At 41.1% G+C, this 115,343-nt stretch carries 104 protein-coding genes, 19 tRNA genes, 1 rRNA gene, 3 pseudogenes, 1 riboswitch and 1 other annotated feature (2 of these 129 cut by a window edge); of the genes and pseudogenes, 115 read left to right on the forward strand and 12 right to left on the reverse strand.

The window, feature by feature from the left end:
• On the reverse strand, nt 1-635 hold the 5' portion of the coding sequence (locus ED605_RS02850) for a fructosamine kinase family protein (protein WP_121977407.1). The gene continues 208 nt to the left of window position 1, outside the view; only the first 635 of its 843 coding nucleotides appear in the window; the start codon lies at nt 633-635; its stop codon lies beyond the left edge, outside the window.
• Between the two features lie 15 nt (nt 636-650).
• A complete protein-coding gene (locus ED605_RS02855; RefSeq protein WP_121977408.1) occupies nt 651-1,493 on the reverse strand; it encodes an N-acetylmuramoyl-L-alanine amidase family protein in 843 nt (280 codons plus the stop codon).
• Nucleotides 1,494-1,898: 405 nt separating this feature from the next.
• Here ED605_RS02855 and hisS point away from each other — a divergent pair, with 405 nt between their 5' ends.
• The 7 genes from hisS to ED605_RS02890 all read left to right on the forward strand — a co-directional run bounded on the left by hisS (nt 1,899) and on the right by ED605_RS02890 (nt 10,401).
• Nucleotides 1,899-3,191 carry a histidine--tRNA ligase gene (hisS, locus tag ED605_RS02860; RefSeq protein WP_121977409.1) on the forward strand — a complete coding sequence of 431 codons (1,293 nt, stop codon included), beginning with the start codon at nt 1,899-1,901 and terminating at the stop codon, nt 3,189-3,191.
• Between the two features lie 16 nt (nt 3,192-3,207).
• On the forward strand, nt 3,208-4,989 hold the full coding sequence (gene aspS, locus ED605_RS02865) for an aspartate--tRNA ligase (RefSeq protein ID WP_121977410.1): 1,782 nt from the start codon (nt 3,208-3,210) through the stop codon (nt 4,987-4,989).
• Between the two features lie 249 nt (nt 4,990-5,238).
• Complete coding sequence (locus ED605_RS02870) at nt 5,239-6,114, forward strand: YitT family protein (protein ID WP_121977411.1); 876 nt, start codon at nt 5,239-5,241, stop codon at nt 6,112-6,114.
• A gap of 93 nt (nt 6,115-6,207) precedes the next feature.
• Nucleotides 6,208-7,362, forward strand: coding sequence for a CDP-glycerol glycerophosphotransferase family protein (locus tag ED605_RS02875; protein WP_121977412.1), 1,155 nt, complete (start codon nt 6,208-6,210; stop codon nt 7,360-7,362).
• Between the two features lie 74 nt (nt 7,363-7,436).
• A complete protein-coding gene (locus ED605_RS02880) occupies nt 7,437-8,246 on the forward strand; it encodes an ABC transporter permease (RefSeq protein ID WP_121977413.1) in 810 nt (269 codons plus the stop codon).
• Nucleotides 8,247-8,255: 9 nt separating this feature from the next.
• The gene (locus ED605_RS02885) at nt 8,256-9,488 is read left to right on the forward strand and encodes a CDP-glycerol glycerophosphotransferase family protein (RefSeq protein ID WP_370824334.1); all 1,233 of its coding nucleotides are present in this window, start codon (nt 8,256-8,258) and stop codon (nt 9,486-9,488) included.
• Nucleotides 9,481-10,401, forward strand: a complete 921-nt coding sequence (locus tag ED605_RS02890) for a deoxyribonuclease IV (RefSeq protein ID WP_121977415.1) — start codon at nt 9,481-9,483, stop codon at nt 10,399-10,401. The genes ED605_RS02885 and ED605_RS02890 overlap by 8 nt, the downstream gene beginning before the upstream one ends.
• A 208-nt stretch (nt 10,402-10,609) precedes the next feature.
• On the opposite strand, the gene ED605_RS02895 is transcribed toward ED605_RS02890, so the two are convergent.
• A complete protein-coding gene (locus tag ED605_RS02895; RefSeq protein ID WP_121977416.1) occupies nt 10,610-11,431 on the reverse strand; it encodes a pyruvate, water dikinase regulatory protein in 822 nt (273 codons plus the stop codon).
• A 185-nt stretch (nt 11,432-11,616) separates the two neighbouring features.
• Between ED605_RS02895 and rpsU the strand changes: the two genes are divergently transcribed.
• From rpsU to ED605_RS02975, 16 genes are all read left to right on the forward strand, one after another.
• On the forward strand, nt 11,617-11,808 hold the full coding sequence (gene rpsU / locus ED605_RS02900) for a 30S ribosomal protein S21 (protein WP_035177572.1): 192 nt from the start codon (nt 11,617-11,619) through the stop codon (nt 11,806-11,808).
• 106 nt (nt 11,809-11,914) lie between these two features.
• Nucleotides 11,915-12,364 carry a GatB/YqeY domain-containing protein gene (locus ED605_RS02905; protein WP_121977417.1) on the forward strand — a complete coding sequence of 150 codons (450 nt, stop codon included), beginning with the start codon at nt 11,915-11,917 and terminating at the stop codon, nt 12,362-12,364.
• A gap of 154 nt (nt 12,365-12,518) precedes the next feature.
• Nucleotides 12,519-13,484, forward strand: coding sequence for a PhoH family protein (locus ED605_RS02910; protein WP_121977418.1), 966 nt, complete (start codon nt 12,519-12,521; stop codon nt 13,482-13,484).
• 27 nt (nt 13,485-13,511) lie between these two features.
• The gene (gene ybeY / locus ED605_RS02915) at nt 13,512-13,997 is read left to right on the forward strand and encodes an rRNA maturation RNase YbeY (RefSeq protein WP_121977419.1); all 486 of its coding nucleotides are present in this window, start codon (nt 13,512-13,514) and stop codon (nt 13,995-13,997) included.
• A complete protein-coding gene (locus tag ED605_RS02920) occupies nt 13,981-14,376 on the forward strand; it encodes a diacylglycerol kinase family protein (RefSeq protein WP_121977420.1) in 396 nt (131 codons plus the stop codon). Before ybeY ends, ED605_RS02920 begins: the two co-directional genes overlap by 17 nt.
• 12 nt (nt 14,377-14,388) lie before the next feature.
• Entirely contained in the window at nt 14,389-15,291 is a 903-nt protein-coding gene (era, locus tag ED605_RS02925; protein WP_121977421.1) for a GTPase Era, read from the forward strand.
• Between the two features lie 56 nt (nt 15,292-15,347).
• Nucleotides 15,348-16,118: a DNA repair protein RecO gene (gene recO, locus ED605_RS02930; protein WP_121977422.1), complete on the forward strand. Its 771-nt coding sequence runs from the start codon at nt 15,348-15,350 to the stop codon at nt 16,116-16,118.
• Nucleotides 16,119-16,411: 293 nt separating this feature from the next.
• A complete protein-coding gene (glyQ, locus tag ED605_RS02935; RefSeq protein WP_121977423.1) occupies nt 16,412-17,338 on the forward strand; it encodes a glycine--tRNA ligase subunit alpha in 927 nt (308 codons plus the stop codon).
• Nucleotides 17,338-19,419, forward strand: a complete 2,082-nt coding sequence (gene glyS / locus ED605_RS02940) for a glycine--tRNA ligase subunit beta (RefSeq protein WP_121977424.1) — start codon at nt 17,338-17,340, stop codon at nt 19,417-19,419. The genes glyQ and glyS overlap by 1 nt, the downstream gene beginning before the upstream one ends.
• 181 nt (nt 19,420-19,600) lie before the next feature.
• Nucleotides 19,601-21,424 (forward strand): DNA primase, encoded by a 1,824-nt coding sequence (gene dnaG / locus ED605_RS02945; protein ID WP_121977425.1) that lies wholly within the window; start codon nt 19,601-19,603, stop codon nt 21,422-21,424.
• A 17-nt stretch (nt 21,425-21,441) separates the two neighbouring features.
• Nucleotides 21,442-22,614 (forward strand): RNA polymerase sigma factor RpoD, encoded by a 1,173-nt coding sequence (rpoD, locus tag ED605_RS02950; RefSeq protein WP_121977426.1) that lies wholly within the window; start codon nt 21,442-21,444, stop codon nt 22,612-22,614.
• A gap of 116 nt (nt 22,615-22,730) precedes the next feature.
• Nucleotides 22,731-23,435 carry a tRNA (adenine(22)-N(1))-methyltransferase gene (locus tag ED605_RS02955; RefSeq protein WP_121977427.1) on the forward strand — a complete coding sequence of 235 codons (705 nt, stop codon included), beginning with the start codon at nt 22,731-22,733 and terminating at the stop codon, nt 23,433-23,435.
• Complete coding sequence (locus tag ED605_RS02960) at nt 23,425-24,540, forward strand: Nif3-like dinuclear metal center hexameric protein (RefSeq protein WP_121977428.1); 1,116 nt, start codon at nt 23,425-23,427, stop codon at nt 24,538-24,540. The genes ED605_RS02955 and ED605_RS02960 overlap by 11 nt, the downstream gene beginning before the upstream one ends.
• A gap of 34 nt (nt 24,541-24,574) precedes the next feature.
• Complete coding sequence (gene pepT, locus ED605_RS02965; RefSeq protein WP_121977429.1) at nt 24,575-25,813, forward strand: peptidase T; 1,239 nt, start codon at nt 24,575-24,577, stop codon at nt 25,811-25,813.
• 143 nt (nt 25,814-25,956) lie between these two features.
• Nucleotides 25,957-28,566, forward strand: a complete 2,610-nt coding sequence (gene clpB / locus ED605_RS02970; protein ID WP_121977430.1) for an ATP-dependent chaperone ClpB — start codon at nt 25,957-25,959, stop codon at nt 28,564-28,566.
• 9 nt (nt 28,567-28,575) lie between these two features.
• The gene (locus tag ED605_RS02975) at nt 28,576-29,460 is read left to right on the forward strand and encodes an alpha/beta fold hydrolase (RefSeq protein ID WP_121977431.1); all 885 of its coding nucleotides are present in this window, start codon (nt 28,576-28,578) and stop codon (nt 29,458-29,460) included.
• Nucleotides 29,461-29,530: 70 nt separating this feature from the next.
• On the opposite strand, the gene ED605_RS02980 is transcribed toward ED605_RS02975, so the two are convergent.
• Nucleotides 29,531-29,722: a YjzD family protein gene (locus tag ED605_RS02980; RefSeq protein ID WP_191981332.1), complete on the reverse strand. Its 192-nt coding sequence runs from the start codon at nt 29,720-29,722 to the stop codon at nt 29,531-29,533.
• A 180-nt stretch (nt 29,723-29,902) separates the two neighbouring features.
• On the opposite strand from ED605_RS02980, the gene dnaE reads away from it, so the two are divergent.
• From dnaE to ED605_RS03170, 38 genes and pseudogenes are all read left to right on the forward strand, one after another.
• Complete coding sequence (gene dnaE / locus ED605_RS02985; protein ID WP_121977433.1) at nt 29,903-33,253, forward strand: DNA polymerase III subunit alpha; 3,351 nt, start codon at nt 29,903-29,905, stop codon at nt 33,251-33,253.
• 229 nt (nt 33,254-33,482) lie between these two features.
• On the forward strand, nt 33,483-35,240 hold the full coding sequence (pyk, locus tag ED605_RS02990; protein ID WP_121977434.1) for a pyruvate kinase: 1,758 nt from the start codon (nt 33,483-33,485) through the stop codon (nt 35,238-35,240).
• Nucleotides 35,241-35,393: 153 nt separating this feature from the next.
• Nucleotides 35,394-36,266: a CvfB family protein gene (locus tag ED605_RS02995; protein ID WP_121977435.1), complete on the forward strand. Its 873-nt coding sequence runs from the start codon at nt 35,394-35,396 to the stop codon at nt 36,264-36,266.
• A 2-nt stretch (nt 36,267-36,268) separates the two neighbouring features.
• Nucleotides 36,269-37,156, forward strand: coding sequence for a site-specific tyrosine recombinase XerD (xerD, locus tag ED605_RS03000; RefSeq protein WP_121977436.1), 888 nt, complete (start codon nt 36,269-36,271; stop codon nt 37,154-37,156).
• Between the two features lie 15 nt (nt 37,157-37,171).
• A complete protein-coding gene (locus tag ED605_RS03005; RefSeq protein ID WP_121977437.1) occupies nt 37,172-37,540 on the forward strand; it encodes a reductase in 369 nt (122 codons plus the stop codon).
• A complete protein-coding gene (locus ED605_RS03010; RefSeq protein WP_121977438.1) occupies nt 37,527-38,279 on the forward strand; it encodes a segregation and condensation protein A in 753 nt (250 codons plus the stop codon). The genes ED605_RS03005 and ED605_RS03010 overlap by 14 nt, the downstream gene beginning before the upstream one ends.
• On the forward strand, nt 38,266-38,865 hold the full coding sequence (gene scpB, locus ED605_RS03015) for an SMC-Scp complex subunit ScpB (protein ID WP_121977439.1): 600 nt from the start codon (nt 38,266-38,268) through the stop codon (nt 38,863-38,865). The genes ED605_RS03010 and scpB overlap by 14 nt, the downstream gene beginning before the upstream one ends.
• The gene (locus ED605_RS03020; protein ID WP_121977440.1) at nt 38,862-39,581 is read left to right on the forward strand and encodes a pseudouridine synthase; all 720 of its coding nucleotides are present in this window, start codon (nt 38,862-38,864) and stop codon (nt 39,579-39,581) included. Before scpB ends, ED605_RS03020 begins: the two co-directional genes overlap by 4 nt.
• 92 nt (nt 39,582-39,673) lie before the next feature.
• Nucleotides 39,674-39,795, forward strand: a riboswitch (FMN riboswitch).
• Between the two features lie 86 nt (nt 39,796-39,881).
• On the forward strand, nt 39,882-40,466 hold the full coding sequence (locus ED605_RS03025; protein WP_121977441.1) for an ECF transporter S component: 585 nt from the start codon (nt 39,882-39,884) through the stop codon (nt 40,464-40,466).
• Between the two features lie 137 nt (nt 40,467-40,603).
• Nucleotides 40,604-41,662, forward strand: coding sequence for a helix-turn-helix domain-containing protein (locus ED605_RS03030; protein WP_121977442.1), 1,059 nt, complete (start codon nt 40,604-40,606; stop codon nt 41,660-41,662).
• A gap of 9 nt (nt 41,663-41,671) precedes the next feature.
• Complete coding sequence (locus ED605_RS03035; RefSeq protein WP_121977443.1) at nt 41,672-43,126, forward strand: RecQ family ATP-dependent DNA helicase; 1,455 nt, start codon at nt 41,672-41,674, stop codon at nt 43,124-43,126.
• A gap of 65 nt (nt 43,127-43,191) precedes the next feature.
• Nucleotides 43,192-43,866, forward strand: a complete 675-nt coding sequence (locus ED605_RS03040; RefSeq protein ID WP_121977444.1) for a LysM peptidoglycan-binding domain-containing protein — start codon at nt 43,192-43,194, stop codon at nt 43,864-43,866.
• Between the two features lie 135 nt (nt 43,867-44,001).
• Nucleotides 44,002-44,685, forward strand: coding sequence for a (d)CMP kinase (gene cmk / locus ED605_RS03045; protein ID WP_191981333.1), 684 nt, complete (start codon nt 44,002-44,004; stop codon nt 44,683-44,685).
• Nucleotides 44,686-44,761: 76 nt separating this feature from the next.
• Nucleotides 44,762-46,000, forward strand: a complete 1,239-nt coding sequence (gene rpsA / locus ED605_RS03050) for a 30S ribosomal protein S1 (RefSeq protein WP_121977446.1) — start codon at nt 44,762-44,764, stop codon at nt 45,998-46,000.
• Nucleotides 46,001-46,109: 109 nt separating this feature from the next.
• Entirely contained in the window at nt 46,110-47,417 is a 1,308-nt protein-coding gene (der, locus tag ED605_RS03055) for a ribosome biogenesis GTPase Der (protein WP_121977447.1), read from the forward strand.
• A 381-nt stretch (nt 47,418-47,798) separates the two neighbouring features.
• Nucleotides 47,799-48,074, forward strand: a complete 276-nt coding sequence (hbs, locus tag ED605_RS03060; RefSeq protein ID WP_121977448.1) for a non-specific DNA-binding protein Hbs — start codon at nt 47,799-47,801, stop codon at nt 48,072-48,074.
• A 131-nt stretch (nt 48,075-48,205) separates the two neighbouring features.
• Nucleotides 48,206-48,409: pseudogene (locus ED605_RS03065) on the forward strand (IS607 family transposase); the annotation flags it as partial.
• A 68-nt stretch (nt 48,410-48,477) separates the two neighbouring features.
• Nucleotides 48,478-48,594 (forward strand): 5S ribosomal RNA (gene rrf, locus ED605_RS03070).
• A 6-nt stretch (nt 48,595-48,600) separates the two neighbouring features.
• A tRNA-Val gene (locus ED605_RS03075) sits at nt 48,601-48,673 on the forward strand.
• Between the two features lie 4 nt (nt 48,674-48,677).
• Nucleotides 48,678-48,750: transfer RNA gene (locus ED605_RS03080), tRNA-Lys, on the forward strand.
• Between the two features lie 38 nt (nt 48,751-48,788).
• Nucleotides 48,789-48,861, forward strand: a tRNA-Thr gene (locus ED605_RS03085).
• Nucleotides 48,862-48,865: 4 nt separating this feature from the next.
• A tRNA-Gly gene (locus ED605_RS03090) sits at nt 48,866-48,937 on the forward strand.
• A gap of 6 nt (nt 48,938-48,943) precedes the next feature.
• Nucleotides 48,944-49,029, forward strand: a tRNA-Leu gene (locus tag ED605_RS03095).
• Between the two features lie 6 nt (nt 49,030-49,035).
• Nucleotides 49,036-49,109: transfer RNA gene (locus ED605_RS03100), tRNA-Arg, on the forward strand.
• Between the two features lie 9 nt (nt 49,110-49,118).
• A tRNA-Pro gene (locus ED605_RS03105) sits at nt 49,119-49,192 on the forward strand.
• A 30-nt stretch (nt 49,193-49,222) separates the two neighbouring features.
• Nucleotides 49,223-49,296, forward strand: a tRNA-Met gene (locus tag ED605_RS03110).
• 21 nt (nt 49,297-49,317) lie between these two features.
• Nucleotides 49,318-49,391, forward strand: a tRNA-Ile gene (locus ED605_RS03115).
• Between the two features lie 36 nt (nt 49,392-49,427).
• Nucleotides 49,428-49,515 (forward strand) — tRNA-Ser (locus tag ED605_RS03120).
• Nucleotides 49,516-49,524: 9 nt separating this feature from the next.
• Nucleotides 49,525-49,598: transfer RNA gene (locus tag ED605_RS03125), tRNA-Met, on the forward strand.
• A gap of 4 nt (nt 49,599-49,602) precedes the next feature.
• Nucleotides 49,603-49,677 (forward strand) — tRNA-Asp (locus ED605_RS03130).
• 5 nt (nt 49,678-49,682) lie between these two features.
• A tRNA-Phe gene (locus tag ED605_RS03135) sits at nt 49,683-49,755 on the forward strand.
• A 20-nt stretch (nt 49,756-49,775) separates the two neighbouring features.
• Nucleotides 49,776-49,846: transfer RNA gene (locus tag ED605_RS03140), tRNA-Gly, on the forward strand.
• Nucleotides 49,847-49,863: 17 nt separating this feature from the next.
• Nucleotides 49,864-49,937, forward strand: a tRNA-Ile gene (locus ED605_RS03145).
• Nucleotides 49,938-49,941: 4 nt separating this feature from the next.
• Nucleotides 49,942-50,029, forward strand: a tRNA-Ser gene (locus tag ED605_RS03150).
• A 6-nt stretch (nt 50,030-50,035) separates the two neighbouring features.
• Nucleotides 50,036-50,107: transfer RNA gene (locus tag ED605_RS03155), tRNA-Glu, on the forward strand.
• Between the two features lie 22 nt (nt 50,108-50,129).
• Nucleotides 50,130-50,203, forward strand: a tRNA-Met gene (locus ED605_RS03160).
• 4 nt (nt 50,204-50,207) lie between these two features.
• Nucleotides 50,208-50,282 (forward strand) — tRNA-Asp (locus ED605_RS03165).
• Between the two features lie 299 nt (nt 50,283-50,581).
• On the forward strand, nt 50,582-52,615 hold the full coding sequence (locus ED605_RS03170; protein WP_370824486.1) for a copper-translocating P-type ATPase: 2,034 nt from the start codon (nt 50,582-50,584) through the stop codon (nt 52,613-52,615).
• Between the two features lie 161 nt (nt 52,616-52,776).
• Here ED605_RS03170 and ED605_RS03175 read toward each other — a convergent pair whose 3' ends face one another.
• A complete protein-coding gene (locus ED605_RS03175) occupies nt 52,777-53,307 on the reverse strand; it encodes a monooxygenase (RefSeq protein ID WP_121977845.1) in 531 nt (176 codons plus the stop codon).
• Nucleotides 53,308-53,393: 86 nt separating this feature from the next.
• Here ED605_RS03175 and ED605_RS03180 point away from each other — a divergent pair, with 86 nt between their 5' ends.
• The 3 genes from ED605_RS03180 to ED605_RS03190 all read left to right on the forward strand — a co-directional run bounded on the left by ED605_RS03180 (nt 53,394) and on the right by ED605_RS03190 (nt 55,437).
• Nucleotides 53,394-54,134 carry an MBL fold metallo-hydrolase gene (locus ED605_RS03180; protein ID WP_121977450.1) on the forward strand — a complete coding sequence of 247 codons (741 nt, stop codon included), beginning with the start codon at nt 53,394-53,396 and terminating at the stop codon, nt 54,132-54,134.
• Between the two features lie 119 nt (nt 54,135-54,253).
• Nucleotides 54,254-54,652 carry a transcriptional regulator Spx gene (gene spx / locus ED605_RS03185; protein WP_121977451.1) on the forward strand — a complete coding sequence of 133 codons (399 nt, stop codon included), beginning with the start codon at nt 54,254-54,256 and terminating at the stop codon, nt 54,650-54,652.
• A 116-nt stretch (nt 54,653-54,768) separates the two neighbouring features.
• Entirely contained in the window at nt 54,769-55,437 is a 669-nt protein-coding gene (locus tag ED605_RS03190) for an adaptor protein MecA (RefSeq protein ID WP_121977452.1), read from the forward strand.
• Between the two features lie 98 nt (nt 55,438-55,535).
• Here the strand turns inward: ED605_RS03190 and ED605_RS03195 are convergent, their stop codons facing one another.
• Genes ED605_RS03195 through ED605_RS03205 form a run of 3 tightly spaced genes read right to left on the reverse strand, consistent with a single transcriptional unit; the run spans nt 55,536 to nt 59,211 of the window.
• Nucleotides 55,536-56,552, reverse strand: coding sequence for a glycosyltransferase family 2 protein (locus ED605_RS03195; protein WP_121977453.1), 1,017 nt, complete (start codon nt 56,550-56,552; stop codon nt 55,536-55,538).
• 21 nt (nt 56,553-56,573) lie between these two features.
• A complete protein-coding gene (locus ED605_RS03200; RefSeq protein WP_121977454.1) occupies nt 56,574-58,883 on the reverse strand; it encodes a glycosyltransferase family 39 protein in 2,310 nt (769 codons plus the stop codon).
• A complete protein-coding gene (locus tag ED605_RS03205) occupies nt 58,870-59,211 on the reverse strand; it encodes a GtrA family protein (protein WP_370824335.1) in 342 nt (113 codons plus the stop codon). The genes ED605_RS03200 and ED605_RS03205 overlap by 14 nt, the downstream gene beginning before the upstream one ends.
• A gap of 233 nt (nt 59,212-59,444) precedes the next feature.
• On the opposite strand from ED605_RS03205, the gene ED605_RS03210 reads away from it, so the two are divergent.
• Together ED605_RS03210 and ED605_RS03215 are read left to right on the forward strand one after the other, a co-directional pair.
• Complete coding sequence (locus tag ED605_RS03210; protein WP_121977456.1) at nt 59,445-60,137, forward strand: response regulator transcription factor; 693 nt, start codon at nt 59,445-59,447, stop codon at nt 60,135-60,137.
• Entirely contained in the window at nt 60,134-61,447 is a 1,314-nt protein-coding gene (locus tag ED605_RS03215; RefSeq protein ID WP_121977457.1) for a sensor histidine kinase, read from the forward strand. Before ED605_RS03210 ends, ED605_RS03215 begins: the two co-directional genes overlap by 4 nt.
• Nucleotides 61,448-61,539: 92 nt before the next feature.
• Here the strand turns inward: ED605_RS03215 and ED605_RS03220 are convergent, their stop codons facing one another.
• Nucleotides 61,540-63,063, reverse strand: coding sequence for a gamma-glutamylcysteine synthetase (locus ED605_RS03220; RefSeq protein WP_121977458.1), 1,524 nt, complete (start codon nt 63,061-63,063; stop codon nt 61,540-61,542).
• A gap of 160 nt (nt 63,064-63,223) precedes the next feature.
• On the opposite strand from ED605_RS03220, the gene ED605_RS03225 reads away from it, so the two are divergent.
• On the forward strand, nt 63,224-64,366 hold the full coding sequence (locus ED605_RS03225) for a competence protein CoiA (RefSeq protein WP_121977459.1): 1,143 nt from the start codon (nt 63,224-63,226) through the stop codon (nt 64,364-64,366).
• A gap of 40 nt (nt 64,367-64,406) precedes the next feature.
• Nucleotides 64,407-66,212, forward strand: a complete 1,806-nt coding sequence (pepF, locus tag ED605_RS03230; RefSeq protein WP_162919735.1) for an oligoendopeptidase F — start codon at nt 64,407-64,409, stop codon at nt 66,210-66,212.
• Nucleotides 66,213-66,363: 151 nt separating this feature from the next.
• Here pepF and ED605_RS03235 read toward each other — a convergent pair whose 3' ends face one another.
• Nucleotides 66,364-66,990, reverse strand: coding sequence for a DsbA family protein (locus ED605_RS03235; RefSeq protein ID WP_121977461.1), 627 nt, complete (start codon nt 66,988-66,990; stop codon nt 66,364-66,366).
• A 410-nt stretch (nt 66,991-67,400) separates the two neighbouring features.
• On the opposite strand from ED605_RS03235, the gene yjbM reads away from it, so the two are divergent.
• From yjbM to ED605_RS03265, 6 genes are all read left to right on the forward strand, one after another.
• Nucleotides 67,401-68,051, forward strand: a complete 651-nt coding sequence (gene yjbM / locus ED605_RS03240; protein ID WP_121977462.1) for a GTP diphosphokinase — start codon at nt 67,401-67,403, stop codon at nt 68,049-68,051.
• A complete protein-coding gene (locus ED605_RS03245) occupies nt 68,032-68,844 on the forward strand; it encodes an NAD kinase (protein WP_121977463.1) in 813 nt (270 codons plus the stop codon). The genes yjbM and ED605_RS03245 overlap by 20 nt, the downstream gene beginning before the upstream one ends.
• Nucleotides 68,837-69,730, forward strand: coding sequence for an RluA family pseudouridine synthase (locus tag ED605_RS03250; RefSeq protein WP_121977464.1), 894 nt, complete (start codon nt 68,837-68,839; stop codon nt 69,728-69,730). The genes ED605_RS03245 and ED605_RS03250 overlap by 8 nt, the downstream gene beginning before the upstream one ends.
• A gap of 11 nt (nt 69,731-69,741) precedes the next feature.
• On the forward strand, nt 69,742-70,590 hold the full coding sequence (locus ED605_RS03255) for a methyltransferase domain-containing protein (protein WP_121977465.1): 849 nt from the start codon (nt 69,742-69,744) through the stop codon (nt 70,588-70,590).
• Between the two features lie 14 nt (nt 70,591-70,604).
• Nucleotides 70,605-71,117: a tRNA (cytidine(34)-2'-O)-methyltransferase gene (locus ED605_RS03260; protein WP_121977466.1), complete on the forward strand. Its 513-nt coding sequence runs from the start codon at nt 70,605-70,607 to the stop codon at nt 71,115-71,117.
• A gap of 98 nt (nt 71,118-71,215) precedes the next feature.
• On the forward strand, nt 71,216-73,546 hold the full coding sequence (locus ED605_RS03265) for a DNA translocase FtsK (protein ID WP_121977467.1): 2,331 nt from the start codon (nt 71,216-71,218) through the stop codon (nt 73,544-73,546).
• A 357-nt stretch (nt 73,547-73,903) separates the two neighbouring features.
• Here ED605_RS03265 and ED605_RS03270 read toward each other — a convergent pair whose 3' ends face one another.
• Complete coding sequence (locus tag ED605_RS03270; protein ID WP_225419031.1) at nt 73,904-74,026, reverse strand: DUF4044 domain-containing protein; 123 nt, start codon at nt 74,024-74,026, stop codon at nt 73,904-73,906.
• Nucleotides 74,027-74,120: 94 nt separating this feature from the next.
• On the opposite strand from ED605_RS03270, the gene ED605_RS03275 reads away from it, so the two are divergent.
• From ED605_RS03275 to mnmA, 34 genes and pseudogenes are all read left to right on the forward strand, one after another.
• Nucleotides 74,121-74,498, forward strand: coding sequence for a DUF3397 family protein (locus tag ED605_RS03275; RefSeq protein WP_121977469.1), 378 nt, complete (start codon nt 74,121-74,123; stop codon nt 74,496-74,498).
• 253 nt (nt 74,499-74,751) lie between these two features.
• On the forward strand, nt 74,752-75,177 hold the full coding sequence (gene mraZ / locus ED605_RS03280; RefSeq protein WP_121977470.1) for a division/cell wall cluster transcriptional repressor MraZ: 426 nt from the start codon (nt 74,752-74,754) through the stop codon (nt 75,175-75,177).
• Nucleotides 75,178-75,219: 42 nt separating this feature from the next.
• Nucleotides 75,220-76,185 carry a 16S rRNA (cytosine(1402)-N(4))-methyltransferase RsmH gene (gene rsmH, locus ED605_RS03285; RefSeq protein ID WP_121977471.1) on the forward strand — a complete coding sequence of 322 codons (966 nt, stop codon included), beginning with the start codon at nt 75,220-75,222 and terminating at the stop codon, nt 76,183-76,185.
• Nucleotides 76,186-76,187: 2 nt separating this feature from the next.
• The gene (ftsL, locus tag ED605_RS03290; protein WP_121977472.1) at nt 76,188-76,574 is read left to right on the forward strand and encodes a cell division protein FtsL; all 387 of its coding nucleotides are present in this window, start codon (nt 76,188-76,190) and stop codon (nt 76,572-76,574) included.
• Nucleotides 76,571-78,730, forward strand: coding sequence for a penicillin-binding transpeptidase domain-containing protein (locus ED605_RS03295; RefSeq protein WP_121977473.1), 2,160 nt, complete (start codon nt 76,571-76,573; stop codon nt 78,728-78,730). Before ftsL ends, ED605_RS03295 begins: the two co-directional genes overlap by 4 nt.
• A 58-nt stretch (nt 78,731-78,788) precedes the next feature.
• Entirely contained in the window at nt 78,789-79,748 is a 960-nt protein-coding gene (mraY, locus tag ED605_RS03300) for a phospho-N-acetylmuramoyl-pentapeptide-transferase (RefSeq protein WP_121977474.1), read from the forward strand.
• A gap of 123 nt (nt 79,749-79,871) precedes the next feature.
• The gene (gene murD, locus ED605_RS03305; protein WP_121977475.1) at nt 79,872-81,251 is read left to right on the forward strand and encodes a UDP-N-acetylmuramoyl-L-alanine--D-glutamate ligase; all 1,380 of its coding nucleotides are present in this window, start codon (nt 79,872-79,874) and stop codon (nt 81,249-81,251) included.
• Complete coding sequence (gene murG, locus ED605_RS03310) at nt 81,251-82,342, forward strand: undecaprenyldiphospho-muramoylpentapeptide beta-N-acetylglucosaminyltransferase (protein ID WP_121977476.1); 1,092 nt, start codon at nt 81,251-81,253, stop codon at nt 82,340-82,342. The genes murD and murG overlap by 1 nt, the downstream gene beginning before the upstream one ends.
• Nucleotides 82,343-82,445: 103 nt before the next feature.
• Nucleotides 82,446-83,273: a cell division protein FtsQ/DivIB gene (locus ED605_RS03315; RefSeq protein WP_121977477.1), complete on the forward strand. Its 828-nt coding sequence runs from the start codon at nt 82,446-82,448 to the stop codon at nt 83,271-83,273.
• Between the two features lie 107 nt (nt 83,274-83,380).
• Nucleotides 83,381-84,685, forward strand: a complete 1,305-nt coding sequence (ftsA, locus tag ED605_RS03320; RefSeq protein WP_225419032.1) for a cell division protein FtsA — start codon at nt 83,381-83,383, stop codon at nt 84,683-84,685.
• 24 nt (nt 84,686-84,709) lie between these two features.
• Nucleotides 84,710-86,032: a cell division protein FtsZ gene (ftsZ, locus tag ED605_RS03325; RefSeq protein ID WP_121977479.1), complete on the forward strand. Its 1,323-nt coding sequence runs from the start codon at nt 84,710-84,712 to the stop codon at nt 86,030-86,032.
• 130 nt (nt 86,033-86,162) lie between these two features.
• Nucleotides 86,163-86,438, forward strand: coding sequence for a cell division protein SepF (locus ED605_RS03330; RefSeq protein ID WP_225419033.1), 276 nt, complete (start codon nt 86,163-86,165; stop codon nt 86,436-86,438).
• A gap of 28 nt (nt 86,439-86,466) precedes the next feature.
• Entirely contained in the window at nt 86,467-86,754 is a 288-nt protein-coding gene (locus ED605_RS03335) for a YggT family protein (protein ID WP_263852925.1), read from the forward strand.
• A 21-nt stretch (nt 86,755-86,775) separates the two neighbouring features.
• Nucleotides 86,776-87,570 (forward strand): YlmH family RNA-binding protein, encoded by a 795-nt coding sequence (locus ED605_RS03340; protein WP_121977481.1) that lies wholly within the window; start codon nt 86,776-86,778, stop codon nt 87,568-87,570.
• A gap of 15 nt (nt 87,571-87,585) precedes the next feature.
• Nucleotides 87,586-88,260, forward strand: a complete 675-nt coding sequence (locus tag ED605_RS03345) for a DivIVA domain-containing protein (RefSeq protein ID WP_121977482.1) — start codon at nt 87,586-87,588, stop codon at nt 88,258-88,260.
• 287 nt (nt 88,261-88,547) lie between these two features.
• Entirely contained in the window at nt 88,548-91,355 is a 2,808-nt protein-coding gene (gene ileS, locus ED605_RS03350; protein ID WP_121977483.1) for an isoleucine--tRNA ligase, read from the forward strand.
• A 136-nt stretch (nt 91,356-91,491) separates the two neighbouring features.
• Nucleotides 91,492-91,716 carry a cold-shock protein gene (locus ED605_RS03355; RefSeq protein ID WP_121977484.1) on the forward strand — a complete coding sequence of 75 codons (225 nt, stop codon included), beginning with the start codon at nt 91,492-91,494 and terminating at the stop codon, nt 91,714-91,716.
• Between the two features lie 93 nt (nt 91,717-91,809).
• Entirely contained in the window at nt 91,810-92,352 is a 543-nt protein-coding gene (locus ED605_RS03360; RefSeq protein ID WP_121977485.1) for an NUDIX hydrolase, read from the forward strand.
• Between the two features lie 12 nt (nt 92,353-92,364).
• On the forward strand, nt 92,365-92,655 hold the full coding sequence (locus tag ED605_RS03365) for a hypothetical protein (RefSeq protein ID WP_121977486.1): 291 nt from the start codon (nt 92,365-92,367) through the stop codon (nt 92,653-92,655).
• Between the two features lie 84 nt (nt 92,656-92,739).
• The gene (locus ED605_RS03370) at nt 92,740-93,441 is read left to right on the forward strand and encodes a 5'-methylthioadenosine/adenosylhomocysteine nucleosidase (protein ID WP_121977487.1); all 702 of its coding nucleotides are present in this window, start codon (nt 92,740-92,742) and stop codon (nt 93,439-93,441) included.
• A 5-nt stretch (nt 93,442-93,446) separates the two neighbouring features.
• Nucleotides 93,447-94,610, forward strand: coding sequence for a cysteine desulfurase family protein (locus ED605_RS03375; RefSeq protein ID WP_121977488.1), 1,164 nt, complete (start codon nt 93,447-93,449; stop codon nt 94,608-94,610).
• A complete protein-coding gene (locus ED605_RS03380) occupies nt 94,610-94,954 on the forward strand; it encodes a DUF1831 domain-containing protein (protein WP_121977489.1) in 345 nt (114 codons plus the stop codon). Before ED605_RS03375 ends, ED605_RS03380 begins: the two co-directional genes overlap by 1 nt.
• 341 nt (nt 94,955-95,295) lie before the next feature.
• On the forward strand, nt 95,296-96,324 hold the full coding sequence (locus ED605_RS03385) for a branched-chain amino acid aminotransferase (protein ID WP_121977490.1): 1,029 nt from the start codon (nt 95,296-95,298) through the stop codon (nt 96,322-96,324).
• A gap of 189 nt (nt 96,325-96,513) precedes the next feature.
• Nucleotides 96,514-97,347 (forward strand): histidinol-phosphatase HisJ, encoded by an 834-nt coding sequence (gene hisJ / locus ED605_RS03390; RefSeq protein WP_121977491.1) that lies wholly within the window; start codon nt 96,514-96,516, stop codon nt 97,345-97,347.
• 224 nt (nt 97,348-97,571) lie between these two features.
• Nucleotides 97,572-97,834, forward strand: a binding site (T-box leader).
• Nucleotides 97,835-97,954: 120 nt separating this feature from the next.
• Complete coding sequence (locus ED605_RS03400; protein WP_121977493.1) at nt 97,955-99,094, forward strand: ATP phosphoribosyltransferase regulatory subunit; 1,140 nt, start codon at nt 97,955-97,957, stop codon at nt 99,092-99,094.
• Nucleotides 99,095-99,099: 5 nt separating this feature from the next.
• Nucleotides 99,100-99,759 (forward strand): ATP phosphoribosyltransferase, encoded by a 660-nt coding sequence (gene hisG, locus ED605_RS03405; RefSeq protein ID WP_121977494.1) that lies wholly within the window; start codon nt 99,100-99,102, stop codon nt 99,757-99,759.
• Nucleotides 99,756-100,340 carry an imidazoleglycerol-phosphate dehydratase HisB gene (gene hisB, locus ED605_RS03410; RefSeq protein WP_121977495.1) on the forward strand — a complete coding sequence of 195 codons (585 nt, stop codon included), beginning with the start codon at nt 99,756-99,758 and terminating at the stop codon, nt 100,338-100,340. The genes hisG and hisB overlap by 4 nt, the downstream gene beginning before the upstream one ends.
• Nucleotides 100,341-100,966: pseudogene (hisH, locus tag ED605_RS03415) on the forward strand (imidazole glycerol phosphate synthase subunit HisH).
• Nucleotides 100,944-101,672 (forward strand): 1-(5-phosphoribosyl)-5-[(5-phosphoribosylamino)methylideneamino]imidazole-4-carboxamide isomerase, encoded by a 729-nt coding sequence (gene hisA / locus ED605_RS03420; protein ID WP_121977496.1) that lies wholly within the window; start codon nt 100,944-100,946, stop codon nt 101,670-101,672. Before hisH ends, hisA begins: the two are co-directional and overlap by 23 nt.
• Nucleotides 101,662-102,420 (forward strand): imidazole glycerol phosphate synthase subunit HisF, encoded by a 759-nt coding sequence (gene hisF, locus ED605_RS03425; protein WP_121977497.1) that lies wholly within the window; start codon nt 101,662-101,664, stop codon nt 102,418-102,420. The genes hisA and hisF overlap by 11 nt, the downstream gene beginning before the upstream one ends.
• Nucleotides 102,417-102,743, forward strand: a pseudogene (hisI, locus tag ED605_RS03430) (phosphoribosyl-AMP cyclohydrolase); the annotation flags it as partial. The gene hisF and the pseudogene hisI, both read left to right, overlap by 4 nt.
• Nucleotides 102,743-103,069 (forward strand): phosphoribosyl-ATP diphosphatase, encoded by a 327-nt coding sequence (gene hisE / locus ED605_RS03435; RefSeq protein ID WP_121977499.1) that lies wholly within the window; start codon nt 102,743-102,745, stop codon nt 103,067-103,069. The pseudogene hisI and the gene hisE, both read left to right, overlap by 1 nt.
• Nucleotides 103,070-103,096: 27 nt before the next feature.
• Nucleotides 103,097-104,173, forward strand: a complete 1,077-nt coding sequence (gene hisC / locus ED605_RS03440; RefSeq protein ID WP_121977500.1) for a histidinol-phosphate transaminase — start codon at nt 103,097-103,099, stop codon at nt 104,171-104,173.
• 111 nt (nt 104,174-104,284) lie between these two features.
• A complete protein-coding gene (gene mnmA / locus ED605_RS03445) occupies nt 104,285-105,409 on the forward strand; it encodes a tRNA 2-thiouridine(34) synthase MnmA (protein ID WP_121977501.1) in 1,125 nt (374 codons plus the stop codon).
• Nucleotides 105,410-105,517: 108 nt separating this feature from the next.
• Here the strand turns inward: mnmA and ED605_RS03450 are convergent, their stop codons facing one another.
• Nucleotides 105,518-106,438: an AEC family transporter gene (locus ED605_RS03450; RefSeq protein ID WP_121977502.1), complete on the reverse strand. Its 921-nt coding sequence runs from the start codon at nt 106,436-106,438 to the stop codon at nt 105,518-105,520.
• A gap of 487 nt (nt 106,439-106,925) precedes the next feature.
• On the opposite strand from ED605_RS03450, the gene ED605_RS03455 reads away from it, so the two are divergent.
• The 7 genes from ED605_RS03455 to rbsK form a co-directional block, all read left to right on the forward strand.
• Complete coding sequence (locus ED605_RS03455; protein WP_121977503.1) at nt 106,926-107,582, forward strand: histidine phosphatase family protein; 657 nt, start codon at nt 106,926-106,928, stop codon at nt 107,580-107,582.
• Nucleotides 107,583-107,591: 9 nt separating this feature from the next.
• Entirely contained in the window at nt 107,592-108,356 is a 765-nt protein-coding gene (locus ED605_RS03460; RefSeq protein WP_121977504.1) for a tetratricopeptide repeat protein, read from the forward strand.
• Nucleotides 108,357-108,415: 59 nt separating this feature from the next.
• The gene (gene recD2, locus ED605_RS03465) at nt 108,416-110,920 is read left to right on the forward strand and encodes an SF1B family DNA helicase RecD2 (protein WP_191981335.1); all 2,505 of its coding nucleotides are present in this window, start codon (nt 108,416-108,418) and stop codon (nt 110,918-110,920) included.
• A 102-nt stretch (nt 110,921-111,022) separates the two neighbouring features.
• Nucleotides 111,023-111,982, forward strand: coding sequence for a ribose-phosphate diphosphokinase (locus tag ED605_RS03470; RefSeq protein ID WP_121977505.1), 960 nt, complete (start codon nt 111,023-111,025; stop codon nt 111,980-111,982).
• A 32-nt stretch (nt 111,983-112,014) separates the two neighbouring features.
• Nucleotides 112,015-113,004 carry an aldo/keto reductase gene (locus ED605_RS03475; RefSeq protein WP_121977848.1) on the forward strand — a complete coding sequence of 330 codons (990 nt, stop codon included), beginning with the start codon at nt 112,015-112,017 and terminating at the stop codon, nt 113,002-113,004.
• 412 nt (nt 113,005-113,416) lie between these two features.
• A complete protein-coding gene (gene rbsR / locus ED605_RS03480) occupies nt 113,417-114,424 on the forward strand; it encodes a ribose utilization transcriptional repressor RbsR (protein ID WP_121977506.1) in 1,008 nt (335 codons plus the stop codon).
• A gap of 226 nt (nt 114,425-114,650) precedes the next feature.
• A protein-coding gene (gene rbsK / locus ED605_RS03485) for a ribokinase (RefSeq protein ID WP_121977507.1) crosses the window boundary here: on the forward strand, nt 114,651-115,343 show its 5' portion. The gene runs 225 nt beyond the window's last position; the window shows 693 of its 918 coding nt (coding positions 1-693); its start codon is at nt 114,651-114,653; its stop codon lies off the right edge, out of view.

The following is a 115,343-nucleotide window of genomic DNA, read 5'->3' on the forward strand; positions in this document are numbered from 1 at the left end:
TAAAAAACGTCCGGATCAATTAGCATTGGCCGACCAGAAGTTTCAAACATAAAATTGCCTGCCCAAAGGTCACCGTGAAGTAAGCTGGGTTGAACTTGGTGAGTTGCATAGTAGTGTTTGAACTGGTCACAAAGTGCCAAGAAATGTTTTTCGCGCCAGTCGTTCCAACGATGATTTTCAGTAGCCAGTTTAACCAAGGGTTTTAATCGTTGATCCAGGTAAAAAGTGATCCAGTCAGACTGCCACGTATTGATCTTTGGGAGCTTTCCGGCAGTAAAGTTGTGATCTAAGCCGAATTTTTGAGCATGTGATTGGTGGACCCGCGCAACCATTTTTCCAAGGTCGAATTGACTGCCTTGACCAGTATCAACCCAATTTTGAATTAAATAACCATCACCATTGATTTCACCGCTGGCGATGACCTTTGGCGTATTAGCAACTTCGCCAAGCAGGTGAAGTCCTTCAACTTCATGATCAAAAAAGATTTTACCGCGTCCCGGCTGAACTTTCATGAAGTAATGATGATTAGCCGTTTGAAGGGAGTAAGAGTCGTTGATATCGCCACCCGAAACCGGATGAAATTCATCAACTTTTTCAATCGGTAATTTTGCTAACCAGTCTTGATCAATTGCCATATTAAATAATTCCTCCTAATGATGCATTTTAAAATAAGCTCGTAAGCCGGCTACAACGTCGGTTGCGTATTTTTCCCGATAAGAACTTTTTTGAATCATTTTAAAGTCCCTATCAGTATTAATATAACCCCCTTCAATTAAAATTGCAGGGACCGCATTATCTCGGATGACTAAAAAATTGCCAAAGGCCGTTCCACGGTTGGGCAGGGGAAGATCGTCCATCTTTTGGTCGACTGATCTGGCCAATTGCTTGGAATCACCAGAATGATAGTAATAACAAGTAAATCCAGAGGCCGTATTGGCAGTGTCCGAGGAATCAAAATGAAAGCTGATAAAAGCATTGGCTGAATGGGTGGTGGCCAACTCTGGCCGTTTTGATAGTGGCACCGATTGATCTTTTTCCCTAGTCATAATGACGTGAGTTCCCTGTTCGCGAAGCTTTTTGGCAACTAGTTTGGCAACCATTAGGGTGTAAGTTTTTTCCTCTTGGCCGGTCATTGAAAGCGCTCCGGAATCAGAGCCACCATGACCGGGATCCAACACAATCGTTGCTTCTGACAGCTTGGTAACGTTTTTAACCTGACTGTTAGTCACCAACCACGATGCTACCCAGCCAGTCGTTCGGTGTTTATAAATAACCTTAATCCAATCATTGCGTCGACTGATTACCTGCAGACGCTCTCCCTGCTTTGCTTTACCTCTAACAGAATAAGTCACAGCCGGACCACTGCGGATGTTTAATTGATTAACTTTAACCGTAACTGAATTAGAATATAGCGCGATAAATAAAAGGCCAAAGGTTACGACAATGGCTAGAAGCGCGATGATCCAACTAATATTTTCAGAGATTTTTCTCATTGGTTTAATCTTCCTAATTTAAGTGTCTTTATTATTATAAAGTAATTGACGTCATTAAGGCTAATGGAAACCAGCTATTTTAAAGTTAAATTTGATAATAGGTATCGAAGACACCAGATTGACACTTGACATTTTTGCATTCCTCCACTAGTGTTATAAGCAGTTAAATAATCAACCGATTAAAAAGATTAGTAGCTGGATCGGGTTAAACTCAGAGAACGTTTGGATGCTGGAAAAACGTATCCGGTTCAGTGAAGTGACACTTTTTTTGTAAAAACGGTAATAGCTGATGCTATTCGCGCAAGCGTTATCCTAGAGTTTATTAAAAAGGTGGTACCGTGCAATTGCGCCCTTGTCGAATGACAGGGGTCTTTTTTTTCGGAATTTAATTGGGAGGAAACATTAATGAGATATCAACGACCTAAAGGAACGGCTGATATTTTACCTGAAGAGGCCAAAAGATGGACTTATGTTGAAGAAACAGCCCGAATGCTCTTTAATAATTATCGTTATCAAGAAATTCGGACGCCAATGTTTGAAAATTTTGACGTATTTTCCAGAACCTCAGGTGATACATCCGACGTCGTCACAAAAGAAATGTATGACTTTAAAGATAAAGGTGATCGACACATCAGCTTACGGCCGGAAGGAACGGCAGGCGTAGTTAGAGCTTTTGTTGAAAATAAGCTTTACGGGCCGGAACATCCACGACCTGTAAAAGTTTTCTATATGGGTTCTATGTTTCGTTACGAACGGCCACAATCCGGTCGCCAGCGTGAGTTTCATCAAATCGGTGTTGAAGCATTTGGCAGTGATGAACCGGAGTTGGATGTCGAAGTAATTGCCTTGGGAATGGATTTGTTGCGTCACTTTGGCTTAAAGGACATTCGCTTGGAGATTAACAGTCTTGGTGATACAGCTTCCAGGGAAGCCTATCGTCAAGCCTTAATTAATTATTTGGATCCCCATTTTGACGAACTCAGTGAGGATTCACAGGTCCGCCTTCACAAAAATCCATTGCGGGTTTTGGATAGTAAAGATAAACGGGATCAAGAAATTGTTAAGGGTGCGCCATCAATTTTGGATTATTTAAACGAAGAGTCCAAACAACATTTTAATCGGGTTAAACAATTGCTTGATACGCTTAAAATTCCTTACGTGGTTGATCCGGACATGGTACGTGGCTTGGACTATTACACACACACAATTTTTGAAATCATGGTTGATTCAAAAGCACTTGGGGAAGGCTACACAACAATTTGTGCAGGTGGCCGTTACAATGGCCTGGTTGAGCAATTAGGCGGCCCGGAAATGCCTGGAATTGGGTTTGGTCTTGGAATGGAACGGCTCATGTTGTTATTGGAAGCCCAAGACGTTGAATTCCCGGTTTTGGATCAACTGGATGCATACGTTGTTGGCATTGGTGAAAAGACCAGTGTTGAGACGTTAAAGATTGTTCAAGCTTTGAGGGAAAACGACTTCACGGCAGATCGTGACTATTTGGATCGAAAGCCAAAGGCACAATTTAAAACAGCCAATAAACTGAATGCGCAATATACGATCACTATTGGTGAAAGTGAATTAGCCTCCCATACGGCCAATGTAAAATCAATGGCCAGTGGTAAAGAAATTAACGTACCCGTTGATGAAATTGTCAAAGACTTTGATGAAGTGATTACTTCTAATTTTAATGATTAAAGGGGACTTTTAGAAAATGAAACGAACAACGTATGCCGGATTGGTAAACGACGACTTAATTGGTAAAGAAGTTGTCTTAAAAGGCTGGGTCCAAAAACGTCGTGACCTTGGTGGCTTGATTTTTATTGAATTACGTGATCGTGAAGGAATTGTTCAATTGGTCTTTAGCGAAGAATTTAGCAAAGACGCGTTGGCAGTGGCTGATCGACTTCGTGGTGAATATGTCGTTGAAGCTCGAGGAAAAGTAGTGGCGCGTGCGCCAAAAGAAATCAATCCTAAAATGAAGACCGGTAAAATCGAGGTTGACATTAGCGAAGCCAAAATTTTAGCAACTTCCAAAACGCCACCGTTTTATATTGAAGACGGCATCAAGGTTTCAGAAGACTTAAAATTAAAGTATCGTTACTTAGATCTTCGTCGGCCTGAAATGCGCGACAATATTCTGTTGAGAAGTCGCATTATTCAATCAATTCACAGCTTCTTCAATGGTGAAGGGTTTGTAGATATTGAAACGCCTACTTTGACTAAGTCAACGCCTGAAGGAGCTCGTGATTATTTGGTACCGTCACGGGTTTACCCAGGATCCTTCTACGCGCTGCCTCAATCGCCACAGCAATTTAAGCAATTATTAATGGGTGCCGGTTTTGATAAATATTATCAAATTGCTCGTTGCTATCGTGATGAGGATTTACGTGGTGATCGACAACCTGAATTTACCCAAATTGATATGGAAATGTCGTTTGCGGATCAAGAAGAAATTATGGATGTCACTGAGGGCCTCATTGCCAAAGTGATGAAGGATGCAATGGGTAAAGATGTGACGTTACCATTTAAGCGAATGGATTGGGACGAGTCCATGGCACGCTTTGGAACAGATCAGCCAGATGTTCGCTTTGGCATGGAACTAAAAGATTTAACGGACATTATGAAAGATGTTGACTTCAAAGTCTTTTCAAATGCTGTCAAAGACGGCGGTCAGGTAAAAGCCATCGCTGTTCCAGGCGGCGCTGACAAATATTCCAGAAAAGATTTGGATCAATTTGCCAGTTACGTTGAGCGATTTGGTGCAAAGGGTCTTGCCTGGCTAAAGATAACGGATGATAGTTTTAGTGGGCCAATTGCCAAATTCTTTAAAGATGCTGATTTACGTCAAAAGATGTTGGCAAAGGCTGAAGCCAAGCCGGGAGATTTGTTGCTGTTTGCAGCTGATAATAGCCGGATAGTGGCTGACACGCTTGCTTATTTGCGAGTTGAAATTGCCAAGGAACAAAATATGATTGATGAATCTAAATTTGCTTTCTTATGGATTGTTAACTGGCCGCTATTCCATTGGGATGTTGATTTGAAGCGCTATGTGGCAGCTCATCATCCGTTTACAATGCCAAATGAAGAAGATGTTCATTACTTAATGAACGATGATGAAGATCCTCATAAAGCTTATGCTCAAAGCTATGACATTATCTTAAATGGGCTTGAGCTTGGCGGGGGTTCCATTCGAATTCATACCCGCCAGCTTCAAGAAAGAATGTTTAAAGCACTCGGTTTCACTAAGCAACGAGCAGAAGCCCAATTTGGTTACTTCTTAGCAGCTTTGGATTACGGCTTTCCACCTCATGGCGGTCTTGCAATTGGCTTGGATCGCTTTGTCCGCTTGTTAGCTGATCGTGAGAACATTCGGGATGTGATTGCCTTTCCAAAGAACTCCAAAGCAGTTGAACCACTAACCAGTGCACCGTCACCAGTTGCTAACAAACAGTTGGATGATTTAGGAATTTTTGTTGCAGATCAAGATAAATAGATTTCTTAATTGAAAAACAAAATCAGTTGATTTTAAATTTTAATTAAGCAGTCCTCAAAGCAGGAACATAGATGGCCGAATGAAATAAATGACCTGATCTGTGGTCCTGCTTTTAAGTTGGATTAAAGATGTCTTTTACCATTTTGTGGTTTTTAAGTATTTGTCATGTTGTTCAATTGCGCTTAGCGTTACAATATTCATTGAATTTGGTTTGCAATTAATATCTTTACGAGAGGAATTTATCTTATTATGGATGACGTTTCAAAATTAATGCGTCGACATACTTATGTAACTAAAACATCAACTTCATTTATTTATGGGATCTTGGTCTCAATTGCGGTCAACTTTTTTTGGACCCCTGGTCATATTTATTCATCTGGCATTACAGGACTGGCGCAATTACTAAACACGATTAGTTCACGTGCTTTCCCAGTCACCATTTCTACCGGTTTAGGATTATTTTTATTGAATATTCCGTTGTTTCTATTGGCTTGGCGGGGAATTGGCAGAGAATTCACGATTTTTACGATAATTACAGTTTTTTTGTCCAGTTTTATGATTCAATTATTAAAGCCGGTGCCACTGACGCACGATCCAATTATTTGTGCCATTTTTGGCGGGGCTGTCAACGGTTTCGGTACCGGAACAGCTTTAAAAAACGGTATTTCAACTGGTGGTTTAGATATTTTAGGCCTGGTCATTCGTGATCGAACGGGTCGGTCAATTGGCTCAATCAACATTGCTTTTAACGCCTTAATTGTAGTGGCAGCCGGGTTTGCTTATGGTTGGCCATATGCCTTGTATTCGGTAATTGGGCTTATTGTAAATGCTAAAGTAATGGATATGACTTACACAAAGCAGCAGCGAATGCAGGTGATGATTATTACCAATCGGCCCAACACGGTGATTGATAGTGTCCAAAATCACCTTCGAAGGGGCATTACCATTGTTCATAATGCCGAAGGCGCTTATCGTCATGATGCTAAAACAATCTTATTTACAGTCATTTCCAGATACGAAATGGGGGAACTTGAGGAAGCTCTCTTGGAGTCTGATCCAAATGCTTTCGCCAGTATTTCGGACTCAGTTAAAATTTTAGGGCGGTTTTATGAGCCAAAGCCGTAGCATCGCTTTAAATCTAAAGATTTTTTAAGAAAATAATTCTGGAAAAAGTTTGTGTTATAATACTCGAGTGTGTTTATTAAAAACTGAAATACGGTGAAGAAATTGAAAGTCATTTATTTATGGCTGATTCGGTTCTGGTCGCTTCTTAATAGTTGGCATCCCAAAAATAAAGTCATTTATTTAATGAGTTTTGATAATAATTTGGACTTTATTAAACGACTGGCAGAGAAAATGCCAACCGGATTCCGATTTATTGTGTTGTATCGGCCGGAAACCGAGGCAGCCGCAACAGAATTGGCCGCTTTTGGAATTGAGACGTATCAATTTAGGGACGGTTTTAAATTTATTTTTGACTTTGTTCCGTTGTTAATGGGTGCTCGGTTACTTTTTTGTGATAATTACTATGCTTTTTTAGGTGGACTGCGTCATCCAAAGAAAATGCAAATTATCCAAATTTGGCACGCTAATGGCGCCATTAAAAAATTTGGGTGGGAAGATCCCACAACGGCTAAGCGCAGTCAATCAGATAAGAAGCGGTTTCAAGAAGTCTATGATCACTTTGATGATTACATTGTGGCTTCAAAAGCGATGGGCAAAGTCTTCCAAAATAGTTATCACGAGCCGGCTGATAAAATTCGGCTATTGGGTTATCCCCGATCGGATCAGTACTTGGATAAAAGTTGGCAATCCAGTGCCAGGGAACGCATTTTTCGCGTCGCACCGGAATTAAAAGCTCATCGGGTAATTTTATATGCGCCGACCTACCGACCCGATAAACAATTTAAGTTGCCTGCCGGATTGGGAGATGCACTTTCAGCTGACCCCAATGCAATTGTAGTTGTCAAATTACATCCAGTTTTACGAAATAAAGAAATCGCAATGCGTCAAATTGGTAACCCGCGAATCAAGTTTTATCATGAATTAGCAACCAGCGAATTATTGACAGTTACCGATACGCTGGTGACGGATTACTCTTCGGTTGCCTTTGATTTTACTCTGTTACCAAATGCCAAGTCATTAATCTTTTTTATGTTTGATTTAAAACAATATCAGTTAGATCCGGGTGTCCAAAATGACTTTCGTGATTGGTTACCGACAACACCGATTATGACAGTTGAAAAATTGAAGCAGGCAATTTTGGCGCAGCAACCAACCGATTTTTCAAGATTTAATCAGTACTGGAATACGTACAATGACGGTCGGGCAACAAAACGTTGTCTAAAGCGTTACTTGGATTTATTAAACTAATATCATTTTTAGAAGTTAATTAAGCCTGAGCTGATTATATTTAACTTTAGCTCACTGTTAAGGAGTGTCTCGATTTGAAAGAGGTTTACACATTAATTAAAGAACAGTTCCAAAATATCGGGATTGTTTTTCGAATCTCACAATATGAAGATAAGGCTGAATACCAAAGTCACTACTTGGGATTGGTTTGGGAATACTTGTACCCGTTAATCCAAATCGGCATTTACTGGTTGGTATTTGGGATTGGTTTAAAGCATGGGAATTCTACTCACGGTATTGATTATCTACCTTGGATGGTGATTGGGATTACACCTTGGTTCTTTATGAATCGAGCTACCCTTGATGCTTCTAAAAGTATTTATCAGCGTGTCGGGATGGTTTCAAAAATGAAATTTCCGGTGAGTGTTTTACCAACAATTAAGATTGTCAGTAATCTGAGCTCTTTTTGGACCATGTTGGTCTTTTCAATTGTGGTCAGTTTTCTCTACGGAGTTCGACCATCAATTTATTGGGTTCAGTGGATTTATTATTTTATCTGTATGATCGCTTGGATGCTGGCATTTGGAATTTTCAACTCAACGATCTCCTTATTGGTTCGCGATTGGCGGATTATGCTCCAATCATTAATGCGAATGTTGTTTTACATGTCTGGTGTACTGTTTAATTTTGAAACTAATTCATTTCCGGCACCTTTTGTTCACTTACTTCAATTGAATCCGTTCTTTTACGTGGTTTCAGGTTTTCGGGATTCTATGCTTGGAACAATGTGGTTTTGGCAGGAGCCGACGTTAAATATTGTTTTCTGGGGAATTGTCCTCTTCTTCTTCTTAGTTGGGTCACACCTGCATTATAAGTTCCGTTCACGATTTGTTGATTTGATTTAGTTTTGGAGGATGGGCAATTTGAGAAACAAATTGGTGACTTTAATTAAACTAATTGCCCGCTATTTACTCATCGTGCTCAACGATGGGTTTATTTGTATGCGGGTGAAGAAAAGATTGATTTTGTTTGAGAGTTTTAACGGAAAAGATATCAGTGATAATCCGTTTGCTATATACAAACAATTGATTCAAAATGATCCCACCATTAAGCAAAGTTGTTATTTTAGTGTGAAGCCGGCTGTTTATCGGCGATTAGCCCAAACTTTTCCGGATGTTCAATTGATTAAGCGGTTTACACCGATTTGGGTTTGGTACAGTGCCCGAGCTTCCTTTTGGGTGATGAATTCTCGAATGCCCAAATGGTGGAAGAAAAATTCAGGTACCGTTTATATTCAAACTTGGCATGGAACACCGTTAAAAAAATTGGGCGTTGACATTGATAACGTTGAGATTCCTGGCAACCAAACGCAACAGTATCATCAGCAATTTATTGATGAAGCTAATCGATGGGATTACCTAATAGCGCCTAATCAATACTCGAAAGATATTTTTAAATCGGCTTTTAAATTTCATCATCAATTTTTGGATATTGGTTACCCGAGAAACGATATGTTGTATCAACAAAACAACGCCACTACCATTACGATACTAAAAAAGCAGCTGTTAGGTCGAGTCCCTTCAAAAGTGGTCATGTACGCCCCAACCTGGCGGGATGACGACTATCAAAAGCAGGGAAGCTATAAATTTGAATTACCGTTTAACTTGAAAGACTTTTTTGCAGCTGTGGATGATGAGACAATGCTGATCATTCGGCCCCATTATCTGGTAAAGGATCACATAAACATCACCGGTTTTCAAGATCGTGTGAAAATTTGTGCTGATGAAGACATTAATGAATTATACTTAATAACGGATTTGCTCATTACCGATTATTCTTCGGTGATGTTTGACTTTGCCAACTTGAAACGACCAATGCTCTTCTTTCCCTATGATCTCTCACATTATCGAGATGAATTGCGGGGCTTCTACTTTAATTACCAATCACAAAACTTACCAGGGCCGGTCGTAACCACTGCTGATCAATTTTATCAAGCATTGGCGATTTTTAAACAGCAGGGCGAGTTTCCCGATTTTCGGAAAAATTTAGCTGAATTTAACACAAAATTTTGTTCGTGGGAAACGGGTACTGCTTCTCAAAAAGTAAGTGATTTAATTTTGAATAAGGGAGGAAAAGAATTTGAGTGAACAAACTTTTTTAATTGGGTCACATGTCAGCATGAAGGGAAAAGAAATGTTTTTGGGGTCTGCTAAAGAGGCAGCCGGCTTTAACGAGACGGTCTTTATGGTTTACACCGGGGCACCCCAAAACACAGTTCGAAAGCCGATTGAGGACTTAAATGGTGAGGCTGGGCAGGCCTATATGAAAGACCATGGGTTAAAAGAAGTGGTCGTTCATGCCCCCTACATTATTAATCTTGGCAATACACTGAAACCGCAGAATTTTGCATTTGGTATTCAGTTCCTCCAAGCAGAAATTAAGCGGGCACAGGCAATTGGTGCTAAGCAAATTGTGCTACATCCGGGAGCCCACGTGGGTGCCGGACCTCAAAAAGCGATTGACCAAATTGCTAAGGGGCTAAATGAAGTCATTCAGCCTGACCAGCAAGTGCAAATTGCATTGGAAACCATGGCAGGAAAGGGAACAGAAGTTGGGGTTACTTTTGAGCAATTAGCTGAAATTATTGATAAAGTAACGGATAATGACAAACTTTCCGTTACTTTTGACACCTGTCATACGAATGATGCGGGTTATGATGTCAAAAATGATTTTGACGGTGTCTTAAACCAATTTGATCATATCATTGGACTGGACCGACTAAAGGTCATTCACTTAAATGACTCAAAAAATGATCGTGGCAGTCATAAAGACCGTCATCAAATTATTGGGCTTGGGACAATTGGGTTTAAAACCTTGAATTATATTGCTCACCATGCTCAATTAACATCTGTCCCTAAAATCATGGAAACGCCGGTTTTAAAGGATCCGGAAAATAAGCGGGTCACCTACAATCCGCATGGCTATGAAGTTAAAATGCTGAAAGCCCAGCAATTTAATCCACACATTATTGAAGATATGAAAGCCGGCAAGCCTTATTAACATAGGACCGAAATTAAGTCGAAAAATGGGCCGATCACATTATTAAAAACGATCCCAAGATCACTTCCGAGCTTGAAATGATTTTGAGATCGTTTTTAATTAATCAGTAATTAGTCTTTGCCTAATATAAGCACCCCCACAGATCGATGCATTACTATGTGAATTAGTTACAAAATAATGCATCAGTTCATCGAAAGTAAGGTGGAAGTTAATCTTCAAAAGTCGTGGTATCCAGATTCAAACTTTCTAAAATAATAGTGGCCGTCTCTTCAATCGATTTATTTGCAACGTTAATGGTAAGGCAGCCAATTTTTTTATAAAGTTTTTTAGCGTAATCTAGTTCGTGCCTGATGTTTTTAGTATCTGAATAGGGGGTATCTGCATTTAAGCCATATGACAGCATTCGCTGTTTACGGATACGGCTTAATTTTTCCGGAGTATTCAACAAACCAAAAATACGGTCTTTTTTGACTTCACTCAACTCATCCGGAATGTGTAGGTCAGGGCCAATTGGTAAATTGGCAACTCGTTGATTTTGATTGGCCAGATAAAGTGAAAGTGGCGTTTTGGATGTTCTTGAGACTCCCAGTAATACAATGTCGGCTCCTAATAAGCCTTTAGGGTTTTTACCGTCATCATTTTCGACCGCAAATTCAATTGCTGAAATGCGTTCAAAATAGTTTTCGTTTAAATCATGAATCAAGCCAGGGACGTGGGCAGGCGTTTCACCAGTCACTTTTGAAAAAAGTTCCATTGGTTTTTGAACACAGTCAAAATCGTAAATACCATGTTCTTTACAAAAGTTTGTAACCATTTGACTTAGTTCAACACTGACCAGTGTATGGAAAATCATCGCGTGTTTGGTTAAAGCCAAATTTAAAATCCCTTTGAGAATTGATTCCGTTTGAATAAAAGGAAAACGTCTGATCTCAGCTTTGATATTTGGAAATTGTGAAGCAGTGGTTTGAGCCAATGTCTGCGCCGTTGCACCACTTGAATCAGAAATGATAAAAATATTTTGTGTCTTCATAAAGCATGGCTCCCATCGATATAGTTCTGTCTTGATCGTGTTACTATATTTAAATTTTAACATGTTGGTTTAAATCATTGACGATATTTCGATTAATATGTATAATTTAATGCGAACCGTTTTAGTACAAGACAAATGTGTGCTTCTAAACAGTTACATTTAAGCTCGGAGGGAGGGAATTTCATATGGCAAAGACAGTCGTTCGTAAAAACGAGTCTCTTGATGATGCTCTTCGACGCTTTAAACGTACAGTTTCTAAAAGCGGTACACTGCAAGAATATCGTAAACGGGAATTTTATGAAAAACCAAGTGTAAAACGCAAATTAAAGTCCGAAGCAGCACGTAAGCGGAATAATAAAAAGAAACGTCGTTATTAATAATCATTAAGAAGACATCCTTTTGAAGATCGGAGCTAATGTTTCATTAGTCTCTGGTCTTTTTTAATGTTAAAATTTAGACATACATTGAAAAGAGGGTTAACAGATGAGTGTTTATGATCAGTTGAATTCAGATTTAAAAGATGCTATGAAGGCTCGAGACAAGGTTAGACTAGGCGTGATTCGTGGATTGAAGTCCCAAATCATGAATGCTGAAGTGGATAATGGCAATCAAAAGCTGACTGAGGAACAAGTTAGTGCGGTTGTCATGAAAGAAATCAAGCAGCAAAAAGAGTCACTTGAAGAATTTCAAAAGGCCAACCGGGACGACTTGGCAAAGGACCAGGCAGCCAAATTGAAGATTGCTGAAGAATACGCACCTAAGCAGCTGTCTGAAGACGAGGTTGAAAAGTTGGTTAACGAAACGATTGCTCAATTACACGCTGAGTCAATGGCGGACTTTGGCAAAGTAATGGGTGCAATTATGCCTAAAGTAAAGGGTAAAGCTGATGGCAGTGTCATTAATAAATTAGTTAAGAAACAACTCCAAAGTTAAGCTGTTTTGACGCTGTTAATCAGGTTTTAAGCAAGATAGTCGACAAACTAATTGGAAATGTTTCAAATATGTTTAACAATTGGTTAATCACTTTAGTAAGCCGTTATTTTGTGATAGTATCTGGTTAATATCATATTAAAAAGGAGCTAATTATTTGGCTGAAACTCAACAGATTACAAAAGAATTTATCGTATCTGATCCTAATCAGCTGTTACAAATTGTTGGTACTCAAAATGAGTTTATGACAATTCTTGAAGAGGGAATGGGCGTCTCAATTAATGTTTTTGGCAATTCACTGCGGGTTAGCGGTGATGAAGCACTTGTCGGAACAACGTTGAATATTTTGGACAATATTTTGACGCTCGTTCAAAAGGGAATTAACATTAACAGCAGTGATTTTATCAGTGCGATTAACATGTCTCAAAATGGCACCTTAGACTATTTTCAAGACCTGTACAATCAGGTTTTAATTAAGGATGCCAAAGGAAAGGCTGTCCGGGTTAAGACATTTGGTCAGCGGCAATATGTTCAGGCAATCCGTCATCATGACGTTGTTTTTGGCATTGGCCCAGCTGGGACGGGAAAAACTTATTTAGCCGTTGTCATGGCGATTGCGGCGTTAAAGAAGGGAACTGTTGACAAGATTGTTCTAACCAGACCAGCCGTGGAAGCTGGAGAAAGTCTGGGCTTTCTACCAGGCGATCTAAAAGAAAAGGTGGATCCTTATCTGCGGCCAATTTATGATGCGTTACATGCGATTCTGGGTGCCGAACATACTGAGCGGCTAATGGACCGTGGCGTTATTGAAATTGCACCGTTAGCGTATATGAGAGGCCGGACGCTTGATAATGCGTTTGTAATTCTGGATGAAGCTCAAAATACAACTAATATGCAGATGAAGATGTTCTTGACCCGTTTAGGATTTGGCTCCAAGATGATTGTGAATGGTGATATTTCACAAATCGATTTACCCAAACATGCCGCTAGTGGGCTAGTAACTGCCCAGTCAATTTTGAAAAAAATTGATCAAATTGAGTTTGTCACCTTTAGTGCTAAGGATGTTGTGCGACATCCCGTAGTTGCTAAAATTATCACCGCATATGAAGAAAATGGTCAATAATTATTAATTGAATGAGGATTGTGATTCATGGATTTAGAAATTTACGATAAAACTGCACAGGGTGTCGCTGAAAAGGATAAAAAATTAATTCGTGACATTTTAAATTTTGCCGGTTCATACATTCATTTGGCTGACAACACGGAAATGTCGGTTACCTTGGTGAATAACGATGAAATTCATCGAATTAATCGTCAATATCGGGGTGTTGATCGGGCAACTGACGTCATTAGTTTTGCAATCGAAGATCAAAGTGATGACGATGAGTTCCCGATTGTTATGGATGAACAACTACAAGAATCGATTCCGGAAAATATTGGTGACATTTTTGTGTCAGTCGATAAGGTTGCTGAACAAGCGGATTATTTAGGCCATTCATTTCAACGTGAACTAGGATTTTTGGTGGTTCATGGTTTTCTTCATTTAAACGGTTATGATCACATGAAAAAAGCGGATGCAGACATCATGTTTCCGTTGCAAAAGGAAATTTTAAATGCCTATGGCCTTAAAAGATAAGCGACAGATAGATAAAAACAAACACTTTTTTCAATCCGTTGGGCATGCGCTTGAGGGAATTAAAAAGCTTGTCGTGGAAGAACGCAATTTTCGTTTTGATTTAATTATCACGGCAGTTGTTCTTTGCTTTGGCCTTTTCCTAAGAATTGCCATTTACGATTGGCTTTGGTTGTTTGCCGCCTTTTTTTCTGTGATTGGTTCGGAAGTATTGAATTCAATCGTCGAAAATGTTGTTGATCTAATTGTCGGACATCATTTTGATTTAATGGCTAAGCGTGCAAAAGATATTGCTGCTGGTGGTGTTTTATTGTCAGCTCTTTTTGCTGTCATCATTGGTGCTCTGATTTTTATTCCAAGAATCTTTGCATTACTAAAATAAGTGAGGTATAAAATGGATAATCCAAATTATCGATCAGGATTTGTTGCGATTGTTGGTCGGCCTAACGTTGGCAAATCAACATTTTTGAACCGGGTGGTCGGTCAAAAAATTGCCATTATGAGCGATAAAGCTCAGACAACCAGAAATAAGATTCAGGGTGTCTATACGACTGATGACGCTCAGATTGTGTTCATTGATACGCCTGGAATTCATAAGCCGCAGACTAAATTAGGCGATTTCATGATGGATGCGGCACTTTCAGCATTAAAAGAAGTCGATGCGGTTTTATTTATGGTTAACGCAACCGAACGGCGTGGCGCTGGAGATAATTTTATTATTGACCGGCTAAAAGAAATTAGTAAGCCAATCTATTTGTTGATTAATAAGATTGATCAAATTTCGCCGGATGATGTGATGGCAATTATTGATCAGTATCGAAATGCGTTACCATTTAAGGAAGTTTTTCCGATCTCGGCTTTACAGGGCAACAACGTTAGCGAATTGTTAACATCATTAGTGAGTGCATTGCCAAACGGCCCCCAGTATTATCCAAAAGATCAGGTGACGGATCACCCAGAGCGATTTGTCATTTCAGAATTGATTCGAGAAAAGGTTTTGCAACTGACCCGTCAGGAAATCCCACACTCAACCGCCGTTTACATTGAGAGTATCAAGAACCAGTCAGATCTTCTTCATATCCAGGCCACTATCATCGTTGAGCGGGATGGCCAAAAAGGGATTGTGATTGGTAAGGGCGGTGCTATGTTAAAGAAAATCGGGACATTAGCTCGCAAAGATATTGAGAACATGATGGGCAATAAAGTTTATTTGGAATTATGGGTGAAGGTTCAGCCTCACTGGCGTGACAAGGCGGCCCTGCTTAATTCTTACGGTTATCGAAAGGGCAATGATTAGTTAACTGATGATTAATTGCGTGAGTGATCGATTTCTGATTAAGCGATTAAAAAGGAGTGAGTGCTTTGGCCAAAGCAAAGCCGGCTGAATTTCACGGGATTCTTTTATATACAAAAGCCTACCGTGAACGTGATTTGCTGATAAAGTTTCTCACTAGGGAATTTGGCAAAAAAATGTTTTTGGTACATGGTGCTAAACGACCAAAATTTCGAATGCGGGCGGCTATTTTGCCGTTTACGTATGGCACATATTTTGGTGATCTAAAGGCTGACGGATTAAGTTATCTTAATAATTATAAGGGAATTGATCATTTCCAGGGAATCACAGCTGATATTACGAAAAACGCTTATGCAACTTACGTAATGGCATTACTCGATTTGGCTTTTGAAGACGGCATCCGTATTCCCAAATGGTATGATCAGTTACTGACAGGCCTTAAGTTAATTGATGAAGGGTTTGACGAAGCGATTATCACCAATATTTTTGAAATCCAATTATTGGCGGCCTTTGGAGTTGAACCCAACTGGGTGGACTGTTCAATTTGCCATCGTCGTGACTTACCATTTGACTATTCAGAAGCTTATGGCGGTTTGATATGTCAAAATCACTTTGATCGAGACCCATACCGATTGCATCTTGACCAAAAAACGATTTACTTTTTAAGATTATTTTCAGTTGTGGATTTAACCAAGCTGACACACATCAAGGTAAGTCAGGCGACCAAAAAATCGCTTCGGCGAGTTATTGATCAACTTTATACGCGTTCGGTAGGTGTGATTCCAAAGAGCAAACGATTTATTGACCAGTTAGATAAATTCAAGCTTTAGCCAGATCGGTCGTTGACATTCAAGACTATCTCAACTAAGATTATTTTGAGTTGAATATTTTCGGTAATGAGAAAAGAAATGCATCATGGGTTGTTTTCAACGAAATCGGGATAGTGAAAGCCGATTAAGAACCAATGATGATAATGGCACTTTTTGAACCGAGTAAATGAAGTGCTGGCATCAGGCCAGAAATAGGGTGGAACCGCGAAAACCATCGTCCCTATGTTTAAGTGGCGAATTGGACGTCACTAAACGTAGGGACTTTTTGTGTGAAAAAATGAGGAGGAATTCAAATGGCTGAAAAATTATCAGTTCAAGAGATCATATTAAGATTGCAGCAATACTGGTCTGCTCAGGGATGCATGCTGATGCAGGCTTACGACACTGAGAAGGGTGCCGGTACAATGAGTCCGTACACTTTTTTACGAGCAATCGGACCGGAACCATGGAATGCCGCTTACGTTGAGCCCTCAAGACGGCCAGCAGATGGTCGGTACGGTGAGAACCCCAACCGACTTTATCAACACCATCAGTTTCAAGTTATCATGAAACCATCACCGGAAAATATCCAAGATTTGTACTTAAACAGTTTAAAGGAATTAGGCATCAATCCTTTGGAACATGATATTCGTTTCGTCGAAGACAACTGGGAAAATCCATCTATGGGTTGTGCCGGTGTCGGTTGGGAAGTCTGGTTGGACGGAATGGAAATTACCCAATTTACTTATTTTCAGATTGTTGGCGGTCTTGAAATGGACCCAGTAGCTTCTGAAATTACCTATGGTTTGGAACGGTTGTCCTCTTACATTCAAAACGTCAACTCAGTTTTTGATTTGGAATGGTCAGATGGCGTTCTCTATGGTGATATTTTCAAAGAACCTGAATATGAACATTCAAAATACAGCTTTGAGGAAAGCGATCAGGAAATGTTGCTGAACCTCTTCAATGATTATGAGCATGAGGCAAAACGTCTATTGAAGCAAAATCTAGTCCATCCTGCTTACGATTACATTTTGAAGTGTAGTCACACATTTAACTTACTGGATGCCCGTGGTGCTGTTTCAGTAACTGAACGAGCCGGCTATTTATCAAGAATCCGAAATCTGGCTCGTGGGGTTGCAAAGGAATTTGTGGCAGCTAGACGAAAACTGGGCTTTCCACTGATTAAGGACGAAAAGAAACGTCAAGCTTTATTGAAAGACGCAGAGGAGGAAAAATAATGTCGAATCATTTCTTATTGGAGATTGGGCTCGAAGAAATTCCTGCTCACGTTGTGACACCAAGTATTAACCAGTTGAAGAAGCGGGCTGGCGACTATTTAAAGAGCCAACGAATTACATTTGATCAAATTAAAACTTTTAGTACGCCAAGACGGCTAGCTTTACTAATTACCGGATTAGCCGATAAACAACCTGATATTGACAAGTCCGTTAAAGGTCCCGCCAAAAAGATCGCGATGGATGCTGATGGTAATTGGACGAAAGCTGCAATTGGTTTTTCTCGTGGCCAGGGTGCCACAACTGATGACATTACGTTTAAAGCGGTCAAAGGGACTGACTATGTTTTTGTTGAGAAGCATATTGCCGGTCAACCACTGGCTGAAATCTTAACAGGCATGAAGGATGTTGTCACATCAATGACTTTCCCGACAATGATGAAATGGGCCGACTATTCCTTTGAGTATGTTCGACCGATTAAATGGTTAGTGGCGCTTTTGAATGATGAGGTGATTCCTTTCAGCATCTTGGACGTGACCACTGATCGGGTGACCTCCGGCCATCGATTCTTGGGTCAGGACATTGAGTTGGCAAATGCTGATGAGTATGAAGAAAAATTAACCCAGCAGTTTGTCATTGCCGACGCCGAAAAACGAAAACAGTTAATTTTAAAACAGATCCAACAACTGGCCGATGAGCATGACTGGGTTGTTAAGCCAGATCCCGATTTATTGGAAGAAGTCAATAATCTGGTTGAATGGCCGACTGCTTTTGCCGGTAACTTTGATGAAAAATATTTAAAAATTCCTGATGAAGTTTTAATTACGTCAATGAAAGATCACCAGCGTTTCTTCTACGTAACGGATAATCAGGGAACCCTATTACCGCATTTCGTTTCAGTCCGTAATGGAAATGATCATGATTTGGCAAATGTGATTGCTGGAAATGAAAAAGTGTTAACAGCGCGTCTCGAAGATGCCATGTTTTTCTACGAAGAAGATCAAAAGAAAACAATTGCTGATGATGTCAATCGGCTTAAAAAGGTCAGCTTTCATGATAAGATTTCGACGATGTATGATAAAATGCAACGGGTTCAGGTTATTTCAAATTACCTCGGTAAACAACTTGATTTCTCTTCAAAAGAACTAGCCGAAGAACAGCGGGCGGCTGAGATTTATAAGTTTGATCTGGTAACGGGGATGGTTGGTGAATTTGCCGAATTACAAGGTGTGATGGGTGAAAAATATGCCTTATTAAACGGTGAAGATCCAGTCGTTGCTCGAGCGATTTCTGAACACTATATGCCAATTTCGGCTAATGGTGATTTACCGGCTTCAAGGGTCGGGGCGTTATTAGCCATCTCGGATAAGTTGGATAGCATTCTTACCTTTTTCGCAGCTGGGATGGTACCTAGCGGTTCAAATGATCCATACGCATTACGCCGACAAGCCACTGGAATCGTTAGAATTGTCGCAGATCAAAATTGGAATTTTGATTTGGTGAAGACACTACAATCGATTATCAACTTACAAACTGAAAAACAGGTGGCACCAGACTTGGATCAAGCTAGTCAAATTGGCGCGGTTAGCGACTTCATCAAGGATCGAATTAAACAGTACCTTGACGATTTGGGCATTCGCTACGACATTTCTGATGCGGTTACATCAGGGTCGCAAACCGATATTCTATTTAATATTTCAAGTGGTCAGGTTTTACAGGCGCACAAAGATGATGCTGATTTTAAAGAGATCATTGAATCCCTTACTCGAGTTTTACGGATTTCCCAGAAGGGGCAATTTGCTGATACTGACCTAAAAGTTGACAAGACGCTTTTTGAAAATGATACCGAAAAGACACTCAATCAGCGGGTTGATGCCATTCGTGACGGGTATAATAAAGTATCTGCCGCTGAAGATTTTAAGCGTCTCTCGGGATTAAAAGATGCCATCAATGCTTATTTTGACGCAACGATGGTGATGGCAAAAGATGAAAAATTAAGAGATAATCATTTACGTCAATTAACATTGATTTCCAAATTAATTCTACATTTAGGTGATTTGGATCGATTAGTGGTTAAGGGCTGAAACTCCCTTAATTGGCCAAAAATCGGCCTTAAGTATTTTCAATAAGCAGGGTCATTTGTTTGTACAATTGTGTTAACTATGATAGTATAAACTATGTATCGCCAGCAGATGAAGTCGCACTTTTTTGGTGCGACTTTTTGCGGGTATTAACGCCGGCTTAGAGATGGGAGGCGGATAATTATTGAAGATCCCAGAAAATGTGATTGAACAGGTGAGATCACAAGTTGATATTGTTGATGTGGTTTCTCAGTATGTTCAGCTTAAACAATCAGGGAAAAACCTTTTTGGACTTTGCCCGTTCCACGAAGAACGGACCCCGTCTTTCTCAGTCAATGAAGAAAAACAAATTTTTTATTGTTTTAGTTGTGGCCGTGGTGGTAACGTTTTTAAATTTTTGATGGAAATTGAAAATCTGTCTTTTCCTGAAGCCGTTAAAAAAGCTGCCGAAATGGCTCATTTAGATGTCGATGATAAGTATTTTGCCGATGCCGGCCCGGTTAACCGGGAAACTTCTGAGCAAAAGCAGTTAGTCGATTTACATGAACAGGCGGTTAAGCTTTACCACCACATTTTGGTTAATACCAAAATGGGACGACCGGCATTAGATTATTTGCGCAAACGTGGTGTGAATGACGATACCATTGAGACTTATCAGCTGGGCTATGCGCCACAGACCAGATTATTGAAACCGTTTTTTGATCAGCGTCAGATTGATTATCAATTGTTGCGAAAATCCGGCTTATTTTCTGAAGATCAGGAAGGACACCTTCGTGATCGGTTTATTGATCGGGTGATGTATCCGATTCGAAATGCCAGTGGCCAGCCGGTTGCCTTTTCAGGCCGCCTGGTTACTAAAAACGTTGATTTGCCGAAATATTTAAATAGTCCGGAAACTGAATTATTTAACAAACGAAAGATTTTATTCAACTTGGACTTGGCTCGGCCAAATATTCGAAGCAAACAGCCAGCTCTGTTATTTGAAGGATTTATGGATGTTATTTCGGCTTATCAAAGTGGCATTAAAAATGGGATTGCGTCAATGGGCACAAGTTTAACTGAACAGCAAATTTATGATATTCAGCGAATTACGCGGGAAGTGATTATTTGCTACGACGGTGATGCTCCAGGACAAAAGGCAATCCGACGAGCAATCGATGCGTTCAATCAAACAAATCACCAATTGAACTTAAAGGTGGTTTCAATTCCAGATGGGATGGATCCTGATGAGTTCATTCGTCATCGTGGCGCTGACCAATTTAAAGCGTTACTTGAGCATGCCCAATCACCAATTGAATTTGAATTGACATTTTTAAAAAACCAAGCTAATCTCAAATCGGAAGCAGGGCAAGCGGCTTATATTTCGGATGCTTTAAAATTAATCAGCTCGGTTCCTTCCGAAATTTCAAGAAATCTTTACTTGAATCATTTAGCTGAAGAATTTGAAATTGATAAACAGGTGCTTAAGAAGCAATTGGTCCCATTAGTTCGAAAAGTGGTTACTAAGCGGCCTGCAAAAGCACGCCAGCCTCAGCTACCTTCACCAACTAGTCCATCTTTGCAAAAGCGAGACAAGGTAACAGTTGCTCAAATGCAATTGCTTAATCGGATGTTGCACAATCGTGATGTTTGGCTTAAAGTAAAGGGGATCTCAGGATTCTCATTTGTTGATGAGCAATATCAAATGTTATATTTATTAGCTGAAGCGTATTTTAATGATTACGATGATTATAACGTAGCAACTTTTAGTAATATGATTACGGAAGATTCACTTCAGAGTTTATTAATCGAAGTCGATGAAATGGATTTGCCAAAGGAGCCTTCGCCAGTGGAGATTGATAATGATCTGGACATAATTATGAAGAAGGCGCCGGTTGAAACAAAAATTAAGAAAAAGAAGTCAGAATTAAAGCAGGCAGCCAAAATTGGTGATGTGGACAAGCAGCGTCAATTAATGGTTGAATTGTTAAAGCTTGAACAGCAAAAGAGAACAAAGGAACAAGTCTAACTTCGGGAGGCATTTTGATGGCTAACAAAAAAACGAATAATGCAAAGGTTGTTAAAAAAGCAACGGTTACTGGCACACAAGCCACTGCAGCCAAGAAAACACAAAAGCCTTACAAGAAGGTATTTGATCAAATCGTTAAGGATAATAAACCAATTGGCCATATCACTTACGATGAACTCCAGGAGAAAATTGAAAAACCATATTCTTTAGATAAGAAAGAAATGGAAGAGTTACTTGAAAATGTTGAAGATTCTGGCATTAGCGTGGTGGATGACCATGGGGAACCCGATCCGCGGGCAATTGATGCTGCTAAGAAAGTAACTAAGAAGGAGCTTTCCGACGTTTCTGCGCCGACGGGCGTTAAAATTAACGACCCGGTTCGGATGTATTTAAAGGAAATCGGTCGGGTCTCTCTTTTAAGTGCTGATGAAGAAATTAAGCTTGCTAAGCGAATTGAGGCAGGCGACGAAGAGGCCAAGCAAGAATTAGCAGAAGCCAATTTGCGATTGGTTGTGTCAATTGCCAAGCGTTATGTTGGTCGTGGCATGCAATTCTTGGATTTAATTCAAGAAGGCAACATGGGCTTGATGAAGGCCGTTGAAAAATTTGACTATCGAAAAGGTTTCAAATTTTCAACTTATGCAACTTGGTGGATTCGTCAAGCCATTACCCGAGCAATCGCCGACCAAGCGCGAACCATTCGAATTCCGGTTCATATGGTTGAAACAATTAACAAATTGATTCGAATTCAGCGTCAATTACTTCAGGATTTGGGGCGTGAACCACTTCCTGAGGAAATTGGAGCCGAAATGGATATGCCAACGGAAAAGGTTCGTGAAATCTTAAAGATTGCTCAAGAACCCGTTTCACTTGAAACCCCAATTGGTGAGGAGGATGATTCTCATCTAGGCGATTTCATTGAAGACCAGGACGCAACATCACCTGCTGATCATGCCGCTTATGAGCTTCTCAAAGAACAACTTGAGAGCGTTCTGGATACGTTAACTGATCGTGAAGAAAACGTACTACGATTACGTTTTGGGTTAGATGATGGTCGAACCCGCACTTTGGAAGAAGTCGGTAAGGTTTTCGGTGTCACACGTGAACGAATTCGTCAAATTGAAGCCAAAGCGTTGAGAAAACTGCGACATCCTTCCAGAAGCAAGCAGTTAAAGGATTTCTTAGAGTAATTAAATGGATGAATGCTGAAAAACAACCAGTATAAGATCGTTTTGATTTTATACTGGCTGTTTTTTTGCGATTAGATAAATTATAATAAAGACATTAAGGAATTAAGGAGAAAACCATGAATGGGACGCATCTTTCTAAACGTTTACAGACCGTCAGTGATCACGTTGAACCCGGCAGTCGCTTGGCAGATATTGGCTCCGATCATGCATATTTGCCGATTTACTTAGCTAAGCATAAAGTAATTGACTATGGTGTTGCGGGTGAGGTTGCTAAGGGCCCGCTCTCAAATGCGACTAAGGAAATTACAAAGGAAGGGCTTTTAACGATTCTACATCCCAGGTTGGCAGATGGACTTTCAGCCATTCAGCCTCAAGATCAAATTGATACCATTACAATTGCTGGAATGGGTGGTATTTTGATAAGTGATATTTTGGAAAATGGTCAGGCTAGGCTTTCTGGTCGTGAAAAGCTGATTTTACAACCTAATGTTGGTGAAGTCGTTGTTCGACGTTGGTTAATGACCCATCATTATCAGATAAAGGCTGAACAAATTTTAGAAGAAGACGGGCATATCTATGAAGTGATTACAGCTGTCAAATCAGCTCGATTGATCCATTATTCAGCAAAACAACTTAGATTCGGCCCATATCTGTTGGCTGAAAAGTCGCCTATTTTCATTACTAAGTGGCTGGAAGAATGTCGTCAATTACAACGGGTTGTAACTAATATGAGACGGGCGGCTCACGAAGATACGTTAAAAATTCAGGAAATCGAACAACAAATTCAAGAGATCGATGAGGTGGTTAATCGTGAAGGGTAAAGACTTGGTGCAGCGATTTGAAAAATTTGCACCAAAAAAGTTGGCCATGGAAGGGGACCCAATTGGGCTGCAAATTGGATCCTTAGATCAAGAAGTTCACCGGGTGATGACAACCTTGGATGTTCGGCCGGAAGTGGTTGACGAAGCAATTGAGAAGAAAGCTGATTTTATCTTTGCACATCATCCAGTCATGTTTCATCCGGCCAAAAATTTAGATTACGCTGATCCTCAAAATGCAATGTATGCTAAAATTATTCAACATGGCATTACAGTCTATGCGGCACATACAAACTTGGACACCGCTGACGGTGGGATGAACGATTGGTTGGCAGACGAGCTCAGCCTGACCAATGTCCGGGGCCTGGTCCCAGAATATGCAGCACCGGTCTTCAGACTAACCGTAACCGTTCCTAAGGTCTATGCCACTGCTGTTCGAATGTCTTTGGTTGACGCTGGCGCCGAGATTAACGAGGGTCAATACACTGGCTATACTTACGAAATGGACGGGACCGTTTATTACGTGCCCCAACCAGGTGCGGATCCAACAATCGGGGTAGCCGGCGAGCCAACCGAACTTGAGGACTCAAGGCTTGAATTTGAAGTGCCGGAGATCAATTTGCCACAAGTTTTGAAAACTTTAAAAGATGTTCACCCGCTTTCACAGCCGTTGTATAATATTATTCGTTTGGAAGATAAAAAGCATCACTATACAATGGGGCGGGTTGGTGAGTTAAGTGAGCCTATGCGACTGGAGTCATTTGCTAAAAGGTGCAAATCCGTTTTTCATATTTCAGGGTTAAGGGTGATTGCCAACGATTTATATCGTCAAATTAAAACCGTTGCTATTTTGGGCGGTGATGGTGGTCAATTTTATAAGTTGGCCCAACAGGCAGGAGCTGATGTATATGTAACCGGTGACGTCTACTACCATACGGGTCATGATATGTTGGCTGCTGATATGCCGGTAGTTGATCCTGGCCACCATATTGAAAGTATTTGCATTTCCAAACTGGCTAAATTGTTTAAACAGTGGGCTCAAGAAAATCATTGGGACCTTTCGGTTGTTGAATCAACTCATAATACGGATCCGTTTACATTTTTATAATGATCAATCAATAAACTAAAGGGGTGGCTTTAAATTGGCAAAATATCCAGAATTAATTTCAAATTTTTTGAAGTTTGTCAAAATTAACACGCGCTCAGATCCTAACTCAAATACAGTTCCATCGGCTGATCGTGAGACGGCGTTCTTAAATATGTTAAAAGACTTATTAACAAAAATGGGGTTAAGCAATGTTCATACGAATAAACAGAGTGCTTACGTGTTTGCGACACTTCCGGCCAACACTGAGCAAAAAGCCGCAACCGTTGGCTTCATTTCGCATATTGACACGGCAGACTTTAATGCTGACCATGTTAATCCTCAAATAGTTGAAAATTATGATGGGCAATCGGTGATTCCACTGGATAGAAATGGTGAATATACGTTGGATTTCAAGACGTTTCCGAGTTTGAAAAAATATCGTGGCCAAACCCTGATTACAACGGACGGCAACACCCTCTTAGGAGCAGATGACAAGGCGGGAGTTGCCGAGATTATTTCGGCAATTGCTTACTTGCAAGCCCATCCCGATATTAAGCACGGTACCATCAAAGTTGGCTTTGGTCCGGATGAAGAAATCGGAACGAGCGCTGATCACTTTGATGTCGCGGATTTTGGAGCCGATTTTGCTTATACAGTTGATGGCGGCCCATTAGGCGATTTAAATTATGAGACCTTTAATGCGGCGGAGGCAAAAGTTTCAATCAAAGGAACCGATGTCCATCCAGCTGAAGCCAAAGGGGTGATGGTGAATGCAATCCAGTTAGGCATGGATTTTCACGCGGCATTGCCAGAATATGACCGGCCGGAACGGACAGCTGGCAGACAAGGATTTTATCACATTTACGATTTTCAAGGCAGCGTTGACCACGCCAATCTGACTTACATTATTCGGGATCATGACCGAGATCGTTTCGAAGCGCGTAAACGCCTTTTTGAGGGAATTGCCGATCAAATGAACAAAGACCTCGGTGAAAAACGGCTGACCGTTAAAATGAAAGATCAATATTACAATATGGGTGAAATTATTACGAAGGATCCAACGGTGGTCAAATTGGCTGAGCAGGCAATGAAAAATGTTGATGTCACGCCTCACATTTTTGCCGTTCGTGGCGGCACTGACGGCTCCAAGATTTCGTATATGGGCTTACCAACCCCCAATCTTTTTGCTGGCGGTGAAAACATGCACGGCCGGTTTGAATATGTTTCTGAACAAACGATGGTGAAGGCCACGGATGTCCTGATTGAAATTGTTAAATTAATCTTACAAAAATAATTGGTCAAAAAAGGTCAAATTATTGTTAACCAGTTCGAAAATTTGATACCATAATTGTAGGCGGTTTTGAAAAGAAAAATGTTTTCTTTCCAACCGCCTTCAATCGATTTTAATGATAAAAGAATGACAAGGTGATTATTTAAATGAATCCAGATAATTTAACGGAAGCAGTAACACAGGCGATCTCGCAGGCTCAGCAGATTGCCGTCACAAGAAAACAACAAAATATAACCGTGGCTCATCTATTTAAATTTTTAGTTCAGCCGGGTGAATTAGCTCGTCAAATCTATTCAGAATTAGGATTGAATTTAACTGATTTGAATGCTGAATTAGATAATGAAATAGATCAGATTGCAACGGTGACGGGTAGTAACATTACCTACGGGCAATCGCTATCCACTAATTTATATGAATTATTACAAAACGCCGAACAGATAAAAAACGAGTTTGGTGATGCTTACATTGCGGTGGATACTTTAACCATTGCAGTGATGCAACTTCATGGCGATAGCTTCACAGATTACTTATCAAAACAAGGAATTACCGAACAAAAAGTTCGCAATGTTGTTGAAAAGATTCGTGGGGGCCAAAAAGTGACGTCCAAAAATCAGGAAGACAGTTATCAGTCGCTGGAAAAATATGGGACTGATTTAGTTAAGGCTGCGCGTGATAACCAACTTGGTCCAATTATTGGCCGGGATGAGGAAATTTTGGATGTCATTAGAATTCTGTCGCGCAAAACCAAGAACAATCCAGTTTTAATTGGGGCGCCAGGCGTTGGTAAAACTGCCGTCGTTGAAGGCTTAGCATTGCGAATTGCTTCAAACGATGTGCCGGAAAATTTGAAAAATAAAACCATTTTTCAGCTAGACATGGGGTCACTAATTGCCGGCGCCAAGTATCGTGGCGAATTTGAAGAACGGCTCCAGGCTGTTTTAAAAGAAGTTAAAAAAGCTGAGGGTCAAATTATCATGTTCATCGATGAAATCCACAACATTGTCGGTGCTGGTAAGGCAGAAGGTGCGATGGATGCCGGTAATATTTTAAAGCCGATGCTGGCAAGGGGTGAACTCCACTTAATTGGTGCGACTACAATTGATGAGTATCGGAAGTATATGGAAAAGGATAAGGCCCTTGAACGACGTTTTCAGCGGGTAATGGTTCATGAACCTTCTGTTGAGGATACCATTACCATTTTGCGAGGGTTATCTGAAGGCCTGGAAATTCATCATGGGGTAAGGATTCATGACAATGCCCTGGTGGCAGCTGCCAAACTATCAGACCGCTACATTACCGATCGGAATTTGCCAGATAAGGCAATTGATCTGGTTGATGAAGCTTCCGCTGAAATTCGAGTGGAAATGAATTCCAGTCCAACTGCTTTGGATCAATCCAATCGTCAATTAATGCGCTTGGAAGTCGAAGAGGCAGCTTTAAAGCAGGAGACTGATGAAGCTTCCAAAAAACGGCTGACCGAGGTTCAAAAGCAATTGGCCAACATCAAAGAGAAAGTTAACGGCCTCAATGCTCGTTGGAAACAGGAAAAAGATGCGATTCAAAAGATTAGTGATAAGAAAAAGCAGCTTGATCAGGCACGAAACGAGTTAAAACAGGCTGAAAATAATTACGATCTTAATCAAGCAGCCGTTTTGCAGCATGGAACCATTCCGCAGTTGGAAAGTGATCTTAAAAAACTGGAAGAAAATGATCAGCACGCTGATTGGTTGGTTAGTGAATCAGTCACAGCTGATGAAATTGCTAAAGTGGTCAGTCGAGAAACCGGTATTCCAGTAACCCGATTGGTAGAAGGTGAGCGTCAAAAGTTGCTTCACTTGGCTGATAACCTCCATAAGCGGGTGATTGGTCAAAACGAAGCCGTAACGGCGGTTTCTGATGCCGTTATTCGCTCTCGAGCCGGTTTGCAGGACCCAAGTCGACCATTGGGGTCATTCCTGTTTCTGGGGCCAACAGGAGTCGGTAAGACCGAATTAGCCAAAGCGCTGGCGGAGGATCTATTTGATTCTGAAAACCACATGGTGCGAATTGATATGTCTGAATATATGGAAAAAGAATCAGTCTCCAGATTGGTTGGGGCTGCACCAGGTTATGTCGGGTATGAAGAAGGTGGTCAGTTAACCGAAGCGGTTCGGCGAAATCCTTACACGATTGTGTTATTTGATGAAATTGAAAAGGCCCATCCGGACGTCTTTAATATTTTACTTCAGGTATTAGACGATGGCCGGTTAACGGACAGTCAGGGCCGGACAGTTGATTTTAAAAATACCATTTTAATTATGACTTCCAATCTAGGATCGGATATTTTGCTGGAAGGAACGAATGAAAATGGTGTGATCTCCGACGATGCCAAAAAACAGGTTAATCAATTATTAAAAGCTTCCTTTAAGCCGGAATTTCTTAATCGAATTGATGACGTGATTATGTTCAAGCCACTTTCACGTTCCGATATTGAAAAGATTGTTCAAAAGTTAATTGATCAACTTTCTGTTCGAACTAAAGCGCAAGATATCAAATTGTCAATTTCTGACCAGGCTAAACAGTGGATTGCCCAAAATGGTTATGAGCCACAATATGGCGCGCGGCCATTACAGCGTTACGTCACTAACGTTGTGGAAACGCCCTTGGCTAAGATGATGATTGGTGAACAAATTAAACCACATAGCATTGTCCACATCAATTTGGAGAATGATCGGTTATCATTTGTCCCCGAGCAAGTAACAGCCGCCCAAGTTTAGGTGAGTCCTTTGACAAATGAATTTCTGATTTCGACAAATAATCGAACTAAGCTGACTGCGACGGTTTTTCCTGCTAAACAACCTGTCGGCATTGTTCAAGTTATTCACGGCGCTTTAGAACATCAATCTCGATATTTTGAATTTGCCGACTATCTAAGTCAACATGGTTTTGTGGTGATTACGTCGGATAATCGAGGTCACGGCAAATCCGTTTCAAGTGACGATCCCCTGGGTGTCATGCGTGATTGGCATCAGTTAATTGACGATCAAATTCGACTGAGCCGATTTATTCGAGGACAGTTTCCAGGATTGCCGTTGTTTTTGGTTGGTCATTCTTTTGGTTCAATTTTAGGCAGACTCTACCTCCAGCAGCATGACGACTTACTAAATGGTTTGATTTTAACCGGGACTGCTGATTATGTGCCCTTTGTTCCGGTGGGGTTATTTTTAGGCCAATTATATCAATTCATGCATCGTGAAATGGCACATTCCAAACTATTATCAATGCTGTCAGGGTTACCATCCGGGAATCATTCCTGGTTGAGCTATAACCAAGAAAATATTCGCAGCGTGTCAAAAGATCCGCTAATGTTGGATGAGTATCCGGTTATTAGTTTAATAACCCTATGGAAAGGTGATTATGAATTAAAACAATTTGATCATTTTCACTGCCAATCACCCAATCTGCCAATTCTTTCAATCACTGGCGATCATGACAAGTTTAGTGGTGGCCGTCGTGGGTTGGCTGATACTGTTCATTCGTTAAACCGAATTGGCTATCAAAACATCACGGTTCGGGTGATGCCACACATGAAACATGAAGTTCTTCAAGAAACCAACCGCAATCGAGTTTACGCACTCATTGAGCATTTTCTGCGTGATCATCTAAAATAACCGGTTAAAAAAACAGACCCGAGGCACTTAAAACCTGCTCGGATCTGTTTTTAATTGAGATTGTCGAGAATTATTTGGTGTATGAATCTTTGCTGACTAAGTAAATTCCATTAGTGGCAATGACCCCGACAATGGCAGCTGTAATGCCGATTTGCCACGGATTGTACGGCAAAACTTCAAGTTGATTGGCAATGTAGCCAATAATTTCACCAAAGATCAATGCCCAAAAAATAACGACAAGGTTTGAAGCAAATAATTTCATAGTTTGAGGCCTCCTGACAATCAATGGTATTTTAGCATAATTTACGAAAAAAATCACTGGGAAATATTACCAGAAAGCTGACAGGCCTAAACCAAGCGTATAAAATAAGTTAGTTGGTACTGAGATTTTGGTTCTCAGGAGTCATTGTTTGATATAATTTGATAGAAGGAGGCGTTCACCTTGACATATGTCCCATTACAAGTCATCAGTTCCTATAGCTTGCTTCAAAGTCCGATTCGGATTTCAGAATTGGTGTCCGAAGCAAAAAAACGTGGTTATCGGGCATTAGCATTGACTGATATCAACGTTATGTATGGAACGGTTGAATTTTATGATGCCTGTTTATCCGCCGATATTCAACCGATTATCGGCCTCACGCTGACTTTGCCGGGCCTGATTTTAAGCGACAATCAATACCAAATTGTTTTGCTGGCTAAAAATCAAAGTGGCTATCAAAATTTGATGAAGTTAACAACTTTAAAAAATTCGGGTGAGACTGACCTGACTTTTGATCAACTAGCAAACCAATTTAATGATTTATACGTAATTTTACCGCCATTGGCTGAAATAAATGACTTACTCCTTCAAGGAAAAGCAGCTGAGATTTCCAAACTGGTTTCTAAACTTGTTGGGTTGGGAATTTCACGCGATGACTTGAAATTTGGGGTTGATTACCATGCTTCAGGCATGTTGATTGAGATGTTAAACAAAGTCGCTGCTGATAATCAAGTTCAGTTGGTTGCTGATGCACCGGTTCAGTACTTGAATGCAGCAGACTATTTCCCTATGCAGGTATTGAAGTCAATTGATGCCGGGACGAAAATGACCAGTATTCCGGAAATGAGCCATCAAACAGGGCCCTATTTTCTGCGTCCTCGTGAGCAGGTGGAGACTCAATATCAACAACTGAACTTAAAAACAGCACTTCAAACCGTTAATGAAATAATTGAAAATTGTCACGTTGAAATTAAAAAACAGCAGCCCAAACTGCCACATTTTAAAACGCCGAATGAGCTCTCTGCCGGCCAATATTTACGCCAGTTATGTGAGGAAGGGTTAACCAAACGATTAGCTGCTAATCAAATTAAAGACACCACCCCTTATCAAAAACGTCTTGACCGGGAGCTGTCAGTCATTCATTCCATGGGATTTGACGATTATTTTTTGATCGTTTGGGATGTCATTAATTTTGCCCACCAAACGTCAATTGTGACCGGTCCCGGTCGAGGGTCGGCTGCCGGCTCGTTGGTTGCCTACACCTTATTTATTACCGATGTTGATCCAATTAAATATCATTTGCTTTTTGAACGATTTTTAAATCCTGAACGGGTCCAGATGCCGGATATTGATTTGGATATTCCGGATGATAAACGGGATGAAGTCATTCAGTATGTTCATCAGAAATATGGTCATCAGCGGGTTGCACAAATTATTACCTTTGGCACATTGGCGGCCAAACAGGCAACCAGAGATGTCGGTCGGGTTTTTGGGTTAACGCCCAGTCAACAGGATGTTTGGAGTAAAGCAATTCCAAGTGCTTTTCATATTACTTTGGCTGATGCCTATCAAAATTCTCAGCAATTAAAAAATTTGGTAGCGGACAGCGATTTGAATAAAGCGTTGTTCCAAACGGCTCAGGTACTGGAAGGACTGCCGAGGCATTATTCAACTCACGCTGCGGGTTTGGTGTTAAGTGATCATTTATTAGTCGACCTTGTGCCGCTACAGGACGGCAATGATGGCTTGTTAATGACGCAGTACTCCAAAGACTATGTTGAATCGGTTGGCTTGCTGAAAATTGATTTTTTGGGGTTACGAAATCTAACAATTTTAGCGGATGCACTTCAAGAAATCAAAGGGGCAACTGGCAAACAAATTGATGTGTCTCAAATTCCATTGGATGATGCCAAAACCCTGTCACTATTTGCTAAAGCTGAAACAGCCGGCGTTTTTCAGTTTGAATCTGCCGGTATTCGAAATGTTCTCAGACGCTTGCACCCTGAACATTTTGAAGATATTGCGCTGGTAAATGCCTTGTATCGCCCAGGTCCCATGGAAAACATTGATGAAGTGATTAAACGCAAAAACCATCAGGAAGCGATCACATTTCCAGATGATAGTCTGACCGATATCTTGAAATCAACTTACGGCGTGATTGTCTATCAGGAGCAGGTCATGCTGGTGGCCGCTAAAATGGCCGGCTTCTCACTTGGTCAAGCTGATATCCTCAGGCGGGCAATGAGCAAAAAGAAACTTAAAGTCATGGATCGAATGAAAAGCTTGTTTCTAACCGGTGCTAAAAAAAACGGGCACGCCAAACCGGTTGCTGAAAAAGTCTTTAACTATATTGAAAAATTTGCCAATTATGGTTTCAATAAATCTCACGCGGTTGCTTATAGCAAAATGGCTTATGAATTAGCTTATCTTAAAACTTACTTTCCTGGTGAGTTTCACGTGGCGTTATTAAATTCAGTTCAAAACAGTGCTGTTAAAGTTAAAGAGTATTTGATGGATGCCAAGTCAATGGGGGTTAAGGTGGCAGCTCCGGATATTAATAGGAGCCGGGCCAACTTTTCTTATCAAGAACAGCAAATTGTTTTTGGCTTATCGTCAATTAAAGGTATTCGACGGGATATGGTTGCCGATATTTTAAGTGAACGGCAGCAAAACGGCAATTTTAAATCGTTCCCCAATTTACTGAGTCGCTTACCGTCTAAATATCGTAAGCCTGAATTAATTGATGCCTTGATTTACGCCGGCGCGCTTGATCAATTTCCATATAATCGAGCCGAATTGCTTGCAGCTACCCCAGAATTCATCAGTTCAATTGAACTAAGCGGCAATTCGGTAAGCCTTTTCAAAGCGTTGGAGCCAAGTGTCCCAAGAAAACCGGAAATGCCGTTAATGCAACGCCTTGAAAAGGAAAATGATTATTTGGGCGCCTACCTGTCCGGTCATCCTGTGGAACGGTTTGCCGCTTTGAGAAAACGATTAAATGCCAAGCCGGTGACGCAACTGGTTGTGGGAATGAACCAGGTCTTTTTGATTCTATATCTTACGAAGGTGAAAATTATTCGGACTAAAACAGGCAAACAAATGGCCTTTTTGGATGGTAATGATGAAACTGGTGAGCTGTCAGTTACGGTCTTCCCCAATCTGTTTACCAATGTTTCATCGTGGCTTCACAAGGATATGGTGATTGTCGTTAGGGGCAGGGTCGAAAAACAGCAAACCATCCAAATGGTGGCGGAGACACTTCAACCTGCCGAGAATCTTGCGAGAAAAATGACGGCTGTCAGCCATCAGCCCCATTGGTATTTACGCATTGATGCCAATCATGATAAAAATCAAATTTTTCACAAACTAACGGCATTAAGTGCTCAATATCAAGGATCAATCTCACTGGTCATTCATGAAAGTACTTCCGCCAAAACCTGGATTCTGGGAAATCAATTTAATTTAAAGCAGGGAGATCAGGTTAAAGATAAATTAATCACAATTTTTGGTCAAAATAATGTTGTTTATAAGTAATTTTCAAGATAGATAAACAATTTTAGTAAAGGCTTACATTATCGTTATGCCTGTCTTTTCGTCGTCTAAACTGAGTTAAGTGCATCAGGATTGTTTAAAATATTCGGCGACATAACCCGAAAAAAGTGATAAAATACGGTTTGGAATCTAAAAGGAAACCCAATCTTTAATTGGTTGATATCCTAATTAATAGTTGAGGTGTCCAAAAACCGAAGGAGAGATTTTACTTATGAAGAAAACTAAGATCGTAAGTACATTGGGACCAGCTAGTACCGATGTTGAGACCATCGTTAAATTAATTGAAGCTGGGGCTAATGTTTTCCGATTTAACTTTTCACATGGCGACCACCCAGAACATTTGGATCGTTTAAATAAGGTTCACGAGGCTGAAAAGAAGACGGGTAAGACCGTTGGCATTATGCTTGATACTAAAGGTGCTGAAATTCGAACCACTGTCCAAAAGGATGGTAAAATCGAATATCATACCGGTGATGTTTTCAGAATTTCAATGGATGACAGTCTTGAAGGTGTCAAAGACAAAATTGCCGTCACATACAAAGGCCTTTATGACGATGTTCATGAAGGTGGCCACGTTCTTTTTGATGATGGTTTGTTGGACACAGTTGTAACTAAAAAGGATGACGCCACTAAAGAGTTGGTTGTGACAGTTCAAAATGATGGTGTGCTTGGTTCACGTAAGGGTGTTAATGCTCCTGGCGTTTCTATCAACTTACCCGGAATTACTGAAAAGGATTCCGATGATATTCGTTTTGGCTTGGATCATGATATCGACTTTATTTCGGCTTCATTTGTGCGTAAGCCACAAGATGTGTTGGATATTCGAGCATTGCTTGAAGAAAAGCACATGGAACACGTTCAAATCTTTCCAAAGATTGAATCACAAGAAGGCATTAACAACTTTGACGATATTATCAAAGTTTCAGATGGTTTAATGGTTGCTCGTGGTGATATGGGTGTTGAAATCCCAGCTGAAAATGTGCCGTTGGTTCAAAAAACTTTGATCAAGAAGTGCAATCAATTGGGTAAGCCGGTTATTACGGCAACTCAAATGCTTGATTCAATGCAGGAAAATCCTCGCCCAACGCGTGCCGAAGCATCCGATGTTGCCAATGCGGTCTTTGATGGGACTGATGCAACGATGCTTTCAGGTGAAAGTGCTAACGGTGAGTATCCGGTTCAATCAGTTCAAACCATGGCACGAATTGATGTTAAGGCTGAAAATGCGTTTGATCAATTTGGTACCCCACGGCCAACCTTTGATGCCAGTGATGTGACGGAATCTATCGGTGATTCAGTTGCTCGGGTTGCAAAAGAATTAGGTATTCACACTATCGTTGCTGCAACTCGTTCAGGTTATACGGCTCGCATGATTTCCAAGTATCACCCAGATGCTGATATTTTGGCATTAACTTTCGATGAGCGAACTCGTCGGGGCTTAATGGTTAACTGGGGTGTTCACCCAATCTTAGTGGACGAAGTTAAGAGCAGTGATGAAATCTTTGAGCTGGCTGCTAAAAAGGCCCTTGAAACTGGTTTAGCCAAGGAAGGCGATTTGATTATCGTGACGGCTGGTGTTCCAGTTGGTGAAAGTGGTACAACCAACTTAATGCGAATTCAATTAATCGGTTCTAAACTGGTTCAAGGCCAAGGAGTCGGTGATAAGACTGTGATTGGTAAAGCAGTTATCGCAAAAGATGCCGCTGATGCCAAAAACAAGGTGACTGAAGGTAGCATTTTAATTGCCAAATCAACTGACAAAGATTATCTACCAGCTATTGAGAAGGCTAGTGCCGTGGTTGTTGAAAACGGTGGTTTAACTTCTCATGCAGCTGTTGTTGGTATTTCGATGGGTATTCCGGTTATTGTGGGTGCTTCCGATGCCACAACGAAGATTTCTGATGGCGAATTAATTACGGTTGATTCTCATCGTGGTGTTATTTATCACGGTGCTTCAAGTTCATTATAAAAATAATGAGTTAAAAATGTGGAAGAGGTCAGGCAATTGCTTGATCTCTTTTTGTTTTGGGAGGATTAACGTCGTTGGCAATGGGTCGTCAGTCGAATTTTATTTTGAAAACGTGTAGAATTGGAAAAGAAGATTCCAGAAACGGAGATTAATATGGATAAAAATTTAATGGCTCAAGTGTTAACCGGCACGCTCACTGATGAAAATGATCAGGATTACTTCGTCCAAGTGGAGGGAGAAACTTTTCAACTGGATAAATCCGAGATTAAAAAACCTTTCAAAATGGGAGCTCACTTTACTGGTTTTACGTATGAAAATGAACAGCATAAAATGCAAATTACTCGGCAAATCCCTAAAATCAGGCGGGATCACTATGCGTTTGGAACGGTTGTAAAAGGCAAATTTGGCTTAGGCGTCTTCGTTAATATTGGGTTGCCCAATAAAGACGTTGTGGTTTCGATGGACGATTTGCCGACGGTCACTCAGCTTTGGCCACGTGAAGGCGATCAATTATTGATCTCGCTAACTGTCGACAATAAAGCCAGAATTTGGGGACATTTGGCTGATGAAGAAATCTTTGAGGCCATTTCACGACCGGTTAAAGGGCACATCCAAAATCAAAATCTGAAAGCCAGAGCTTATCGATTGAAATTATCAGGCACTCGGTTACTAACGGAAGACTATCATTTGGCCTTTTTACATCCAAGTGAACGGTTGGCTGAACCACGTTTGGGGGAAGAAGTTTCTGCTCGGGTAATTGGCACTTTAAGGGATGGTTCAATTAACTTGTCCACTCGACCACGAGCTTACCAAGAGATTGGCGAAGATGCTGAGATGATTTTAGCAGCCTTGGAACATACTGAAACCAAACAACTTCCTTTTAGTGATAAAAGCGCACCGGAGGACATTAAAACTTACTTTGGAATCAGTAAGGGTGCCTTTAAACGGGCTTTGGGACACTTGCTGAAAGAAAAGCTCATTACCCAGCAAGATGGTAAGATTACACTGACAAAACAGGAAGATTAATTATGAAAGAACAACTTGCAGATTATTTACATTTTCTTCGGGTTGAGCGAGGACTGTCTGAAAATACTATCCTGAGTTATCGTCAAGATCTGACTGACGCTAGTCGCTTTTTTCAGAGAAATACTCAAAAATGGACTGAAGTTGATCAATTTTTAATTTTAAATTATTTGGAACACTTGCAACAGGAAAAAAAGTCTCAAGGAACAATCATTCGAACAGTTTCCAGTCTGCGAAGTTTTTTTCGGTACTTAGCTCAGTTTGGCGTGGTTTCAGATGACCCAATGCTAAAAGTCGATTCACCGAAAAAGGCTCAGACTTTACCAGATGTTTTAACGCAAGCCGAAGTAGGACGATTATTGTCAATGCCCAACGTTTCTCGACCACTTGGTATAAGGGATCGGGCAATCCTTGAAACTCTGTACGCCACTGGATTACGGGTAAGTGAACTGGTTAATTTAAGACTGACAGATTTACATTTGCCCATGAAATTAATTCAAGTAGTTGGGAAAGGTGATCGGGAACGCATTATTCCAATTGGGGAAGTGGCAATTGATTGGCTGACACGTTACTTGAAAACGACACGAATTGATCTTTTAAAGAAGCGGCGAAACACAGATTACGTTTTTTTGAATGCTCATGGTCGTCAATTGACTCGACAAGCAATTTGGCAAATGATTAAAAAATACGTTAGTTTGGCTGGTATCAAACGGCACGTCACGCCCCATACGCTTCGACATTCTTTTGCGACTCATTTGTTGGAAAACGGGGCCGATCTCAGAGTCGTTCAGGAACTACTCGGGCATGCCAATATCTCAACCACTCAGATTTATACTCACGTGTCGCACCAACACTTAAGCGAAGTTTATCGAAAGTTCCATCCACGTGCGTAATAGTGAGGTGATAGAATGCTGTATCAGTATCGAAAAGATTATCAAAAAATAACGATGGGTTTATTTTCATTGGTTCCGGATCTTCAGAATGTGGATTTGGTTTCTCAAGAAATGACGTGGTATGCTGATAAACCCAACCGAATGATTTATTTATGGAAGGATACTCATCATAATTGGTCTGGATTGGTTGGCGTTGAGATTGAATCAAATCAGCTTTTAATTCATCGATTGGTTTTAGCGCCACCAAGTCGAACGCAAGAGAACTACAATCGACTTTTGGATGATTTGCAATCGCTGTATCCAAAAACGAAAATCATTGGCGGCTTTGAAACGAAGCAAATTTGTACAAGGTGGGAGCAATCAAAAGATTATGGCAGGTATTGATCGACAACCCGAACTACATTTAACTGATTTTGACGGCCCGCTGGAAGTCTTACTTCATCTAATTCAAGCGTCCAAAATGGATATTTACGATATTCCAATTGCCCAAATCACCAAGCAATATATGGATTATATTGAAGATGCCCGTCAGCTGAATTTAGAAATTATCGGTGATTACTTTGTGATGGCTGCCAAATTAATGGTCATTAAATCCAAAATGCTTTTGCCAACTCCCGATATTGACCCTTCAGATGAAGCTGATGAAGATCCGCGGGAAGATTTAGTGGCTCAATTAATTAATTATAAAAGGTATAAGCAAATTGCCGAAAAATTAAAAGCATTCGAAGCAACCCGCCGACTTAGTTATACGCGATCGGAATTAAGGGTTCCGGCTTCCAAAGAAACATTAGTTGACCCATCGCCCTTTAATAAAGGCGATGTGATGGCCAGCTATGTCGATGCATTGAAACATTTTAACTTCCATCAGCCACTATCAACAACGGTTCATGAATGGCAATTCACCATTGAAAGTCAAACTAAACTGATCAGACAGTTGTTGGATCGACATCCAAGCCAAATTTCATTTGATAAGGTGATTCAGGGCTCAACGAAGCCTGAAGAAATTGTGACTGATTTTTTAGCAATCTTAGAAATGGCTAAATACGACGAAGTTTACCTGGAACAAAAAAATCATCATGCATCAATTGAAATTCGAAAGGGGCCAGCGTATGACCATCAATAATTTAGCAAAGATTGAAGCACTTTTATACGCCTCAGGCGATGAAGGGATTAGTTTAGAACAAATTGCAGAACGAACAGGGCTTGAATTATCCGCTTGTCGACAGCTGGTTGAAAGAATGATGCAACGTCTAAATCAAAATCCTGATGCCGGACTAAAGGTTTTTGTCAGTGACCATGTTTACCGGTTAGGGACCAAAGAAGCATTATCAGACTTGGTACAAGACTATGTCAATGATGCCAAGCCACGGGTTCTTTCCCAAGCTGCACTTGAGACGATTGCCATTGTCATGTACAATCAGCCAATTACCCGAATTGAAGTTGATGAAATTCGAGGCGTGAATAGTTCGGCCATCCTTCACCGACTTTTGAATCAGGGGTTGGTCAAAGTGACAGGCATTAAGCAGGAAGTGGGAAATCCAAAGCAGTATGGTGTGACAAATTTTTGCCTGGATTATTTTGGATTAGCCTCGTTGGCGGATTTACCACCCTTGCCTAAAAATGAACATTTAACTGATAATACAAGCGATTCATTATTAACAAGGTTTAATGAACAACTCAATCAAAAAACACAGGAGAGTGAAAAATGAGCGAACGGTTACAAAAAGTGATGGCTCACGCTGGAGTTGCCTCCAGACGAAAAGCCGAAAAATTGATCAGTGAGGGCCATGTTAAAGTCAACGGTCACGTAATCACTGAATTAGGGACCAAGGTTACTGACAACGATGAAGTGAAGGTTGATGAGGTCCCAATTTCACGTGAAGTACCGGTCTATTATCTGCTTTATAAACCACGCGGAGTGATTACAGCTGTAACGGATAATAAGAATCGGCAAACAGTCGTTGATCTTCTTAGTGATGTAACAGAACGAATTTATCCAGTTGGCCGTTTGGATTATGATACTTCCGGCTTACTGTTGTTAACTAACGATGGGGAATTGGATAACCATCTAACTCATCCCAAATATGAAGTGGATAAGACCTATGTGGCAAAGGTAAAGGGAATTGTGACGAATGATGATATGAAACAGCTTCGAACCGGTGTCCGAATTGATGGTCGAAAAACAGCAGGTGCCAAAGCCAGCGTCATTAGAACTAATCAAAACAGTTCGATCGTCTCGTTAACGATTCATGAAGGACGGAATCATCAAGTCAAAAAAATGTTTTTGGCATTGGGTCACCCAGTTGAAAAATTGAGTCGCCAGAGTTATGGCTTCTTAAATCTAAAGGGCCTTCAACCTGGAGAATATCGCAAATTAAAACCCCATGAGGTTGAAGAATTGAAAAAATTATCCCAAACAAAGTAGGGTAGGTATCTTTTGATGACTTACTTTTAAAAAGGAATCGTTGACTTTTGTTAAAAATCTGATATATTTGTAGGTAATAAAAAAATAATTTGGTTTATCTTCAGGGCAGGGTGCAATTCCCGACCGGCGGTGATAGTCCGCGACACGTGAGTTTTCACGCTGAACCGGTGGAATTCCGGTACCGACAGTAAAGTCTGGTATGTAGAAGATTAAATTTTTTACTACACTTAAACTTAAAGTCCTGGCAATTGTTGTCAGGACTTTTTTGAAGATTAACCATTGGAAAAGGGGTTCTTTTCAATGGAACATAGTGGTAATAAGCAATTGTCAACAACGAGGTTGGTCGAAATGTCGGTCCTGGCCGGCTGCTCATACGTCCTCATGTTTTTGTCATTTCCAATCATTCCGATTGTCCCGTATATGAAAATCGATTTTTCAGATATGCCAATTTTAATTGGAACCGTTCTGTTTGGGGCAACTGGTGGGATCACGATTGCCGGGCTGAAATCGTTACTTTACTGGCTGACGGTTTCTGGTGCCTCAATTCCCGGCTTGATTGGAGTTGGCTCGTCGTTTCTATCTTCTGTAACGTTAATTTTGGCTTTTTATTGGGGCAGTCGCTGGTTGGCCTCCCTTAAACCAATGGTGAAAAGCTTCTTAGTTATTGGATTCATGGCTGTCAGTTTAACGATCGTAATGTCGTTTTCAAATTGGTCAGCTGTTATTCCCCTCTACATGAATGTCATTGGAATGAAGATTGGGATGCCGTTATCTTCTCTCATTCTGTATGGCGTGGTGCCATTTAATCTGATTAAAGGAATTGTTGTTGGCGGGCTTTTCTACCTCATTAAAAATAGTGTCTTACCGAGATTAAGATTTAAATAGTTTAAAATTACCTTGGTTATCGTATATAATTAATGCAGCCTATATTGTAAGATAGTGGTGGTTGTATTCTCAAAGATTAAAAGATTGGGAAGTTAATCCTAGTCTTTTTTCTTTTATTTGACTTAAGGGTGGATAAAATGGATTTAGCAACGGTTTTGGTATTATTTAGCTCGTCAACGCAGTGGCGGCGGTCAAAAGCTGTTAAAAATATTTTAATTGGCCGTCGAACAGTTTCTAATTTATATTGGGCTTTACAATATCAGTTATTGCCTGATTTTGGCGCATTGCATGGGGCACTATCAAATGATGTTGAGCAGGCAGTATCTAAGTTAAAACGCCAACATCTGGTAACGTCAGATGATGAGTTACGACTCCTTTTAACTAAGCAGGGCGTGGCCTACCAGAATAAGTTGCGTAAACAGTTACCGAATTTAGCAGCATTAACAACAGCTGCACAATTCGATATTTTTCGGTTTGCAGATCGATTGGCTTTAGCAACTCAAGTAGTGTCGGAATACAGTTATGCAAATAATCGCTATTACCCACAGGAGATTGGTCTATTTGACACGCAACTGGTTAAACGCTGGTTTTTACAAAACAAAGATCAGGCACTACCCCAATATTTATATACACTCTTTAACAGATTCTTAACGATGCTGAAAAGAGACGACTTTGCGGTCACTTTCGTTCAAGGACTGAGTGGTCATCAACTAACGGGAGAAACGAACTTACAAATTGCCAAAGAGCAGGGAACAACTCCGACCGTTGTGTCGTTAACCAGGTTGATATTGATGGCGCAATTATTTAGTCAACTACACGAATCAAGAAAGTCGAAAATGGCCTTATTAATTCAGGGATTGGCTAAACCGGTGATTTCGGTTAGTGCTCAGAAAACGCTAACGATGTTCTGCCGTTTCCCTGATTTATCATTGTTAGAAATTGCTCGACGGCGGCGTATTAAATTAACAACGGTTCAAGAGCACCTTCTTGAAGCAGCCATCGTTTTACCGGGAAAACAAGTGCCTGTTCAACGGTTATTGGCCTCTTCAATTGAAGAAAAGTTGGCAAGTGCTCAGCCACAGGATTTAGCTAACTGGTCATTTCAAGAAGCCAGTCAAAAAATAGTCGGACTGGATTTTTTTAGTTTTCGATTGTTTCAAATTCAAAGGTTGAAACGGGCTCAAAGGAAAGTGTAGGACAATCAGATGCTTAGTTTACGTGATCAGTTAACAAAATATTTTGGCTTTGAAAACTTTCGTCCCGGTCAGGAAAAAATTATGAAGGCATTATTAGCTAATCAGAATGTTTTGGCAATTTTACCTACGGGTGGTGGGAAAACACTCCTTTATCAGCTCTACGCGGCAATTACCCATCAACGAATTGTCATTGTTTCGCCACTAATTTCACTCATGCAAGATCAGGTGAGCCGGTTACAGTTTCTGGGGGCTAAGCATGTAGTGGCTTTAACATCTGCAATGGATTTTCGCGAGCGTCAATTTATTTTGGCCCACCTTGATCAATTTCAGTTTATTTATGCCTCGCCTGAAATGCTGGCTAATGAAAAAGTCATTACTCGGCTACAGCAATTGACTGTCGGCTTGTTAGTGATTGATGAAGCTCACTGTATTTCAGAATGGGGCCCTGATTTTCGGCCGGATTATCTTAAATTAAATCGTGTTCGAAGCATGTTAAAAAATCCGCTGACATTAATGATGACTGCAACGGCCACCGTCTCGACCCGGCAGGATATTATTAGAAGGATGGGCATGGCGGCTAATCAAGTCAAACAAGTTATCCTTTCTGTTAACCGTCGAAATATCTTTTTGAGCGCCAAGCAGTTGGCTGATCAACATGAGAAAAATAACTTACTGATTCAATTAATTGAACAGCTGCATGGGGCGGGAATTATTTACTTTTCAAGTCGTTCAACGGCGGAAACGGTAGCGGAAATGCTGAATCAAGAAACCACAAAACAGGTAAGTGCTTATCATGGTGGGATGCCAAATCAGACCCGCTTTCAAATTCAACAACAATTTATGCAAAATGACATTGATATTATTTGTGCTACCAGTGCTTTTGGAATGGGGGTCAATAAAGACGATGTCCGCTACGTGATTCATTATCATTTACCTGGGAACATTCAAAATTACATGCAGGAAATTGGTCGAGCCGGTAGAGATGGTCAACCGGCATTAGCAATTTTATTGTATGAGCCTAACGATCAATATCTCCAGGCAAACCTGATTGAAAATACCTATCCGGACAACCACTTAGTTGATTATTTATATCGTCATCCAAAAGAAATGGCTCGTCAGGATGAGTTTCGAGTACTTAATTATTATTACACTAATCATTTTTCAATAGATCAGGCTAAGTCACTCCTTCAGCGTGCTAGGCAGCAACGAATTGAGGGGTTGCGACAGATGTCTCAGTATATTTTGACAACAGGGTGTCGCCGAAAAATGCTTTTAGCATACTTCGATGAGTCGTTGTCTGAAAAAAGTCGTCATGATGAGTTTTGCTGTGACTTTCATTCGAATTTTTGGTTAAACTGGCAAGCTTTCAATGATCGTTATTTAACCCCACCGCCGGTCAAAAAACATTTAGCAACTCCGAATTGGCAAGAACGGTTGCAACGCTTATTTTTATTAAAAAATTAAGGAACCCGATTGACAATTTAATGCTAAAATAGGATTGTCTATTCTGTAATTAAGGAGGGGCCGTTATGAATACAAATGGGGATCATAAGCATTCAGAAGAAGATCAACCCTGGAATCAGACTTTTTCAGAAGATCGTGATGAACAGGGACATTTATCACGTGTTAAACTTCGTCAACAGAGTCATAATCATAATATGATCACTGTTATTCTGGTATCATTAATTATTATTGTTGCCTTAGTGTCATTGATATATGGAATTGCTAAACAGAGTGCAGCCGGGAACAGATCGACAAATCATCATCCAATTGTTGCGATGCCTCAGCAAGCTCATTCAAAAAAAAAATCATCAAAATCCACTTCAATTGATCATAAAGCCGCTCAAACGGCGTTAAAATCATCAGCTAAAGCCAAAGCGGCTGGTAACTCAACTAAAGTTGCCAGTGCCTCTTCAACCACCAATCGATCTTCAACCAATCAAGCGACGTCATCGACTGGTCGGACATCAAATGCGGCATCGGTAACTCGAAAAAGTAACTCGACCAGTTCAGCCTTAAAGCCCAATACTAACAACCCAACCACGACGGCCTCAAACGGGTATCGATACGCAACGGTTCAAGCAGGCCAAGGGATTTACCGAGTTGCTGTTAATAATGGATTGACGATGAGTCAGCTGATGCAAATGAATGGGTTGTCAACTGCTTCACAAATTCACCCAGGTGAACGGCTTCGAGTGAAATGAGGTTTTTAAATTATTTGACGTAGTTTGGCAGATTTGCACTGGACTTATCAGCCAGAACCAGTAAAATTAAATGCGGGCATCGGCCATTGACCGACCCCGGATTTATTAAATTCAAGACAGGTTAGGAATGTAATGATGCATAAAAATGGATTACAAGTAGCAATTGATGGGCCGGCATCGGCTGGCAAAAGTACGGTCGCTAAACTTGTGGCCAAACAGTTCAATTATATTTATTGTGACACTGGCGCAATGTATCGGGCTGTTACGCTGAAAGCAATTCAACAGGGAATTTCGCTAGATAATGAGCCTGAAATTGCTAAAATTGTTAAGGAATCAAAAATAACGTTCACACCAGATGAAACTGGCCAAAAGGTTTTCATTGATCACCACGATGTGTCAGAGGCCATTCGTTCGGAAGAAGTGACCAACTCGGTTTCCGCAGTTGCCGCGATTGCAGCTGTGAGAAAGCAGCTGAGTGCCCAACAGCAAGCTATTGCCAAAGACGGTGGCATTGTCATGGATGGTCGCGATATTGGGACAGCTGTGCTACCAAATGCTGAGGTAAAAATTTTCTTGGTGGCTAGCGTTGAAGAGCGGGCCAAGAGACGCTATAAAGAAAATATTCAAAAAGGCATTAATACACCATTGGATGAACTACAATTGGAAATTGAGGCTCGTGATTATAAAGATTCTCATCGAAAAATTTCACCCCTTACCAAGGCCACAGACGCAACTGAGATTGATACAACGGCACTTTCGATTGATCAGGTTGTTTCAGAGATTGCAAAAGTGATTAATTCGAAATTGAATTTTAACTAATTGGTCAATTAACTGGTAATATGAGTGAATTTAAGATAAAATTATGATTAGAGTTGTTTCAAGGAGGAATTGTTTGATGAGTGAAAATGCAAATAACGATAAAAACGATCTTTTGAACGCTTTAAATAGCGTAAGTGAAGTTAAAGTGGGTGACGTTGTCACTGGCGAAGTCTTGGCTAAGGATGACGAGCAACAATTGATCGTGGGGATTGAAGATACAGGTGTTGAAGGAGTTGTTCCTCAGCGCGAACTATCTTCTTCTCAAAATTTTGATGATATCAAGCAAGGCGATAAGCTTCAATTGGTTGTAACATCAAGAATCGGTAGTGATAAAGAAGGCGGTGGTTTTCTGCTTTCATCACGTCGTCTGGAAGCCCGCAAAGTTTGGGATGAATTGGCTGAAAAGTCTAAAAATGATGAAACAATTACTGCCAAAGTTTCTCAAGCCGTTAAAGGCGGGTTAGTTGTTGATGCAGGTGTTCGTGGTTTTATTCCTGCTTCAATGATTTCTGATCATTACGTAGAAGATTTAAATCAATTCAAGGGACAAGAACTTGAATTGAAGATTATTGAGATTGATCCGGTTGCCAACCGGTTAATTCTTTCGCATAAGGCAATTATTCAGGCTCAAAAGGCTAAACAACGTGAAAAGTTAATGGAAACTCTTCACGAAGGTGACATTGTTGAAGGAACGGTTGCTCGTTTAACCAATTTTGGTGCCTTTGTTGACTTAGGCGGCATGGATGGTTTGGTTCACGTGTCACAAATTGCTTATGAACGAGTTGACAAACCTTCTGATGTTCTTAAAGTCGGCCAAAAAGTTAAAGTTAAAGTTTTGTCAGTTGACTTTGACCGTAATCGAATTTCACTTTCCATCAAACAAACTCTTCCAGAACCTTGGGACGGAATCGAAGAAAAAGCACCTGCAGGCAGTGTTCTTGAAGGAACCGTTAAGCGCTTAGTAGACTTTGGTGCCTTTGTAGAAGTATTTCCAGGTGTTGAGGGCCTGGTTCATATTTCACAGATCTCTCATGAACACATTGCAACTCCGGGAGACGTTTTGAAGGTTGGTGAAAAGATCAAGGTCAAGGTGCTTGATGTCGATCCCGACCGTAAGCGGTTGGCACTTTCTATTAAGGCTTTGACTGACAAGCCAAAGGAATCTTCTTCTAAGCCTTCGAACCGACGTCCATCAACCAACGTGAATGATCGTTCAAGAAATAATGCACCCGATGAAGAAACCGGCTTTACTTTAGGTGACCTCGTCGGTGATGAATTAAAGAAACAGTCTAACGACGATAACAACAATAATTAAAAGCTAGATTATTTTGTGAGGGAGGTCGAGACAAAACGTCATCGTTTGTCTCAGACCTCTTTCTTTATGCACTGATTATATGAGTCAAAAATGAAATGGAGGCTTTTTTATGGCAATGCCAACAGTTGCATTTATAGGACGCCCCAACGTTGGTAAATCAACCGTTTTTAATCGAATTGCCGGTGATCGAATTTCGATTGTTGAGGACACCCCGGGAGTGACTCGAGATCGAATTTATACACATGCAGAATGGTTAGCAACCGAGTTTGCAATGATTGATACTGGTGGTATTCAAATTAATGATGCGCCATTTAGTACGCAAATTAAAAATCAAGCTGAGATTGCCATTCAAGAGGCAGACGTCATTGTCTTTGTCGTCAGTGCCAAAGAAGGTTTGACCAGTGATGATGAACAAGTGGCTAAGATTTTGTACCGAAGTGATAAGCCCGTTGTCTTAGCAGTTAATAAGGCGGATAATCCAGAGTCTCGTGAAAACATATATGATTTTTACGCTTTAGGTTTTGGGGATCCGATGCCGATTTCGGGCGTTCATGGGCTTGGAATTGGAGATTTGCTAGATAAAGTTATTGAAAAATTTCCCAAAGAAACCGCTGAATCTGACAATGATGATATCCGCTTTAGCATTATCGGCCGCCCAAACGTAGGCAAGTCGTCACTTGTCAATGCGATTCTCGGTGAAAATCGAGTCATTGTTTCCAACGTAGCCGGCACAACTCGGGATGCGGTTGATACTCGATTTGAAGCGGATCACATTAAATTTACGATGGTTGACACGGCTGGAATTCGAAAGCGCGGTAAAGTTTACGAAAATACAGAACGTTACAGCGTCATGCGGGCCATGAAAGCCATTGATCAAAGCGATGTGATTTTATTTGTGATGAACGCTGAAGAAGGAATTCGTGAACAGGATAAAAAAGTGGCTGGATATGCTCATGAAGCTGGTAAAGCCATCATTACGGTGGTTAACAAATGGGATACGCTTAAAAAGACCAACCATACCCAGCAGGATTTTGAAACGTTAATTCGAAATGAATTTCAATATATGACTTATTCACCAATTATTTTTGTTTCGGCGAAAACAAAGCAACGAATTGAGAAGCTGCCGGCGCTAATAAAGCGGGTTTACGATAATCATGAAAAACGGGTTCAATCGTCAGCTTTAAACGACGTTATTATGGATGCCGTAGCGATTCATCCAACGCCGACCGTTAATGGGAAACGTCTTCGAATCTATTACGCCACTCAAGTCGTTTCCGGGCCGCCAACGTTCGTTGTCTTCGTTAATAATCCGGATTTAATGCACTTTTCTTATGTTCGGTTTTTGGAAAATCAAATTCGAGATCATTTTGATTTTAGCGGAACACCGATTCGAATCATTAAACGGAGCCGAAAATAGGCTTTTTAATCAAATCTTTACTTTGTGAAGTTAAAAAAGCCTTAATTTACTGGCTATCCGAACGATTTTTGAATTTTGAATCACAAATAGATTCTTAAAAGTGAATTCCCGAATTAAAGGCTTCTAAAGAAGGTCAAAGTTCGCAAATCACTTAGGTTTATGTAAAATATGACGATTTGATTCCTGCTTAAAATAACCTAAATTTATTAAAAGTCGGTGAATTCGGCAGGAAATTGGATAAAAACATTGCAATGACGGCATTCTTCTGCTATATTTGAAAAAGAAATGATGCTCAAACCGCGTCGTTTTAGCAATTCTGATTCCAACGAATCAAGTTTGTGATGTTTTACATACCTATCTTTGAGGGAGGTGAATACACTCATGGCAAACAAAGCAGAATTAGTAACCAACGTCGCTGCAGAAACTGGCTTGACTAAGAAAGATGCTACGGCAGCTGTGGATGCAGTATTTGATTCAATCCAAGCTAGCTTGGCAAAAGGCGAAAAAGTTCAATTGATTGGCTTCGGTAACTTCGAAGTTCGTCAACGGGCAGCTCGCAAGGGTCGTAACCCACAAACAGGTCAAGAAATTCAAATTCCAGCAAGCAAGGTACCAGCATTTAAACCTGGTAAGGCGCTTAAGGATGCTGTTAAATAGTATTTCATCAGTTAAGCCAGAACGACAAATGTCGGACTGGCTTTTTCGTTGCTTATGGAGCGTGAAAACCACTAATTAAAATATACATTAATATGTATTAACATGGTATAATGTATATGAGGTGAATATACATGAAACCAAAAGAAATGGCTGAACGGTTAGGCGTCTCGGTTAAAACCCTTCAAAAATGGGATCGCCAAGGCAAATTACCGGCCAAAAGAACGGTGACGAACCGGCGTTATTACACTGAGGCTGATTATTTAAAAGCCATTGGTCAGCCCAAAGCTAATCGGAAAAATGTTATTTATGCCCGAGTATCAACCGCAGCGCAGAAAGATGTGTTTTCAAGCAGGAAATTAATATTAGCTAGTTTTGAGAGAACGAAGTTCTTTCAGGAAAATAGTGTGGTGGCGATAGCCAGAAGGAGACACCTGTTCCCATGCCGAACACAGCAGTTAAGCTTCTGAACGCCGAGAGTAGTTGGGGGATCGCCCCCTGCCAGGGTAGGACGTTGCCACGCGATTATGGAGGATTAGCTCAGCTGGGAGAGCATCTGCCTTACAAGCAGGAGGTCACAGGTTCGATCCCTGTATCCTCCATATTGAGCCGTTAGCTCAGTTGGTAGAGCATCTGACTTTTAATCAGAGGGTCGGCAGTTCGAGACTGCCACGGCTCATTACAATTGAATATTATTAAGCGCATAATATATTGTATGCCGACTTAGCTCAGCTGGCAGAGCACCTGTCTTGTAAACAGGGGGTCGGAAGTTCGAATCTTCTAGTCGGCATTTTGCGGAAGTAGTTCAGTGGTAGAACATCACCTTGCCATGGTGGGGGTCGCGGGTTCGAATCCCGTCTTCCGCTTATTATGCCGGGGTGGCGGAATTGGCAGACGCACAGGACTTAAAATCCTGCGGTCAGTGATGACCGTACCGGTTCGATCCCGGTCCTCGGCATATTTTGCACCCATAGCGCAACTGGATAGAGTGTCTGACTACGAATCAGAAGGTTGTAGGTTCGACTCCTACTGGGTGCATTGTTTTAACGGGAAGTAGCTCAGCTTGGTAGAGCACCTGGTTTGGGACCAGGGGGTCGCAGGTTCGAATCCTGTCTTCCCGATTGATAGATTATTATCAACATCATTATCATCGCGGTGTAGCTCAGCTGGCTAGAGCGTCCGGTTCATACCCGGGAGGTCGAGGGTTCGATCCCCCCTGCCGCGATTTAGGGTCTTGGACCTTCTTGGACCTTTAGCTCAGTTGGTTAGAGCAGACGGCTCATAACCGTCCGGTCGTAGGTTCGAGTCCTACAAGGTCCATTGGACTCAGTATTATTATTTTTTATTGTTATCTATGGAGGATTACCCAAGTGGCTGAAGGGGGCGGTCTTGAAAACCGCTAGGTGGGTCAAACCACGCGAGAGTTCGAATCTCTCATCCTCCTTTTAATTATCGCGGGATGGAGCAGTCTGGTAGCTCGTCGGGCTCATAACCCGAAGGTCGTTGGTTCAAATCCAGCTCCCGCAATTTTGGTTCGTTGGTCTAGTTGGTTTAGGACGCCTGCCTGTCACGCAGGAGGTCACGAGTTCGAGTCTCGTACGAACCGCTTTTGGCTCGGTAGCTCAGTCGGTAGAGCAATGGATTGAAGCTCCATGTGTCGGCAGTTCGATTCTGTCCCGCGCCACTAACTAATTAATTGAATATGCGGGTGTAGTTTAGTGGTAAAACCACAGCCTTCCAAGCTGTTGTCGCGAGTTCGATTCTCGTCACCCGCTTTTTCATGTGTTATAATGGGCCTATAGCTCAGCTGGTTAGAGCGCACGCCTGATAAGCGTGAGGTCGATGGTTCGAGTCCATTTAGGCCCATATTGGAGAAGTACTCAAGTGGCTGAAGAGGCGCCCCTGCTAAGGGTGTAGGTCGCGTAAGCGGCGCGAGAGTTCGAATCTCTCCTTCTCCGTTAAATGACCCGTTGGTCAAGTGGTTAAGACACCGCCCTTTCACGGCGGTAACATGGGTTCAAATCCCGTACGGGTCATTCAAACAGTTTATTTTATTATCGCGGGATGGAGCAGTCTGGTAGCTCGTCGGGCTCATAACCCGAAGGTCGTTGGTTCAAATCCAGCTCCCGCAATTTTGGTTCGTTGGTCTAGTTGGTTTAGGACGCCTGCCTGTCACGCAGGAGGTCACGAGTTCGAGTCTCGTACGAACCGTCAATTTAATCGAATGTCATTAAAGAGTCAAGAGTCAGTAGCCGTTAAATGCTACTGACTCTTTTTTAGGCTTTCAAAACCGTTAAGTCGTAAGTAGACCGCCGCATCCTTATAATTGACTTTCTATATCCTTCGTCTACAATTGTAGATGAAGGATATGCTAAATATAAAGGAGGTCTGGCCTTATGAATCATGATGACAATCAAATGAAAATGAAGTCGACAGATCAGGTAACATCTAGCCAATCACAAAAGATGTCAATGTCGGCTCACCATTCGGATAGTATGGCTCATATGTCAATGAGCGGCCAAGAAGGCCATCACATGACCCATGACATGGCGGGAATGACCATGGATCACGATATGGGTAACCATCAGATGAATATGGATATGGGCAATCTTAATCGTCGTTTTTGGATATCGTTAATTTTGACCATTCCAGTTGTCTTGCTCTCACCTATGGCAGGAATGGGGGGCTTCTCAATTCATTTTTCATGGTCACCATTATTATTGGCCATTATTGGATCAATTCTATACTTCTACGGTGGCCAACCGTTCTTTTCCGGCGCTAAAATGGAATTACAAATGAAAAAACCTGGAATGATGTCGTTAATCACATTAGGAATTACAGTGGCTTATTTTTATAGTGTGTATTCCATCGTTGCCAATAATTTCTTTCACGTGACACCAAGAGTTGATGAGTTCTTTTGGGAATTAGCGACGTTAATTGATATTATGTTACTAGGTCATATTATCGAAATGAAATCGATCGATAGCGCCGGGTCGGCAGTTGATGCATTAGCCAAACTTTTGCCATCAACCGCAAAGGTGATTAAAAATGGGCAAATTGTTAATGTCAATGTGGCTGATTTACAAGTTGGTGATCTGGTTCAAGTTCAAGCTGGTGAAAAAATTCCAGCAGATGGTTCGATTGTTAAGGGAACGACAACCGTTAACGAATCGTTAGTAACGGGTGAATCCAAATTAATTTCAAAGTCTCAGGGTGATGACGTGATTGGCGGTGCAATTAATAACGATGGCACCTTTGAGTTTCGAGTTGACAAAGCACAAAGTGACAGTTTTTTGAATAAAGTAATGCAACTAGTACAAAATGCTTCAAATAATAAATCACACGCCCAAACAATTGCTGATAAAGTTGCCGGCTATTTATTCTATGCGGCGCTTTCAGTAGCTTTGGTTGCTTTTATTGCTTGGATGGTGATTAGTGGTGCGACGATTGCATTGCCAATTGCCGTAACAGTTTTAATTATTGCCTGCCCACACGCACTTGGACTCGCAATTCCGTTAGTCATTTCCCGGTCAACTGCGTTAGCTGCTCAAAACGGCTTATTGATTCGTGAGACATCTGCTTTGGAGCAGACCAACAAAATTAAGTATGTGTTAATGGATAAGACTGGAACGCTAACAGAGGGCAACTTTAAGCTTAACTTTTATCGAACATTTAATGATAATTTTTCTGAAGATGATATTTTAAAAATCGCCGGGGCTCTTGAAAAAACATCCAGTCATCCTTTGGCAAAGGGCGTGTTAGACGCAGTTGCTGAAAGAAAATTTAATGTTCAAGCTGCTGATGATGTTCAACAAATTCCTGGATTTGGTCTCACTGGTACAATTAATCACCAAAACTATCAGTTGGTTTCCAGTAATTACTTTGAAAAACACCATGTCAATTATGACCAAGCAACGGTTAATCAATTGCTTTTGGATAAAAACAATTCAATCAGTTTCTTAATTAAAGATCAACAAGTGATTGGTGCAATTGGTGAAGGCGATGAACTTAAAGCTGGTTCCAAGCCAATGATCGATTATCTTAAGCAACATCAAATTCAACCGATTATGTTGACTGGAGACAATGCCGCTATCGCTAAAAGTGTTGCCCAAAATTTGGGAATCGAGGATTACCGGGCGAAACTATTACCTGAAGACAAGCAAAAATTAGTTTCCGACTATCAAAAGAAAGGCGCAACAATGTTTATTGGCGATGGTGTTAACGATGCCCCTAGTCTAAGTGCTGCGGATGTTGGGGTAGCAATTGGAGCCGGGACAGATGTGGCGATTGATTCGGCTGATATTGTTTTGGTTCGAAGTGACCCCCAGGATGTCGTTGATCTTTTCAAATTAGCAAGAAAAACTGCCGAAAAGATGAAACAAAACCTCTGGTGGGGAGCTGGTTACAATATCGTGGCAATCCCATTGGCTGCCGGCATCTTAGCATTTGCTGGTCTTTTACTCAGCCCAATGGTGGGAGCCATCTTAATGTCTTTAAGCACGGTGGTTGTGTCCATTAATGCGCTCACACTCCATGTTGGCTAAATAAAGAAGCTATCCTTAAACCCGTCGTTTAATTCTTTCGGACTAATTTAAAATAAAAATCCCATGTAATCAGCATTTAAAAATGTTCATTACACGGGATTTTTAAATTTGTGGCCACTTTTTTGACGTTGGTCACTTTTTTATTTGATTGGGTTAAAGATTTAATGAATTTCATCTTTTTCGACTGGTGTGTAATAAGATTCATGTGAATAAAAGCTTGGCGAGCTTCGATACTCCTTAGGAATAAATTCGTGAGTGCCGTTTTTCCATAATTCAAAATCTCGATATGACTCCCACGTGCCTAAAATAACCCGCTGGCTAATATCCTTATGATAATTCAATGAATAAATGGAGTGCATGCCCGCTGGTAATCCGTTACTAATTAACCGATTAATCCGAGCGTCAAAAACCTTTTGCTGATCAAAGTTTAAATCTAACGTTGAAAAATTAATAAAACTGTGCCAGTTATCTTGACCGCCATGGCCTAAGATATCGTAAAGGACTGGCGCTTGAAAAACAGACTTTTCACCCGAATAATCCAGCATCATTAACTTACCGGTTTGATTTAAAGCTTTATAAATCACAAGATCTCGATCCGGATGTTGGTCCTTGAGCTGATTCATAATTCTGTTATCACCAAAGGTAATTGCGATTTGCTTTTTCACAATCCCCACCTCCTGTTTCAAGTTTATTATACTTTTTTTGAGATGCTTAGCCAAACATTTACTTTTGATCAAGCCTAACCTATACTGAAATCAATGACGTAGGAGGGATACTTTTGAAATTAACAGTCCTGGGATTTTTAGGCGGTTATCCTTCAAACGGGAACGCCACAAGTAGTTATTTATTGGAATCAGATGGCTTCCATCTTTTAATTGATTGTGGAAGTGGTGCACTTTTAAGTCTTGAAGAAGTGTTTGATCCGTTGAAACTCGATGCGGTTATCTTAACGCACTATCATCATGACCATACAGCTGATGTTGGGGTCTTGCAGTATTACTGGCAACTTCATGATGAGCGATATGATCAGCGGGTTCTTCCGATTTATGGGCACTCACAGGATTCCGTCAATTTTAATGGGTTGGATTGGCCACAATCGACTCAAAAAATTGCTTATCATCCTGATAAAGTTTTGTCCATTGGTCCCTTTAAAATCAGCTTTTTAAAAATGCAGCATCCAGTGCCAACATTTGGACTGCGAATCACTGAGAGTAAGACAGGGAAAGTGGTTGTTTTCACTGCTGATACAGCTTACTTTTCAAAACTTACCGGTTTTGCGCAAAATGCTGATTTATTAATGACTGATACCAATTTTTTTGCTGACAAAAAAGGCAAGAAATGGCATATGACTTCTACTGAGTCTGGTCAACTAGCTAAAGATGCTAATGTTAAATCATTGTTGCTGACCCATTTACCGGCAGTTGGTGATCTTAACCAGTTAAAACAGGAAGCTAAACAAGCTGCCGGTGATGAACTGCCGGTTCAACTGGCTAGCAGACATTTAAAGATTGAGATATAACTGGTGGATTTGTGATGAAAGTTTAGTCTTTGTTAGATTATTTTGTGAAACTTATGATTTTTATAACTTTATCCTTTATAATCTAGACATAGAAAAGATTATTAAGGAGATGAGTTATCATGACAGTAAATTTTTTGACAACCCCAAGTTGTACTTCCTGTAGAAAAGCAAAAAAGTGGTTAATTGATAATCAAGTGGATTTTAAGGAAAGAAATATTTTTGCCAATCCACTGACGAAAAATGAGCTCAAGCAAATCTTAATGTTATCTGAAACCGGCACGGATGGGTTGATTTCAATCCGGTCATACGTTTATGATCAGTTTAAGGATAAAATTAATTCATTGACGATCAGTGAGCTGCTTGATTTGCTGGTAGCTCATCCAGAAATGATTCGACGCCCGATCTTGATTGACGAAAAGCGACTTCAAATTGGGTTTAATGATGACGAAATTCGGCGTTTTCTGCCACGTGCAACTCGTAAAAGCGATCTTGAACGAATGATCCAAAATGCCCAATAGTGAAAAAGAATGATTTACTTGTCAGTTACCATTTTTAGCCGTATCATTTACTTGGACAATAATTGTGTTACAATGATATAATAATTACCCTCAGAGATTGAAAGGGGTGGCTAACTATGGAAATGGAACGGATCAACGAGAATACAATTCGAGTTTTGATCGGAAATGATGACCTTGATAAGCGCGGAATTACCGTTTTAGACCTACTCGGGAATCATAAACAAATTGAAAGTTTCTTTTATAGCATTCTTGAGGAAGTCGACAAAGATCATCAATTTCAAAATAATGATGCCGTCACTTTCCAAGTTCTTCCAAATCAGAATGGTCTTGAGCTCTTTATTAGTAAGGATGTTGACATGTCTGACGAAGATGAACCGCTGCTTGGTTCCGGCAATGGGCACGAGAAGCGCGACCGAGTTTCAAAATATATCAACGAACACGGCGTGAACAACAAACCTCAGAATGATCAACGGACCAATGATGAATTCGGCCATCAAAAGAGAACCGTGATTCTTGAATTTGATGATTTAAACGATTTTATTGAACTTTCCAAGGCATTACGATTGGAAAATGGGACTTCAGATCTGTACCTTTATGAAGGTAAATATTTTCTGAAGCTTCAGTTGTTCAGTAATGATCCTGTTGACATGATTGTCAGCGATGAAGTCGCAATTGCCAATGAATATGGCAAAAAGACTACCGTTACTGAGGATGTTTTAAATGAATATGGTCAACAAATTATGGAAAATAGTGCGCTTGAATTAAGTCGTTATTATTTTAAATAGAGGTTGGCAACGTATTTTGCAACTAAAAAGCCAATGTTTGTAAGTGGGTTACCCATTTTACAAACATTGGCTTTTATTTTAGGAAAATTGATTATTTCTTATTGTTCGAGAACTTGTCTTTTACTCGGATGATGTGAATACATTTTTGGGCGGGCATCAACTTTAAAAGTTGAGGAGTGTTTGGAAGCCGATTGAAAGCCCTTGGTTCTGGCGACGATATAGAGCGGGCGTTTCCTTGAAGCCTCAAATACGCGGAATAAATAGGCGCCTACCAATCCAAGAGATAATAATCCAAGCCCCATTAAAAGGAAAAGCGAAAAGACAGCAAATTGAAGGGTATTGAATCCGGTCATTAAAGTTATGAACAAATAACCAAAACTGAAAATGATTGAGAAACTTCCCAGCCAGTTAGCTAGTTGCAAGGGAAATGACGAGAAAGAGGTGACGCCGTCCATTGCTAAACGCAGCATTTTTGAAAAGGGATACTTTGAAACGCCGGCAATTCTTTCCTGACGTTCATATTCAACTGACGTTTGGTTAAACCCAACCCAACTGACCATTCCCCTGACGTAAGGATCAGTTTCATTCATTTTAGCCAGTTCATTGACAACCTGACGATCCATTAACCGAAAGTCACCGGTATCAAGTGGAATATCGACGTTGGTAATTCTTTTTAGCGTTCGGTAAAAGACAGCTGCTGTGACTTTCTTAAAAAGGCTTTCACCGTCTCTGGAAACCCGTTTACCATAGACAACGTCAGCACCAGCCTGCCATTTTTTGATCATTTCAACAATTACGGCAGGCGGATCTTGTAAATCAGCATCCATGACCACGACCGCGTCACCACTGGTATAACGAATACCGGCAGTAATGGCAAGTTGATGACCAAAGTTCCTGGAAAATTGAACAATCTTAATGTTGTTGTGAAATTGCCGGGCTTCTGAGATCAATTGAACGCTCTTATCACGTGAGCCGTCATCAACAAAGATCAACTCAAATTGCTGCGGTTGATTGTCAATGAAAGCTTCTAAGGTATCAATTGTTCGCTGAATACCCTGTTCTTCATTAAAAACAGGCAAAACAATTGAAACTAAATCATCTGTGCTTTTTTCCATATTAGGGACCTCCTCGTTGGTTTATTTATAAATCGATGACAAATCATACAGGACACCTGATGATCCCATGCCACCACCCATCCCCATGCCGCCTGGCATCGTTGATTGGGATTTCTTAGGTTTAGTCGTGGTTGACGTTGACGGCGTTTTCTTGGTCTTTGACACTTTTAAATTGCCATTCGGACGGTTCATCTTCCTAGATGTTCCTTTAGGTTTAGAGAGTCTCTTCGTCATGCCTTGAGGCTTTCTTTGGCCAGCCGCAGGTTTCTGAGCAGTAGATTTCGCTTTTTTGGTTGTTTGACCAGGGTTAGCTTTGCCGAAACTGTTAACTTGCTGTGAACCAGAAGCCTGATACAAACTACTTTTAACCTTTGTGGCATGTTTCTTGATCCAGTTAATGATCTTAGTGTTACCAGAACGACCTGAGTAGTAGAAATACTTCAAGTCACCGTTTTTAACCAATTCTTTGAATTTTGAAAGGGTAATTGCGGGATCGGTTCCGTTAAAGCCACCCATCGCCATGACCGCTTTGCCAGTTTTGATAATGTATGGGGCAGCCGAGGTTGAATCACTGGTAGCAAACAAATATTTAGCTTTTCCTTGATGTTTTTCCAGGTAAGTCAATAATTTGGTGTTAACCTTTGAATTACCCATTCCCATACCGCCACCGCCGGGACCTGATGTGTTGGTTGTTAGCAGAGAGGGGCCAGCAGTTGGGATCATGGCCGATTCAGCCGATAAAGTCGGTGTCAGTGACCACCAGGCAGGCGCTGCCAAAATTCCCAGCGTTGCAACCGTTAAGGTAATACTGCTTGCCGGTTGTTTTGGAAAAAGGATCAGCAGCAGTGACATGATGACTGCAACAATTGCGATTATCCAAGTCAGCCATGGATAGTATGAATGAACGTACCAGGCTTGCAAGGCAGCCGTTGATAGAATGGCGAGTGGAAACAGATAAAATTTCCAATTAGTTCGGAAATTGGTTTTAAAGAGTTGTCCCAGTGCAACCATGCCGATCCCAAACAGGGCAGCAATTGGTGGTGCCAACATAATCGTATAGTATGGGTGAAAAAAGCTGGCAACCGAAAAGAAACCATAGACTGGTACTAACCAAGCAGTCCAGAGAGCTAATTGTTTTTGCTCATGAGATAAGTGAAACCAGCGTTTTTTTCGATCTCGATAGTAGATAAGACCGCCAATCAAATCGAAAATGGCGAATGGTAATAGCCAACTAATTTGAGGCCCAAGTGAGGATTGGAAAAGTCTAAATGGGCCAATTGTGCCAATATCAAAGGCACCACCGCCACCGCCTGCACCGCCGGGCCCTTGACGGCCTTTTTTGCCTTGGTTGTTACCAGGCATTTGCTTGGCGCCTTTGCCGGTTGGCGCTGCTTTACCCGCCTTTTTAAACTTGGTTGGCATTTTGCCGCCACCAGGCATTCCCTTATTTTTTCCTTGGCTTTTGGCGTTCATACCACCGCCAAAGGTACCACCGGTGCCAGTTGTTTGCCCAAGTAACCGTTCAGTCCCGTTATAACCGAAAGCCAATTCCAATTCTGAATTAGTTTCGGAGCCGCCGACGTATGGACGTTGACTTGCGGGGGTTAAGTCAACGGAAAGGGGATAGGCAAGTGTGAAGACAATTAGACCGATGGTGGCGAAAATCAGTTTTTTAACTTTTTTCTGCCATTTTTCGTTGGCCGCGAGCCAATAAAACAGGTACATGGCCGGTAAAATCATAAATGCTTGAAGCATTTTGACATTAAAGGCAATGCCAATCAATGAAAAGCTTACAATGAGTGGCCAAAGTTTGCGTTGCTGAATTGCTTTTTCAAGAAACCAAAGTGCCAGCAGTAAGAAAAAGATCAGTGTTGCATCCATGTTATTGGTTCGAGAATCAGCTACTACGATTGGTGTAATTGTCATAGCTAAAGCGGCTAACCTGCCGGCATTTTTCCCAAAGTAAGGCGCAACCAGTTGATGCATTAAGTAAACCGACCCAACGCCAAACAGAACGGAAGGTAGAACGATACTCCAGCCATGGAGACCAAAGACTTTGGCACTGATTGCCATAAACCAAAGGGCAACCGGTGGTTTATCCACAGTAATATAACCTGCTGGATCAAAGCTGCCATACCAAAAGTTACTGAAACTTTGCATCATGCTTTTGATAGCGGCTGTATAAAAAGCGTTTGCCGAACCAGCTTTCCAGGTTTGCCAGCCATATAGGAAAAGTGCCAGTAGCAACACCAATCCCAATAGCCAGTCGAATTTTAATCTTTTATTAGCCCGATTTTGGATATTTCCAGCTGAAACATTATTGATTTCCAAAGTGCGAGGCCTCCTTTGAGGTTGAATTTTTGAATACCCAAAATTTGGATAATAAGAAATTAGTGGGAACGGTCACTAATAAGCTGAAGATAGGGATCAGCTGTTGGTTAACCTCTGTAAATCGACTGAGGACGTCGGCAATTGCTGTGCTAAGCAGCCAAGTTGACAAATAAGTCGTATAGTACTTGAAAACAACGGCTTTAAATTGGGCGTGGGTTTTAAAAACCCAATGGTTGTTTAGTGTCAGACTTAGCAATGACGTGATGCCATAACCGATCGCCATTGCAATGGTCGCGTTGGTTGGTGAAAGTAGTAGTAGATAAATCACGTAGGTCAGCAGTGTATTTAAAAAACCAATGATGCCGAATTTTAATAATTGCTTGAATCCGTTAATGATGGGTGCCTCCTTCTCTTTGAATAAAAATTATTTTAGCGGGACAACCATAAAACAAGCTTAAATTTTTCAATTGTGTTTAATTTCAGGTCGAACAGTTGACGAATCACCGGAAAACAGATAGTTTATTGGGAAGGTTATCTTTGACAGAAAAGGAGAAAAGACGGATGAAAGAATTGCATATCTTAATCATTGAAGACGACGAATCACTTGCTCAAAGTCTACAACTTTTTTTGAAAGAAATTGCGCAAACAACGGTTTCACACGATGGCTTTGAGGGCCAGATGCTGGGAGAGGAAGGAATTTATGATTTAGTAGTGTTGGACTTGATGCTGCCGCAAATAAACGGGTATGACATCTTAAAGCATTGGCGGACGGAATCACATCTCTCCATGCCGGTCCTGATTTTAACAGCAAAGGACACGTTGGATGACAAAGTCCACGGCTTCGAATTGGGCGCTGATGACTACTTAACGAAGCCGTTTCACCGTGAAGAATTATTAATGCGGGTTAAGGCACTTTTAAAACGAAGTGGTCATTTGGGAAACGATAATCAGATGATCGTGGGCCCATTTACGGTTGATTTAAGTAAACGAACGGTCGTTGTGAAGGATAATCAACTGGCGCTAAATGGGAAAGAATTTGATTTACTTGTGTACTTCTTGCAAAACCCGGATACAATTATTACTAAAGAACAAATTTTTGATCGACTTTGGGGATTTGAATCTGAAACCGCCATTTCAGTAGTTGAAGTTTATATGAGTAATTTACGAAAGAAAATTAAGACGGCGACTGATTTGAAGCCGATTAAAACATTGAGGAATGTTGGTTATATGTTTGAAACGGAGGAGCTTGATTGATCAAAGGGGATCCGCAAAGAAAGCAACAATTATCCCTGTTTGCCAGGGAATTAATAGGCTTTGCACTTTTATTTGCTATTTTAGGGTTAGTCGTTAATTTTTTCTTTCAACAGTCAATTTATCAAAATATTGATCGAGGGTTAAATTGGCAAAAAATAGGCATTTTAACCAATCGTCGTCAACCAACCTTTCATCCCGGCCAGATGAATCCGGCCAATGGGCACACCCCACCGGCCAGCAATACGCCCTTTAGAACTAATGTTGTGGTTTTCAATCGGCATGGGAAAATCGTTAATAATCAGATGCTGGGTAACCGGTTGTATAGTGTCTTTGTCAATACCCGTTTGGATGTCTCACAAGTTAATAAGATTCGGGAAATGACATTTATGTCATCTGATAAGTCCTGGCACTATTTTCGAACGCTTTTGATCAAAGTGCCAAAATCCAATTCTAATCCGATGTACGCTGGTCGATACGCATTAATCTTGGAAAATATTGATTCAGATTTGCTGGCAATTCGGGGATTTCGGCGGTCACTACTGACGACATTGATTGTTTTCTGGTTTTTAGCTATCGCGGTGGCCTATTTTCTGTCGCGGTCCAGTATGAAACCAATTTTGGAATCTTGGAATCGTCAAAAACAATTTAGTGCGAATGCGGCACATGAATTAAGAACCCCGTTAACGGTCATCCAAAATCAGATGGAGTATTTGCTCACTAAACCCAAATCAAAAATCATTGATCAAGCAGAACCAATTTCAACCACGTTGGATGAAGTCAGGCATTTGCAAAACTTAACTAACAAGTTATTAATGCTGGCCCGATCAGATGCTGACATTATTCAAATTAATCGTCAAAACATCGCCTTACAAAAATGGTTTGAACAGGTAATTAAACCCTATGTTGAAATTGCCCGTAGTCAAACCAAAACGTTGCTTCCGGTCATTCATCTTTCTGGAGAGGGCCAATTGGACGCTGATTTGATTCGACAATTAATTATTATTTTATTAGATAATGCAATTAAATACACGCCGGCGGGTGGGGCTGTTACTTTCACGGTTGAAAAGCTTCGTGAAAATCGGTTAAAAATGACTGTTCAAGACACCGGAGCTGGGATTTCGGCCGAAGATAAGAAACACGTTTTTGAAAGATTTTATCGCTCAGATAAATCGCGAAATGCTAAAACAGGTGGTAATGGTTTGGGATTAGCGATTGCTAAATGGATCGTTGATGAACATCGCGGAACCATTACGGTAAGGGACAATCACCCTAAGGGCACCATTTTTACCGTCATCATTCCGTTAAAGTAATTTTGACAAGGCAATTTCAGTATGACTTAATGGTTCTTCAAAAAAGGACCGGGATAATCATTTTATCCTGGTCCTTTAACAATCTCTCATATTTACCAGTTCTTTTTGGCAGCTGCTTCAATTCCTGGAAACAAGTCGTACAGGTATTGAAGTGGATGATTGCTAATTTTGCTTGAATATACCACTTGAGTGACATTGTCGTAAGTCAACATTAACAACTCTTCACCATTTTCATCACGAACTTCATAGTAACGAATGCCAAGTGCAATCGCCTCAAAAACTAACCGCTGGGCATTTTCACTTAAATTAGCCATTGCCGGAAGCAGATCCTTTGAATTGAGGCGTTGGGCTTTCCAAGCTTTTGCCGTTTGAATGCCAAATTCTTGGAGACTTTGATGCTTGATTTTGGGCAGTAGCATAGCTGAAGCTGTCAATTCGGGATGACTCATCACTTCATTAAAGTCATCCAGTGCCTGAAGCTGTTCCGAATGAGCATGTAATTGTTTAGCCATCTCGATAAGTTCATCAAATATCTGTAGACCATCAGCTGTTTTAAAAGTCGGTTGATCAGGTCGTTCCAAGGCCACTTGGTTATTTTCGTTAAATGATTGTTTGAGCTGATCGTGAATATTGGTTTCATCAACGGGATGAATCAGTAAATACATCAGGAAAAATTTTAGGAAATACAATGCGTGCCGACTGATGCCGTTGGGCGTAAACGGTGTGTTGTCCATGACTCGAAATTCTAAATATGAAATGCCCTTGGTACGATAATCAGCTAATGACTTTTGCCCCCGGAGTCGAACCGGTCCATAAAATTCAGCTGTCGAGAACAATCGATGTTGATTAAGAGCTTCTGAAAGTCGATCGATATAGTTACCCAGGCTGGAATAAAGTGTCACGTTAACCCGATCCTCGGGCTTGTTAAGGTAACCATAGATGCTATTGCGAATGCTTCTCACTGGGTGGGATAACGGAGAATTTTCAGCTGGAAAGAAGCCGGCTTCAGCAATTGGACTGGCACCAAATAAGTATGTCAGCAACCATCGATGCAGAACAAAATTCTGGGTAATTTGAAAATAAAGGGCATTCTTAAAGTCGACTAGTGACTGAAATTGGTTTTCGTAATGGGTATAGAGCCGATTAATAACTGGCTCTGGAATACTGAAATTGACATGCAAACCTGTCACGATTTTTAAAGGGACTTGGTATTTTTTAGTTAAATAATCTCGATAAGCTTGGAAGGGCGGTCGAGCAAAGTGGGTCTCAACAAATTTAATATCATCCGCCGAAAGTGCCGGGGGCATGCTGAAGGGCCAAATATATTCATCGGGTTTCATGGATCGATATAAAACAGTTTGAATGGTATCCAACTGGTCCAAGACCCCGCCAATTGTCGGATTTGGGTCTGTAACCAGTTCGTTCATCGACTCTGAAAAGTCGGATTGAAGATAGGGATGATATTTTCTTGAACCTAAGTTTTGCGGATAGGGGTGACGACTCAAATGCCCATCTCCCTCAATTCGATGTTCTTCAATTTCAATTCCGATCAAGCTGTGATAAAGCTGTTCTGCAACGTCTTCTTGTTTGATGTACGTTAATAGATTTTCAAGCATGGGCACTCTCCTGAATGGATAGATTTACATTATTATAACTAATTTTGTTGAAGTTGTTATAGGATAACGCCTGTTTTACCAAATCTTTGATAATCCAGGCAAAATCCAATTGAAAAATATCGTAATTGATATATAGAAACTTGAAAGGAGTGATTAATTAGTGCTTGTTGCCCAATTAAACGGTCGATTGATTGAAGCCGATCAAATTGATAGCCAGTCCAAAACCAAAAAATTGGCTTATGTTTGCCCACAATGTCATCAGCCGGTCATTTTTAAACATGGTCATTGCCGGATTGCCCACTTTAGTCATTTATCCAGAACTGCGTGTCCATTTAGTGAAAATGAGAGTCAAATTCATCTGGCTGGGAAGCTTCGGTTAAAGACTGACATGCTGGCATTAGGCTATTCAGCCGTTTTAGAACGAATTTTTCCACAAATTGATCAGCGGGCCGACGTTTTTGTCCCTGACTTGGAGACAGTTCTGGAATATCAATGCAGTCCAATTTCATTTGACAGCATTAAACGCCGAACTCAAGGATATCTGAAGGTTGCCAAACGGGTAATATGGATTCTTGGACCACGGTATGAATCAATGCATTATCAGTGCGAGATGATTGCAAAATTTGCTAAATATCATCGCCAGTTGGGATTCTATTTTATTTGTTACCTTGAAAAAGAGGGCTATTTTAGATTACATTTTCAGTTGAGAGAAATGGCAGGAAAATTGATTGGTGAAACTCAAAACTTTTTAAATTTGGCGGCATTGTTAGCCTATTTAAAACGGCCACCCAGATCGGTTCAACCCCGGTTTTTAGGCCAAAAGACGGTTCGCCGGCAATTACTTAAACAGTTGCAGCAAATTCAGCGATGTAATTTGACGGGTCGTCATACGTACTTACCGGCTGTGACGGATTGTTACGCATTTCAAAAATTATTCATAGGGTGCCCGTTAATTTGTCATGGCAATCGAACGGGGAATTTACCAATTTTTCGGCGATCAATTCTTTGCTGGCGAGTTTGGCTGATGTTACGACTTTTTGATGGTTCACGGCTGACCATGTCGGATCGCTTACTGACCGGGCTTTTTGAAATTAGTTATGACCAATTTAAGATTGACTTTGCCCAAATTTCTGACAGCAAGCCGTTTTTTAAAGCTGAATTCCGCCAATTCTTAATCCAGTTACATGACCAGGGATATCTTAGACAAACGGTCACCGGCATTCAAATTTTGAAATGGCCGGTTTGGTTTACAGATTATGACCAAAAACGATTGTTTATTATGACAGCACCGCGACTCTTGTGATAATCTAGTATTAATTAAGATTGAAAAGGGATGTTGGAACATGGCGGAGACTCAAAAATTACCATTACGTAAAGAGGTCCCAGTTGATTTAACTTGGGATCTATCGACAGTTTATCAAAACGATGATCAGTTTGAGGAAGATTTTTCGGCGGTTCAAGCGGCCCTGCCAGAATTAAAAAAGATGGCAGGAACACTTTCCAAGAATGCGGATGCACTCTTGGAGGCGACTCAAAGGCTGCTGACGGTCTCTCGGAGGCTTGAAAAGGTTTACGTATATGCTCAATTAAAAAACGATCAGGATACCAGTGAGAGCCGTTATCAGGCAATGTATGCCAGAAGTCAGTCCCTGGCGGCTCAGTTTGGCGCAGCAGTAGCTTGGTTTGATCCGGAGCTGTTAACAATAAGCGATCAGCAAATGACGACCTTTTATCAGCAACAGCCCAAGTTAAAGGCTTATAAACGCTTGTATGATCAAACATTTGCTAAACGTGCTCATATCTTGGGACATGAGGTGGAAGAAGTCTTAGCGGGTGCCGATGATATTTTTTCATCTGGTGAAAAAACTTTTGGGATATTGGATAATACGGATTTGTCATTTCCAACGGTCACCGATGAGAATGGGCAGTCAGTTCAATTGTCACAGGGCGTTTACAGTATTCTGCTTGAATCAACTAATCGGAAAGTTCGAAAGCAGGCCTTTGAAAAATTATATGAAGTGTATGATCAATTTCAGCATACTTTGGCCGCTACCTTGACGACAAATGTTAAGAATCACAATTTTAAAGCCCACCTGCGTCACTATGGGTCAGCTCTTGAAGCAGCACTTTCCGCTAATGAAATTCCAGTAAAGGTTTACGATAATCTAGTTAGTGAAGTGAACCGGCATTTGGATCTTTTACACCGTTATGTCGCACTTCGAAAACAAATTCTTGGTGTCGATGACTTGCACATGTACGATTTGTATACTTCTTTAGTTGGTAAAGAATCACCAAAGTATACGTTTGATGAAGCTAAAAAGGTCGCCTTGGATGCTCTTCAGGTAATGGGACCTGAATACGTTAGTCATGTAAAAGAGGAGTTTAGCCAGCGATGGATTGACGTTGTTGAAAACCGCTATAAAAGAAGTGGTGGGTATTCTTCCGGTACTTATGACACCAACCCGTTTATTTTACTAAACTGGAAAGATAATTTAGATAATCTGTATACACTTATTCACGAAACGGGTCATAGCATGCACAGTTACTATGCTTCACATCATCAACCTTATCAGTACGGAGACTATTCAATTTTCGTTGCCGAAATTGCCTCAACTACAAACGAAAATATTCTAACTGATTATCTGCTTGATAAGTTTAAAGATGATCCGGAAATGAAGCGGTATGTTTTAAATTACTATCTTGACGGATTTAAGGGAACGGTTTTCCGTCAAACCCAGTTTGCGGAGTTTGAACAGTATATTCATGAACAGGATGCAAAGGGGCAGCCGTTGACAGCAACCTTTTTAGATGATTATTATCGTCAACTAAATCAAAAGTATTATGGTCAAAGTGTGATTTCTGATCCGCAAATCAGTTTAGAATGGTCCCGAATTCCGCATTTCTATTATAACTTTTACGTTTATCAATATGCGACTGGGTTCGCAGCTGCCTCAACGCTTGCTGATAACATTGTGCACGGTGACCAAAATAACGTTGACAAATATTTAAACTATTTGAAGTCTGGCAGTTCCGATACGCCGATTAATGTAATGAGAAAAGCTGGCGTTGACATGACCAAATCAGATTATCTTGAGAAAGCGTTTGAAATTTTTGAAAAACGATTGAATGAATTTGAAGCGTTATTCTAACCGATACTATCATTCGTTAGTTATCGTTAGTAACCAAAACTGATATACTTCTTAGCTGAGCAACTTGCTTAGATTAGTATTACAAAAAGCAGTCAAAATAACCATTTTCGGTTATTTTGACTGCTTTTTGTCTAAGATCATTAGACTACTTTTAGAAGAAATTCGATTGGGGATATAAGATAGTTGCTCCCCGATTTGTTTGATGTTGTTTAACCAACTCTTCGAAATGCGCCACAGAACTAACACTGCGCTCGCAGAATTTAAACATTGATTGATAATCAAAATCCTTAATCAGTACGCCGTTATTATCAACTGCTGAATTAAATAAAACAGCAGTTGCCGGTTCATCTACCGACATTTCATGAACCATTCGTTGATCACATTTAAACATGTTTTCCGCCAATTCGGATCGTCTGTCTTCCTCAAACATTTCACAATCCAAACCATTATTTTCCGCTAACTGATAAACCAATTCATCGTTGTATTCACGGTTGTTAAGTAACAATTCACGCTGCAGATCCATTAAGAAGCGGCGCCCCAACCTTTTCCCCTGAAAGGAGGCCGCTTTAGAATCAAGTACAATATGATACGGAAGCTTATGGTCAAATTGATGACCTGCTTTCGTTGCCATTTGATTTAAAATTTTGATGTTTAACATCGTAATGAATCGAACTGAAACCTTGGTATTTAGTTTGCGGGAAATATTATCAATTGTTTTCTCGGCGTCGTAACAATGTCGATTTAACGGATCAATGAATAAATAAATTTCGAGAACCATAGTGCCCCTCCAATTTTTAATCGACAAAATAAAAGTAATATACCAATTATTTACTTATCTAAGAATACCAAATTTTGAGCTAAAAACAATATATTTGCTCACAACAATATGTAAAAAGTGTGACTGCTGACAATTTTTCGGATTTCTAAATGCTGATTGGTAGAAAAAACAGGGTCAGGTGACGAGAAAAACAATTCAGAGTACTCGTGACAATTATTTTGAATAATCGCCTCCCAAGAGATTTTTCCATCCACTTTTTGGGGAATCCTTATTTATTATGTTAGAATATAGGCTGATTGTAAAATTTAAAAACTGGAAAACGAGTGGGTAAGCTGGCAGTTTTGGCCGGTGACAACCGTTGATTATAAATCAATGGCTACTTGTCCATTTACAAGATTGGAAGTGATAGCTTGGTTGAAGATTGGGATAATTTTTTAATTCCATACAAACAGGCTGTTGATGAATTAAAAGTAAAATTACGTGGGATTCGAGCCCAATTTTTGAAGCTGGATGGTCGAAGCCCAATTGAATTTGTAACCGGACGGGTTAAACCCGTTGACAGTATTAAAGAGAAAATGGTTCGTCGGCATATTTCAGAAGACCGACTTGAAGAAGATATGGAAGATATCGCCGGTTTGCGGATTATGTGTCAGTTCGTTGAAGATATTTACCAGGTAGTGGATTTGTTACGGAAACGAACAGATATCAATATTCTTGAAGAGCGCGGCTACGTTCACAATAAAAAACCCAGCGGTTATCGTTCTTATCATATTATTTTTGAATACCCTGTTCAAATGTTGGATGGCGAAAAGGTGATCTTGGCTGAAATTCAGGTTCGAACATTGGCCATGAACTTTTGGGCAACAGTTGAGCATTCACTTAACTATAAGTATAAAGGTGAATTTCCAGATGACTTAAAAGTTCGATTAGAACGGTCTGCTGAAGCTGCCTTTAAGCTAGATGAAGAAATGTCTGAGATCCGTGGTGAACTCCAGGAGACTAAGCAGGAAACAACGGACAAGGATGCGAGGAAGTCATCAGATGAGAATAGCGATATATAGTAATTTAGGGGAAGCTTCAAATATCGTGGCGACTTCCCTAAGAAATCAAATTGAAAAATCAACCGGTTTGATAATCGATGGGCTAAATCCAGAAATTGTGATTTCAGTTGGTGGGGATGGAACGCTACTTTCGGCTTTCCATCACTATCAAGATATTAACGATAAGGTTCGATTTATCGGCATTCACACAGGCCATCTTGGGTTCTACACGGATTGGCGGGATTATGAAGTGAATGATTTAGTTGCCAGTTTGGAAAATGATAATGGCCAGAGTGTCACCTATCCTTTATTAGACATTAAGGTCAATTATTCTGGTGGCGGTGCGGCTGATGTCGGGTTAGCTTTAAACGAGTCCACTTTGAAACAAATTAGTGGGTCAATGGTGGCAGATGTCTACATCAAAAATCAATTGTTTGAGAGTTTCCGTGGTGATGGTCTATGTGTCTCGACACCCAGTGGCTCAACGGCGTATAATAAATCAGTTGGCGGCGCGATTATTAATCCACGGTTGAACGCCATTCAGATTGCTGAAATTTCGTCCATTAATAACCGAGTCTTTCGAACACTGGGTTCCCCGTTGATCATTGCGCCGGATGAATGGATTAAAATCGTTCCGAAGTCAACGCATCGAACAATCTTAACGTGTGATCATCAAGTGATTACGACGCGAACGGTTGCTTCGGTTGAATATCGGATTTCTCAAAAACGGATTGCTTTTGCTCAATATCGACACACGCAATTTTGGCGTCGGGTCAGCAATTCATTTATCGGCGAGGTTAATTTGGATGACTAAGTTTACTTGGAAATACCGTGGGAATGCGCCAATCAAGCTTCGAACGTTCATCATGGGTTATGGTGTGACGCGCACTCTCTTGAAAAAAATCAAGTATCATGGTGGTCATACGTTGGTTAATGGCGTTCCATCACTAGTTAATCGAAAATTAGCTCAAAATGACGTGGTAACTGTGATTTTACCTCCGGAACCGGAAAATGATCAGGTGCCGGCTTCAACTTTACCCATTCATATTATTTTTGAAGATGAGCATTTTTTGGTGGTGAACAAACCTGCGGGGGTGGCCTCAGTTCCCGCCCATAATCGGGCAAATGATTCCCTGGTTAATCGAGTTAAGGGCTATTATCAGCGTCAACACTATGCCAATCAAAAAATTCATATTGTCACAAGACTGGATAAGGACACTAGTGGGTTGGTTATTTTTGCCAAGCACCATTTAGCGCATTCGGTTTTAGATAAGCAGTTGAAGGATCATCAAATTAAGAAAAATTACCTGGCAATCGTTGAAGGCGTCTTTTCAACCGACCATTTTGAAATTGATCTACCAATTCAGCGAGTGGCCGGTTCTTTAGTGATGCGTCAAGTTGGCGACCCAGGAAAAATGTCAATTACCGAAGCGTGGACTAAACGTCGGTTGGTAGCCCATACGTTGCTTGACTTACGGATTCATACGGGACGGACTCATCAGATTCGAGTTCACATGAAGGCGATTGGTCATCCGTTGGTTGGCGATTGGCTTTATAATCCAGAAGATCGTTCATTTCCGCGGCAAGCTTTACACTGTGCTCGATTGCGGTTTTTTAACCCGTTTTGTGGACGATTTGTTAATTATACAGCGCCACTTCCTGACGACATGAAAACTTATCTGGCAAATAATGAAAGGTAGGGGCAACCTGATTGAAGAAAATTGAACTTGGTGCCGCATTTATTAAGCAGAACCAGCACCTGTTTCGTTGCCCAGTATGTGACCAGCCTTTTAGTGAGGTGGTTCATTACCAACTAATCTGTCCTAATCGTCATTCGTTTGATTTATCAAAAAAGGGGACACTTTATTTTTTGAATCGATCAGCTAATAACGAGTATGATAAACAGATGTTGGTTTCAAGACAACGCTTGTTGAGTGCTGGATTATTTGATGGCATTATAAAAAAGGTTGGGGCCCAGTTAAAACCCGAACCGGAAACTATTTTGGATGTTGGCTGTGGTGAAGGCACCCCGCTGGCTCGCCTGTTACAAGCAAGGCCTGGTAACGATACGGCGATTGGATTTGATATCTCGAAAGATGGGATTAATTTAGCAACTCAGTATAATCATCAGGCGTTTTTTTGTGTTGCTGATTTGGCCCATTTACCCTTTAATGATCATGTTTTTTCAACGGTGATTGATTTATTCTCGCCTTCTTCGTATAGTGAGTTTAACCGAGTCATTAAGCGTGGCGGCCAATTAATTAAAACCATCCCGAATAGCGGTTACCTGCAGGAATTACGTCAGTTATTATATGGTGAGCACCAAGCAAACAGTTTCTATTCTAATCAAAAGGTCCTGGCACTGTTTCGAAATCATTATCCAAATAGTAAGGTTGAATCGTTACGCTATCAATTTCAAATTCCAACAGGGTATCAGCACGACTTATTGATGATGACGCCACTTCATTGGGGACGTGGTCGTCGGCAAAACGTTTCGACACAGCTTGATGAATTAACCGAAATTACAGTTGATGTTTCAATTCTAATAACACATTTTTAAACTTGGAGGAAGAAATGGCTAACCACATTGTTTTATTTGAACCCTTAATGCCGGCAAATACCGGTAATATTGCAAGAACTTGTGCCGGCACTGATACTGTTTTAGATTTAATTGAACCCCTGGGGTTTAAAATGGATGATAAGCATTTGAAACGAGCTGGGTTGGATTATTGGGACAAGGTCAAAATTAATTATCATCAAAATTTGCCGGCTTTTTTAAAAACGGTCGACAATCCTAAAAATTTATTTCTAGTTTCAAAGTTTGCCAATCAGGACTATACGGATCCAGACTATTCAGATCCAAACGAAGACTATTATTTATTATTCGGCAAGGAAACAACTGGGTTACCGGAACCGTTCATGAGGCAAAATCCCGAAAAAGCAATTCGAATTCCTCAGGATGATGCCCATATTCGCGCATTAAATTTATCCAATAGTTGTGCAATTGTCATCTATGAAGTTTTAAGACAGCAGCACTTCAATCAATTGGAACGAACGCATCGCTACCCGCACGATAAGCTTAAATAGGACAGTGAGTTCTTTAAAGAGCCTAAGTGGTCCCAAAATTTTTGCTCGCCGAATAAGTGATGAAAGATGACTATGTAGTTGATTTGAGGAGGTAGACCATGGCGACAAAAAAAACTCGCAAACGAACAACTAAAAAACGCGGTCGACCAACTAAAAGCAAAAAATCAGATAACTTTTTCTCAAAGTATTCGATTAATCTTTTGGGACTTGTTGTCGCTATTTTAGCGTTGTTGGGGCTTCTTCACGCTGGTATCGTTGGTATATTTGTGATTAATTTGATGCGAATCTTTGTTGGGAGTCTTTATCCGATTGGTTTGATTGTCGTCATGATTGGGAGCCTTTGGTTAACAGGATTTGCTCGATTCCCTAAAATAAATTGGCGTTATTTTTTGGGAACTACCATGATCTTACTGGGAATTTTAATTACCCTTAGCTTGATAGAATATAGTCAAACTGCCCAGCCGGTTAATTTTATTTCTGCCAACTGGGGAAAGCTGACTGACGATATGGTTTCCTCAAACACGACCTCCAACATTGGTGGTGGCATTCTGGCAGCGGTTTGTTTTTCAAGCTTACATATGCTGGTTGGAAAAATCGGGGCCGGGATTGTCAGCGGGATGCTGGTGATCGCTGGGGGCTTTGTTTTATTCAATATTTCGTTTAGCAAAGCTTTTGTTGCCTGCCATCAGGGAATTAGTTTTTTAGGGGGCTTTTACCGGCGGCTTAAAAAGAAATTGGCTTCACGTTCTTCAAAAGCCAAGCCGGTTCAAGCGGCAAATCAACCAACTGTTGATCAACCAGCTGAACCGCTAACGTCGATACAACATGGTTCGAACGAAAGCCAACCAACGTCCTCAAAGTTTTCAACATCATCAATTACGATTTCTGGAATGGCCGTTTCGGATAAGAAGGCCAACCAAACTGATTCTAAGACAAATCAAGCTTCATCATCTACGGATCAAGCAGACGATGAAAATCCAACTAATGATGTGGATTTGGTTAATGTTCAGGAGGACGACGCTTATCAATTACCAACGGCGGATTTGTTAACTAAAATGTCACAAGATGATCAATCAGGGGAATTGAAATCGATTGATCATAATGCCAAAGTCCTTCAAAAAACGTTGGATAGTTTTGGCGTCAAAGCGGAAATTAAACATGTCAGTTTAGGCCCATCGGTTACAAAATATGAAATTCATCCGGACATTGGGGTGAAAGTTAGCCGAATCGTTAATTTGGCAGATGACATTGCCTTGGCTTTAGCTGCTAAGGACATTCGAATTGAGGCGCCGATTCCTGGCAAATCGTTAGTGGGCATCGAGGTGCCCAATCGAAAAATTGCCACCGTTTCGTTTAGAGACGTTGTTGAACATCAACCGGATAATCATGGTCACTTGCTTCAGGTTCCTCTTGGAAAAGACGTTAATGGCAATGTGATTACGGCTGATTTAACTAAAATGCCGCATTTGTTGATTGCCGGTTCGACCGGTAGTGGTAAATCAGTTGCGATTAACGGAATTATCACTAGCATTTTATTAAATGCCAAGCCAAGTCAGGTTAAATTAATGTTAATTGATCCTAAAAAGGTTGAGTTGGGAGTCTATAATGGCATTCCTCATTTACTTAGCCCGGTGGTTTCGGAACCAAAGAAAGCGGCTAGAGCACTTCAAAAAGTGGTTTCCGAGATGGAAAATCGATATGAGTTGTTTGCCAAGTATGGTCAGCGAAAGATCAGCACGTTTAATGAATTTGCGACTAAAAATAATCGTGAAAATGACGTTAAAATTCAACCCATGCCGTACATTGTGGTCATTGTGGATGAATTGGCCGACTTAATGATGACCGTTTCAAACGATGTTGAGGCAGCGATTATTCGCTTAGCCCAAATGGGTCGGGCTGCCGGCATTCACATGATTTTGGCAACTCAACGGCCATCCGTCGATGTTATTACCGGGTTGATTAAAGCCAATGTGCCCTCTAGGATTGCTTTTGCTGTTTCAAGTGGGATTGATTCACGAACCATTATTGATACAAATGGTGCAGAAAAGTTACTTGGTCGTGGCGATATGCTGTTTTTGCCAATTGATTCCAACACACCAATTCGGGTGCAGGGAGCCTTTATTCCCGATAAAGATGTTTCCCGGGTTGTAAAGTTCATCACGAACCAGCAATCGGCTGATTACGATGAATCGATGATGGTTAGTGATGAGGAGATCAAGCAGGAGGATGAGCAAGAATCAGAGGACGATTTATTTGATGATGCGCTGGCTTTTGTCGTTCAGGAGCAAAAGGCCAGCACGTCGCTACTTCAGCGGCATTTTCGAATTGGTTATAATCGAGCGGCTAGGTTAATTGATGATTTGGAAAACCGAGGCTATATTGGTCCTCAAAACGGCAGCAAGCCAAGGGAAGTCTTCAAAAAACAGTGAGCGAAGCCAAACGGTTAGCATCTGGAATATAAGGCGTCGATTGGGGAAATTCCGGGTTTGGATTTTTCCAATCGATCCCTTATATGGAATGATGCTGTTTGGTGTAGCTGTCCTAATTCAGTGAGTGAATCCAAGCGGTTAGCATCTGGAGTATAAGGCGTTGATTCGGGAAAGCCTGATTTTGGCTTTTTCGAATCAATCCCTTATACGGAATGATGCTGCTTGGAGGAACTGTCCTAATTCAGTGAGCGAAGCCAAACGGTTAGCATCTGGAATATAAGGTCGCTGATTATAGGACAAAAAAAGACCACCCTTTAATTAATTAATGGGTAGCCTTAAGTATTCAATACTGAATAGTTACTGCTGGTTCATAATGGTGATCACAGCGGAAGCCAGTAGTGAGCCGACAGTCGCAATAATCATAATCCATACAAATACCAGTGTAATTTTTTGAAACGTTGATCTTTTTTTTCGTGCCAAGATTTGCACCACTTTCTGATTATATTCACTCATAAGTCTAACGGTCATTATCAGTCATTGCAATATGTTTTGTCAAAATTGGGAGGTCAAATCGATGCAATTTCCTTCGTGGACAGTCATGACAGTAGTGTTTTTGGGCCAATTGGTTTTTCTGTTATTGGTTGCCAGTATTATGATATTAATTCGTAAAAATCGGTCAATTAAAAATCGGTTTGCCATTGTTCCAATTGATCTATGGCCGCCATTTTTATTGGTCTTTATTCAGCAACTAAGCGGAACGATATCGGAAAGATCAGTTTTGCCACAAATTGTGATTATTTGGATGACTATTGGACTGGTTGTCCTCCTTTGGCAAATTTTGACAGATCGTGAAATGACTTATCGACGATTTTTCGTATTGTTTTGGCGTTTAAGTGACTTGTTGTTGGTAATTGGATGGCTCGGCACTTTTTCGTACTTTTTGTTTCAATAGCCAGTGTTATGAGTATCAAAAAATAAAAAAGTAGGACTTGGGAATTTCAATAGTTGGATTCCTAAGTCCTTTTTATTTTGCCCCACATGATTGCCACCAGTTACCAATCCCTTCGTGGCAGGCTTTGTGAACCTTTAATCTTTTATCTAAAAATCATTGTGACATTCTTTTTACAAAAATCGGGGCAATGTGGTTGGTAGTGGGGAATTGTGGTAAAATGTGATTGCAAGCTGAAATTAAGGGGGATGAATGGATGCTTCTTGGTGAATACCAGCATAATATTGATGCCAAAGGGCGGATTATCATCCCAGCTAAATTTCGTCAGGATCTTGGTAACAAGTTCGTCATTACACGAGGCATGGATGGCTGTTTATTTGGATATCCAATGTCTGAATGGGAAAAAGTTGAGGGTAAGATCGACTCGCTTTCAGTTAATAAACGAGACGTTCGGGCCTTTACGCGTTTTTTCTTTTCGGCTGCTCAGGAATGTGAATTTGATAAACAAGGTCGCGTTAATATTCCTAGTATCTTAAGGTATTACGCTAAAATCGAAAAAAAGTGTGTCGTGGTTGGTGTTTCGAATCGGATTGAGATTTGGAGCGAACAGGCTTGGCATGACTTCACTAATGATGCGGCAGCCCATTTTGATGAGATTGCCGAGAACATCATTGATCTTTAAAACTAACCAAAATAACTAGGCTAACTGAAAAGTGGTGATTGAATGTCTGATTTTGAGCATGTTACCGTTTTGCTGCGGGAAGCGGTAAACGGCTTAGACGTTGATCCCAACGGTACATACGTCGATGCAACGCTGGGTGGTGGGGGACACACCACAGAAATTTTAAAACAATTGAATAAGGGACACTTGTATTCGTTTGATCAAGACGAGGAAGCAATTTCGTATAATCAACAACATCTTCAGTCGTTTATTGAGGATGGTCGACTAGTGCTTGTCCATAACAATTTTCGAAAACTTCGAACGGCTTTAAAAAAATTTAACGTTAAACAACTTAACGGCGTTGTTTATGATTTGGGGGTTTCATCACCTCAGTTTGATGAAGCTGGCCGGGGATTCAGTTATCGATTTGACGCCAGGCTGGATATGCGAATGGATCAGACACAATCATTGGATGCTTGGGAAATTATTAATCAATGGCCTTATGAAAAGCTGGTGCGAATTTTTTACCGATATGGTGAAGAAAAGTTTGCCAAATCAATTGCCCGAAGAATCGAGCAAACAAGAAAAAGTCGTCCGATTAATACGACAACTGATTTGGTCGTGCTAATTAAAGAAGCAATTCCGGCAGCTGCCAGGCGTCACGGTGGCCATCCGGCCAAAAAAGTTTTTCAAGCAGTCAGAATTGCAGTGAATGATGAATTATCGGCTTTAGAGGATTCGTTGGAGCAAGCGCTGGATTTACTGGCAGTTGGGGGACGAATCAGTGTGATTACGTTCCAATCGTTGGAAGACCGTTTGGTTAAGACGATGTTTAAGGAAAAATCATCGTTACCGGAATTGCCGCCTAATTTACCGGTTGTTCCCGCTGAACTTCAGCCAAAATTTAAATTAATTACCCGCAAGCCAATTACACCCAGTGAGGCGGAATTGGCGAAAAATCATCGCGCTCATAGCGCTAAGTTGCGAATCATTGAACGAACAAAATCTAGTGGAAAGAAGAATACATAAGTATGGCACAGAATAATTTAGCACGTAATCTAACTCAAGAAGAACCAGAACAACCTTATGTTTCAACACCGAGGCGGGTCAGTCAGCCCGGACGTCAACCTGGTTTTAGTCCACGGTTGCGGTTGAACGCCTTTGAAAAGGTATTGATTATTGGTGGCAGTATCTTGTTGACGGGATTAATGTTAATGGTGGTTTCCTCTAAGATTGCACTATCTAATTCGCAACATGAACTGCAACATTTAGACACTCGAATCTCCAACATTCACAATGACAATACGAATTTAAAACAGCAAATCGGCGAACTTCAAAGTAGTAGCCGGTTGCAGAAAATTGCCAAAGAAAATGGGATGTCTCTCTCCAATGGAAATATAAGGAATGTTACAAAATGAAAGAACCACAAAACCGTTCTGAAGAAAATTTAAAAGCCCGTAAAAATCGAAAGCTCGTTGGAATCTCACTGCTTTTGATTTTTTTCATTGTCTTTTTAATCCTATCTCTGCGGCTAATGGTCATTGCGGTGGGCAAAAACGTTAAACACGTGAATTTAAATGAGCGTGCGGAAAAATTATATAACCAGACGCAAACCATAAAGGCTAAACGTGGGACCATTTACGATGCCAGCGGGAGTCCGATTGCAGAAGACACCAGTACATATTCACTCTATGCCGTTCTTGATAAAAATCAGCGCGGCTTAAATGATAAGCCACTGTATGTTGTTAACAAGAACAAAACAGCTCGGGTTCTTTCGAAGTATCTGCCAATCAGTCAAAAGAAGGCTTTAAAGATTCTATCACCCAAGCATGGCAGCCCGTTTCAAGTTGAATTTGGCAGTGCAGGCACTAATATTTCATTAATTACGAAGAAAAAAATCGAAGCGAAGCATCTACCGGGAATTAACTTCGTTCAGCAGCAAGCCCGTTTGTATCCCAACGGCGTTTTCTCATCCAATTTAATCGGGGTCGCTACATCTCAAAATGATAAGAAGACCGGCACCTCGGGATTAGTTGGTCAGATGGGCATTGAAAAGGCCTTTAATAAGCAGCTTGCCGGAACTAATGGGTTTAAGAATGCTGATTATGATGTCTATGGCTATAAGCTACCCGGTAAAAAACAAAAAGAGCGTCGGGTTAAAAATGGCGATAACATTTATACGACAATTGATTCTCGAATTCAAAGTTTATTGGAAAGCGAAATGACTTCCGTCCAATCACAGGTTCACCCAGCTTCTTTAAACGCAATTTTAATGGATGCTAAAACCGGCAAGATTGTCGCTGAATCGCAACGACCGAGTTTTAATGCGGCGACAATGTCGGGAATCGGTAAAGCTTGGACTAATACGTTTACTTCTGATAGCTTTGAACCCGGCTCAACGATGAAAATTTTTACGCTTTCTGCATCGATTGATTCAGGCCAATTTCATGGTAATGACACCTACGAATCTGGTCGGTATTCGATTGACGGCAAAATTGTGCCGGACTGGGACACTGCCGGTTGGGGGTACATTACTTACAACAAAGGTTTTGCACTGTCGAGTAATGTTGCGATGGCTCATTTGGAACAGCAAATGGGGCCGAAGACGTGGAAAAAATACATTCAAAAGTTTGGTTTCCTAAAATCCACTCATTCAGGGTTACCAAATGAACTGGCCGGTAGAATTCAATTTAACTACCCGATTGAACAGGCTGATACCGCCTTTGGTCAGGGAATTGAAATTACGCCGATTCAGATGATGCAGGCTTTAACTGCAGTATCAAATAATGGTAAAATGATGAAGCCGTACTTTATTTCAAAGATAACGGATCCAAATACTGGTAAAACGGTTAAAAAATACGGTCCCAAACAAGTTGGTCGGCCAATTCGTTCTTCAACGGCTAAAAAAGTTCGCGAACACATGCAGGACGTGGTTTATAAATCGTACGGCATCGGGCATGATTATAAGATAAAAGGGTATCGGGTAGCTGCTAAAACCGGAACGGCGCAAGTTAGCAATGGTTATGGCGGTTATGCTTCAGGTGATGATAGTTATCTATATTCGGTAGCTGGAATGGTCCCTGCTCAAAACCCAAGATACGTTATGTATGTGACGATGAAGCAGCCAAAGTTGACTGGTACCAAAACGGCAACCCAGTTAATGGCAGAGATTTTTAAACCGGTAATTGTTCGAGCATTGCAGAATTCGAATACGAAGCAAACAGTGGTTAAAAAACGGGTGCCAACTGTGGCTTACCAAACAACTACTGAGGCTAAACGAATTTTAAATGAAAAGAACTTTGATGTCGTCACAATTGGCAATGGCACGACGGTTGTGAAACAGTCGCCAGGTGCCAATCATCAGTTAGCAGAACAGAAACGGGTTTTTATTTTGACCAACGGCACTTGGAAAATGCCGAGGATTATTGGTTGGTCCAAACATGACATTGAGACATTCTGCCACTTAACCGGTTTGAAATTGGCGGCAACTGGATCCGGGTATGCGGATAGTCAAAGTATCAACTTTTCACGGACAATTAAGAAAGGTCAAACTTTAAAAGTAAATTTTGAGTAACTTATTTAATTAGGCTTAATAAATTTAATATCATGTTTAAGGATGGTTCTAAAAGAAAATGGGGAATTGGTTAGTTTCAGCGCTTGGGGCATTTGTGATCACTGTCGTTTTAATGCCCGGATTAATTAAGTATTTTAGAAGTAAGCATGAGGGTCAGATGATTCGTGAAGAAGGCCCTAGATGGCATGAAAAAAAGTCAGGAACCCCGACAATGGGCGGAATTTTATTCATTGCCGCGATTGTCGTTTCTGATTTGGCGATTGCGGCAGTACATGGTGGGTTAACGCCTACTTTAGCAATTTTGCTCTTTGTTTTAGTGGTTTATGGGCTCATTGGCATGTGGGACGATAGCATCAAATTGTTTCGTCGGCAAAATGAAGGTTTAAAGGCGTGGCAAAAATTATTAGGTCAGATCGTTGCCGCAATTGTTTTTTCCCTGGTTTATATTCATGAGGGGCTGCCACTTGCCATTAAAATGCCATTTGCGGCCGACTGGCACATTGGGTATTGGTACATCTTGTTCATTATTTTTTGGTTGGTTGGCTTCTCCAATGCTGTTAATTTAACCGATGGACTTGATGGTTTGGTCGCTGGTTTGGCAACAATCTCATTTGCTGCTTACGGCGTCATTGCGGCTGTTCAGCATCAAGCGGATGTCGCAATGTTTTGCTTCACCGTTATCGGTGGACTGCTGGCCTTCTTGATCTTTAACCATAAACCGGCCAAGATTTTCATGGGTGATATGGGTTCACTGGCCCTGGGTGGTGCTTTAGCATGTGTGTCAATTCTGGTCCACCACGAGTTTTCGTTGCTGGTCATCGGAATCATTTACGTTCTTGAAACTGCTAGTGTGATGATTCAGGTTGGCTCATTCAAGCTAACCGGAAAACGAGTTTTCAAGATGACACCGATCCATCATCATTTTGAGATGTGTGGCTGGTCGGAATGGAAAATAGATCTTGTTTTTTGGAGCATTGGTTTAGTTGCGGCAATAATTAGTGTGGCCACAATTGTTTAAGGGTTGGTGTGAGACTGAGGTTTTGCGACCGACCTCTTTGAGTACCAATCATTAATAGCGATAGAATTAAATTGAATTGATAAATGAGTTTGACTTCTAGGAGACAAAGGGGATAAATGCAAGATGAAAATGATTGACGATTATAGAGGCAAGCACGTTTTAGTTTTAGGGGCCGGCAAAAGTGGTACTCATGCTGCTGAATTATTGCAACAGCTGGGAGCAACCGTTGTGGTGAACGATGCTAAGCCGAGTGATCAGCTTCCTGAAATTGCTGAGCTGCGAGATCGGGGAATTGAGACAGTGACCGGTAAGCAGACAGCTGATATTTTGGACCATCATTTCGATTTAATGGTTAAAAATCCAGGAATCCCTTATGATAATGAGGTTGTTACCAGAGCAGTTAAGGAAAAAATGCTCATTATTACGGAAGTAGAATTGGCTGCCAAGATCACTGATGCTGAAATTATTGGCGTTACTGGTAGTAATGGTAAAACGACCACAGTTACAATGATTACGAAAATTCTTAACCAAGAGCGGTCAAAGGGCCATGCATATGCTGCTGGTAATATTGGTATTTCAGCAACTGAAACAGCGATGAAAGCAACAGCCGATGATACCATTGTGATGGAGCTTTCGAGTTTTATGCTATTGGGAATTCAAAAGCTTCATCCACACGTTGCGGTTTTAACAAATATTTTTTCAAACCATTTGGATTATCATAAAACTCGTCAAAATTACGTCAATGCTAAAATGAGAATTACGATGAATCAAACGCCTGACGACTTTTTTGTTGTGAACTTTGATTCGGATGAATGGCGCCAGTTAAGTAAACGATCTCAAGCAAAGGTTGTTCCTTTCGCCAGGACTTCCGAAATTGACCATGGGGCATATGAAAAAAACGGTAAGCTTTACTATAATGATGAATTTATCATGAATGCTGAGGACATTAAGGTGCCGGGTCAACAAAATGTTGAGAATGCGCTGGCGGCGATTGCAACTGCTAAAATTTTAGGTAAATCAAATTTAGCAATTACCAATGTTTTGGAAACCTTTACGGGTGTTCGTCATCGTCTCCAATTTGTGTTGGAAGCTGAAGGTCGGAAATTTTATAATGATTCCAAGGCAACTGATATTGAAGCCACTCAAGTCGCATTGGAAGGTTTTAATCAACCGGTTGTTTTGCTGGCTGGTGGTCTGGATCGTGGGTACACATTTGATAAAATGATCCCGCAGTTCAAACAGCATGTTAAAGCAGCGGTTTTGTTTGGTCAAACAGCAGACTTGCTGGAAACATCACTTCAAAAGGCTGGTATAAAGGAAATTACAAAGGTTAACAATCTGGATGAAGCTGTTCCGGTGGCTTATCGTTACAGTGACGTCGGCGATGTCATTTTACTTTCTCCTGCTAATGCCAGCTGGGATCAGTTCAAAACTTTTGAGCAGCGAGGCGATGCATTTATTAAGGATGTCGAAAAATTGACGCATAAGCAGGAGGAACACTAATGAGACTAATCATTTCCGGAGGTGGGACTGGTGGTCACATTTATCCTGCCCTTGCGATTATTGAGGATTTACTAAAACAAGAGCCCGACTCTGAAGTGCTATACGTTGGTTCACATCGTGGGCTTGAAAGTTCAATTGTTCCAAAGCAGGGGATTAAGTTTGTGGCGTTAAAAATCCAAGGCTTTAAACGATCGTTATCTTTTGAAAATTTTAAGACAATTGCTTTGTTTCTAAAGAGTGTTCATGATTCAAAAAAAATCATTAAAGATTTTAAACCGGACGTGGTGATCGGGACGGGCGGTTATGTGTCAGGAGCAGTGGTTTATGCGGCAGCTAAAGCACATATTCCCACTATTATTCATGAGCAGAACAGTGCTGTTGGGTTAACGAATAAGTTTTTAAGTCGGTACGTTGATAAGATTGCCATTGGCTTTCACGAAGCCAAGGCACAATTTCCAGAAGAAAAAGTCATCTTTACCGGGAATCCGAGAGCTCAGCAAGTTGCCAATATGCACAGTGACTTTAAATGGTCGTCAATTGGACTTAAAGATGACGTTTCAACCGTTTTAATTTTTGGCGGCAGCCAGGGAGCTCCTGCCATTAATAATGCAGTTATTGGGTCAATTAATGAGTTTAATCGGCGGACTTATCAGGTTGTTTTCGTTACCGGCCAAAAACGGTACACTCAGGTGATGGACAAACTTCAAAAGAGTCAAATTAAGTCAAATATTAAAGTGCTGCCATACATTAACAATATGCCACAGGTACTGCCGAAAGTGGATTTAATTATTGGCCGAGCCGGGGCCACCAGTATTGCAGAAATTACAGCTTTGGGAATTCCAGCTATTTTAATTCCGAGTCCTTACGTAACGGCTGATCACCAGACTAAAAACACAATGAGCTTGGTGTCAAGAGGTGCAGCCTTAATGATTAAGGAAGCCGATTTGAATCCTAAAAATTTGTTAAAAGCTGTTGATCAATTAATGCACGATCCAGCTGAACGTGAGAAAATGGCAAAAAACTCAAGAGGTCTTGGGGTTGTTAATTCAGCTGATAAAATTTTAGAGATTGCCCACAATCTGACAAAATAGTAGCTGTGATTTTGAAAATTGATAAGCTGATTGGTGACATGATGACCGTGTAACCTAATGGCAGCCATTAAATGAGTTAGCTTTGCTGACAGGGGGAACAACAATGGGCAAAAGAAATGACCACGAGGAAGGACTAACCCCGTGGCAGGAGGCAGCTGATAAAGATGAGAAAAAGAGTAGAAAAAAACGCCGTCACCCGTTCTGGTTTCTGAAAGGGTACCAAATTCGAAATTTTAAACGAATGTCGCCGTTAATTATCTTATTTATCGTGATCATCTGTATCATGAGTTTTCTGGTTTCGCCAATCAGCAGGGTGCAGCAAATTAAAATTAGTGGTAATGAGATTGTCAGCGTTAAGCAAATTAAACACTACTCGCCAGTCAAAAAAGGGATGTCATTATTGAGCGTCTGGGGAAAGACAGATCAATTAGCCAATCGCTTGAAACAACGGAGTCAGCGGATGCAATCAGTTAAAATTCGACTGGTTCATTTTAATCAAATTGACATTAGAGTTGAAGAGTATCCGACAATCGGCTATCTTTATACTAATGGTGGTTATCAGCCAATTTTAAAAAGCGGTGTGATTATTCAAAATAAGGTCCTGAATCCGCGTGATGGATTCCCGATTTTAAAAAAATTTAAAAATGCCCACACGCTGCGACGGACAATTCAACAGTATCGAAGGATTAGTCCCCCAGTTCGGGCAGTGATCAATACAATTAGTTACTCACCCGTGAAAAGTAACCGGGATCGAGTTTTTCTACAAATGAATGACGGTAATCGAGTTTATGCGTCAATTGCCAGTTTTGGAGATAAGATGGATTACTATCCAAGCATTAATTCCAGGCTAAAGGTTAAGAGTGTTATTAACTTGGAAGTCGGAGCTTATTCTTATCCAATAACCAAACATCAGACAAAAAATAAATCTTAGAGATGCGGGTGATTATTAATATCAATTAATCTTTTTCAAGCGTTATCATTGTGTTAAACTTATGTTATGTTCAGAAAATATTCTAGATGTGGAGGTTCCTTACATATATGGATAATTCGGGTTTATATGTGGGACTTGATATAGGAACTACCTCAATAAAAGTAATTGTTGCAGAGAAAGTTAAAGGGCAACTGAACGTTATTGGTGTGGGGAATGAACCTTCTAACGGTCTCAGTCGTGGCGTGATTGTTGATATTGATCAAGCTGCTGAAGCGATTAGGAGTGCCGTAAATCAAGCTCAAGAAAAAGCAAGCATTGAAATTAAAGATGTTGTTGTGAGTGTTCCGGCAAATAACTTGCGGATTGAAGATTGTAATGGATTGGTGACATTAGATGATCAATCACGTGAGATTACAGCTGAAGATGTTCGTAACGTGGCGGTTTCAGCTTTAGGGACCAGTTTGCCCCAGGAACGCGAAGTGATTGACATCCAACCAGAAGAATTTATTGTTGATGGATTTGACGATATCCAAGATCCTCGAGGAATGGTTGGGGTGCGTCTTGAAATGCGTGGGAAACTGATTACCGGTTCCAAAGGTATTATGCACAATTTAAAGAAAGCAGTTGGTAAGGCGGGCTTGAACATTGTTTCGACCGTCTTGACACCACTTGCCGAGGGCCATGAAATTTTAAATGATGGTGAACAAGACTTTGGCACGACGATTATTGACCTTGGCGGTGGTCAGACAACCGCTTCGGTCATTCATGACCACCAGCTGAAGTACGCGACAACGGATCCCGAGGGTGGCGAATACATTACTAAGGATATTTCAATTGTCTTGAATACCTCAATGGAAAATGCTGAAAAAATTAAGCGTGACTACGGGTACGCGGATTCACTTCAGGCGTCAGCAGACAATGAATTTCCCGTTGATGTTGTTGGGCAGACTGAGCCAACTTATATCGATGAACGATACCTGGCTGAAATTATCGAGGCCCGTTTAAGTCAAATCTTTGATCGAATTAAAGATCGACTTGATCAAATTAAAGCCCTGGAATTGCCCGGTGGCATTGTTTTGAGTGGTGGCGTGGCTGCGCTCCCTGGAATCGCCGAATTGGCTGCTGATCAATTCAATACGAATGTCAGAGTCTATATTCCTGATCAAATGGGGTTAAGACACCCGTCATTTACGGCTGGATTATCATTGGTTTCTTACTTCTCGGATCTTTCGGAAGTTGAGATGATCGTCCGCTCAGCCGTTGGTGCAACATCAACGAAAGTTCCAAAGCTAACAGAACCAAATGAGTCTCAGGTCCCTGTGTCGAATCAATCAGACAAACCAAAACGAAAAACACAGAAGAAAAAACGTGGCGAAGGAATCAAGAGCTTCTTTAGCGATTTCTTTGATTAGCACTAAAACGGAGGTAAAATAATTATGGAATATTCACTTGATTCCACCGAAAATCACGGAGCAGTGATTAAGGTTATTGGCGTTGGCGGCGGTGGCAGTAACGCCGTCAATACAATGATTAGTTCTGACGTCAAGGGCGTCGAATTTATTGTTGCAAATACAGACGTTCAGGCACTTTCAACATCTAAAGCAGAAACTAAAATTCAACTTGGTCCAAAATTGACCCGTGGCTTGGGTGCCGGTTCAAATCCTGAAATCGGTGCGAAAGCTGCTGAGGAGAGCGAACAAGAACTATCTGAAGCACTGGAAGGTGCTGACATGGTTTTTGTCACTGCCGGAATGGGCGGTGGTACCGGAAATGGTGCTGCACCAATTGTTGCCAAAATTGCTAAGGACCAGGGTGCTTTGACGGTTGGCGTGGTAACACGGCCATTTTCATTTGAAGGGCCTAAGCGTAGTAAATACGCTGATGAAGGAGTTGCTCAATTAAAGGAAAATGTTGATACATTAATTGTCATTGCCAACAATCGGTTATTAGATATGATTGACAAAAAGACGCCAATGATGGATGCTTTCAAGGAAGCCGATAACGTTCTTCGTCAAGGGGTTCAAGGAATTTCAGATTTGATTACAAGTCCCGGCTACGTCAACTTGGATTTTGCTGATGTTAAGACGACGATGCAGGATCAGGGCTCTGCTCTGATGGGAGTTGGTGCAGCCAATGGTGAGGATCGAACCAAGAAAGCTACTGAAAAGGCCATTTCATCGCCATTATTAGAAGTTTCAATTGATGGTGCTGAGCAGGTCTTGCTAAACATTACCGGTGGACCAGATTTGTCACTTTTTGAAGCACAAGACGCCTCAGATATTGTGTCGCAAGCTGCAACTAGTGATGTTAATATTATTTTTGGAACTTCGATTGATGAGTCGCTCGGAGATGAAGTCCGGGTAACCGTTATTGCAACAGGAATTGATAAAAAAGCAGCTGAGCAGGGACGAATGGAAACTCGCCGGACACGGACAGTTCAACCGTCGGCACGGCCACAGGCTGGGAGTCGACCACGTCAATTTGATGCCGGAAATCGGCCAAATTCTCAAAATGCTAACCGTGGTCAATTAGCTGGTGAGACTGATAATTCGGATCCTTTGGGGAACTGGGATATTCGTAAACAACCGACAGCCCGTCCAGCAGCTCCGAATAACGATGAATTTAATGACGTTGAGAAGAAGGATTTTGATCCGTTTCAACCCGATGTCAATTCGGATAATTCCAGCCAACCTGATAGTGGTGAGTCACAAGATGATATTCCACCATTCTTCAAGCACCGTCGACGACACAAAAAATAATTGTTTGTCATAACGGTGTCCGCTTGGGCGTGGTGAAATTCGAAAGGAAATAGGCATGTCAGAAAAGTTTAATTTTGCTAATTTTTTTGGAATGGAATCGGATAAGCCGAAGAATGAGGAGACAAATTCAGTGAATAATGTTGTGCCAATGACCCGAAAAGAGTTGGAAACTGACAATAATATTGTGGTTTTTGAACCCATTAATTACACCGATGTTGACACCATTGCACAAAAATTATTAGAAGACAGTGCTGTTATTATTAAGCTTGGCAAACTTGATATTAAGTCTGCCGAAAGAATGGTTGATTTTTTGAATGGTGTGTTGTTCGCCATTCATGGTACGATTAATCGACTTGATAAAAACATTTTTATTTGTTCACCAAAAAATTTCAAAGTCACTAAGTAGCTAAAAAATTAGAGATAGGGGTAGTTGATTGGTTTCTGTAATCTCGACGATCGTTTGGTTGTTAAATAAGCTGATTAGTATTTACATGCTGGCAATTGTGATCTATGCACTAATGAGTTGGTTCCCCAACGCCTATGGAACTGCGTTTGGCCGTTTTCTTGGTCAAATTGTGGAACCATTTCAAAGACTTTTTAACTTTGCATCCGTTGGTATGATCAGTTTTGCGCCAGTTGTGGCACTGATCGTGTTAGGCCTTGTTCAAGGTGGTATCACTTATTTGGGGGAACTACTCATTGGCTACGGTTATGGCTATTAGCAAAGCAGAGGGGGATTAGTGATGGCTGTTGATGCCAACATTTCTCAACATTTTCGATCTGATGAGGTTCCGTTTCTCGAGTCAATCGATAATTTGAGTGGCCAAGTCGAAAATGAGTATCGGCCGATTTTAACTGATTTTTTAAATCCTAGACAGCTTTATATTTTAGAATCGATCATTAATCGGCACGATGGCATTCGATTTTCAACTTATGGTGGGTATCCAAATGCCGAACTTAGGCGGACAATTGTTTATCCCGAGTATTTTACACCTAAGAATGATGACTTTAAGATAACGATCTTCGAGATTGATTATCCGAGCAAATTTGCGACTTTGGCACATGGTCAAATCTTAGGGTCCTTAATGGGTGCCGGCATTGAACGTAATGTCATTGGCGATATTATAACCGATGGGCTTAGATGGCAATTTATGGTCCAATCCGAAATGGCAGACTATGTCAAAACACAGGTTGATCATATTGGTAAAATTAAGGTCAAGCTTGAGCGAGTAAGTCCTGAGCAGGTGATTGAACCGGTTGATGAGAGCGAAGAATTGACAACCACGGTTCCTTCAATGCGGGTTGATGCTTTAGTCAGTGACGGATTTCATATTTCTCGTCACCATGCCAAAGAATTAATTGATGGCGGCGAGGTTCGGATTAATTGGGTTGCTACTCAGCGACCGGACTTGGAATTATCGACTAAAGATATTGTTTCTGTGCGTGGCTATGGGCGAATTGTGATTAATGAAATTGCCGGAATGACCAAAAAAGATAAAATTAGAGTTATCATAAGTGTGTATAACCGGAATAAATAGGAGGATTGGTTCATCATGGTATTAAGTCCACAGGATATTCATAATAAAGAATTTTCAACGAAATTAAGAGGTTACAATATTGATGAGGTCAATGACTTTCTTGACCAAATCATTAAAGATTATCAGATTATTTTGGAAGAAAATAAGGATCTTAGATCTCAACTGAGCGAATCGAAGGATAAACTTTCTTATTTCAATGACCTGAAGGACTCGTTGAATCAATCGATTCTAGTTGCCCAGGAAGCGGCCGATAAGGTAAAAAATAATTCCAAAAAAGAAGCTGAAATTACCAATCGAGAAGCCCAAAAGAAAGCTGATGATATCATTCAAACAGCTAATGAAAAATCAACTCAAATTTTGGAAGAGGCTTCAAAACGTGCCAAGAAGTTGGCAATTGAAACTGATGATCTTAAGAAGAATACCCGGGTTTTCCGTCAACGACTTGAAGTAATGTTGGAGAGTCAATTAGCGGTTATTAAAGGGTCTGACTGGGATCATTTGGTTGAAGATGGGCCAACAACAACTTATGAAGATATTGAAAAAGTTGTCGGGGATCTTGACAAGTCAACAAATTCAGATGTAGAATCAGAAAGCAAACAGGGTAATAATGCTGATTCAGTCGAAAGCACACCAGCAGCAAAAAATGATGATCTTCAAACAGTTGTCATTTATCCCGATAAGCAAAAATAATAATAAAATCGATGAGAGACCAGAAAGTTATTTTGCCGAAACATTAGCGAGCTAAAGATGGTGAAAGTTTAGCAGTCACCGGTCATTTAACCGATCACCTCTTGTACATATCGATTTTGATCAAATGAGATAGGATTTTTGAATCCTAAAATTGGGTGGTACCACGAAAGATTTCGTCCCTTGGGCGGAATCTTTTTTTGTATCATTAGAAGCCATCAACGGGTGTTTGTGATTAGCTTGAGCATTATTCACACTATTATTGAGTTACAGAGAAAGGGAGTCAGACAATGCGGGTTAAAGACACATTAAACTTAGGTAAAACAAAGTTTAAAATGCGTGGGAACCTTCCAGTGAAAGAAGTTGAGCGTCAAAAAATCTGGGAAGAAAATCATGTATATGAGCAGCGACAAAAACTTAATGAAGGTAAGGCAACCTTTGTGCTTCACGATGGACCACCGTACGCAAATGGTGACATTCACATGGGCCATGCAATGAATAAAATTTCCAAGGATATTATCGTTCGTTATAAATCGATGACTGGTTATCGAGCACCATATGTTCCAGGTTGGGATACTCATGGATTACCAATTGAACAAAAATTGACTCAAGCCGGTTACGATCGCAAAAAGATGTCAACCAATGATTTTCGAAAACTTTGTCAAGAGTATGCGATGAAGCAAGTGCAACGACAAATGACCCAATTCAAACGACTGGGCGTTTCCGGTGATTGGCAGCATCCTTATTTAACGCTTCAGCATGAATTTGAAGCCGCTGAGGTTCGGGTCTTTGGGGCATTTGCCAAACGTGGTTTGATTTATAAGGGCAAGAAACCGGTTTACTGGTCGTGGTCATCAGAGTCTGCGTTGGCTGAAGCTGAAGTTGAGTATCATGATGTGACATCACCATCTGCTTTCTATGGTGAAAAAGTGGTGGATGGTAAAGGCGTTCTTGAAAATGACAAAACTTACATGGTTGTTTGGACAACCACTCCTTGGACCATTCCAGCGTCCGAAGGGATTACGGTAGATGCCGATTTTGATTATGCAGTCGTTCAACCAGAAGGTGACGATCGTCAATTCGTCATTGCCAGCGAATTGCTTGAAAAAGATGAATCATTGTTTGGCTGGAAGAATGTTAAGGTTCTTAAAACCGTTAAAGGGCGTGATATGGAGGGAATCCTTGCTGAACATCCCTTTGATCATAGTCGAAAATTATTAACGATGTTGGGTGACTTTGTTACCTTGGATGCTGGTACTGGACTTGTCCATACCGCTCCTGGATATGGTGAAGATGACTTTAACATTGGGCGAAAATACGGTTTGGATATTTTTGCTCCGGTTGACGACCAAGGCTACCTGACAAAGGAAGCCGGGGATGATTTCGCCGGTGTCTTCTATGAAGATGCCAATAAAATTGCCCTGGATAAACTAAAGCAGGCGGGCTTACTTTTAGATTACATGCCACTTAACCATAGTTACCCATTTGATTGGCGGACCAAAAAACCGATTATTTTCCGGGCAACGCCGCAATGGTTTGCTTCCGTTGATAAAATTAAAGATGATATTCTAAATGCCATTGAAGACGTTAAGTTTTATCCGGATTGGGGCAAAGTCCGATTAAGTAATATGATTAAAAATCGTGGTGATTGGGTCATTTCTCGTCAACGGGTTTGGGGAGTTCCGCTACCAATTTTCTATGGCGAAGATGGGGAAGCAATTATCACGCAGGAGACGATTGACCATGTTGCCGATCTGTTTGAAAAGTACGGCTCCGATATTTGGTTTGAACGAGAAGCCAATGACCTTCTTCCGGATGGCTTTACCAGCGAACATTCTCCTAATGGTAAATTTACAAAAGAAAATGATATCATGGATGTTTGGTTCGATTCAGGGTCGTCTCATCAAGGTGTTCTAGCTGCTCGACCAGAGTTAACTTATCCATCAGATATGTATCTTGAAGGCTCAGATCAATATCGTGGCTGGTTTAACTCCAGTTTGATTACCAGTGTTGCCGTTTCCAATAAGGCGCCGTATAAATCAATTGTGTCACAAGGGTTTACTTTGGATGGTGAAGGCCATAAGATGAGTAAATCTTTAGGAAATACAATTGCCCCAATTGACATTATCAAGAAGATGGGGGCTGAGATTGTTCGACTTTGGGTTACCTCCGTTGATACTTCGGCTGATGTCAGGGTTAGTCAAGAAAACTTTGTTAAAATTTCGGATGCTTACAAAAAGATTCGAAATACGATGCGGTTTTTGCTGGCCAACACAACTGATTTTGATCCGAAAACAAATGCGGTGCCGTTTGCTGAGATGGAAAGTCAGGATCAATATATGATGGTGCTGCTTAATAAATTCTTAGGCGAGGCTCGTGACAGCTTTGAAAAATACGATTTTCTGACGTTCTATAAAAAATTCTTAAACTTTGTGACAAGCGATTTATCCGCTTTCTACCTGGATATGGCTAAGGATATCGTTTACATTGACCGTAAAGATGGTCATAAACGTCGGTCAATGCAAACCGTAATGTACGATGTTGTGACTACTTTAACGAAGCTGATGACACCGGTATTACCACATACCGCTGAAGAAATTTGGGGATTTTTAAAAGAACCAGAAGACTTTGTTCAATTGACTGAAATCCCAAAGCCTCAGCATTTTGAAGATGAAGAAGGCATTCTAGAGCGTTGGACAAAGTTTATGCATTATCGTGACGATGTGCTTAAAGTGCTGGAAGAAGCTCGTGATGCTAAGGAAATCGGCAAGCCTTCCGAAGCAGCTTTGACCATTTATGCAACAACTGAAGTCAGTGACTTGCTTAAGTCCCTTAATGTTGATTTAGCAACGGTCTTGTTAGTTTCGCAGTTAAGTATTAAGCATTACAATGAGGCCACCGACGCCAGCACAAAGTTTGACAGTGATGGTCTGGCATTGTTTGCTGAGCATGCGCAGGGTAAGACCTGTGAACGTTGTCGATTGATCAGAACTGATGTAGGCGCTGATCCTGATTATCCAACTTTCTGCCGATCCTGTGCTGAAATTGTTCGCAGCGAATTCCCAGAAACGGTTGCTGAAGGGTTTGATGTTAAATAAAATTTTGACATTGTCACTTCAAAAAACATTTAAAAGTTTGAATTAAACCAGTACAATTAAGAGGTTGAGACAGGTTTTTAATCTGACCGACCTCTTTTTTGTTTGAGGTAAGGGTTTGGTGAGGAGGATGAATTGGATGCTGTATGGAAAAATCAAGACCTATAATGCGAAAAATGCTTTTGGATTTATTGATCAAGATCAGGGCGATACCTTATTTTTCTTTAAAAATGCTTTCCATGAATCAGACTATGCTCGGATTGTTCCAGGTGCTCGGGTCGCCTATGTCGTAGTTGAAGGTCAAAAGGGACCTCAGGCTGCAAAAGCGCAAATCATTGATGACACAACTATTATCCATGAATGAGGGGCCCTTTAATTAGCGGCTTGTGTGACCACCCATTGCATTCAATGGAAATTGTTTGTAAAATAAACTCATTAATGAAAATAGGGTGATTCTGTGAATTTTAAAGAACACGTGACTGATTCCCGTCAAATTTATGATGGGGCAATTATTAACGTTGAAAAGCAAACGGTCAGGCTTCCCGATGGTCAAACAGCTTTTCGGGAAATCGTTCACCATTCTGGTGCCGTTGGGGTTTTGGCGATTACAAGTGATCAAAAAATAATTTTGGAAAAACAGTGGCGAGCGCCGGCAAAAGCCGTTACTATTGAAATTCCGGCAGGAAAAGTCGATCAACGTGATTCAAATTTTAAACATGCGGTGATTCGCGAATTGAATGAAGAAATTCGATATGTTCCAGAGCACGTTGAAGAACTTTTTGGTTTCTATTCGTCCGTTGGCTTTTCGGATGAGTATATGCAACTTTATCTAGCAACCGGTTTAGAGCCGGTAACGAACAAATTACCGAGAGATAAAGGGGAGTTTTTGCAAATTATTGAAAAGACATTAGACGAGGCCGTTTCGATGGTTAAAAGCGGTGAAATTAAAGACGCTAAGACAATTATGGCTATTCAACATTGGCAACTCATGCAAAAGTAGGTGATCGTTTAAGTGAGTAATGATGAAAAGCGTGCTTCTAAGTCATTGACGCGAGAGCAGTATCGAAAGCTCAAGCACCAAGAAGATGCTGATTTTAAACAACGTGATAAAAAGCGGGTTGAAGTTGAACGGGCATATGCTCGAGCTCACCGGGAAACGCCAGATGAGGAACCTGAGACGATCGTTGCTGATGGTTTTAAAACACCCCGCTGGCATCGAACCAATCGACGCTTGAACTGGACAATTGGCATTTTAATTGGGCTAATTGTCATTGTTTATTTGATTTTATTTTTTGTTAATTAGTGACGGGCGTTTGGTGGTTAAAAAAAGACCAAATAAAGGAATGCTGATGGTTAATAATGACTAACTTTAAGGGGTAAATTTGAGATGAAATATGGCGTCATATGTGCAATGGATGAAGAACTTGCAATTTTAAAAGAAGCACTGACAAACGAAACAAGTCGAAATTATGGCCACACGACCTTTTTTAGTGGCCAAATTCATAATCAGGAAGTTGTTTTAGTTAAATCAGGCATTGGCAAGGTCCAAGCCGGCATCACCACCGCAACACTGATTAATGAATTCCATGTGGATGCGGTGATTAATTCCGGCTCGGCTGGGGGGATCGGTGAGGGCCTATCAATCGGTGACCTTGTGATCTCAACCGAAACGGCTTATCATGACGTCGATGTGACGGCATCAAACTATCAGATGGGCCAGCTTCCAGGCTTTCCGGCCCGCTTCCCAGCTTCTAAGACATTGGAAGATGCGATTGCCAAAGCGGCTCGGGACAGCGGTGTCGACGTCCATTTTGGGTTGATTGTTTCCGGCGATCAGTTTATTGCTGATACGAATCGTATTCAGCAAATCAAAGCCGATTTCCCGGATGCATTGTGTTCGGAAATGGAAGGGGCTGCCGTTGGCCAGGTAGCTTATCAAAATCAGATTCCGTACGTGGTTATTCGGGCGATGTCTGATGTTGGTGATGAAGAAGCTGAATTAAGTTTTGACCAGTTTATTGTGGTGGCCGGTAAAAAATCCGGTCAAATGTTAATTGATCTATTTAAGAATGAAGCAGCAAGGAAGTGAAATTCTTGGAAGAGATTTATTTAGATAATGCAGCAACAACCAGAGTTTCGGATGAAGTTTATGCCGAATTGATGGATAAATATAAGCACGTTTATGGCAATGCGTCGACACTTTATGGATTGGGTCGCCAAGCCAAACAAGTCATGGAAAGTGCCCGGGAAGTGATTGCTAAATCGATTAATGCGGATCCAGATGAAATTGTCTTTACCAGTGGCGGGTCGGAAAGTGATAATACGGCCATCATGCAAACGGCTTTTGCTCGTCAATCACTTGGTAAACACATTATTACCACGGCCATTGAGCACGAGGCCGTTTTAAAGCCGATGAAAGCGTTGGAGAAACTGGGATTTCGGGTGACCTATCTTCCCGTTGACCAGTATGGAAATATCTCTCTGGATGATTTTAAGGCAGCTTTAGACGATGACACGATTTTAGTTTCAATTATGACTGGTAATAATGAAGTTGGCTCGGTCATGCCAATTCATGAAATTGGTGATATTTTAAAGGATCATCAGGCCTGGTTCCATACGGATGCAGTTCAAGCCTATGGGTTATTGGATGTTGATGTTCAACGTGATCATATTGACATGCTGTCAACCTCAGCCCATAAAATTAATGGCCCTAAGATGATTGGTTTTCTCTATCGTCGGACCGGCGTCAACTTTCCAAGTTTGATCAAGGGCGGGGATCAAGAGACCAAACGCCGGGCAGGCACCGAAAATGTCCCAGCAATCGCAGGCTTTGCCCGGGCTGTTGAGACCATTACCAGTGATGAAAAAGCCCGTCGTCAGGCTAAATATTTAAAATTTAAAAACTATATTTCGGATAAGTTAACTGAAAACGGCATTGATTTCGAAGTAAACGGCCAAATTTCACCGAATAACTTAAACCATGTGTTTAACATTTGGCTAAAAGGGATTTCAACTTATGTGATGCAAACTAACCTTGATCTGGCTGGCATTGCTGTTTCAGGTGGCTCGGCTTGCACCGCTGGTAGTATTGAACCCTCCCATGTTTTAGTAGCGATGTACGGGGAGCAAAGTCCTCGAATTAGTGAATCAATTCGCATCAGTTTTGGCCGATACAATACGTATCAGGACTTGGATAAATTAGTCGAGGCAATTACTAAAACGGTTGATCGACTTAAGCGTAAAGGGGTGAAACAATAATGGCATTTTCAACGGCCGTTAAATTGACTGGTGATTCGCATACCTATGAATTGAGCCCGGCAATCAAGAAGTATACGCTCAAAGATTTGGGCTTTACGATTACCAAGGCTGGTAACTACTCGTTGGATCGTTCGTTAGATCCTAATTCACCTTATGGCACTGGGTATAAATTTAAAATGATGGTTGCCAAGGGCTTGGATGGCTTTCGAATGTCGGTTACAACGGGAAACGGCTTGCAAAAAGTCAACATTTTTAAAAATCCGGAAACTCAGTCAAGTGTTGAACAACTGAATTTTTTAATTAATAATTTAATTAATCGAGAAGTTTTGAAACGACAGGATTAATTGTTTTAAATATTACCGAAGAAGGGCTGAAATGGCTTAGATAACCGTTTTAGCCTTTTTTTAATGCCAAATGACCAATTCTTTTAGAATTTCTTAGAGCGAAACTGTCATCAATGATTGGGTGATGATGCTGATAAACAAAAATATGTATTGACAGCGCATTTCAAAAGCGATAAATTAGATACTAATTAAGATACAATGATAAACCAATCAAAAATAGTTTTTTAAATGATGCGGTTCTAAATAAAGTGAGGGTTATTTTAATCCGTTTAGAATATCATTTTCAAAAACGCGTTGTTTATTATCGTAACTTAATTTTAAACTAGGGAGGTTTCTGTATAATGGCAAAACAAGACGTTAACGACCTTGATTGGTCAAACTTAGGCTTTACATATCGAGATTTACCATACAGTTACAACGAGGAATTTAAGGATGGTAAATGGCAGAACGGTGGGTTAACAACCGATTCAACGCTTACATTTTCTGAAGCTGCTGAAGACTTACATTATGGCCAGGAAGTTTTTGAAGGATTAAAAGCTTATCGTCGAAAAGATGGTGGCATTAACCTTTTCAGACCGGACATGAACGCCGAAAGAATGGCTAATTCAGCTAAACGTTTGGTGATGGAACAGTACCCAAAGGATAAGTTCGTTGAAGCGGTTAAAGCCGTTGTTAAAGCCAACCAGGAATTTGTACCACCTTATGGTTCCGGTGGCTCGCTTTATATTCGGCCGTTTATGGTTGGTACGACACCGGTGGTCGGTGTTTCGCCTGCAACCGAATACACTTTCCACATTTATGCCACACCAGTTGGTGCTTACATTAAGGGATTAAATCCGATGCCCTATGTCGTAAGTGACTATGATCGGGCAGCCGGTGCCGGAACTGGTCAGGCAAAAACTGCCGGAAATTACGCAAGCAGTTTATTGCCATCCATTTTAGCTAAAAAGGCCGGGTTTGCGGATTGCCTGTATTTGGATCCTCGTGAACACAAATACATTGATGAATTTGGTGGTGCCAACTTCTATGGTGTGACTAAAGATGGTCAATTACTGACACCAAAATCCGATTCCATTTTGCCGTCAATTACCAAGAAGTCAATTCTTCAAATTGCCAAAGATCAGGGATTGAATCCACAAGAGACCCGAATTGCTATTGATAATTTGGATAACTTGGTTGAAGCAGGTGCCATGGGGACCGCTGCTGTTATCTCACCAGTTGGGTCATTAACCTACAAAGACAAGAAACACGTCTTCTACAGTGAAACTGAAGCTGGTCCCGTTACTCAAAAACTTTATGATACGTTATTTGGTATTCAGGAAGGTGACGTTGAGGACAAGTATGGTTGGGTTGTTCCGGTTGAACTTTAAAGACATGATTTGTCTAAACTAAGCCCTTTTGAAGAGTCGTTTCGAATAGTCGAGACGGCTCTTTTTAGATAAGGGATAACAACTAATGAACCAAATTGACAAGGTAACGTCAATTGATTAAACTGACAGAAATTGCCCTTGCTTAAAAAAGTTGAGAACTTGGGCTTCTTAAAGAAAAGGGATGATGAAATGCTAAAACGTGATGGTCACACACACACGGAATTCTGCCCACATGGTAGTGGCGACGATGTTGAATTAATGATTCAAAAAGCCATTCAACTTGGATTTAAGAGTTACAGTATTACAGAGCATGCACCACTACCGCCCGCTTTTAGTGATCGGTATGCCGGTCAGGTAACTGGGTTAACGGAAGCTTCTATGGCAATGAACGATCTGGCAGCTTATTTTAAAAAAGCTAATTTGATGAAAAAGAAGTACGCTGATCAAATTGAAATTAAAATTGGGTTTGAGGTAGATTTTTTAGCAGATGATGTTGCCTGGACCCGTGAGTTTCTAAATGAATATGGCCCTCAAACCGACGATAATATCCTTTCGGTTCATTTTATGAAGGGCAAAGACGAAAAATATTGGTGCGTTGACGATACGCCGGGAGATTTTCAACTCGGCTTATTGTCTGAAACCCCCGATGCCCAGATGTTATTTGCTAAATACTTTAATCTCATTAAGCAGGCCGTCTTGAGTGATTTAGGACCCTATGCGCCGAATCGCATTGGTCACATCACGCTAATTCGAAAATTTCAGGATCATTTTCAACTGGATCCAAACTATAATCTTCGTAATCAAAAATTACTTGAGTCGCTTCTTGAGCTGATTAAGGATCGGGGAAAGCAGCTTGATTTCAACGCTGCCGGACTTTACAAACCGGATTGTAATCAACCCTATCCCAACTTTAAACTGGCTGAGAAGGCTAAACAAATGGGCATTCCACTTGTTTATGGCAGTGACGCCCATGGGGTTGCCGACATTGGCCGAGGATATCACGGGTTGGCTGAATTTCTTTAGTGACCGTTTTTAATTCTCAGATGCTAATCGTTTGGCTGCGCTCACTGATTTAGGACAGCTACGCCAAACAGCATCATTCCATATAAGGGATCGATTGGAAAAATCCAAGCCCAGGATTTCCCCAATCGACGCCTTATATTCCAGATGCTAATCATTTGGCTTCGCTCACTTGACTTTTTTTCCAAACGTGATATTATTTTCTGTAAATTAAAGATAAATAACAAAATAAAGTTTTGATTAGAAGAAGTAACCGGTCGTTAGTGTAAAGAGAGCTTCGTGGCTGAGATGAAGTCATTTTCACCGGTGAAAACACATCTATGAACTAATTGGTTGAATCAAGTAGATCAATTCGCAGGTTTAGCGTTATCAGGGTTGCCGCAACTGTTATCGGATTTTTATCCGCCGACTAGTTGTTGGCAACGTAAGGCACTCTATCGTGAGGTAGGTGCAAATTGGGGTGGAACCGCGATTAAAATTCGTCCTCGAAAGCTGAAAACAGTTTTCGGGGGCGTTTTTTTCAGCTTAATGATGTTTATTTTCCCAAAATGATTGAATGAAATAACTGTGGGCTAATTAAAATGAAATTTTCTAAAGGGGTGGCATGATCATGAAAAATAAAAATTTACCAAATGGCACAAGGGACGAATTTGGTAGTCAGGCAGAAATTAAAGAAACGATTCAAATGAAGTTGCTGACACTCTTTAAAAATCGGGGCTTTCAAAAATTGACGACGCCGGCTTTAGAATATTCGGATGTTTTTGAACCGCTGAGTACGGATAACTATCGACCTTATCAGTTTTTAGATGAACAGGGGGAAAGGCTGGTTTTACGGCCGGATCTGACCTTGCCCGTTGCCCGGGTAATGAGTACGACTGGTGTGGATTTACCTGTTAAATGGTATTACAGCGGGGATGTCTTCCGAATTAAAAAACGGCTATCAGGTAGTTATAACCAAACGACGCAGGCAGGCATTGAAATTATTGGTTATAAGGGCCTTAAAGCCGATTGGGAGTGTTTGCAAGTTGCTTTAAGTGGTTGCCAACAACTGCAGCTGAAAGACGTTACTGTGGAACTTAGCGAGGCTAAATTCGTTGATACGGTGATTAAACAACTTGATTTACCAGAGCCGACCAAGGCCAGCCTTAAGCAGGCGCTGTTTGATAAAGATCTCAGTCGGTATCAAAGCCTATGGTCACCTTTAGTTGGCACACCCTTTGAAAAGTTTTTGTCTGAATGGCCTTGGTTATTTGGCAATTTCAATCAAGTGATTCGAGTGGTTGAAACCTTACCAAGAGCAACCGAATTGGAATCAATTATTCAGGACCTGATTGCGACTAAAACATTCATCAATCGGCAATTTCCAAACTATCAAGTAACGTTGGATTTGAGCATTCGTTCGCCACAATCCTATTACACCGGCATGGCGTTTCGGGGGTTTACCGGGAAATCTGCCGACTACCTATTCAGTGGCGGTCGTTACGATGAACTATTAACGAATTTTCAAAAAGTTAAAGTCTCGGCTGTCGGGGTGGCATTTGACGTTGATGCGCTGGTTGAACGAGCTGACTGGCCAGTTAACCAGCAAACGACGTTAATTTATTTTGACAGTGAGCAGTGGCAGCTGGCAGAAAAAAAGCTTAAAGAAATCCCCAACTCAACACTTTGTCTTTCACAGTCATTAGCGGCAGCCAAACAACTAGCCGATAACAGTAATAGTGTGCTACTAGATTTAACGGAAAGCAGGTAAATGTTATGGAACCAATTAAAATCGCGCTGACAAAGGGTCGAACGGAACAACAGGTACGACCATTACTGGAAGCCAGTGGGATTGATTGTCAGGGCTTAAGAAACAAAGGCCGCAAATTAATCTTCGATGATGATCCGCGCTATGAATTTATTTTGGTTAAAGCCCCAGACGTACTAACTTACTTAAATAACGGGACAGTTCAGGTGGGCATTGTCGGTAGTGATATTTTGGATGAACAAGTCAACTTTCAATACGCAATGTTAAATTTAAGCGTTGGCAAATGCAGATTTGTATTGGCATCAACAGCCGACTTTGACCCTCAGCAACAACGTCGTAAGATCATTGCCACCAAGTATCCAAACATTACTAAACGATACTTTGACGGAATTGGTGAAGATGTTGAAATTATCAAAATTGAAGGATCGGTTGAGTTGGCACCGTTGACTGGCTTGGCTGATGCAATTGTTGATATTGTGGAAACGGGAAATACGTTAAGAGAAAATCATTTGAAGGTTTACGCAAGGCTGCAGCCGGTTAATACTAAATTAGTCGTTAACCGGTTAGCCCTTCGGCAATATCGATCCCAAATCAAAACGTTAATTACAAATTTACAGGCAGCTGATCAAAAGGCAGCTCAATCAAATGTTAAGGAGTGGACAAAATGAGAACCGCAACGATTTCTAGAAAAACTAATGAAACCCAAATTGAATTAACTTTAAACTTGGATGATTATTCAACCATTCAAGTTGATACAGGGATCGGCTTCTTTAATCATATGCTGACGGCTTTTGCCAAGCATGGCCGATTTGGTTTGATTGTCAAAGCTAAAGGTGATTTGGACGTTGACCCACATCACACGACGGAAGATGTTGGGATTGCCCTTGGCCTGGCGTTAAAAGAAGCGTTGGGTGATAAGGCTGGTATTGAACGATTTGGTTCAGCCCTGATTCCATTAGATGAAACCCTCAGTCGCGTTGTAATTGACCTATCAGGGCGGGCCTACCTGGTCTTTAAAGCAGAATTTGCCAACGACCATTTAGGTGGTTACGATACCGAGGTTACTGAAGATTTCTTCCAAGCGTTCGCATTTAATGCCGATTTGAATCTGCATGCGGAAGTGCTCTATGGTCGAAACACTCATCATAAAATTGAAACCTTGTTCAAGGCATTGGGTAGAGCCCTCAGAGCAGCTGTGACATTGAACCCGGAAATTAAAGGAATTCCTTCAACCAAGGGGGTCATTTAAATGATTGTCGTCATTGATTATGATACTGGCAATACCCGCAACGTTAAAAAAGCTTTGGATTTTTTAGGTGTTGAAAACGAGCTCAGTGCGAACCCCCAAGAAATTATTCAGGCAGATGGCGTTATTTTACCCGGGGTTGGTGCTTTTAAAAAAGCGATTGATGCGTTGAATCAACGGCAACTCATTCCTGTCATCCGGCAGGTAGCCAAAAAGGGAACACCGATTCTTGGGATTTGCTTGGGGATGCAGTTGTTGTTTGACCGGAGTTTGGAGTTTGGCAACACCCAGGCTTATCGTTAATTAAAGGACAGGTGGTTCCGATTCCAACAGATTTAGGGGTTAAGGTGCCACATATGGGATGGGATCAAAACCAAATGACACAATCTGATCCGATTGCAACTCCCTTTAACCGCCAATTCAGTTACTTTGTTCATTCATACTATGTACAAACGCCACCGAAAAATGTTTTAGCAACTGTTGATTATGGCATTCAACTACCAAGTATTGTTCGTCAAAATAACATCATCGGGATGCAGTTTCATCCTGAAAAAAGTGGTCAGGTTGGATTAGCTGGATTAACACAATTCAAGGAGATGGTTGAAAATGCAGATTATTCCCGCAATTGATTTAAAAAATCAAGAAAGTGTTCGACTGTATCAGGGTGATTTTAACCAAACGACCTTAATTAGTGAATCACCTGTCAACCAAGCGTTGGCAATTGAAAAAGCAGGATTGACCCACTTACACTTGGTTGATCTGGACGGTGCTAAAACCGGTCGGCCGGTTAACCGTTCCGTCATTCAGCAAATTTGTGAGCAGACGCATTTATCCGTCGAAGTTGGTGGTGGCATTCGCTCGTTGTCTCAAATCAACGCTTATCTCACGTCGGGCGTTAGTCGAGTTATTTTAGGTTCTGCAGCGTTAAACGATCCTAAGCTGGTTCAATCAGCCATTCGCCAATTCGGCACGGATCAAATTGTTGTCGGCATTGATGGGAAAGCCGGCCTGGTGGCAGTTTCCGGCTGGCTTGAACAAAGTACCGTTAAAATGTCGGAGTTAATGGCATCAATGATTGCGTTTGGCGTTGAGACATTTATCGTCACTGATATTTCTCGAGATGGGACCATGAGTGGCCCCAACGTTGATCAACTAAGCCGGCTTCAAACTCAATTTAAGACCGCCACCATTATTGCATCAGGTGGCATTCGAAACGTTGCTGATTTAAATGAATTATCTGATTCAGGTATTCGGGCCGCCATTATTGGTCGAGCAATGGCGACTGGTGATTTATCATTGGCAACGTTAGCGGAGGTGAGTCGGAATGCTGGCTAAACGAATTATTCCATGTTTGGATGTTGATCATGGCCGGGTTAAGAAAGGTGTCAACTTTGTTAACCTGCAGGACGTTGGTGATCCAACAGAAATCGCAGCGGCCTATCAAAAGCAAGGGGCCGATGAACTGGTTTTTTTAGACATTACGGCGACCAACGAAAAGCGAAAGGCGATCGTTGATACCATTGAAAAGGTGGCCAGCCAAGTATTTATGCCGCTAACAGTTGGCGGTGGGATTAACAATGTTGCCGATATGATGGCGTTACTAAGAGCAGGGGCAGACAAAACAGCGGTTAATTCGGCAGCTGTCAGAAATCCGAAGTTGATTACCCAGGGAGCTGAAAAATTTGGCAGTCAGTGTATTGTATTAGCAATTGATGCGAAATTCAATCCCCAAACGGGATCTTATCAGGTTTACGTCAATGGCGGCAGGCAGGCAACCAAGCTGGATGCAATTCAGTGGGCTAAGCAGGGGGTTGACCGCGGTGCCGGTGAATTATTGGTCACCAGTATGGATAAAGACGGAACTAAAAGCGGTTATGATATTGAGCTTTATCAAAAACTGACCGCTGCCGTAGATGTGCCGGTGATTGCGTCTGGAGGTTGCGGCCGTTTAAGTGACTTCTCTGAAGTTTTTGATGAAGCAGACGTTGATGGTGCATTAGCGGCCTCAGTCTTTCATTTTGGGGAACTTACCATTAGTGATGTCAAACAACAATTAAGAGATGATGGGGTGATCGTACGTTAAAACCTGATTTTGCTAAATATCCTGATAACTTGGTGCCGACAATCGTTGTTGATGATCAAACCAACCAGGTCTTGATGATGGCTTATGTTAATGAAGAAAGTTATCATCGGAGTTTGAAAACCCGCCAGACGTGGTTTTGGTCTCGTAGTCGTCAAGAACTTTGGCACAAAGGTGAGACGAGTGGTAACACTCAAAAAATCGTTTCAATAGCAATTGATTGTGATGAAGATACTTTATTGATGCGAGTGGTGCCAGCCGGTCCGGCATGTCATACCGGTCACACAAGTTGCTTTTATCGAACTGTCTTAGAGGAGGAAAAATAATGGCTGAACAAAATTTAGATGAATTATATCAATTGGTACTGGAAAGGAAAAACCACCCTGAGAAGGGCTCCTACACGGATTATTTATTTACGAAGGGATTGGACAAAATTTTAAAAAAGGTCGGGGAAGAAGCGACCGAAGTGATCGTAGCGGCAAAGAATGATTCGGATCCGGATTTCATTTTAGAAGTTGCCGACTTAGCTTATCACGTGGAAGTTCTGATGGCAGAACGCGGAATCACACCAACCCAAATCAAAGAAGAATTGGCTAGTCGTGAAGGTCGGCAAAGTAGGATTCATGATCGCAAAGACATTCAGAACTGGTAAAAATTAATTGAAAATTGGAGGCCCGTTATGGTAAAAGAATCAGTCAAGCACTTAAACCCTTACATCCCAGAACAGACTTTGGATGACCTGAAAGCACAGTATGGTCTCAAGCGATTAATCCGACTTTCAGCGAATGAAAATGCTTTTGGAACTTCTTCAGAAGTAGCTAAAGCATTGGAAAAATGGCATTTCGCCGACGCCAACCTGTATCCGGATAGTAATGCTGAAAAACTTCGGCAGAGTATTTCCGTGAGATTTGGCATTGATGCCACTCATTTATTGTTTGGTAATGGGTTGGATGAAGTGATTGAGTTGTTGTGCCGGGTGATTCTTGAGCCTGGGGATGAAGTTATCGAACCGGATTTAACCTTTTCTGAATACCAACTCCACTCTCAAATTGAGGGGGCCAAGATAAAACGGGTTTCATTAGATGATGCCGGTTATTTAAATCTAGCCGCCATTAAAAAACAATTAACACATCAAACTAAGATGATTTGGTTGTGTAACCCCAATAATCCGACAGGCACATTTCTTGGACCCAAAACAATTCAATCATTTCTAGAAGATGTGCCAAAAGATGTCACGGTGATCGTTGATGAAGCCTATATTGACTTTGTCGATGATCGACATGCTTCAGTGATTCAATTAACCAAACAGTTTGATAATTTGGTCGTTTTAAGAACTTTTTCAAAGGCTTATGGCTTGGCCAATTTTCGGGTCGGCTATGCGATTTGCAACCCTCCATTAATGAATTATTTACAGGCTGCCAGATTGCCGTATAATCTGAGTACGTTTGCTGAAGTGGCTGCCACTGCCGCCTTTCAAGATACGGAATTTGTTAAGCGGGTTGTTAAAACGGTCGTTGAAGAGCGAACTAAATGGCAGCACTTTTTAACTAAACAAAAATTACCATTTTATGAATCAGCAGCTAATTTTATTTTCTTTAAAGTGGATAATGCGGACGGGCTTCACGACTACTTACTGAGGAATGGTTACTTGGTTCGTAATGGTTTGAAAGCCGGGTGGCTAAGAATTTCAATTGGCAAGCCTGAGGACAACTCAGCCGTTCAGAAATTGATGGCCGACTATTTAACGACAAGATGATTAACTGCCTCGGTGGCATTTTACCTTGGAATGCGTTAATATAAGTTTTACTGGAAATTACGACCTTCACTCGTGGATTCTCCAGAATCTAATTGAAATGATGGTGGTTTTATGCAAGACAACAGTCAAACTCGAGTGGTTGTTGGCATGAGCGGCGGTGTCGATTCTTCGGTGGTCGCCTATTTGCTCAAACAACAGGGCTACGATGTGATTGGCGTTTTCATGAAAAATTGGGATGATACTGATGAGAATGGCGTCTGCACGGCAACCGAAGATTACAAAGACGTTGCTAAAGTAGCCAATAAAATCGGCATCCCTTACTATTCGGTTAATTTTGAAAAAGAGTACTGGGATCGAGTCTTTACGTACTTCTTGGATGAGTACAAAAAGGGCAGGACTCCTGACCCGGACGTTATCTGTAATAAGGAAATTAAATTTAAAGCCTTTTTGGATTATGCTTTGGAATTGGGTGCCGACTACATTGCAACCGGGCATTATGCTCAATTAACACGCGATGCCGAGGGACACAATCATCTCTTGCGGGCAACCGATGGTAATAAGGATCAAACTTATTTTTTGAGTCAGTTATCAGCAGAGCAACTGGATCGAGTCATGTTCCCAATCGGTCATCTGGTTAAACCGGAAGTTCGCGAAATTGCTCGAAAAGCCGGCTTGGCAACTGCCGATAAAAAAGATTCGGTTGGGATCTGCTTTATTGGTGAGAAAAACTTCAAACAGTTCTTAGGACATTACTTACCGGCAACCCCCGGCAAAATGATGACCGTTGATGGTCAAATTAAAGGCCAACACGATGGGTTAATGTATTACACTATTGGTCAACGGCGTGGTCTTGGAATTGGCGGCGATGGAGTTGATAATCAACCATGGTTTGTTGTCGGAAAAGATTTAAAGAAAAATATTCTTTACGTTGGTAAGGGATATCATAACGAGTTACTTTATGCAGATTACTTGGAAGCTTCAGATATGCACTGGGTCAATAATTTGGACCGTGGTCAGAGCTTTCATTGCACAGCCAAGTTCCGTTACCGGCAAAAGGATACCGGTGTAACGGTTCATTTAAGTGATGATGGGCAGAAAGTTCGGGTGGACTTTGATACACCTGTTCGAGCCATTACGCCTGGTCAGGCAGTTGTCTTTTACGATGGTGACGAATGTCTAGGCTCTGCAATCATTGACGCAGCTTATAAGCAGTCTAAGGAATTACAATACGTTTAGATTTGGCATGGTGATTAACTGTCATGGTAGACCTATAATGGATATCTAAAAAAACGATCTGGTCAGTTGATGACTGGATCGCTTTTTTATGAAAAATAGTTTAAGAGCTTAACCGATTAGCCACATAAAGATTGGCATGGTAACAAATGAACACACTGTACTCCAAAATTGAATCGAAGCAATTTCAGATTCGTTAATTTTAAATTGGATGGCCAAGGTTGTTGGCATCGTGGCCGTCGGAATCGCTAGGGTTAAAACGACGATGTTGATGATCTCAGCAGGTGCTTGAGTTGCCAACATGATGAGCCAAATAATGCACGGGAAAACGACATTTTTTGCAAAAACGGTGATGACAATTGGCATGTTGACGGTAATCCGCCTGGTAAAAAGAACAATTCCAATTGAAAAGAGGGCCAGGCCGCCGGCTATTTTACCAAGGACCATAAATGTGTTTTCCAGTTCTGCCGGCATCTGCCAACCGGCCAATGCAATGATAAAGCCCAATATGGCGCTGATGACCAACGGTTTCTTGAAGGTACTGATTAAGCGCTCACTTAGCGAAGTCACTTCACCTTCCTCGGCAAGGGAGGCAAAGACTGCCGGTAACAGTAAAATATTGATAATTAACGTGCAGAGACCAATTGTGATGGCACTGACCTGGTTACCGAACAGTAACGGTAAAATAGCTGAACCAATAAATGGGACGGACGGGTCAGCGACTGAAAGTGCCCGCAGTGATGCAAGGTCTAGCGGCAATCGAAACCCAAATCGATAAGCAATTATCAAGATAATGTAACAGCCGACCATTCCAGCCAGTAGCCACCCTGCTAAGGGAATATCGGCAATAATAATTTTTCTGGGTGTTGCCCAGATGCCTGCAAAGACACTGAATGGTAATGCGTAATTCATAACCAATTTAACAAATTGCTGACTATCATGGTCGTCAAAATCACGACGGTAAGCGGCAAAGTAGCCGATTCCAATGGTGACAATAATTGGAATCAGCGCAAACAAAAGTGTTTGTAACATCACGAAATTCCCCCTAAATGCTCTCTATTGTTAAAAAGCTGAATATGAAACAAGCTTACCACTTGGCGAATTGGATTTGAAGCAGGGATCGAGTAGAAAAATCCAGAAGCGGGATTTCCCTACTCGACTCCTTATATTTCGGGTGCTAAGCGTTGGGCTCCGCTCACTGTTATTAGGACAGCTACTCCCAGCAATCTACTGCACCTAAGGGATCGAATGGCAAAATGCCAAAACCAGGCTTTTCACCATTCGACGCCTTAGTCTCCGTAGATTAACCGCTGGGCTTCGCTCACTGTTATTAGGACAGCTCCTCAAAGCAGACTCCTGCATGTAAGGGATCAATCTGAAAAATCCAAAATCAGGATTCTTCAGATTGACGCCTTACACTCCGGAGTCTAACCGCTTTGTTTCGCTCACTGTTTTTTTGAAATTCCGGCTCAATCCTGTCATAATAGGTGAGTGATTAACATAATGGGAGGAATGGCTTTTGACACGATTGTATTTTATACGCCACGGGAAAACCGAATGGAATCTTGAAAGCCGCTACCAAGGGGCTGGTGGAGATTCACCCTTACTTTCTGAAAGCTATCATGAGATGGCCCTTTTAGCTGCCCATTTGCGTGATGTGCCCTTTCAGCATATTTACGCCAGTCCGATTAAACGAGCCAGAATTACCGCTGAAATTATCGGCCAACACTTAAAAAGCCATCCCACTATTTCGCTCTTATCCAGACTGGAAGAATTTAATCTGGGTAAAATGGAAGGTATGAAGTTTGCAACCGTTGAAAAACAGTATCCGCAAGAATTTGAAAACTTTAGGAATCACCCTGATTTGTATGATCCGGCAAAAATTGGTGGTGAAAGCTTTTCCGACGTGATTAATCGAATGACGCCAGCGATCACTCGAATTGTTAAAAATAATCCGGATAAAAATGTGATGATCGTCAGTCACGGGGCTGCTTTAAACGCGGAAATCAATTATTTACTTGGAACACCACTTGCCGATTTGCGAAAACGTGGTGGGTTAGCTAATACCAGCACGACGATTTTAGAAAGTCGGGATGCCGGTCAATCGTTTTCACTTATTAAATGGAATGATACCAGTTATTTAAATAAGAAATTGGATGAAACTGATTTGGTTTAGGTGATCAAAATGAAAAAGAATACTCCGGATAAAATTAAGAAATTGCAAAAAAAGAATCAGGAAAACCAACGTAAGTATACTAAGAAGCGGGAAGCTGAAGAAAAGAAGGCCGGCCGGCTAATTCATCAATTAGTATCAAAAATTGATGCCGAACCAAATGATTATCACCATTATTACGATTTAGCCACTTTGCTGGTTGAAGGTAAGGATTATGAACAGGCTGAAGAGTTATTGATGAAAGCGCTGGGAATTTTTGATCGGGCTTCAAAAGATGTTAAGGATACGCTGAGATTTGGTTTGGGAAACGTTTATTATGCTGCTCAAGAGTATGATAAGGCTATCAAAATATTTCAGGAAATTGATGATCAAAAGCTTCAGTCGGAAGCTTATATGATGCTTGCACAAAGCTATATGGCCAAAGGAGATAATAAGCGGGCAATGGTTTTTGCACTGTCCGCTCAGAGTACCCGACGCAAAGATCCGGCCGTCAATCAGATGATTGGTGATAATCTTTTGGCACTTGGTAACTTTTCTCAAGCTGCTGAATTTTATGATCTGGTTTTAAAGGTAGAGCCCCAAAATGGTAAAGCCAACTTTAACCGTGGGCTGGTGGCAATGGTTAACGGTGAAGATTTTGAAGCTTATTTTAAAAAGGCCAAGCAGTATGATTCCGCGTACTTCGATAAGGGTCAAAAGAAATTAAAAGATATTGAAAAATTTGTTCAATTAAATGGTTCAAAGAAAGCCAATCACGATCATCGTCAGAATGATTAGGTGGACACCGAATTAATTTTGATTAGTTTAGCGAATTTTTGAATCGTCTTGTGAGGAGAATGATTGTGGACCAAGCAATGGGATTGTTTGAACCCCAAGATAATGCAAATCAAACTAAATATGTTAACGGCCGGTTAAAAGCCATTTTCTTTTCCAGTAATGACAGCTTTTATAAGGTTTTACTGATTGAAATCACTGGGACAGACCTTAATTGGCCTGAAAGCGAGATTGTCGTAACAGGTAACTTTGGTGACGTCGTCGAAGAAAACAGTTATCATTTTGTTGGAAAAATAGTCGATCATCCCCGCTATGGCAAACAATTCCAAGCGACTAATTATTCATCTTTGATCGCGACGAACCGGGAAGGGGTTATTAAATATCTTTCTAGCGATCAATTCCCAGGGGTTGGGAAGCAGACAGCTCAACGGGTAGTTGATGCTTTAGGCGAAGATGCCATTCAACGCATTAATGAAGATGGTCGGCTTTTGGATCAGGTACAGATTACACAAAAACAGCGAAACGCGATTTTGGAAAATCTTAATGTTGATGACGCGTTGGAAAAAACAATTGTGACGCTTAATTCCTTTGGCTTTTCAAGTAAGGTTGCTTCGGCAATTTACGATAAGTACCATGATGAAGCGGTTGAAATCATTTCTAAAAATCCTTACCAATTGGTTGAGGATATTCGAGGAATCAGTTTTAAACGGGCAGATGCCATTGCACTGCGAGTGGGCCTGACTGCGACTTCTACCGAACGAATTCGGGCAGGGCTGCTTTACGCCATTCAGGAGATCTGTTTTGAACACGGTGATACTTACACGACAACGGCTGACTTGCTCAGCACAGCAGGTGAGTTGCTTGATAATAATGTTGAAGAACCGATTAGTGGTGAGAAACTTGGTGAGTCTTTAATCCAGTTAGCCAAAGAACGAAAAATTGTTGGTGAGGACGATCGGATTTATCTGGGCTATGTTTATAGGGCTGAAGTTCAAATTGCTAAACATCTTGGTCGAGTCATTAAAAGCGAAGATGAAGACGAAACAGATTTTTCCGATGAGGCCATTTCACAGCAGATTGGCAAGGTCGAGACCCAATTTGGGATTCATTATGATCAATCACAGTCTGATGCTATTTTAAAGGCAATGAAATCACCGGTCTTCATTTTAACCGGTGGTCCCGGCACTGGAAAAACGACGATTATTAACGGTATTGTTAACACGTATGCCCGGCTGCACGACTATTCATTGGACATTAATGACTACAAAGATAAGCCGTTTCCAATTGTTTTAGCAGCACCAACCGGCCGAGCTGCCAAACATATGGCTGATTCAACGGGATTGCCAGCCAGTACAATTCATCGCTTGCTGGGCCTTAATGGTCAGGAATCAGCTGATTATACATCGCCTAAGGAGATTGAAGGGAAATTATTGATTATCGATGAGATGTCAATGGTGGATACCTTTCTGTTTCGTTCTCTTATGAGAGCCGTCCCCAATCAGATGCAGATTGTGTTTGTTGGGGATCAGGATCAATTGCCTTCAGTTGGTCCTGGACAGGTTTTTCATGATCTGTTGGTTTCCAAGCAATTGCCGGCGATGTACTTAAATAACATTCATCGTCAGGGAAAGGGTTCGTCCATTGTTCAACTGGCACATGATATTCATGCAGGCAAGTTATCGCCCGACTTCGATCAAAATCAGCCGGATCGGTCATTTATTTCTTGTAATGAATGGCAAATTCCATCGGTCATTAAACAGGTTGTTCAGCGAGCTAAAGATAAAGAATTTAACTTAATGGATGTCCAGGTACTGGCGCCGATGTATCGAGGGGCTGCAGGCATTGACCGGTTGAATAATGTTTTACAAGAAGTCTGGCAGGCCAATTCTTCTGGCAAATCGGTCACCATTAGAGGGCACACGTATCGACTTCATGATAAGGTGCTTCAGTTGGTGAATAACCCTGAAAAAAACGTTTTTAATGGTGATCTCGGCGAGATTGTTGGAATGGAGACACCTGATAATCAGAGCATTCCAACTAAAATTATTATTGCTTTTGATGAAACCGAAGTGGCCTATGAAAAAAATGAATGGGTTCAGTTCACGCTGGCTTATTGTACTTCGATTCATAAGGCTCAAGGAAGCGAATTTCCGATGGTGATTCTGCCGATCGTTCACCAATACTCACGAATGCTGCAGCGTAACCTGCTTTATACTGCAGTGACCCGGGCTAGTGATTTCTTAATTATGCTGGGTGAAAAGCAGGCATTTGAACAATGCGTTCGCAGTCTTTCAGTTAATCGAAAAACCAGCTTGGTTCAACGATTGGTTGATGTTATTGGCGTTGAAACGGATTCATCAATGTCGGAAACGGCGGCTGATGAGGGTGAAGCGACTGATAATGAAGCCACCTCAACGGTTACCACAACCGAACGGAAATCTTATCGACTGACAGCTCAAATGATTCGTCAAGAAACGATTGATCCAATGATCGGAATGGCTGGTGTCACCCCCGATCAATTTGAGAAGACTGGCGCTTCTTCAAAGTCAATTCATGGTCAAAAATAAGATAACTCATTGAAGTGACTGCCACTTTTCTTGACGATTCACTGTATAGAGACACCATAATTATGTTAATATTTAATTAAACAAGAATACTTGGAGGGTAACATGGCTGAATTGAAATCACATCCTAAGGTTAAATTATTTTCTTTAAACTCAAATCGTCCCTTGTCTGAGGCGATTAGTCGAGCAGTTGGCATTCCCCTTAGCGATGCCACTGTTGAAAAATTTAGTGATGACGAAATAAAAATAAGTGTTGATGAGAGTATCCGCGGTGATGAGGTTTATATTATTCAGTCAGTTTCCGATCCGGTTAACTCAAATTTGATGGAACTACTGATTATGGTGGATGCAGTTCGACGGGCAAGTGCCAAATCAATCAACGTCGTGGTGCCTTATTATGGTTATTCACGTGCGGATCGTAAGGCGCGTTCTCGAGAGCCGATCACCGCGAAATTAGTTGCTTCGTTTTTGGAAATGGATGGCGTTGATCGAGTTGTCACGCTTGATTTACACGCGGATCAAATCCAGGGGTTCTTTAATATTCCGGTGGATCACTTGAGAGCAAATACGTTATTAGCAACCTATTTTGCAAACAAGCATCATGCTGAAAATTGTGTGATTGTGTCACCTGATCATACTGGTGTTTCGCGGGCAAGAAAGTTTGCTGAACTTTTGGATGCACCAATTGCCATTATTGACAATCGGTCCCCCGAGGATGCTACAACCGTTCCTGAATCGGTGATTGGTAATGTGAAGGGAAAAATTGCCATTATTGTAGACGATATGATTGACACGGCTTTCAAGTTAACCATTGCAGCAGAAACCTTGAAAAAAGCAGGAGCAACCAATGTTTACGCCGTTGCGACTCACGCTGTTTTTTCAGGGAATGCTCAGGAACGCCTTCAACAATCGGCAATTGAAAGAGTCATTGTGACGGATTCAATTAATATTGCCAAGGCTGATCAGTTTGAAAAACTAGAGGTCGTCTCGGTTGGCGAACTATTTGGTGAGGCGATTACGTTGATTCATAATCAGCAATCCGTCGGGAAATTGTTTGGTAGGTAAACTCTTTAGTAAAGGTGGATTGAATCATGTATATGTACAAAGCAAATGAAGGACGTTATGATCATGCGGTTGTAAGACGGGCAGGAGATTCTGGACTTCAAGTACCTGCTTTGTCGTTTGGAATGTGGCATAGTTTTGGTGATAAAGCCAATTATGGTGATAGTGAAAAAGTCATTTTGAAGGCATTCGATGATGGCATTTTCAGCTTTGATCTTGCTTATAATTACGGGCCGGGGTCTGGAGCCGCAGAAAGACTCTTTGGCGAAGTTTATCGTGCCAATTTAAAGCCTTATCGAGATGAGTTGGTAATCACAACCAAGGCTGGTTTTAATATGTGGCCGGGGCCTTATGGCAACTTTTCATCTAAAAAAACGTTGGTTAATGCGTTGGATGGCAGTTTAAAGCGAATGGGTTTGGATTACGTTGATATTTACTATAGTCACCGGTTTGACCCAAATACCAACTTGGAAGAGACTGCAAATGCATTAGATGGCCTCGTTCGTGCCGGTAAAGCACTCTATATTGGCATTTCCAACTACAACGCTGCTCAAACTAAAGAGATTAGCCAATACTTTAAAGAATTGCATACACCGTTTGTTGTTAACCAGGCATCTTATAACTTGCTGAATCGGGAAGTTGAAGACGATGGCCTTTTAAAGACACTAAAGGATGAGAATAAGGCACTAATTGCTTATGGCCCCTTAGCAGAAGGTTTGTTAACCGATAAATATCTTGGTGGCATGAGTGATGATGTCAAAGTTCACTGGAGTAACCAATTTGTCATCAAGCATGGAAAGGCTGAATTGGTTAAAAAATTAAACGAATTGAATCAATTAGCACAGAATCGGGGTCAGAGTTTGGCTCAAATGTCATTAGCCTGGTTGCTTCATGACAAAACCGTTGCCAGTGTTGTAACGGGGGCTTCCAAAATTAACCATTTGGAAGATAACTTGAAAGCATTGAACAATCTTGACTTTACAGCCGATGAGCTTGCTGAAATTGATAAAATCGTTAAAGAATAAGGGCACTCGATCTGAATGACAATTTAGTTTAAAGGTCAAAGTGCTTGTCTAAAAAACGAACAACTTCCAAGATAAGTGACGGCTGGATAAGTTGTTTAAATAATTTGGAAGTTGGGGTTGTTTTGGATAACAGTTAGAAGTTGAAGTTAATCAATTCGGAATGAGACTGGGACATAAAGGTGTCACTCAAAATTTTGACCTACATTTGAAAATAAAAATCCCGTGTAATCAACAATTTATCGTGCTGATTACACGGGATCTCTTTGATTTGCGACCATTTTTCGACTTATGTCCCAGCCACATTCCGCTTTTTGTTTGCCTGCCGCTTGAATTTTAGTGAAGCACTATAATTGCTGCAACCAATCATGATATACTTATCTGGATAAGATTATGCCTTGAATGGAGATTAATTATGACAAAAAAAGTAACCATTACGGATTTAGCTAGACGGGCTAATGTTTCCGTTACAACCGTTTCGCAAATTTTAAACGGTAAAGACGATCGATTTAGTGACAAAACTGTCAAAAAGATTCATCAGTTACAAAAAGAAATGGGTTACGTGCCTGATTTTAATGCTCAGAGTTTGATTCGGCGAAGTGGTCGGACGATCGGAGTGTTGGTACCCAACATTAACAACCCTTTTTTCAGTCACTTTTTACGTGGTATTGAGTCAGTTGCGATGGAGAATGGGTACATCCCGCTTATTTTCGGTTCTAACAACAATCAAAAGCTGGAAAGCTATTATCTATTTGAATCGATTAGACGGGCTGCAGACGGCATGATAATCGCTTCTGCAATCTCGGACGTCAGCTATATTGATAATATTTTAAATCAAAATGGGATTCCTTATTTATTAACTGATCAGGCACCAGTTGCCGAGGGGGACCAGGTAGATGTTAATAATTATCATGGTGGCGAAATCTTGGCTAATTACCTTATCCAGAAGGGGCATCAAAAAGTGGCTGTTGTCACGGATCAGCATCCAACATTAAATTTAAAGCAACGGTTAGCCGGCTTTTTAGATACCTTTAAAAGCCACCAATTAAGTATCTCCGCTGATCGGATTATTGAGACGGAATTGACCAAACTTGGTGGTTATCATGTGACCGATCAAGTGCTGAAGATGAAGTCGACGGCCATTTTTGCGTTGAACGATGAGCTTGCAATCGGTTTGTATCGGGGAATTCACGAAGCTGGGTTAAAAATCCCTGATGATATTTCGATTGTTGGTTACGATGATATTGATTTAACAGAGTATGTGACACCAACCTTAACAACTATTCATCAGCCTTCCTTTGAAATGGGGGCTAGTGCGGCTCGACTGATTTTAGCACGAATTCAGGACCGCCACCGCGCTTTTCAGCGAGTAGCGTTGCCAATTAGCTTAGTTGAACGGCAAAGTGTTAAAACGTTAAATTAACCGTTAATTAAATTTGTAAAAGCTTTTTAAATCTGGTATTCTCTTTAGTGAAAGGTTTTACTTAAAAATAATTGGTGACTGATAAAAATTAGAGATGATTAATCAAGTAATCAAGTCATGCTAATTCTGATTAATCATGTTCAGGCCAACTGGTGCATGGGATAATCACTTCGGCCAGTGGGGTTGCTAATGCAGTCGGATTCGTTAAAGGGAGGATTTGGAAACAATGACAAATAAAGTGGTGGTACTCGGGAGCTTAAACGTTGATACAACGCTTCATATTGCCCAGATGCCAAAACCGGGAGAAACTATTAATGCTCAGAGCAAAACTAATTCCGCAGGTGGAAAGGGTGCTAATCAAGCAGTTGCGGCAGCTAGGTCACATGCCCAAACCAGTTTCATTGGTCAAGTGGGTCGTGACAGCGCTGGTGACTTTATGATGAAGGCCTTAAAACAGGATCACATTAACACAGACCACGTTAAAGTCACGACTGAGCAGGGAACTGGTTCAGCAGTCATTTTACTTGATGAAGCCGGTCAAAACAGTATCATGGTTTACGGCGGGGCTAATCAAGCTATGACAACGGCGGTTGCAGTTGACAGTGAACCACTTATTGGATCAGCTGATGTTCTAATCTCAGAATTTGAGACGCCTCAAGCAGTTACTTTGGCAGCTTTTAAAATTGCCAAGCAACATGGGGCCATGACAATTCTAAATCCAGCACCGGCGGCTAAATTAATTGATGGTTTGGCTGAAGTGACTGATTTAATCGTGCCCAATGAAACTGAGAGCGCAACCTTGACGGGGATTCCAGTCACGGATACTGCTTCTATGGATCAAAATGCGAGTCAGTTTGCGTCAATGGGAATTCAAAACGTCATTATCACCGTTGGCGATCGGGGTGCTTATTATCACACG

Source organism: Lentilactobacillus raoultii, from assembly GCF_900411375.1.
Taxonomy (GTDB): domain Bacteria; phylum Bacillota; class Bacilli; order Lactobacillales; family Lactobacillaceae; genus Lentilactobacillus; species Lentilactobacillus raoultii.

Excerpts from the sequence above, each read along its gene's own strand:
- ED605_RS03010 (WP_121977438.1), top strand. The coding sequence starts at position 37,527 with ATGGCAGGTATTGATCGACAACCCGAACTACATTTAACTGATTTTGAC.
- mraY (WP_121977474.1), top strand. The coding sequence starts at position 78,789 with ATGGGGAATTGGTTAGTTTCAGCGCTTGGGGCATTTGTGATCACTGTC.
- ED605_RS03260 (WP_121977466.1), top strand. The coding sequence starts at position 70,605 with ATGGCTAACCACATTGTTTTATTTGAACCCTTAATGCCGGCAAATACC.
- spx (WP_121977451.1), top strand. The coding sequence starts at position 54,254 with ATGACAGTAAATTTTTTGACAACCCCAAGTTGTACTTCCTGTAGAAAA.
- mnmA (WP_121977501.1), top strand. The coding sequence starts at position 104,285 with ATGCAAGACAACAGTCAAACTCGAGTGGTTGTTGGCATGAGCGGCGGT.
- hisS (WP_121977409.1), top strand. The coding sequence starts at position 1,899 with ATGAGATATCAACGACCTAAAGGAACGGCTGATATTTTACCTGAAGAG.
- ED605_RS03030 (WP_121977442.1), top strand. The coding sequence starts at position 40,604 with ATGGATTTAGCAACGGTTTTGGTATTATTTAGCTCGTCAACGCAGTGG.
- cmk (WP_191981333.1), top strand. The coding sequence starts at position 44,002 with ATGCATAAAAATGGATTACAAGTAGCAATTGATGGGCCGGCATCGGCT.
- ED605_RS02955 (WP_121977427.1), top strand. The coding sequence starts at position 22,731 with ATGAATGGGACGCATCTTTCTAAACGTTTACAGACCGTCAGTGATCAC.
- rpoD (WP_121977426.1), top strand. The coding sequence starts at position 21,442 with ATGGCTAACAAAAAAACGAATAATGCAAAGGTTGTTAAAAAAGCAACG.
- pepF (WP_162919735.1), top strand. The coding sequence starts at position 64,407 with ATGGCGGAGACTCAAAAATTACCATTACGTAAAGAGGTCCCAGTTGAT.
- aspS (WP_121977410.1), top strand. The coding sequence starts at position 3,208 with ATGAAACGAACAACGTATGCCGGATTGGTAAACGACGACTTAATTGGT.
- xerD (WP_121977436.1), top strand. The coding sequence starts at position 36,269 with ATGAAAGAACAACTTGCAGATTATTTACATTTTCTTCGGGTTGAGCGA.
- ED605_RS03275 (WP_121977469.1), top strand. The coding sequence starts at position 74,121 with ATGCAATTTCCTTCGTGGACAGTCATGACAGTAGTGTTTTTGGGCCAA.
- ED605_RS02905 (WP_121977417.1), top strand. The coding sequence starts at position 11,915 with ATGAGTGTTTATGATCAGTTGAATTCAGATTTAAAAGATGCTATGAAG.
- ileS (WP_121977483.1), top strand. The coding sequence starts at position 88,548 with ATGCGGGTTAAAGACACATTAAACTTAGGTAAAACAAAGTTTAAAATG.
- hisJ (WP_121977491.1), top strand. The coding sequence starts at position 96,514 with ATGCTAAAACGTGATGGTCACACACACACGGAATTCTGCCCACATGGT.
- glyQ (WP_121977423.1), top strand. The coding sequence starts at position 16,412 with ATGGCTGAAAAATTATCAGTTCAAGAGATCATATTAAGATTGCAGCAA.
- hisA (WP_121977496.1), top strand. The coding sequence starts at position 100,944 with ATGCAGATTATTCCCGCAATTGATTTAAAAAATCAAGAAAGTGTTCGA.
- ybeY (WP_121977419.1), top strand. The coding sequence starts at position 13,512 with ATGGATTTAGAAATTTACGATAAAACTGCACAGGGTGTCGCTGAAAAG.
- der (WP_121977447.1), top strand. The coding sequence starts at position 46,110 with ATGGCAATGCCAACAGTTGCATTTATAGGACGCCCCAACGTTGGTAAA.
- ED605_RS03450 (WP_121977502.1), bottom strand. The coding sequence starts at position 106,438 with ATGTTACAAACACTTTTGTTTGCGCTGATTCCAATTATTGTCACCATT.
- hisG (WP_121977494.1), top strand. The coding sequence starts at position 99,100 with ATGGAACCAATTAAAATCGCGCTGACAAAGGGTCGAACGGAACAACAG.
- ED605_RS03370 (WP_121977487.1), top strand. The coding sequence starts at position 92,740 with ATGAAATATGGCGTCATATGTGCAATGGATGAAGAACTTGCAATTTTA.
- hisE (WP_121977499.1), top strand. The coding sequence starts at position 102,743 with ATGGCTGAACAAAATTTAGATGAATTATATCAATTGGTACTGGAAAGG.
- ED605_RS03005 (WP_121977437.1), top strand. The coding sequence starts at position 37,172 with ATGCTGTATCAGTATCGAAAAGATTATCAAAAAATAACGATGGGTTTA.
- ED605_RS02895 (WP_121977416.1), bottom strand. The coding sequence starts at position 11,431 with ATGAAGACACAAAATATTTTTATCATTTCTGATTCAAGTGGTGCAACG.
- ED605_RS03190 (WP_121977452.1), top strand. The coding sequence starts at position 54,769 with ATGGAAATGGAACGGATCAACGAGAATACAATTCGAGTTTTGATCGGA.
- mraZ (WP_121977470.1), top strand. The coding sequence starts at position 74,752 with ATGCTTCTTGGTGAATACCAGCATAATATTGATGCCAAAGGGCGGATT.
- rpsA (WP_121977446.1), top strand. The coding sequence starts at position 44,762 with ATGAGTGAAAATGCAAATAACGATAAAAACGATCTTTTGAACGCTTTA.
- ED605_RS03400 (WP_121977493.1), top strand. The coding sequence starts at position 97,955 with ATGAAAAATAAAAATTTACCAAATGGCACAAGGGACGAATTTGGTAGT.
- ED605_RS03020 (WP_121977440.1), top strand. The coding sequence starts at position 38,862 with ATGAGCGAACGGTTACAAAAAGTGATGGCTCACGCTGGAGTTGCCTCC.
- era (WP_121977421.1), top strand. The coding sequence starts at position 14,389 with ATGGATAATCCAAATTATCGATCAGGATTTGTTGCGATTGTTGGTCGG.
- ED605_RS03385 (WP_121977490.1), top strand. The coding sequence starts at position 95,296 with ATGGCAAAACAAGACGTTAACGACCTTGATTGGTCAAACTTAGGCTTT.
- ED605_RS03345 (WP_121977482.1), top strand. The coding sequence starts at position 87,586 with ATGGTATTAAGTCCACAGGATATTCATAATAAAGAATTTTCAACGAAA.
- ED605_RS03355 (WP_121977484.1), top strand. The coding sequence starts at position 91,492 with ATGCTGTATGGAAAAATCAAGACCTATAATGCGAAAAATGCTTTTGGA.
- ED605_RS03245 (WP_121977463.1), top strand. The coding sequence starts at position 68,032 with ATGAGAATAGCGATATATAGTAATTTAGGGGAAGCTTCAAATATCGTG.
- recD2 (WP_191981335.1), top strand. The coding sequence starts at position 108,416 with ATGATTGTGGACCAAGCAATGGGATTGTTTGAACCCCAAGATAATGCA.
- ftsZ (WP_121977479.1), top strand. The coding sequence starts at position 84,710 with ATGGAATATTCACTTGATTCCACCGAAAATCACGGAGCAGTGATTAAG.
- ED605_RS03380 (WP_121977489.1), top strand. The coding sequence starts at position 94,610 with ATGGCATTTTCAACGGCCGTTAAATTGACTGGTGATTCGCATACCTAT.
- hbs (WP_121977448.1), top strand. The coding sequence starts at position 47,799 with ATGGCAAACAAAGCAGAATTAGTAACCAACGTCGCTGCAGAAACTGGC.
- ED605_RS02920 (WP_121977420.1), top strand. The coding sequence starts at position 13,981 with ATGGCCTTAAAAGATAAGCGACAGATAGATAAAAACAAACACTTTTTT.
- pyk (WP_121977434.1), top strand. The coding sequence starts at position 33,483 with ATGAAGAAAACTAAGATCGTAAGTACATTGGGACCAGCTAGTACCGAT.
- ED605_RS03315 (WP_121977477.1), top strand. The coding sequence starts at position 82,446 with ATGGGCAAAAGAAATGACCACGAGGAAGGACTAACCCCGTGGCAGGAG.
- ED605_RS03265 (WP_121977467.1), top strand. The coding sequence starts at position 71,216 with ATGGCGACAAAAAAAACTCGCAAACGAACAACTAAAAAACGCGGTCGA.
- rpsU (WP_035177572.1), top strand. The coding sequence starts at position 11,617 with ATGGCAAAGACAGTCGTTCGTAAAAACGAGTCTCTTGATGATGCTCTT.
- rsmH (WP_121977471.1), top strand. The coding sequence starts at position 75,220 with ATGTCTGATTTTGAGCATGTTACCGTTTTGCTGCGGGAAGCGGTAAAC.
- ED605_RS02855 (WP_121977408.1), bottom strand. The coding sequence starts at position 1,493 with ATGAGAAAAATCTCTGAAAATATTAGTTGGATCATCGCGCTTCTAGCC.
- ED605_RS02870 (WP_121977411.1), top strand. The coding sequence starts at position 5,239 with ATGGATGACGTTTCAAAATTAATGCGTCGACATACTTATGTAACTAAA.
- murD (WP_121977475.1), top strand. The coding sequence starts at position 79,872 with ATGAAAATGATTGACGATTATAGAGGCAAGCACGTTTTAGTTTTAGGG.
- ED605_RS02995 (WP_121977435.1), top strand. The coding sequence starts at position 35,394 with ATGGATAAAAATTTAATGGCTCAAGTGTTAACCGGCACGCTCACTGAT.
- hisC (WP_121977500.1), top strand. The coding sequence starts at position 103,097 with ATGGTAAAAGAATCAGTCAAGCACTTAAACCCTTACATCCCAGAACAG.
- ED605_RS03295 (WP_121977473.1), top strand. The coding sequence starts at position 76,571 with ATGAAAGAACCACAAAACCGTTCTGAAGAAAATTTAAAAGCCCGTAAA.
- glyS (WP_121977424.1), top strand. The coding sequence starts at position 17,338 with ATGTCGAATCATTTCTTATTGGAGATTGGGCTCGAAGAAATTCCTGCT.
- ED605_RS03460 (WP_121977504.1), top strand. The coding sequence starts at position 107,592 with ATGAAAAAGAATACTCCGGATAAAATTAAGAAATTGCAAAAAAAGAAT.
- hisB (WP_121977495.1), top strand. The coding sequence starts at position 99,756 with ATGAGAACCGCAACGATTTCTAGAAAAACTAATGAAACCCAAATTGAA.
- ED605_RS03035 (WP_121977443.1), top strand. The coding sequence starts at position 41,672 with ATGCTTAGTTTACGTGATCAGTTAACAAAATATTTTGGCTTTGAAAAC.
- ED605_RS03475 (WP_121977848.1), top strand. The coding sequence starts at position 112,015 with ATGTACAAAGCAAATGAAGGACGTTATGATCATGCGGTTGTAAGACGG.
- ED605_RS03025 (WP_121977441.1), top strand. The coding sequence starts at position 39,882 with ATGGAACATAGTGGTAATAAGCAATTGTCAACAACGAGGTTGGTCGAA.
- ED605_RS03340 (WP_121977481.1), top strand. The coding sequence starts at position 86,776 with ATGGCTGTTGATGCCAACATTTCTCAACATTTTCGATCTGATGAGGTT.
- ED605_RS02980 (WP_191981332.1), bottom strand. The coding sequence starts at position 29,722 with ATGAAATTATTTGCTTCAAACCTTGTCGTTATTTTTTGGGCATTGATC.
- ED605_RS03040 (WP_121977444.1), top strand. The coding sequence starts at position 43,192 with ATGAATACAAATGGGGATCATAAGCATTCAGAAGAAGATCAACCCTGG.
- ED605_RS02885 (WP_370824334.1), top strand. The coding sequence starts at position 8,256 with ATGGGCAATTTGAGAAACAAATTGGTGACTTTAATTAAACTAATTGCC.
- murG (WP_121977476.1), top strand. The coding sequence starts at position 81,251 with ATGAGACTAATCATTTCCGGAGGTGGGACTGGTGGTCACATTTATCCT.
- ED605_RS03210 (WP_121977456.1), top strand. The coding sequence starts at position 59,445 with ATGAAAGAATTGCATATCTTAATCATTGAAGACGACGAATCACTTGCT.
- scpB (WP_121977439.1), top strand. The coding sequence starts at position 38,266 with ATGACCATCAATAATTTAGCAAAGATTGAAGCACTTTTATACGCCTCA.
- hisF (WP_121977497.1), top strand. The coding sequence starts at position 101,662 with ATGCTGGCTAAACGAATTATTCCATGTTTGGATGTTGATCATGGCCGG.
- rbsR (WP_121977506.1), top strand. The coding sequence starts at position 113,417 with ATGACAAAAAAAGTAACCATTACGGATTTAGCTAGACGGGCTAATGTT.
- ED605_RS03220 (WP_121977458.1), bottom strand. The coding sequence starts at position 63,063 with ATGCTTGAAAATCTATTAACGTACATCAAACAAGAAGACGTTGCAGAA.
- ftsL (WP_121977472.1), top strand. The coding sequence starts at position 76,188 with ATGGCACAGAATAATTTAGCACGTAATCTAACTCAAGAAGAACCAGAA.
- clpB (WP_121977430.1), top strand. The coding sequence starts at position 25,957 with ATGAATCCAGATAATTTAACGGAAGCAGTAACACAGGCGATCTCGCAG.
- ftsA (WP_225419032.1), top strand. The coding sequence starts at position 83,381 with ATGGATAATTCGGGTTTATATGTGGGACTTGATATAGGAACTACCTCA.
- ED605_RS03235 (WP_121977461.1), bottom strand. The coding sequence starts at position 66,990 with ATGGTTCTCGAAATTTATTTATTCATTGATCCGTTAAATCGACATTGT.
- ED605_RS03470 (WP_121977505.1), top strand. The coding sequence starts at position 111,023 with ATGGCTGAATTGAAATCACATCCTAAGGTTAAATTATTTTCTTTAAAC.
- ED605_RS03170 (WP_370824486.1), top strand. The coding sequence starts at position 50,582 with ATGAGCGGCCAAGAAGGCCATCACATGACCCATGACATGGCGGGAATG.
- ED605_RS03195 (WP_121977453.1), bottom strand. The coding sequence starts at position 56,552 with ATGGAAAAAAGCACAGATGATTTAGTTTCAATTGTTTTGCCTGTTTTT.
- ED605_RS03250 (WP_121977464.1), top strand. The coding sequence starts at position 68,837 with ATGACTAAGTTTACTTGGAAATACCGTGGGAATGCGCCAATCAAGCTT.